The 115343-nt window shown below is 54.4% G+C and carries 93 protein-coding genes; 41 read left to right on the forward strand and 52 right to left on the reverse strand.

The features are described from left to right. Positions 1-384: 384 nt before the first annotated feature. From A6X21_RS18490 to A6X21_RS18515, 6 genes are all read right to left on the reverse strand, one after another. Positions 385-1401: a sugar phosphate isomerase/epimerase family protein gene (locus tag A6X21_RS18490; protein ID WP_068850976.1), complete on the reverse strand. Its 1017-nt coding sequence runs from the start codon at positions 1399-1401 to the stop codon at positions 385-387. Positions 1402-1490: 89 nt separating this feature from the next. Then, positions 1491-1895, reverse strand: coding sequence for a hypothetical protein (locus tag A6X21_RS18495; protein WP_068850979.1), 405 nt, complete (start codon positions 1893-1895; stop codon positions 1491-1493). Further along, complete coding sequence (locus tag A6X21_RS24425) at positions 1873-2463, reverse strand: hypothetical protein (RefSeq protein ID WP_131818431.1); 591 nt, start codon at positions 2461-2463, stop codon at positions 1873-1875. Before A6X21_RS24425 ends, A6X21_RS18495 begins: the two co-directional genes overlap by 23 nt. A 459-nt stretch (positions 2464-2922) precedes the next feature. Then, on the reverse strand, positions 2923-4320 hold the full coding sequence (locus tag A6X21_RS18505; protein WP_068850982.1) for a lactate utilization protein B: 1398 nt from the start codon (positions 4318-4320) through the stop codon (positions 2923-2925). 87 nt (positions 4321-4407) lie between these two features. Further along, positions 4408-5181 (reverse strand): (Fe-S)-binding protein, encoded by a 774-nt coding sequence (locus A6X21_RS18510; RefSeq protein ID WP_068851251.1) that lies wholly within the window; start codon positions 5179-5181, stop codon positions 4408-4410. A 170-nt stretch (positions 5182-5351) separates the two neighbouring features. Further along, positions 5352-6365: a DUF1559 domain-containing protein gene (locus tag A6X21_RS18515; RefSeq protein WP_068850985.1), complete on the reverse strand. Its 1014-nt coding sequence runs from the start codon at positions 6363-6365 to the stop codon at positions 5352-5354. A 568-nt stretch (positions 6366-6933) separates the two neighbouring features. Here A6X21_RS18515 and A6X21_RS18520 point away from each other — a divergent pair. Next, on the forward strand, positions 6934-8421 hold the full coding sequence (locus tag A6X21_RS18520) for a Do family serine endopeptidase (RefSeq protein WP_068850988.1): 1488 nt from the start codon (positions 6934-6936) through the stop codon (positions 8419-8421). A gap of 384 nt (positions 8422-8805) precedes the next feature. Next, positions 8806-9285 (forward strand): tRNA adenosine(34) deaminase TadA, encoded by a 480-nt coding sequence (tadA, locus tag A6X21_RS18525; RefSeq protein WP_240490322.1) that lies wholly within the window; start codon positions 8806-8808, stop codon positions 9283-9285. 181 nt (positions 9286-9466) lie between these two features. Here tadA and A6X21_RS18530 read toward each other — a convergent pair whose 3' ends face one another. The 5 genes from A6X21_RS18530 to A6X21_RS18550 form a co-directional block, all read right to left on the reverse strand. Further along, positions 9467-9871 carry a hypothetical protein gene (locus A6X21_RS18530; protein ID WP_068850994.1) on the reverse strand — a complete coding sequence of 135 codons (405 nt, stop codon included), beginning with the start codon at positions 9869-9871 and terminating at the stop codon, positions 9467-9469. A 151-nt stretch (positions 9872-10022) separates the two neighbouring features. Next, complete coding sequence (locus tag A6X21_RS18535; RefSeq protein WP_068850997.1) at positions 10023-11582, reverse strand: WD40 repeat domain-containing protein; 1560 nt, start codon at positions 11580-11582, stop codon at positions 10023-10025. Between the two features lie 43 nt (positions 11583-11625). Beyond that, positions 11626-12534 (reverse strand): SEL1-like repeat protein, encoded by a 909-nt coding sequence (locus tag A6X21_RS18540; RefSeq protein ID WP_131818432.1) that lies wholly within the window; start codon positions 12532-12534, stop codon positions 11626-11628. 569 nt (positions 12535-13103) lie between these two features. Then, entirely contained in the window at positions 13104-13664 is a 561-nt protein-coding gene (locus tag A6X21_RS18545) for a hypothetical protein (RefSeq protein ID WP_131818433.1), read from the reverse strand. Between the two features lie 465 nt (positions 13665-14129). Then, positions 14130-15380 (reverse strand): CinA family nicotinamide mononucleotide deamidase-related protein, encoded by a 1251-nt coding sequence (locus A6X21_RS18550; RefSeq protein ID WP_068851007.1) that lies wholly within the window; start codon positions 15378-15380, stop codon positions 14130-14132. Positions 15381-15675: 295 nt separating this feature from the next. Here A6X21_RS18550 and ahcY point away from each other — a divergent pair, with 295 nt between their 5' ends. The 4 genes from ahcY (at position 15676) to A6X21_RS18570 (ending at position 19738) form a co-directional block, all read left to right on the forward strand. Then, positions 15676-17028 (forward strand): adenosylhomocysteinase, encoded by a 1353-nt coding sequence (gene ahcY, locus A6X21_RS18555; protein ID WP_068851009.1) that lies wholly within the window; start codon positions 15676-15678, stop codon positions 17026-17028. Positions 17029-17235: 207 nt separating this feature from the next. Further along, on the forward strand, positions 17236-17790 hold the full coding sequence (locus A6X21_RS18560) for a DUF6932 family protein (protein ID WP_068851012.1): 555 nt from the start codon (positions 17236-17238) through the stop codon (positions 17788-17790). Then, complete coding sequence (locus A6X21_RS18565) at positions 17787-18698, forward strand: hypothetical protein (RefSeq protein ID WP_068851015.1); 912 nt, start codon at positions 17787-17789, stop codon at positions 18696-18698. Before A6X21_RS18560 ends, A6X21_RS18565 begins: the two co-directional genes overlap by 4 nt. Before the next feature lie 317 nt (positions 18699-19015). After that, positions 19016-19738, forward strand: coding sequence for an RNA ligase family protein (locus A6X21_RS18570; RefSeq protein WP_068851018.1), 723 nt, complete (start codon positions 19016-19018; stop codon positions 19736-19738). Between the two features lie 246 nt (positions 19739-19984). On the opposite strand, the gene A6X21_RS18575 is transcribed toward A6X21_RS18570, so the two are convergent. From A6X21_RS18575 to A6X21_RS18630, 11 genes are all read right to left on the reverse strand, one after another. Continuing rightward, on the reverse strand, positions 19985-20671 hold the full coding sequence (locus A6X21_RS18575; protein ID WP_083233727.1) for an NERD domain-containing protein: 687 nt from the start codon (positions 20669-20671) through the stop codon (positions 19985-19987). A 502-nt stretch (positions 20672-21173) separates the two neighbouring features. Then, positions 21174-22772, reverse strand: a complete 1599-nt coding sequence (locus A6X21_RS18580; RefSeq protein ID WP_240490323.1) for a terminase large subunit domain-containing protein — start codon at positions 22770-22772, stop codon at positions 21174-21176. Next, complete coding sequence (locus A6X21_RS18585; RefSeq protein WP_131818434.1) at positions 22681-23217, reverse strand: hypothetical protein; 537 nt, start codon at positions 23215-23217, stop codon at positions 22681-22683. Before A6X21_RS18585 ends, A6X21_RS18580 begins: the two co-directional genes overlap by 92 nt. A gap of 211 nt (positions 23218-23428) precedes the next feature. Beyond that, positions 23429-24523 (reverse strand): ATP-binding cassette domain-containing protein, encoded by a 1095-nt coding sequence (locus A6X21_RS18590; RefSeq protein ID WP_068851027.1) that lies wholly within the window; start codon positions 24521-24523, stop codon positions 23429-23431. An 88-nt stretch (positions 24524-24611) separates the two neighbouring features. After that, positions 24612-25514: a thioredoxin family protein gene (locus tag A6X21_RS18595; RefSeq protein WP_068851030.1), complete on the reverse strand. Its 903-nt coding sequence runs from the start codon at positions 25512-25514 to the stop codon at positions 24612-24614. 76 nt (positions 25515-25590) lie between these two features. Next, complete coding sequence (locus A6X21_RS18600) at positions 25591-26403, reverse strand: C1 family peptidase (protein ID WP_068851032.1); 813 nt, start codon at positions 26401-26403, stop codon at positions 25591-25593. 313 nt (positions 26404-26716) lie between these two features. Then, positions 26717-27286, reverse strand: coding sequence for a hypothetical protein (locus A6X21_RS18610; RefSeq protein WP_131818435.1), 570 nt, complete (start codon positions 27284-27286; stop codon positions 26717-26719). A 71-nt stretch (positions 27287-27357) separates the two neighbouring features. Next, complete coding sequence (locus tag A6X21_RS18615; protein WP_131818436.1) at positions 27358-27762, reverse strand: hypothetical protein; 405 nt, start codon at positions 27760-27762, stop codon at positions 27358-27360. A 94-nt stretch (positions 27763-27856) separates the two neighbouring features. Then, positions 27857-28159: a hypothetical protein gene (locus A6X21_RS18620; protein WP_068851044.1), complete on the reverse strand. Its 303-nt coding sequence runs from the start codon at positions 28157-28159 to the stop codon at positions 27857-27859. A gap of 934 nt (positions 28160-29093) precedes the next feature. Next, positions 29094-31904, reverse strand: a complete 2811-nt coding sequence (gene leuS / locus A6X21_RS18625) for a leucine--tRNA ligase (protein ID WP_068851047.1) — start codon at positions 31902-31904, stop codon at positions 29094-29096. Positions 31905-32559: 655 nt separating this feature from the next. Further along, entirely contained in the window at positions 32560-33045 is a 486-nt protein-coding gene (locus A6X21_RS18630) for a hypothetical protein (protein WP_131818437.1), read from the reverse strand. A gap of 314 nt (positions 33046-33359) precedes the next feature. Between A6X21_RS18630 and A6X21_RS18635 the strand changes: the two genes are divergently transcribed. The 3 genes from A6X21_RS18635 to A6X21_RS18645 all read left to right on the forward strand — a co-directional run bounded on the left by A6X21_RS18635 (position 33360) and on the right by A6X21_RS18645 (position 37003). Beyond that, the gene (locus A6X21_RS18635) at positions 33360-34133 is read left to right on the forward strand and encodes a class I SAM-dependent methyltransferase (RefSeq protein ID WP_068851053.1); all 774 of its coding nucleotides are present in this window, start codon (positions 33360-33362) and stop codon (positions 34131-34133) included. Between the two features lie 330 nt (positions 34134-34463). Further along, positions 34464-35396 carry an Abi family protein gene (locus A6X21_RS18640; RefSeq protein WP_068851056.1) on the forward strand — a complete coding sequence of 311 codons (933 nt, stop codon included), beginning with the start codon at positions 34464-34466 and terminating at the stop codon, positions 35394-35396. A 269-nt stretch (positions 35397-35665) separates the two neighbouring features. Further along, positions 35666-37003 carry a DUF3472 domain-containing protein gene (locus A6X21_RS18645; RefSeq protein WP_083233730.1) on the forward strand — a complete coding sequence of 446 codons (1338 nt, stop codon included), beginning with the start codon at positions 35666-35668 and terminating at the stop codon, positions 37001-37003. A gap of 270 nt (positions 37004-37273) precedes the next feature. Here A6X21_RS18645 and A6X21_RS18650 read toward each other — a convergent pair whose 3' ends face one another. Together A6X21_RS18650 and mscL are read right to left on the reverse strand one after the other, a co-directional pair. Beyond that, complete coding sequence (locus A6X21_RS18650; protein ID WP_068851059.1) at positions 37274-37606, reverse strand: hypothetical protein; 333 nt, start codon at positions 37604-37606, stop codon at positions 37274-37276. A 781-nt stretch (positions 37607-38387) separates the two neighbouring features. Then, positions 38388-38819 (reverse strand): large-conductance mechanosensitive channel protein MscL, encoded by a 432-nt coding sequence (gene mscL, locus A6X21_RS18665; RefSeq protein ID WP_068851068.1) that lies wholly within the window; start codon positions 38817-38819, stop codon positions 38388-38390. A 426-nt stretch (positions 38820-39245) separates the two neighbouring features. Here mscL and A6X21_RS18670 point away from each other — a divergent pair, with 426 nt between their 5' ends. The 7 genes from A6X21_RS18670 to A6X21_RS18700 all read left to right on the forward strand — a co-directional run bounded on the left by A6X21_RS18670 (position 39246) and on the right by A6X21_RS18700 (position 48753). After that, complete coding sequence (locus A6X21_RS18670) at positions 39246-39677, forward strand: hypothetical protein (RefSeq protein WP_068851071.1); 432 nt, start codon at positions 39246-39248, stop codon at positions 39675-39677. Positions 39678-39784: 107 nt separating this feature from the next. Beyond that, on the forward strand, positions 39785-40840 hold the full coding sequence (locus tag A6X21_RS18675; protein ID WP_131818438.1) for an Ldh family oxidoreductase: 1056 nt from the start codon (positions 39785-39787) through the stop codon (positions 40838-40840). Positions 40841-40932: 92 nt separating this feature from the next. Next, positions 40933-42054 carry a pyridoxal phosphate-dependent aminotransferase gene (locus A6X21_RS18680; protein WP_068851076.1) on the forward strand — a complete coding sequence of 374 codons (1122 nt, stop codon included), beginning with the start codon at positions 40933-40935 and terminating at the stop codon, positions 42052-42054. An 80-nt stretch (positions 42055-42134) separates the two neighbouring features. After that, a complete protein-coding gene (locus tag A6X21_RS18685) occupies positions 42135-43034 on the forward strand; it encodes an ABC transporter permease (protein ID WP_068851079.1) in 900 nt (299 codons plus the stop codon). A 353-nt stretch (positions 43035-43387) separates the two neighbouring features. Further along, the gene (gene aceE, locus A6X21_RS18690; RefSeq protein WP_205847498.1) at positions 43388-46141 is read left to right on the forward strand and encodes a pyruvate dehydrogenase (acetyl-transferring), homodimeric type; all 2754 of its coding nucleotides are present in this window, start codon (positions 43388-43390) and stop codon (positions 46139-46141) included. An 84-nt stretch (positions 46142-46225) separates the two neighbouring features. Beyond that, positions 46226-47503, forward strand: a complete 1278-nt coding sequence (locus A6X21_RS18695; RefSeq protein ID WP_068851082.1) for a 2-oxo acid dehydrogenase subunit E2 — start codon at positions 46226-46228, stop codon at positions 47501-47503. 368 nt (positions 47504-47871) lie between these two features. Next, complete coding sequence (locus A6X21_RS18700) at positions 47872-48753, forward strand: LysR family transcriptional regulator (RefSeq protein WP_068851085.1); 882 nt, start codon at positions 47872-47874, stop codon at positions 48751-48753. Between the two features lie 42 nt (positions 48754-48795). Here the strand turns inward: A6X21_RS18700 and A6X21_RS18705 are convergent, their stop codons facing one another. Both A6X21_RS18705 and A6X21_RS18710 read right to left on the reverse strand, forming a co-directional pair. After that, complete coding sequence (locus A6X21_RS18705; RefSeq protein ID WP_068851088.1) at positions 48796-49239, reverse strand: SRPBCC family protein; 444 nt, start codon at positions 49237-49239, stop codon at positions 48796-48798. Between the two features lie 91 nt (positions 49240-49330). Continuing rightward, positions 49331-50512, reverse strand: a complete 1182-nt coding sequence (locus tag A6X21_RS18710) for a sialate O-acetylesterase (protein ID WP_240490324.1) — start codon at positions 50510-50512, stop codon at positions 49331-49333. 357 nt (positions 50513-50869) lie between these two features. Between A6X21_RS18710 and A6X21_RS18720 the strand changes: the two genes are divergently transcribed. Further along, positions 50870-51283: an SRPBCC family protein gene (locus A6X21_RS18720; RefSeq protein ID WP_068851094.1), complete on the forward strand. Its 414-nt coding sequence runs from the start codon at positions 50870-50872 to the stop codon at positions 51281-51283. Between the two features lie 188 nt (positions 51284-51471). On the opposite strand, the gene A6X21_RS18725 is transcribed toward A6X21_RS18720, so the two are convergent. Both A6X21_RS18725 and A6X21_RS18730 read right to left on the reverse strand, forming a co-directional pair. Then, positions 51472-53574 carry an ATP-dependent helicase gene (locus A6X21_RS18725; protein WP_083233731.1) on the reverse strand — a complete coding sequence of 701 codons (2103 nt, stop codon included), beginning with the start codon at positions 53572-53574 and terminating at the stop codon, positions 51472-51474. A gap of 95 nt (positions 53575-53669) precedes the next feature. Continuing rightward, entirely contained in the window at positions 53670-54110 is a 441-nt protein-coding gene (locus A6X21_RS18730) for an acyl-CoA thioesterase (protein WP_068851097.1), read from the reverse strand. A 363-nt stretch (positions 54111-54473) separates the two neighbouring features. On the opposite strand from A6X21_RS18730, the gene A6X21_RS18735 reads away from it, so the two are divergent. Together A6X21_RS18735 and A6X21_RS18740 are read left to right on the forward strand one after the other, a co-directional pair. After that, complete coding sequence (locus A6X21_RS18735; protein WP_068851099.1) at positions 54474-54914, forward strand: hypothetical protein; 441 nt, start codon at positions 54474-54476, stop codon at positions 54912-54914. A gap of 91 nt (positions 54915-55005) precedes the next feature. After that, positions 55006-55926, forward strand: coding sequence for a hypothetical protein (locus tag A6X21_RS18740; RefSeq protein WP_240490325.1), 921 nt, complete (start codon positions 55006-55008; stop codon positions 55924-55926). A 352-nt stretch (positions 55927-56278) separates the two neighbouring features. On the opposite strand, the gene A6X21_RS18745 is transcribed toward A6X21_RS18740, so the two are convergent. Next, positions 56279-56755, reverse strand: a complete 477-nt coding sequence (locus A6X21_RS18745; RefSeq protein ID WP_068851106.1) for a hypothetical protein — start codon at positions 56753-56755, stop codon at positions 56279-56281. A gap of 880 nt (positions 56756-57635) precedes the next feature. On the opposite strand from A6X21_RS18745, the gene A6X21_RS18750 reads away from it, so the two are divergent. From A6X21_RS18750 to A6X21_RS18765, 4 genes are all read left to right on the forward strand, one after another. Beyond that, positions 57636-58469: a DUF1223 domain-containing protein gene (locus A6X21_RS18750; protein WP_165603862.1), complete on the forward strand. Its 834-nt coding sequence runs from the start codon at positions 57636-57638 to the stop codon at positions 58467-58469. 407 nt (positions 58470-58876) lie between these two features. After that, complete coding sequence (locus tag A6X21_RS18755; RefSeq protein WP_068851112.1) at positions 58877-59890, forward strand: NAD-dependent epimerase; 1014 nt, start codon at positions 58877-58879, stop codon at positions 59888-59890. A 102-nt stretch (positions 59891-59992) separates the two neighbouring features. After that, positions 59993-61303 carry a UDP-glucose dehydrogenase family protein gene (locus tag A6X21_RS18760; protein ID WP_068851117.1) on the forward strand — a complete coding sequence of 437 codons (1311 nt, stop codon included), beginning with the start codon at positions 59993-59995 and terminating at the stop codon, positions 61301-61303. 551 nt (positions 61304-61854) lie between these two features. Next, complete coding sequence (locus A6X21_RS18765; RefSeq protein WP_131818439.1) at positions 61855-64794, forward strand: tetratricopeptide repeat protein; 2940 nt, start codon at positions 61855-61857, stop codon at positions 64792-64794. A 210-nt stretch (positions 64795-65004) separates the two neighbouring features. On the opposite strand, the gene A6X21_RS18770 is transcribed toward A6X21_RS18765, so the two are convergent. After that, a complete protein-coding gene (locus A6X21_RS18770) occupies positions 65005-66285 on the reverse strand; it encodes a hypothetical protein (RefSeq protein ID WP_068851123.1) in 1281 nt (426 codons plus the stop codon). Between the two features lie 229 nt (positions 66286-66514). On the opposite strand from A6X21_RS18770, the gene A6X21_RS18775 reads away from it, so the two are divergent. Continuing rightward, the gene (locus A6X21_RS18775) at positions 66515-66874 is read left to right on the forward strand and encodes a SpoIIAA family protein (protein WP_013111724.1); all 360 of its coding nucleotides are present in this window, start codon (positions 66515-66517) and stop codon (positions 66872-66874) included. Positions 66875-67049: 175 nt separating this feature from the next. Then, positions 67050-68285, forward strand: a complete 1236-nt coding sequence (locus A6X21_RS18780) for a ZIP family metal transporter (protein ID WP_068851126.1) — start codon at positions 67050-67052, stop codon at positions 68283-68285. 216 nt (positions 68286-68501) lie between these two features. Here the strand turns inward: A6X21_RS18780 and A6X21_RS18785 are convergent, their stop codons facing one another. The 3 genes from A6X21_RS18785 to A6X21_RS18795 all read right to left on the reverse strand — a co-directional run bounded on the left by A6X21_RS18785 (position 68502) and on the right by A6X21_RS18795 (position 72107). Then, positions 68502-69758, reverse strand: a complete 1257-nt coding sequence (locus A6X21_RS18785) for a glycosyltransferase (RefSeq protein ID WP_068851129.1) — start codon at positions 69756-69758, stop codon at positions 68502-68504. Next, on the reverse strand, positions 69755-71755 hold the full coding sequence (locus A6X21_RS18790; protein WP_240490327.1) for a phospho-sugar mutase: 2001 nt from the start codon (positions 71753-71755) through the stop codon (positions 69755-69757). The genes A6X21_RS18785 and A6X21_RS18790 overlap by 4 nt, the downstream gene beginning before the upstream one ends. Before the next feature lie 85 nt (positions 71756-71840). Further along, on the reverse strand, positions 71841-72107 hold the full coding sequence (locus tag A6X21_RS18795) for a GlsB/YeaQ/YmgE family stress response membrane protein (protein ID WP_068851135.1): 267 nt from the start codon (positions 72105-72107) through the stop codon (positions 71841-71843). Between the two features lie 619 nt (positions 72108-72726). Here A6X21_RS18795 and A6X21_RS18800 point away from each other — a divergent pair. From A6X21_RS18800 to A6X21_RS18810, 3 genes are all read left to right on the forward strand, one after another. Then, complete coding sequence (locus tag A6X21_RS18800) at positions 72727-72891, forward strand: DUF1328 domain-containing protein (RefSeq protein WP_068851138.1); 165 nt, start codon at positions 72727-72729, stop codon at positions 72889-72891. 189 nt (positions 72892-73080) lie between these two features. Continuing rightward, a complete protein-coding gene (locus A6X21_RS18805) occupies positions 73081-73362 on the forward strand; it encodes a BON domain-containing protein (RefSeq protein ID WP_131818440.1) in 282 nt (93 codons plus the stop codon). 203 nt (positions 73363-73565) lie between these two features. Further along, positions 73566-73883, forward strand: coding sequence for a hypothetical protein (locus A6X21_RS18810; RefSeq protein ID WP_083233735.1), 318 nt, complete (start codon positions 73566-73568; stop codon positions 73881-73883). Positions 73884-74109: 226 nt separating this feature from the next. Here A6X21_RS18810 and A6X21_RS18815 read toward each other — a convergent pair whose 3' ends face one another. Then, positions 74110-76242, reverse strand: a complete 2133-nt coding sequence (locus A6X21_RS18815; protein WP_165603864.1) for a S41 family peptidase — start codon at positions 76240-76242, stop codon at positions 74110-74112. Positions 76243-76366: 124 nt separating this feature from the next. Further along, positions 76367-76720: a carbon storage regulator gene (locus A6X21_RS25270; protein ID WP_240490326.1), complete on the reverse strand. Its 354-nt coding sequence runs from the start codon at positions 76718-76720 to the stop codon at positions 76367-76369. 410 nt (positions 76721-77130) lie between these two features. Between A6X21_RS25270 and A6X21_RS18825 the strand changes: the two genes are divergently transcribed. Then, a complete protein-coding gene (locus A6X21_RS18825; RefSeq protein WP_068851150.1) occupies positions 77131-77685 on the forward strand; it encodes a hypothetical protein in 555 nt (184 codons plus the stop codon). Between the two features lie 150 nt (positions 77686-77835). On the opposite strand, the gene A6X21_RS18830 is transcribed toward A6X21_RS18825, so the two are convergent. After that, positions 77836-79254, reverse strand: coding sequence for a sulfatase (locus A6X21_RS18830; protein ID WP_068851153.1), 1419 nt, complete (start codon positions 79252-79254; stop codon positions 77836-77838). Positions 79255-79739: 485 nt separating this feature from the next. On the opposite strand from A6X21_RS18830, the gene A6X21_RS18835 reads away from it, so the two are divergent. Continuing rightward, the gene (locus tag A6X21_RS18835) at positions 79740-80741 is read left to right on the forward strand and encodes a hypothetical protein (RefSeq protein WP_131818441.1); all 1002 of its coding nucleotides are present in this window, start codon (positions 79740-79742) and stop codon (positions 80739-80741) included. Positions 80742-81989: 1248 nt separating this feature from the next. Here A6X21_RS18835 and lepA read toward each other — a convergent pair. Both lepA and asnS read right to left on the reverse strand, forming a co-directional pair. After that, positions 81990-83795 carry a translation elongation factor 4 gene (lepA, locus tag A6X21_RS18845; RefSeq protein WP_068851161.1) on the reverse strand — a complete coding sequence of 602 codons (1806 nt, stop codon included), beginning with the start codon at positions 83793-83795 and terminating at the stop codon, positions 81990-81992. 347 nt (positions 83796-84142) lie between these two features. Further along, the gene (gene asnS / locus A6X21_RS18850; RefSeq protein ID WP_068851164.1) at positions 84143-85561 is read right to left on the reverse strand and encodes an asparagine--tRNA ligase; all 1419 of its coding nucleotides are present in this window, start codon (positions 85559-85561) and stop codon (positions 84143-84145) included. A gap of 301 nt (positions 85562-85862) precedes the next feature. Here asnS and A6X21_RS18855 point away from each other — a divergent pair, with 301 nt between their 5' ends. Beyond that, entirely contained in the window at positions 85863-86336 is a 474-nt protein-coding gene (locus A6X21_RS18855; RefSeq protein WP_068851166.1) for a helix-turn-helix domain-containing protein, read from the forward strand. Then, positions 86293-86907 carry a PIN domain-containing protein gene (locus tag A6X21_RS18860; protein WP_068851169.1) on the forward strand — a complete coding sequence of 205 codons (615 nt, stop codon included), beginning with the start codon at positions 86293-86295 and terminating at the stop codon, positions 86905-86907. The genes A6X21_RS18855 and A6X21_RS18860 overlap by 44 nt, the downstream gene beginning before the upstream one ends. 72 nt (positions 86908-86979) lie before the next feature. Here A6X21_RS18860 and A6X21_RS18865 read toward each other — a convergent pair whose 3' ends face one another. Together A6X21_RS18865 and ribD are read right to left on the reverse strand one after the other, a co-directional pair. Next, positions 86980-88335 carry a DUF1015 domain-containing protein gene (locus tag A6X21_RS18865; protein ID WP_083233732.1) on the reverse strand — a complete coding sequence of 452 codons (1356 nt, stop codon included), beginning with the start codon at positions 88333-88335 and terminating at the stop codon, positions 86980-86982. A 97-nt stretch (positions 88336-88432) separates the two neighbouring features. Continuing rightward, the gene (ribD, locus tag A6X21_RS18870; protein ID WP_083233737.1) at positions 88433-89638 is read right to left on the reverse strand and encodes a bifunctional diaminohydroxyphosphoribosylaminopyrimidine deaminase/5-amino-6-(5-phosphoribosylamino)uracil reductase RibD; all 1206 of its coding nucleotides are present in this window, start codon (positions 89636-89638) and stop codon (positions 88433-88435) included. Between the two features lie 879 nt (positions 89639-90517). On the opposite strand from ribD, the gene A6X21_RS18875 reads away from it, so the two are divergent. Further along, on the forward strand, positions 90518-92896 hold the full coding sequence (locus tag A6X21_RS18875; RefSeq protein WP_068851178.1) for a BatA domain-containing protein: 2379 nt from the start codon (positions 90518-90520) through the stop codon (positions 92894-92896). An 891-nt stretch (positions 92897-93787) separates the two neighbouring features. On the opposite strand, the gene A6X21_RS18885 is transcribed toward A6X21_RS18875, so the two are convergent. From A6X21_RS18885 to A6X21_RS18915, 5 genes are all read right to left on the reverse strand, one after another. Then, complete coding sequence (locus A6X21_RS18885; protein ID WP_068851266.1) at positions 93788-93991, reverse strand: histone H1; 204 nt, start codon at positions 93989-93991, stop codon at positions 93788-93790. 1319 nt (positions 93992-95310) lie between these two features. Then, positions 95311-96138: a sugar phosphate isomerase/epimerase family protein gene (locus tag A6X21_RS18895; RefSeq protein WP_068851269.1), complete on the reverse strand. Its 828-nt coding sequence runs from the start codon at positions 96136-96138 to the stop codon at positions 95311-95313. Between the two features lie 140 nt (positions 96139-96278). Continuing rightward, complete coding sequence (locus A6X21_RS18900) at positions 96279-97067, reverse strand: TatD family hydrolase (RefSeq protein WP_068851188.1); 789 nt, start codon at positions 97065-97067, stop codon at positions 96279-96281. Positions 97068-97644: 577 nt separating this feature from the next. Next, the gene (locus A6X21_RS18910) at positions 97645-98556 is read right to left on the reverse strand and encodes an ATP-binding protein (protein WP_068851194.1); all 912 of its coding nucleotides are present in this window, start codon (positions 98554-98556) and stop codon (positions 97645-97647) included. Positions 98557-98796: 240 nt separating this feature from the next. Further along, positions 98797-99738, reverse strand: a complete 942-nt coding sequence (locus tag A6X21_RS18915) for a sugar phosphate isomerase/epimerase family protein (protein WP_068851198.1) — start codon at positions 99736-99738, stop codon at positions 98797-98799. Positions 99739-100116: 378 nt separating this feature from the next. Here A6X21_RS18915 and A6X21_RS18920 point away from each other — a divergent pair, with 378 nt between their 5' ends. Together A6X21_RS18920 and A6X21_RS24835 are read left to right on the forward strand one after the other, a co-directional pair. Then, positions 100117-101181: a DUF3500 domain-containing protein gene (locus A6X21_RS18920; protein WP_068851272.1), complete on the forward strand. Its 1065-nt coding sequence runs from the start codon at positions 100117-100119 to the stop codon at positions 101179-101181. Positions 101182-101441: 260 nt separating this feature from the next. Beyond that, on the forward strand, positions 101442-102428 hold the full coding sequence (locus A6X21_RS24835) for a hypothetical protein (RefSeq protein WP_068851201.1): 987 nt from the start codon (positions 101442-101444) through the stop codon (positions 102426-102428). 78 nt (positions 102429-102506) lie between these two features. Here the strand turns inward: A6X21_RS24835 and A6X21_RS25355 are convergent, their stop codons facing one another. After that, complete coding sequence (locus A6X21_RS25355; RefSeq protein WP_261340651.1) at positions 102507-102638, reverse strand: hypothetical protein; 132 nt, start codon at positions 102636-102638, stop codon at positions 102507-102509. On the opposite strand from A6X21_RS25355, the gene A6X21_RS18930 reads away from it, so the two are divergent. Continuing rightward, the gene (locus tag A6X21_RS18930) at positions 102637-103674 is read left to right on the forward strand and encodes an RluA family pseudouridine synthase (protein WP_068851204.1); all 1038 of its coding nucleotides are present in this window, start codon (positions 102637-102639) and stop codon (positions 103672-103674) included. The two genes, A6X21_RS25355 and A6X21_RS18930, sit on opposite strands and share 2 nt — an antisense overlap. A 607-nt stretch (positions 103675-104281) precedes the next feature. Here the strand turns inward: A6X21_RS18930 and A6X21_RS18940 are convergent. The 4 genes from A6X21_RS18940 to A6X21_RS18955 form a co-directional block, all read right to left on the reverse strand. Continuing rightward, entirely contained in the window at positions 104282-104686 is a 405-nt protein-coding gene (locus A6X21_RS18940; protein WP_131818442.1) for a hypothetical protein, read from the reverse strand. 286 nt (positions 104687-104972) lie between these two features. Further along, positions 104973-105728, reverse strand: coding sequence for a carbonic anhydrase (locus tag A6X21_RS18945; RefSeq protein WP_205847500.1), 756 nt, complete (start codon positions 105726-105728; stop codon positions 104973-104975). Then, the gene (locus A6X21_RS18950; protein ID WP_013111938.1) at positions 105721-106023 is read right to left on the reverse strand and encodes a P-II family nitrogen regulator; all 303 of its coding nucleotides are present in this window, start codon (positions 106021-106023) and stop codon (positions 105721-105723) included. The genes A6X21_RS18945 and A6X21_RS18950 overlap by 8 nt, the downstream gene beginning before the upstream one ends. 177 nt (positions 106024-106200) lie before the next feature. Next, the gene (locus A6X21_RS18955) at positions 106201-107202 is read right to left on the reverse strand and encodes a sodium-dependent bicarbonate transport family permease (RefSeq protein ID WP_068851213.1); all 1002 of its coding nucleotides are present in this window, start codon (positions 107200-107202) and stop codon (positions 106201-106203) included. 257 nt (positions 107203-107459) lie between these two features. On the opposite strand from A6X21_RS18955, the gene A6X21_RS18960 reads away from it, so the two are divergent. Together A6X21_RS18960 and A6X21_RS18965 are read left to right on the forward strand one after the other, a co-directional pair. Beyond that, positions 107460-107822: an ArsR family transcriptional regulator gene (locus tag A6X21_RS18960; RefSeq protein WP_068851281.1), complete on the forward strand. Its 363-nt coding sequence runs from the start codon at positions 107460-107462 to the stop codon at positions 107820-107822. Then, positions 107806-109260, forward strand: coding sequence for an AAA-type ATPase lid domain-containing protein (locus A6X21_RS18965; RefSeq protein ID WP_068851215.1), 1455 nt, complete (start codon positions 107806-107808; stop codon positions 109258-109260). The genes A6X21_RS18960 and A6X21_RS18965 overlap by 17 nt, the downstream gene beginning before the upstream one ends. Before the next feature lie 47 nt (positions 109261-109307). Here the strand turns inward: A6X21_RS18965 and A6X21_RS18970 are convergent, their stop codons facing one another. Then, positions 109308-109574, reverse strand: coding sequence for a hypothetical protein (locus A6X21_RS18970; RefSeq protein ID WP_068851218.1), 267 nt, complete (start codon positions 109572-109574; stop codon positions 109308-109310). 318 nt (positions 109575-109892) lie between these two features. Between A6X21_RS18970 and A6X21_RS18975 the strand changes: the two genes are divergently transcribed. The 3 genes from A6X21_RS18975 (at position 109893) to gmd (ending at position 114051) form a co-directional block, all read left to right on the forward strand. Continuing rightward, positions 109893-110465, forward strand: a complete 573-nt coding sequence (locus tag A6X21_RS18975) for a YceI family protein (RefSeq protein ID WP_068851221.1) — start codon at positions 109893-109895, stop codon at positions 110463-110465. Between the two features lie 1248 nt (positions 110466-111713). Then, entirely contained in the window at positions 111714-112775 is a 1062-nt protein-coding gene (locus tag A6X21_RS18985; RefSeq protein WP_068851227.1) for a helix-turn-helix domain-containing protein, read from the forward strand. A 253-nt stretch (positions 112776-113028) separates the two neighbouring features. Beyond that, entirely contained in the window at positions 113029-114051 is a 1023-nt protein-coding gene (gmd, locus tag A6X21_RS18990; RefSeq protein ID WP_068851229.1) for a GDP-mannose 4,6-dehydratase, read from the forward strand. Here gmd and A6X21_RS18995 read toward each other — a convergent pair. Beyond that, positions 114048-114761, reverse strand: a complete 714-nt coding sequence (locus A6X21_RS18995) for a hypothetical protein (protein WP_131818443.1) — start codon at positions 114759-114761, stop codon at positions 114048-114050. The two genes, gmd and A6X21_RS18995, sit on opposite strands and share 4 nt — an antisense overlap. Between the last annotated feature and the right edge of the window lie 582 nt (positions 114762-115343).

Consider the following 115343-nt stretch of genomic DNA (forward strand, 5'->3'; position numbering starts at 1 on the left):
AGCCCGGCACCTTCGAACTCCTCCGCAATCCCGAACTGCTCAACTACGCCTTCAGCCCTTAACTTGATGCGTATGGGGCGGATGAAGACATCCGACCCCTGCCACCCGATAGAACGAAGACATCAAGTAGAAAAGCGTGAAGACCACGCGTCGGCAGAACGAGACAAGGAAAAGAGCCTCACCCTGCCCTCTCCCACGATGATACGGGCGAGGGTTCCAGAGGCATACGCATGGCGCGGCTTCTTGTTGCCGTGCAATTGCACGGCAACCCGGCCACGAGATGGCCGGGCCACCCTTGAGTGGAGTCAAACACCAAGTTGTGTGATAGACAGCTCTGAGCTGCAAGCATGGCACACGGTGCGTTTTTTCTTCATGCCAAGCGGATTAAAACCCGCGGGCAGCGCGGATGTCGAGGAAATCCCGCAGGCGGTAGTTGATGCCCACATAATCAAGTTGTCGGCAGAGAGCTCGCACTGCGACACCCATGCCATCCGGGCCACTGAAGCCACCGAACTGGCCGCCCCCTTTGAGGTGGGGTTCGAGTTCGAGAAAGGTGCCAGGCAGGCCGAGTTTCAGCATCTTCTTTTCGATACGGGGAAGAACTTCCTTGAGATCGCGAAGAATGCGTTCGTGGCCCGAATCGCCGACATCGGCAGGAACAAAATTTTTGAGCCGCTCTTCATCGACAACGCCATTCCACTGCAGCTTCGGATCAATCTTGTAATCCTTGATGTGCATGTAGCCATAGACGTCGCGCATGGCGAGGTATTCGGCAAAGCAGGCTTCGGGTGGCAGATTCTGGCTGGAGAGATTCCCGCCATCGAAGATGCAGATGAGATTGGGCTTCTTGACCGCTTTGGCGAGGGCAGCGAGAGTTCGTCCATTCTGCCCCACGAGATTGGCTTCGACTTCGAGGCCGTAAACGAGGCCGGCTTTGGCACAGGCATCAACAATCGGGCCCAGGGCATCGGCTGCAGGTTGAATGTACTTCAGAGCGTCTTCACCACGCGGGTGATAGAACGAGAATCCGCGAATGATCTTCGCACCCAGAGCTTCGGCAGCGCGGATTGTGGCGGCAACCTCTGTTTCCAGATACTTCTTGGGAGCGACATACCGGTTATGAGAGCCATCTTCCTGATCGAAGAGTTTCACTTTCCCGAGTCTGGAGCCAATGCTGCAGACCTTCATGCCGTACTGTGTCTGCAAGGTGGCGAGTTGCTTAAGTTGCGCCTTATCGAGTTCGGTGACATGCTGCACCTGCCCCGTGCCCGCGACATCGACAAACCGCGGGCTGTAGTAAGACAGCCCTAATGCGGAAAGGGATGAAAACTGCTCGACGGCCGACTTGGTGTTCGCCGCTTCATCGGCAAAGGCAGAGAGAATCACAGTAGGTTCAGGCATGGTGGGGGTTTTCAAAAGTTCATCTGGAGGTGGAAGCAGGTCGCAAGAAAGTATTCAGGAGCATGGAAACATGGCTGTGCTCAGTCAGGTCAGTCATCATTGCTGAGTGCAACAAGGGAATTGACAAGTGCGACGATTCGAGGTGACCTGAGAACCTGTGCAAGTGCATCGAGCACCTGTTGGGGGCTATATGCTTCTGCCTCGTCAGCAAACTCGCTTTCCAGCTCTTCCGCATGGATAGTGCAAGGATAGACAACCATTTTATGGTGGCGAATTTCAAGAACTTCCTGTGAGAAGTTCCGAACTGGTGCTCGCACAACGAGATGGTGGGAAACGGTGTCAGCCGTGCGTTCTGACCTCGTGACTTCTGCGACAACCAATCCGTTGGTATGAGTGGCGAGTTTTTTGGCCTGCATTTCCAATAGCGATTTTGGAGTCGCGACGGCTGGCAGAATCTGATCAGACCACAGATCAGGAATTTGCGAAGTTGCCATGTGGGGCCTCCTGGGAAACAGGCGATGCTAATTTCAAGACAATAGGAAAGTGATCCGAAAAATTCTCGTAATCTGGCTGCCCAGATTCGTTCTGCAGGCTGAAGGAATTGAGCTTTGAAATAATCTTTAAGTCGACCAATCGATCGGTCAGTTCATTTCTCAAGAGTACTTGATCGAACACATGCCAGAAATAGGCATTTGATGTCGACGATCTGTAAAAATGGGTACCCGGTGGATTCTCGCCATCATCACCAAGAAATCGCCACATAGGATTGTAGAACATTTTTCGTTCGTTACCGTCAACTGTTCTTGAGCCTTTTTTAACGAGTTGACGGGACATTGTGGCATGCAGCCCGTTAGCGCCGATGACTTGCCGGGAGAACGGATTCAAATTGAAGTCACCAATCACCATTGTTCTGGTATGACCTGCGAATTTCTCTTGCTTGTCAATACGGCCGATAAGATCGGAGATGATGACATCCTGATCGGTTTCGTCACGGTGCAGCAGAGAGGGCAAATGGACCAGTGCAATCAGAAACGTCTCATGACCCGTGCGAAGTTCCAGCAAGGGAGCACGCTCACTCCGATCAATATAGACTGGTTCAAAAGAGAGCAGAGGTTCTCGAAACGCCACACAAAATCGACGGATGGGATTTTTCGGATAGTTCCAGATTTGTCCCGAGGAGATCGACAGCGTTTCCGCGAGAGATTTGGAAGTCAGTGAAGATTCTGCTAACAGGACGACGTTCAATTCGAATTCATGAACCCACTCGATGACTGGCTCAACGAGTGATTTGCGATAGGTATTCCAGAACCCAAAGTTCAACATTGGTGATTCGATCGCTTCAATTCCCGCAAAACTGCCTGAGAGCTGTTCGTCAAGTTGCTCTACACTGCATTGAGTTGATTCAGAAAACAACAGTTCTTTCTTGTGTTGCAATTAGCATAGCGAAGCGATCGGGAACTGTCTCGGAACCGCTCTCTGTCGTTACGATTTGAAGAACTCTGAAGGATTGATCATGCGGAATTAGTTCTTAGATTTCTCGGCGATCTTCTGTCTCTCCGCATACAACTCCCGGAATGACTTCTTGGGCATGGGGGGGAGTTCTCGTTGTTTGCCCCATTTGTTGAGGCCGTTGTAGACCATGAATCTGGGGAGCCACGGCCAGAGCTTTCGGCCGACTTTCCCCATGAACTCATAGAGCCGCGGGTGGCTGAAGAGTTTGCCGGCAAACCACATGCCCCAGCGTTTGTCAAAGGGGAGAAGTCCCAGGGCGGCAATCTGCTTCCGCCAGGTGAGGAGTTGCAGATGCAGATCGATCTTGACGGGGCAGACATCGCTGCACGAGCCGCACAAGCTGCAGGCGTAGGGGAGCGTGCTGTGCTGAGCCGGATCGCGCGAAGGGGCGAGAATCGAGCCAATCGGGCCGGGAACTGTGGTTTCGTAGCTGTGCCCGCCACTGCGACGATAGACCGGGCAGGTATTCATACAGGCACCACAGCGAATGCAGTGCAGCGACCTGCGAAACTCGGGCGTCCCGAGAATTTTGCTGCGGCCATTGTCGACAATCACAATATGCAGTTCGCCACCTTCCATCGGGCCATGGAAATGGGACGAGTAAGTGGTAATCGGCTGCCCGGTGGCTGAGCGTGCCAGCAAACGGAGAAAGACAGACAGATCGGCTGCCCTGGGAATGATCTTTTCCATTCCCATGCAGGCAATGTGCAATTTCGGCAGCGAAACTCCTAAATCGCAGTTCCCTTCGTTGGTACAGACGACAAAGCCACCTGTCTCGGCGATCGCGAAGTTCACGCCTGTGATCCCCGCTTCTGCCCCGAGGAACTTCTGCCGCAATTCGACACGGGCGGCATTCACGAGGTAAGGAGGATCGGTGGCACCTTTTTCTGTTCCCAGATGTTCATGGAACAGCTCGCCCACTTCTTCCCGCTTGATGTGAATGGCGGGCATGACGATATGGCTGGGAGGTTCATGCAGAAGCTGGACAATCCATTCCCCCAGATCGGTATCGACCACTTCGAGGCCATGCCGTTCGAGAAACGGATTGAGATGGCACTCTTCGGTGAGCATCGATTTGCTTTTCACGACCTTTTTGACGCCGTGCTTCTGCAAAAGACTCAAGACGATCTCGTTGTGCTCGGCAGCATCTTTCGCCCAATGCACGACGGCACCGCGCCGGGTGGCTTCGGCTTCGAACTGTTCGAGATATCCCGCCAGGTTCGAGAGCATGTGTGTTTTGATTTGAGAAGCCCGTTCGCGCAGCAGTTCCCATTCCGGCAATGTCCAGGCGGCTTTATCCCGCTTGGAGCGGACAAACCAGATCGCCTGATCGTGCCAGTGGGCACGCGGCTCATTATCGGTGAACTTCTGGGCGTTGGTCGGGTGATCGTGCTTGGCAGCAATCATCTCGGGCTCCGAGGAATGTTCGAGATCTCTGAGTAATTGTCGTTCAAACAGGGCTGGAGGCAGTCTCGATGAATCAAAAATGGTGCATCATTTCACGGCACGACCAGCAAAAATCTGAGCGAGATGCATGATCTTGATCGGCTTTTTCTGGCGGACCAGCAGTCCCTGTAAGTGCATCAGGCACGACATATCGCCAGCGGTCATCACTTCGGTTCCCGCCTCTTCGTGGTCGTGAATCCGGTCATTTCCCATCATGCACGAGACGGCCTCTTCGTTAATGGCAAACGTTCCGCCAAAGCCGCAGCATTCATCCACCCGCTTCAGTCCCACCAGTTGCAGCCCGGGCATGGTTGTCAGGAGCTGTTCGGCTTTGCTGTAAGCCGGTGAGACCAGTTCACTGCACTGGCCGAGCCTTAATTCGCGGAGTCCATGACAGCTTTGATGCAGGCCAACCTTGTGAGGGAAGGGAACATTGAGCGACTCGACCTTGAGGACATCGACCAGAAATTCGACGAGTTCGAGAGTGTTTTTTTCCACGTGCTTGAATTTGGCTCGATCGACCCGGCCCGCTTCGATTTCATCGTACAGGAGATGTTCGTAATGACTGCGAATCATGGCCACACAGCTTCCCGATGGACAGACAATGTGATCGTAGCCGGCGAAGAGTTCGATGAATCGTTTCGCGACCGGGATGGCGTCGACAGTACAGCCGGTGTTGGCCATGGGCTGGCCGCAGCAGGTCTGGTCTTTGGGGAATTCGACATCGCAGCCAAACCGTTCCAGGACATCGCAGGTGGCGAGGCCGACATCCGGGTAAAGCTGATCGATATAACAGGGGATGAACAAACCAACACGGGGCATGCGCGGATTCCTGTGGTGCGTACCATTTGCCAGAATATTGTAGACCACACCCGGCCCCGCTGCATCCATAGAGTTTGATTCGTTGATTTACAGGGAAAAAGCAAAGACCTCACATCGCGAGGATATGAGGTCTTGAACGAGCGCTGGATCAGCAATGACAGGCTATGGAATTAGAACTCGCCGACGACGTTGCCATCTCGAATTGAAATGATGTTGTCGAAGAGGCTGTTGGGAGTATCGGTTCCGTCGGTTCGGCCTGGGGAATGGTCGATGTTTTCACTTACGAAGCGGACCGATCCGTCGAATAGAACAAAGTGGGCTCCACCCGTGTGAGGACTGCTGAAACTGCGAACCCAATCCCAATCCGCTCCAGAATTGCTGTCTTCATTAATACGGTTGCGGCCAGTTCCCGCAGTGTCGTATCCGAAATCGTTCTCATGATCTCCGTCGATGGTGCCAATCCAAACGGCTGCGGAAGCATTTTCGTTCTGTTTGTAGCGGCGTTCGCCTGCTGCGACAGTGTTGGAAGTTCCATCCGTGATGTCGCGTGTCGAAGTGCGGCTGTTCGGGAAGAAACCACCGGTGGGAGTTTTGTTGCCGCGATCGGGATCGGTCGCGACCAGCGGGTTGATGGTGGTTTCGTGATCGTGTGCCGCCACATAGTTGGAGGTGGCTGCTTCCCAGCCATTTTCGGTCTGGCGAGCCCACATCGAACCGGCATTAATCGGGCCGGCAATATCTGATGGGCACATATAGCCTGCGATGGGAGTACGAATCAGGTTTTGGCTGTCGAGAGGGAAGCGGGTCGAACCCACTCCGAGGGAGGAGTAAAGTGGCGCCTGATCGATGTATGGCAAAAGAAACGCCATCCAACCCCAACCAGGTGCCATATTAGCCGAGTTCGCTCCGGTGGCCGTCGCGTGATTGGTCGAATTCGTGGGAACTACGGGCATCACAAACAATGGCGGGAAAGCCCCGTAGTTGTCGTGGTAGTTGTGGAGCGCCAGGCCCAACTGCTTGAGGTTGTTACGACATTGAGTTCGGCGGGCGGCTTCGCGTGCCTGTTGAACTGCTGGGAGCAGCAAGGCAATGAGGATCGCAATAATTGCGATGACCACGAGCAATTCAATCAGTGTGAATCCTCGCCGCTGAGATAACTTCGACTGGATCGTTTTTCCCGACATGAGAAGACATTCCTTACAATTTGAAAATAATCCGGGGACCAATGCTGGATCCGCTTTTCGTTGCACGAACATATGATAATACACTGATCGTTGTGGTGCTATCTATTCAGGAAAGCACCCATTGCTGTTGGTAATTACACGCAACGCAAATTTTTCCATAACGTCATGAAATAAAATCGGTTACGAAACTTCACATTGCCAAAGCGCAACAAGCGGCCAGGCACATGATGAATCCCAGACGGCGAAACGTCGCCACATGCCGGGTTCAGTCATGGAGATTCCGCATGGAGGAAAAGAAATTTTTCCTCTCCAACAGTCACCCGACGGAAGCCGTAAATCAAAGAGCAGCAGTCATCACAACTCCAGTTCACCTCTGGCCAGAAATGGAGTTGTCACAACGAGTTTCGTTCCCTAACGGGCTTTTGATGACGGGTTGATCGCCGGGAGATGACAACCTTGAAAGTTTTGTGGTTGAAGTCGGCTCTGGCTGAATTTTTATGATGAACGGAAGTTTCAATTACCAACACCATGCCGTTAACGCGGTTTTTGAGTTGTGAAGGAGTGACGGATGAGTTTTCTCTCTCGATTTGGCGGCAGTCTGGCCACACTTTCCGCTGGAGCAATTGTCGCGGTGGCCTCGATGCAATACGCAGAACATACTCAGGCCGTGGCGGTTCCTCGCGTCCTCACGCCGGGCGAATTCTCGCTGGCGTTTCGTGAAGTTGCTTCGCAAAGCCTGCCAGCGATTGTCTCGATTCGGACACTCAGCAAGGGGAACGCAGCAAACGTCGGCAGCCTCCCCGGTGGCGACGACCTGCCACTGCCAGAATTCTTCAAGAACGATCCCCGCTTCCGCGACATGCTCAAAGCACCGCGCCAGCAGCGCTCCCCCATGCAACGTGGGATGGGCAGCGGCTTCGTGATCGATGCCAGCGGGATCATCATGACCAATAACCATGTGGTCGATGGTGCCGACGAAGTGATCGTGACGCTGCAGAACGGCAAGGAATACGTCGCCAAGGATATCAAAACTGATCCTCGGACTGACGTGGCCATTCTGCGGATCGAAGGGGCCAAAGATCTCGTCGCACTTCCTTTAGGTGACAGCGATTCGGCACAGCCGGGCGACTGGGTAATGGCCATTGGTTCTCCCTTTGGGCTCGATACCAGCGTGACAGCCGGGATTGTCAGTGGTAAAGGCCGTGGCATGGGGATTACCGAACGCGAAGACTTTATTCAGACCGATGCGGCTGTGAACCCTGGCAACAGTGGTGGGCCGCTGCTCAACCTGCGTGGGGAAGTGATCGGCATCAACACTGCGATCTCTTCCCGCAGTGGCGGTTACGATGGTGTGAGCTTCTCGATTCCGATCAACATGGCACAGTGGGTCAGCAAGCAACTGGTGGCCAGCGGGCAGGTCAAGCGGGCTTATCTGGGCACATCGATTGCCCCTGTGGCCGAATCGATTGCACTCAAGCTGGGTGCCAATGCGGGTGAAGGTGTGGTGATCCAGATGGTTCGCCCTGATTCACCTGCTGCCAAGGCAGGCCTGGAGCCAGGCGACGTGGTGATCTCAGTCAATGGTGTGAAAGTGAACGATCCACGTTCCTTGCAGTCGGCTGTCGAACGGCTCGACATCGGCAAGTCCTACCCGATTGTTGCTAAGCGTCAAGGGAAGGAACTCAACCTGAGTGTTGTGGCCGAAGAAATGCCCAGCGATTTTTCTCGCTCGCAACTGGCTCAGTCGGGCAAGCCCAAGAGCCAGTCGCTGGACAACATCGGGATGTCGATTGATCGGCTGACCCCATCGATCGGCCGTCAACTCGGTGTGACTGGTGAAGGCGTGGTGGTGACTGAAGTGGCGGGTGATTCTGCCGCTGAAGCTGCCGGTGTGAATGTGGGCGACGTGATCGAAAAGATTGGCGACAAAGCGGTGGCTCAGCCCGAAGATGTGAAAGCCGCTCTGGCCAATGTTGATCTCAAAGAAGGGGTCATCCTGCACCTGCGAAATGCGGAGGGCAAGCGATTTGTGATCCTCAAGAGTGTCGATGAATAGCCTTCATCACACCTGAAGTTGGCTTGAGTGAGCCATTCAGATCACAGGATTGACGCCACGGAAGGTGTCCGGCAAGGACGCACAATTTCGACAGACCCGGCGGTTTTTCGCCGGGTCTGTCACTTCCCACCCAGTCCGCCACCCCCTGGCGGCAAGGAAGAGGCAGGCTCACCAGACCAGTGACCTGCCTCTCTCTTTTTGGACTGAGGGTTGGCGTTTGGTGTTGGGGATTTGGTATTTGGTATTTGGCGTTTGGTTTTTGGTTTTTGGTATTAGTGATGAAGACTGAGAAGTCATCGATTTCAAGTGCCCAACATCAAACAGCAAATACCCAACATCAAATACCAAATACCAAACCTCCCCATGACCCAGCAGCTTTCCGACATGTTCGATCACGTTCTGCAGCCTCATGATCGATGGATGCGGCAGGCGCTCGATCTGGCTCAACAGGCCTTTGCCGAAGAAGAAGTGCCGATTGGTGCCGTGATTGTCAAAGACGATCAGATCATTGGAGCGGCGTGGAATCAGCGTGAGCAGCTCAAAGATCCGACGGCCCATGCCGAGATCGTCGCGATTACTCAGGCCGCCGAAGCGATGGGTGACTGGCGGCTGGAAAATTGCACGCTCTATGTCACACTCGAACCTTGCCCGATGTGTGCCGGTGCGATTGTGCAGGCCCGCATTCCGCGCGTGGTGTATGGGATTACCGACCCGAAGGCGGGAGCCTGCCATACTCTCTATCAGATCACCGACGACGCCCGGCTGAATCATCGCTGCGCTGTCCTGGGCGGTGTACTGGCTCAGGAATGCAAAGAGATTCTGCAGGAGTTTTTTCGACTGCAAAGATCCCGCGGAAAAAAGTGAGCCGCTGTGGAATTAAGACGGATTGACGGGTGGCCCCGACGTGGCTTCGAACGTCTGGGTGATGACAGTCACAGGAACCACCAATCAAAGCGCCTCATATATCCGGTGAGTGCATGAAACATGCCTTCGCGAAGACATTGGTGGGTTGCGCAGAGGCTTAATCCAACCTACATGGATTGTATCAGCCGATAGTAAGAGCCTTCTCAACAATTTCCGACGGAGAAGGATCTGGATTATTCTCGAAGTATTCTTCCGGATAATACAGCAGCCCGTTTTTGGCAGAATGAATACAATTCGCGTCAAACAACAAAGTCATGAGTGCCAGTTCGACCGGAGTGCCATCGGCTTGCATTAATCTTTCCGTAAGCGTAATCATCTCTTGCTTGGAAATCCTTGGCCATACAGATCTCCAACCGAGGGAAAAATCAACGATGTAATCAGCCGAATAATCACCAACAAACAACTCCTCAATCTTTGGATACGCCACCTGCGACTGAAGTTTAGAGAGAAGATGGGAGTGGTTTTGCCCTTGATCTCGGGCATCTTGAATCTCATTGGCCAGTTTGATCAGATCATCTCGTGACAACAATGCTTCCTTTTTTGATTTGTCGTTAACAGAAGACCTGGTGGGTTGAGCAAAGCATTAACACACCCTACGCGGCTACATGGCTTTCGAAAGCGTATCTGCCAAACAGTCTCTCTTTGGCTGGGTGTAAAGCTGGCATCACCTAACGTTGTCAGTGACCATCGAACGGTCGTTCAAACTCCTCGATGTCGTTGATTGCCGAGGAGAAGTCCCAGAAGCGGATTTTTCCGTCGCCGCAACCTGCGATCAGCTCGCCGTTTTCGGGAAACATTTCCATGCCATACATGGAATTCCCCGCTCCTACGAATTCCCCGCGATGCCTTCCAGTTTTTAAGCTCCAGACGCTGATGCCGACCGAGATCGTGTTCGACATGGAGTGGGCCAGCAGATATTTTCCGTCCGGCGTCCACAATGGCCGGCTCAAACTTTCACAACGGGTTTGTTCGAACGGACGAAGTTCGTGCAGGAGTTCGCCGGTGTCGGTTTTCCATACCCGTAATCGCCAATGGTATTTGTTTGTGGACAATCCCCGCGTCGCGGTCGCAACGAGTGTTTCGTCGGGGGAGAAAACCGCTTCGGTGCCTCCGCAGTCTTCATCAAGCACAGCCACACTGGCTTGCTTGTCGAGATTCCACAGGGAGACGGTTCCCTTGGCCGATTGAATCACCGCCAGACGTTTCTTGATTGCCGGACAGAATCGAACCGCTTCTTCGGGCAGATCCGTTAATCGTGCGACCGGTTTCCAAGTTGCAGTCTCGTAGATAACAGGCGGTTTTTCATCTGAACAGAGCAGCAAATGTTTTCCATCCAGAGTGAAGCGTGGCGTCAATGACCAACTTAAACTTTGAACATAATGAAGCCGCTTCCATTTCTGGGTTTCCAGAATCACACACTCTCCATACCCGACGAATGCGGCCAGCGAACCGTCGGGCTTGAAGGTGATGTTCCTAGCGAAGCTCAATTCCAGCTTGAGCACTCCCAAAGTCTCGCGGGTCGTCGGTTCCCACAACTGCATTTTGGAACCGTCCGAGTAGACGATCTGCGCTCGATCCGGTGTCAGTCCAAAGAATCCGTCACCCCTGTAGCTGGCGGCGTCAATCTCGTGTTTCGGCCTGAAATAAAGAGTGCGAGGTCGCAAGCCTGAATGGCTGAGGCGAAAGATCTCCAGCACTTCAAGGGGAGGATTGGCGATATCGTAGACCCGGATCATTCCGTTTCCGTTGCGCATCGACTGGATCATCACCCTTCGCCCGATTGGCGGAAGTTTCGAACCATCGGCGGGCAGATTTGCCAGCAATTCGTCCAAGCGCTTTAGGTCGTTTTGCGAGACGGTATTGCCACCCGCCCCTTGAAGTCCCCATCGACTTTTGGTTTCCCCCCAGCATTTCCCGTCAATACTCACGTTGTCCCAGCTTTGGATGATACTCGGTCCATGCGGACCCTCACCGGCCGCTTTCGCCGCCTCTTCGCCTCCGACCGTGATGATTACCAGCCGGATGCCGGCGAGCGATTTTTGACAGTAGGATTCGACCCAGGCATCGTACTCGCTGAGGGTTCGTACCTCACCGATCCCATCCGCAGCGTTTGGCGGATCATCCTGAGCGAAAGATGCCGATGGTGCGAATGAGACATTGACCATCACGAAAAGTGTGTAAAACCACCGCGCGAGGAACCGCTCGTTCATATTCTCTTGAAAAGTTCGTGTCGGCATTGTCGTTTCCACAATTCTGGGCTTCGATGACTCGGGGACATGGTTAAAACTGCTCGTGTGTTGCCAACCATCTCATTGCATCCGCATTCCCCAATTCGGCCGCTTTTCGAAACATTTCCAATGTCTGCAACCGGTACCACGATTTGATCTTGGGGTTGTCCTCGCAGGTCGCCAGATCCTGTGCATACATTGCGCCCAGGTACGACATTGCCTCCGCGTTGCCTTCGTTGGCGGCAGACCGGAGCCACTTCTTAGCTTCCAGCCGATCGGGCTTAGGTCCCCAGCCCTGCCGATACATCAGACCAAGGCCGCACATCGCGTCGGCATCTCCATTGCTGGCGGAATGAACCAGGTAGCTTCCGACTCGGCGAAGTTGCAACTGAGCTTCGTCCGCCAAGGATGAGGAAGCCTCAATCTTCAGAACCTTGACGAAACAGTCGACGGCCTTCCTGTGTCTGGCTTCGATGATAAGCAGGCACCCGAGATTGAACCAATCCGTGGCGTTTTCGGGATGTTGGTTTACGGCGTTTTCCAAAGCCTGGCGAGCCGCCACAAGATTGCCATCTTGCTTGAACTGCTCAATGACAGTGCCGTCGCCTTGCAAGCGTTCGGTTTGATCTTCGCGGGCCTGATCGATGGAAGGTGGCTTGCGGTCTAACATGCCCCCAATACGCTGGGTGCTGATTTTGGAGGTCTTGACGATCGAATCACCGTCCCAGATCGAATCTAAATTCTTAACTTTATTAAATGGATCAAATCGTTTGAGCTTCGAGACTGCCACCGCACTCGGTAAGAAGATTAAGGAGAAACTGCCGTTCTCCGTCGAGACATCGACGTTGTAAGCCCAATGAGCAATTTTTCCCGGCGACCAGGCCAGGGGACCGACGTATAGTTTTCGTTCACCCTTCTGAAGAAACAAATCGAAGCCCATGCCAACCGGTGGTTCGTCCACCTGGATCATCACCTCGACGAGCGATGTGTCTCGGGTATCCCGGATCGCCTGGATACGGAGGCACTCTTCGACCTTGGATCGCAACGACTCGTCTGACTTCAGTACCGGGAGAGTCGATGTCGCAGGTCTGGATGCCGGAGTGGGAGTCTGCGCCTGCGATGCCACCGGTTGCCAAAGCACGATCAAAATCAGCAATCCCGCGCCACGCAGGAACCGGCGATGATCTGGAGAGAAAAACGTAGTAAGGGAATGATCCATCATGCGGTTTCCTTCGCCAGACGACATTGTGAATCGACAACGGTGATCAGTGATAAGGTTTTATCCCGCATAGTTCCGACCCAGACACGCTAACCAGAACCAGTTCGAAGCAGGTTAAACGGCCCGGCAGATCCAATCAACTTTTTTCCCGTCGGAAGCGGCATGAGGATCTGGTCGGATGACCCAGAAGTGGGTTTGAACGCTTGGGTGACGATAGTCACAGGAAACACCAATCAAAACGCGGCATGTATCAGGCCGAGAAGTCCTGGTGGGTTGCGGAGAGCCCTAATCCACTCTACATGGCTACGAGGCTAATTCCAGAAGGGTTCCACATCGTGCTTGATGAAAATCCCAGGATCCACTTCTTCAGATCTCACGAATTTCAAACCCTTCGGGAGAGGACAATCTGGGGATTTTCGAACCCAGACATCGTAGACCCATCTCGCGTAAGGCAAATTCTCGTCCATGTCAAAAATCAAATCTTCACTGGTCATGCTGATGCGGCACTCAAGAGAACTCAACGCCTCGTCGGCAACGATAATGTATCCAGCATCGCAGGCGATTGCATATGTGTGCATGCGATCCCAAAAGTCAAGATGTTCCGAGACTGGAATTTCCTGAATCCTTTCTTGATCCCAAGTAATACTTGTTTTCGGAAGCGATCCTTCTTGGTGAAACTCAATTTCGTAATTCACGTAATCATGTTTCAGATAAAAGCTAAACGAAACACCTTGATCAAGAAGTGATTTGACAGATTCATCAACCGGATCCCTAATAACATCCTTCCAAGAACCCATGTGCATAAATCCACTCTCTTCATCACGCTTGCAGATACAAACCTCCGGGTCAATTTGTGTTGCAAAACAGATCATTTCACCTATACTCTCTGCAGGCTTGAGTGAGTGCCCAAGACGTGGAAGTAGAAATGCAGATCTTGTTAATGCCATAATAAATAGACTCTAAAACTCATCAGCATGGCAAGGTGGGCCAAGGCGTGGCTTTAACGTCTGGGTGACGCCGGTCACAAGGAGCACTTTGTGAAACCCAGTATAGCTTTGGTGGTGAGGTTGATACATGCCTTTCGGAAGACCTGCTGGAATACGCAATGTGTTGATCCAGGCGACCAAACTCTCAGATTTCAATGAAGAATATGTTTCCCTGGAAATGATCGCGGGCCGCTGTCAGGTGTGAAGACATGCTTGCCCAGAGCTGCAAGCATGGCACATCGCATGTAGAAAGCAAAGGGAGAAGACCCTCACCCTGCCCTCTCCCGGCAGACCGGGCGAGGGTTCCAGAGGACCTTGTGCGTGGCGGGGTTTTCTATCGTAGTGAACGAGTCATCGGACGCCGAGTAAGCGGAGGCGGAGCATGTTTAATGCGGCTTTGGCTGTGCGGCTTTTGGCAATGGCCGGGTCTCCGAAGTGGGTGACTTCTTCGAAGATCAGGTCTTTCTTCGTCGCGAGAGCAATGTAAGACGCGGGGACGGCCTGCGAAGCGTCTTCGGCCTTGAAGCTGGGCCATTCTGTCACTGCCAGAGCGAAGTCCGAAGTGAACCGGCGGCGGCAGGCACTGGCCAGCGCCATGGCGGTTTGCGGGCTGATCGCTCCGTAATGCTGCATGACCCGGGGGTCGATTTCGAGCATTGACAGCCGGGCGGCTGTCGTGGGGACGACATAACCGCCGCCATAGCTGGAATCGAACCCGGGGACACTCGTTAGTCGATGTGCCAGGAGACCACCGGTCCCGGATTCTGCGGTCGAGAGTGTCTTGCGCTGCTGGCCCAGCAATCGAATGACGGCATGTTCCAGCTCTTCATCCTCTTCGCCAAAGACGAGTGTCCCCATCCGGTTGAGAATGATTTCACGGGTCGAACTGATTTTCTGTTCGCATTCGTGAGTGCTGGTTCCTTTAGCGACAATGCGCAGGGTGATGGTGGCTTCATGCACAGTGATGCCGACTTCGGGATCGCGGCCGCGCGCTGTCAGATCTCCCAGAAGCTGTTCGGCGGCAGATTCCCCCACGCCGAAACAGTTGATTCGCGCCCGGCGAATCATGTTCGAGCCGGTCTCCAGCCGGGGGACTACCTGTTCTTTGAACATTGGTTTCATTTCGCTGGGAACGCCTGGTAAGGCGGCGACCCGGCAGGGTGGGCGGCCATTGCGGGGGATTTCCATCCAGAAGCCGGGGGCTGTGCCGCGAGCGTTGGGAATGGGTTCGGCTCCCTGAGGAAACTGGGCCTGAATCACATTCCGTTCGGGCATGTCCCGCTTGCGCCGGGCGAACATGGCTTTGATTTGTGCCAGCGAATGCTCATCGACCACCAGCGGGACGTCGACACATCGTGCGGCGGCTTCACGAGTCAGATCATCGAGAGTGGGCCCCAGGCCACCTGTGATGATGATCACATCGACCCGCTCGGCGGCGGTTTTAAGTGCAGCCACCATCCAGTCGAGTTCGTCGGCCACGGTGGTATGAAACAAGACGGAGATGCCCAGATCGGCCAGCGCCAGGCTCAGCCACTGGCTGTTGGTGTCGAGCTTGGCACCCGTTGTCAGCTCAGACCCGACCGCCAAAATTTCTGCGTACATGGAGTCTTCTTCAAAAAATGATGCAGAAGTCGATCGATTCGGATAGCACCACTCGAATCATTAAACGCTGATGAGTTACCTGGCGGAATCATTTTTCCAGTGGCAAATGATGCATCTTGGCAACAGTGAGGCGTTCCGGCAACTTCGAATGGAAAGCGAAATTCCACTCACGAGTCGATCACGCTATACTTCTGTAATCGCGATCGGCGGGGAATTTCCTTCCGCGATCGATCTGCCGTTTTGAGTGGTCATGGGATTGGCCACATTTTGAATCTATTTGCGAGGAATTCGACTCATGGCGACAGCCACACTTCACGAGCAGGCCAAAACAGACAAGCTGCCCTACTGGGTCAAGGATATTTCTTTGGCCGAACTGGGCCGCAGGGAAATCGAACTGGCCGAAGTCGAAATGCCAGGCCTGATGGCACTTCGCGAAAAGTACGGCAAAACCAAGCCACTGGCCGGGGCCCGCATTGCCGGCTGCCTGCATATGACCGTTCAGACCGCTGTGCTGATCGAAACGTTGACCGCTCTGGGTGCCGAAGTGACCTGGTCGAGCTGCAACATTTTCAGTACGCAAGATACCGCTGCTGCGGCCATTGCTGCCGCTGGTATTCCTGTGTACGCCAAGAAGGGGATGACCAACGAAGAGTTCGACTGGTGCATCGAGCAGACACTCTTCTTCCCGGATGGTCAGCCACTGAACCTCATTCTCGATGATGGTGGCGACCTCACGAACATGGTTCACGACAAGTACCCCGAGCTGCTGAGCGGCATTAAGGGTCTTTCCGAAGAAACGACCACGGGCGTGCATCGGCTTTACCAGCGGATGGAGCAGGGCAAGCTGGGTGTTCCCGCCATCAACGTGAACGACAGCTGCACCAAGAGCAAGTTCGATAACCTCTACGGTTGCCGCGAATCGCTGGCCGACGGAATCAAGCGAGCGACCGATGTGATGGTGGCTGGCAAAGTCGTTGTCATCTGCGGTTATGGCGATGTGGGTAAGGGTTCTGCCGCATCGATGAAGGGCCTGGGAGCCCGCGTCATTGTCACAGAAATCGACCCCATCTGTGCTCTGCAGGCCACGATGGAAGGTTATCAGGTGACCACGCTCGAAGAAGTCGCTCCTTATGCTGACATCTTCGTGACGACGACAGGTTGCCGGGACATTATCCGCGCTGAGCATCTCGATGTGATGAAGAACAACGCGATTGTCTGCAACATTGGGCACTTCGATCTGGAGATCGAAATCGCCTACCTGAACAATCGCAAGGATATCAAGAAGACGCGGATCAAGAGCGATCAGGACGAAGGCGGCCCTGTGGATCGCTATGCATATCCCGATGGCAGGGGCATCATCGTTCTGGCCGAAGGTCGTCTGGTGAACCTGGGCTGTGCCAATGGTCACCCCAGCTTCGTGATGTCGAACAGCTTCACTAACCAGGTGATGGCTCAGTTGGCCCTGTGGCAGGACACCGACCGGTTCGAACTGGGCGTGCACCGCCTGCCGAAGGAACTGGACGAAGAAGTTGCCCGTCTCCACCTGGAAAAGCTCGGCGTCAAGCTGACCAAGCTGACCAAGACGCAAGCCGAATACCTCGGCATTCCGGTTGAAGGGCCGTATAAGCCGGAGCATTATCGGTATTAAGGGTTGATTGCCAACTATATGTTATTAACCACGAGTCAGGTCTCGGCCTGACTCGTGGTTTTTCGTTGATGGGAATGGTGAGACGAACTTGATGAATTTCATCGGATTTGGATGAAATCGCCGCCCGCTAACACTGCAACAACATGTACACTATGTTAATCGCTTTCGAGTTTTGCTGGTGAACGTGATTGGAGGTGTGTTACGGCCATTCCACCATGGACAACTTCTGGAGTTCTGCCGCCGGTCAATCAAGATGACCCCACTGGGTTTGAGCGTTCTCCTTACACAACGTCACTCCTCGATCTGGTTCTGCGATTTGGAATCTCAAGAGATCGACGAGAAATTTTGAATGGTTTGCTTCGGTTGCGACAGCATTTTCATTCCCTGGGACTTAACCAGGGATTTCAGTGGATTGATGGTAGTTTTCTTGAGGATATTGAAAACCATGAAGACCGTTCCCCGAGAGACGTGGATGTTGTCACCTTTGTTGTCCCGGTCGAGAATTTGACGGAACATCCTGAATTCCCTGATAATGTGGTCCATGGCTGGCTCAAACAACACTTTCTGGTGGATCACTACTTTGTAGAGTTGAATTTGCCACCTCATCAGCTTGTTGATCAAGCAGCCTACTGGTACAGCTTATGGTCACATCGAAGAACATTGCAGTGGAAAGGATTTCTTCAGGTCGACCTCGCAGAACAGACTGAAGGAGACTGTCTGGCAATTCTGGAGAATCTCAGTGATGAGGAATCAGGGAAATGAATGTTTCTCAAAATGATCTATTGCATGCCGAACAACAGTTTCTTCATCAGCAGCTTGCGCAACTGCCAGCCAAGTCAGTCCTCACACGCTTAAGTATTGAAGCTAAACTCAAGTCGATTGAGGGCACTTTAGAGAAATTGAATTCACAGCCTGTTCGAGCGAAAGCCTATTTGACATTTCGTGGAAAGCCTGTTGTCAAAAATATGGGGATTTTCGCAGACTTCGGCAGTAAGGCGACAAGTGCCTTTACAGACGCTGTTGCAGCTATTGGGGCCTCTTTAACCGGAGACTTAGCGGCAACAGGGCCGATCCCTCATCGCGGTCAACATCAATTTCTGATTACGAATACGGCAACAGGATCGTTCGGATTTGAGCTTGAAGAGCATATCAGTGACCCAACATTGTTTAGCGAAGAGACCTCGGCGGCGCAGTCACTGAAGATCACTCAATCGCTTCTTCAAAGTAGTGTTTCAGGGTCGGATGAAGAACTTGCAGATAGCGTTGCGGGTATCAATTCCCGGTCGATTGAAGCCGTGAGGAATTTTGTCTCGCTCCTGGCGACAAATGATGCAGTCTGTGCATTATCAGTCGATCATTCCACATTCAGTTTCCATGATTTAGGCGAGGTGCGCCGAAGCATTAACCGACTGAGTCAGGAAAACCTGCATGAGTCGATCGTCACTTATTCTGGCCAGTTCCTGGGAGTTCTACCCGAAGGCCGTGCTTTTGAGTTCAGGGATGCCAAAACGAACGAATTGTTACGAGGCAAAATCTCGGTACAAATTGATAATCCGGCATCAATCAATCAACACTTGAAACAGCCCGTAGAGATCACAATTCTTCGACGATGTGTGGGCGTGGGAAAGCCTCGTTATGAACTTATCGATCTGCCTCAATGGGATCACTAACAGGCTTCTTAAGGATCTTGAGGGGCACTAGTCGGTTGAAGTCTGGATTTCCACCGGAGCATCGAAAACCACAAGAGGTTGCTTATTGCCTGCCGGACTGGGTTGAGCTTGATGATCTTGAGGTTGGGAAGAAAAGAATTTCTGGGGGCACACTCTCGTCGATTGGTAGCACCTAGACCGGAGGCCTTAGATGACACGGTGCCATCAACTGGTATCACAGTATCAGCCCCTCTCGGATTCTTGGCGAACCTTGTCAGTCCATGTTGTGTCACGGATCGAAAATCCGATCCATGTAAACAAATGGGAGAATCTGACTGATGCCGAAACATCCCCCACCACCTGATCTCACACGATACCCCTCAATTGAGGGTCCCGGTCTTGATGTGCTTGACCAACCGTGTATTGCGTTCCACAAATACGATGGTTCTAACCTGCAGTTCAAGTGGACCCAGAAAGATGGCTGGTGCCAATTTGGTACTCGAAAACGCACGTTCGATCGAGAAAACCCATTGTTCGGGGTCGCCATTTCGATTTTCGAGGCCAAATACGCCGACCAGATTCTTGCTTCCCTTCGTCACTACAAGGAGTACCGCAACATCAAATCTCTCACAGCATTTTGTGAATTTTTTGGTGAGCATACTTTTTCAGGACTGCATCGTGACCGTGAAGCAAAAGATTTAAAGTTGATTGACATCTTTGTGACTGACGAAGGTTTTGTGTTACCTCGAAACTTCGTGAATTATTTTGGTCACCTTGATATAGCCGAAGTTGTTTACGATGGATTACTTACAAGACATTTTATGAAAGATGTCTCTATCGGAACTTACCCCGTCAAGGAAGGTGTGGTTGCTAAAGGTGTGACGACTACTAAAGGTCGTAAAGGCAAAATGGAGCAAGACTCCTGGATGGTCAAAATCAAGACAGAATCGTGGCTTGCTGAGCTATCAAGACGGGCTGGCGAATCCGCAGATCTGAAACAAGAGCTTGAAGAAAACCTCAAACAGCAAGGCTCACTGTTTAATACACATGGTGCACTCTAAAGAATGTTGAAGTGAGCTACGGCGGAAAAAGCGAATAATATTGTTTTAATCGTGAAGGTTGTTCAGAGTACGGTGATCCACTATCCGATCAAAATTGCCCTCAGTTTCAAAGCAAAACACCTGGAGTCGCGGAGAAGGCTACTTGTCAGTCGGGCGACCCAACCAGGAGAACGGCTTCTTAGCCGCTCCATGTGCTGACGTGCTATCTGTCAGGATCGGTGTTTGGCAGGTGCATGTTGTGCTTCGTTACGGCTCTTGAGAGAGTTGTCTGGTGAAGCGGCAGCGGGGGTAGGATTTGCAGCCGAGGAAGGTGCTGCCGGGATGGTCGCCTTTTTTGGATTGCCGCTCGATGAGATCGCTGCCACACTTGGGGCAGCGGGTCGTTGAGGAGTGGCGGTCGGCGAGTGAGGCCATGTGAGTGGCGTGGTTGAGAGTCCGGTCGCGTTTCAGTTCCTGGATGGCGGCGATGATCTGCTCCACGTCCTGTTCGGAGAGCAAAGGTTCGCGATGCCGGCGGATATAGCTCGACAGGCCGTGAGTGAGGACGTTGCCGGGCATGGGGGTCTTCAGTTCCGCCTCGCCGATGAAGAAGATAATCGAGTGCATGCAGGTTCGGGGCAGGCCCAGGTGTTCTTCGAGGCAGCAGAGATGCCGATAGTTCTGCTTCAATGGGTTCTGGAAGCGATAGGATGTTCCACGAAACTTCTGCGTCCACTGGCTGTCCTGCTCGTTGCCGTAGATCCAGCCTTTCATGTTTTTGGTCTCGATGACGAAGAGGCCGTAAGTCGAGACAATCAGGTGATCGATTTGTGTGGTGCCGTTGGAAGTGGGGACGACGATGTTGTGGAACTGGCGGTAGGTTCGGGAGGGGAGCCAGAACCACAGCCCCAGCCGCGTGCAGATCTCGCCAAACCAGCCTCGAAGATGGCTCATGGAACGATCCCTGATCGGATTCGCAATTGCGAATTACTGGGTATTTGTCAGTGCAAAGCAAATAAACCACTGTCGATGTTTATCGACAGTGGTTTATCGCGTACGCAATAGTAATTGATTATATAAACTATCAGCAGGCCTGACAATGATTATTCCATGATGTCATCATCAGGACGAGAGCACAGATAGAGTCAGATCCCGGATTGAGAAAACCATATTCTTCCTCAAAGTTGTCATCAACCGCGTCCGATCGAAGATCAGTCTCGATGGGTAGCTATGTACATCATCGAGTTACACTTGACTCACCTGCTTTCGAGTACTGCTGGGTGAGCTAACAGCACCCGGACGAGAAGGTTTCTTGTGATACTAGGCGGCTATGACGTGGATCGCCGAACTGGTGCATTGGCATGCACCCTACTTTTGAAGATGCTAGTGGTAGTGGGCGGAAGATGGTCCGCACAGCAGACCCTACGGGTTTGGCAGGCACGCAACAAAGCGGTGATTACCAGGCGAATGTGCCGTCGGTTGTGGGTGGGGTGAGGTCGAAGTAGGAGGGAGAGATGGGTGTTTTTGTGAGTTTCAAACAGGCAGCGGCGAGAGCAAAGGCGCGGTCGTCGTGGAAGCCGGCTTCACTTCGATGGTCAAAACGCAACCGGCCCGAAGGCGATTGACGCAGCAACAGCGTCGCCAGTTCATGAGCCAGATCGTTCTCATCGCCCGGCTGCATCGTCGTCTCGGGATGGATCAGCACTTCTGCCGGAGTGGGCCCATGGGAGAAATCGAGCTGATCGAGTTGCGGTGAACCACAACCGGGGTACCAGAGCACCCGCCGCTCGATAATCAGTTGCCTTAACAACATCGCCAGGGCGTGATTCCCGGCACCGCCAGCGAACGAAAAGCGTTCGAGCGAGAGTTCTGCCGAGCGATGCTGGATGACGGACAGTAACTGATATTCATCGAGCACGAACTCGATATCGTCAAAGGCACCCGCTGCCCAGGTGAGCCAATGGTCGACCCACGCGACAGGTGTGGGCCGCCCCGGCTGTGGAATGGCGACATCCATGCGATCGACAATCAGGCGATCGCCTTTGGCATGCAGAATGACAGCCACGGTCCAGTCGTGCTTCTCGGCATAATCGATAGCCGCCACATAATGGACGCCAGGTGAACCATGCTCTTTCCGCGATAGTGAAGGATCGATACAGGCCCGGGCTTCGTCGAGAGTGACGAAGTCGCCTTCCGCCTGTTGCCACTGATTGAGCCATAAGCGGGCAAAAACACTCGCGGGGAGCAAACGCTGCTGCTCGGCCAGTGTTTCTGCGGTAATCCAGCTTGCCTGAGGGCCATCGAGCGATGAGAAGTACCACTCGGGAGAAGTGCGGGCGGCCTCGCGCACCTGCCATTGCCAGGTGCGGCCCACGCCGGCATTACTCATCACAGCCAGCAGGGTGTGCGGCTTTTTGGCAGATGCAGAAACCAGCGAGTGCCACAGATCGGGCTTGGTCCAGTGGCAGAGTTCATCGCAGATGACGAAATCGGGGAGCAGGCCCCAGGAGCTGGCGACATCGGAAGAAATGACTTCGAGCCGGCTGCGTGTGTGCGTGTGAATCACCCGTTCCTGCTGCACCTGCAGATGGCCCAGCAGGTGAGGATTGAGTCGCACAAGCCGTGCAATCGCCTGCAGGAGCAACTGGGCCTGTTCACGATCGGCAGCCGCAGCAATGCCAGTGACGGGTTCCTGCGCGAAGGCGAGTATCCAGGCACAGGAGAGAGCGATATCGGTGGTTTTCGAGTGGCCGCGCGGTCGCTCCAGATAAGCTCTGCGATGAACGTGGGGAGCGTTCGAAGTGGTCGCCTGGGCCTGTGATAACGAAGAACGAGAACCGAAAGCCAATTGGCGCCAGGCGGGGTCGAGGGCTGCGAAATCGGCACGTTGCCACGATTCGAGTGCGGCCTGCCGCGATCGATCGGCGGCAGAAAGACGGACCACCTGGCGGAAGCTGTGAGGACTATGCCTCGAGATCAGGAGTTGCCAGGCGCGCAGTGAGTTCAGGCGGGAAATCAAGTCCTGCCTCTCGGCAGCGGTCAAAGAGATCGGCATCGCTGAGGTCTTGTCCTTCCAGTGGGCTGGCAGCCAGTCGCCAGTCGGCTGGTGGCTGATGGCGCAGCCAGAATTGCCGAGCTGTGACATTTCCCTTGAGGGCCGCCTGATAGAGCATGGCCACCACGTTCTGGCCTTGAATCTCCTTGATCGCCTTGAGCTTCTCGGAGAATTCGGCATCTTGTGCGAGTGTGAGTGCCAGTTGCAGTTGGGAACATTCCAGCTTCTCACAGGCACCAAAGGGACTGGCTCCTTTCGTGAGAAGTTCGAGAAACTCCGCCTGTTGATCGCTGGTGAGCAGAGTGGCTTTTTGAAGCTGTGGTGTGGATTCGAGTGATTCATTCCAGAGTATGGGATGGGGGACTGTCGGCGATTCTTCTCTGGCAACTGGCAAGGTAGGCGGGTGAGTTTCGATTATCGAAGAGGAAGTAGACGGGGTGAGCATGTTGGCTTTTGCGAAACGTTTCATGTGTGATCAATCGCTTGCGACCCGAAAGTGAACGTGTGCCGTAGATTTGGGAGTGCTGCTCACGATGGTCTGCGGCAGGTGCCTTTGGGGAATGGGCGGCGGAGTGACATTCCCCGAGATTGAGGAACCCGGCTTTCTCGAAGAAGGGGTGGAACTGACCCATTTCGGCGAGCGATTCGATCCATGGCTAGGGAACATGCTGGCAACTGGCGCGAACAAAAGGAGCCGCCAGCCCTGCTCCTCGATAAGTGGGATGAATCACCACGCGGGCCAATCGGCAGAACTGTCGATCGATGGCCTGGAGGCCGGTTCTTGTCCAGCGGCCGGAAAGACCAAAGTACTGGTTGCGCGAACGCAACGAGAGTGGGGCACTGGTGAAGACACAGATGCCTATGGGTTCGTGGAGATGCCAGAGGATGGTGACGAAGCGGACAATGCCGACGGAGTGCGAGCGATAATGCCACCGAGCAAAATACGCCCAGTCGCGTTTCGTTCCGGTGGTGAGGGCCAGTTCGTGGAAGAAGCTGATTTCTTTTTTTTTTGCAGCGGGCGTGGGGGGGTCGGCCTCCCGTAGGGTCCGCAGTGCGGACGATGTTGCGGACGAGAATGTCGGCGAGGCGGCCAGGCCGGAAAGCTGAGGCGGCGCGTCGTGACTGCAGGTGACGATGAGGTCGGGCTGTAGATCGTCGAGAATATCCGTATGTGTAGTGGCAATGAGGCCGCCGAGTCGATGCTGTCGCAACAGGGAATGCCAGTTGCGGGCAATCACTTTGGCTAACGTGCGATCGAGTGGCGAAGTGAACTCATCGGCCACGATCCAGGTGCTCTGTGATGCATGCTGACTTTGGCGACGAAGCGCCTCGGCCACACTTTGTGCGAGGCGAAAGCGAAATCTCTGGCCGTCGCTGAGTTCATCGGGTGTTCGCAAAAGAAGTTGTGGCTCAGCCAGACCGCACTGGGCCAGCAGTCGAAAGGCGTCCAGTGGCGGAAGAGCCAAAGCGTCGGCCACGAGTGATGCAACCGGCGGCAGATGATCAAGCCACAGAACATCTCCTTGACCCGATGATTTCAGCTCGGCAGCGACAGCCCGCATGAGCGATGACTTACCAGAGCCTGAAGGGCCGACGAAGGCAATGAGGTTGCCGGAAGTGACCGGAAGTTCGAGATCGCGGGCAATCACCTGCTGCTGGCCATCGAGTGTCAGTCCGAAGTGATCGCACACCATCGAGGCCTGAACGGTTGGTGTTTTCGGGGCGATGTGGTAGCAAACATTGAGCCGCATTATGGGAGATCTCAGGAAGAGTGACGGGAACGATGAACATAGAGAACTGATAGGGCCATTCGGAATTCGGAGATTCAACGAGGGGCGATCAATCGAGCTGCCACTTGAGGTCGATCATGCGGGGCAGCTCGATGGTGAGAGATTGTGTGGTGGCTGTGAGTCCTTCGATCGATTGCTCGACTGGAAGGATGTTCGACATGCGGAACTGGGGATACGGCTTCTCGAAATCGACATGGAGTGAGTTCTGCTGCCGGGATAAACGAAATACGAGTGGCCAGTGCAACCGGATCGCCGCTGTTTCGGTGAGTGAAATCGTGGTGCTGGCTGGCAGATGGCCGGCTCCCTTCTGGCTGGCGGGGAGAAGTCGTCCTTCGAAGATCAATCCCGCTTCGAGCAAAGGCCGGGTGGTTTCCAGCAGCCTGGTGACTTCCCGAGACGCATTGGGGAGCGTCCCGATCGAAATCGCACCCATGGGCTCATCGCTGGTGAAGCTTCGCTGGTCACGAACTCGAGCAGCGGCTGCCAGATATCGATCTGCCAGGAATTGGCGCCCCGGATACGACGTGTACTGTTCGAGGACTTTCCCTTCTTGCACAAGCACAAAGGAGGGCCACGCTTCAATCTGAAACTGTCGTGCCAGCGATTGTTCGCGCGTGGCGTCGATCAAGCGGATATGGGCCGTGGGAGCGTCGCTGACATCCCAGCCGCTGGCCTTCAACCAGGGCTGAAAATCCTGCATCGCCCGCGTACAGGGGACACAGCCCGGCCCATAGAACACCAGCCATTGCAATGCACGAGAATTCTGAGCGGCATTCACACGACTCGCGGGGCTCGCTGACTCAGCAAAGAGTGATGGCCAGGCCACGATCGTTGACTGCGAAAGAGCTTCTTCCGCCACGACCTGCGACTGAGCTCCTGCCTGCGAACCAGCGGCCAACCAGATGCAGAGCCACAGGGGATAGATCAGCAAGAAAGTGATGCTCCGGAACATGATTCTCCCCTGAAACAAAGGGTGTGTGGAAACTGGAAGACAACAGAATCTGCGAGTCACTCAACGAATGCGAGGCTCACTCAAAGATCGACTTTTCTCGCCAGGGAATGGGTCTTGGTGTCGGCAGACTGAGATCCGACAGACCCACCATGACCGTCCGGCGATCAACCAGCATTGATTCCACGGCCTGCGGAGCCACCTCGGCCCAGCCGTCATCTCCCCACTCCTCTGACCAACTGTTGGCCAGCCAGAGATAAGGTCGTTGCCGGGCATCGCGTCGCCGGCTGTATCCGAGAAATGCGACAGCATGCCCGCCACCGCCCGGGCGATAACTTTCAATGCGTCCCTGACGCGGCGTGAGGCTGTTGTTCCAGCCCAGTCCAGCCACCACACCCCCTTGCCCTGCTGCGAGAAATGACCAGACATCGTCATAAGACGTACAGACAGTATGCGACCGGATGCGAAACGGTGCCGCTGCGGGCCAGGCGGCTTGTGGAATCACACCGGTGTAGCGCAAGGGGACGGGATTCGGGAAAACCTCCAGCGGGCAGAAGCCATATTGCCGGGCACATTGAACGCCCCCTTGAATGGTGCTCCCCTGATCGCGTCCTAAGAGCCCATCGATCTGCTGAGTGGCGTAATAGGCGAACAGAGGTGAGAACTGCGTCACGCGTCCACTGGCGAGGTGATAGGCCATTTCTCCCACGCTCGACAGGGCATGCCCCTGGCAGCTTCCCAAAGACCCCTGCATTTCAATGCGATGCCATGGGCGAGGATCGATTTCCAGAGGAGCATCGCTGACCGAGAACGACCTCGTCAGCGGAGCTTGAGAAGCTGCCGACAGCAAGAGACGCTCTTCCAGATCGTCGCGCCAGCCAAATAAATTCATGAAATGTTCCCCAAATAGTAAAGCCGGGTGGCTGGGGTCGGATGTCTTCATCCGCCCCCAGGTCACTCGATGACCACAGGACAATTTGCATCCACAATGCTCTTCATGACTCTCCATGAACTTCGCCATGCAGAACCAACCTCAGATGACCCGGGGGCAAACGAGGACGTTTGACCCCGGCCACCCTTGGAAGCTTCCCCCGAGAAAAGTTGTGTGAAATCGACCGCCCCAAGCTGCCAGCAGGGCATTTTGAGGACGGTCATTTCATGGAATGCTTCGACGTCGAAAGTTGTGACGCAGAAACTCACTTCACTCAGGGGATCGCAGCCGCAAAACCTTGAGAAAGTTCTTTCAACAGGTTGCGGGCCTGAAGCTCATCGAGTGGCTGGCGATTCATCACTTCTTCGAGCCGGGCATCAATCGGTGCGAAGGCAGCACGCCGGATGGTCGAAATGCGTGCACTGAGATCTTCGTGCAGCTCAGACGGGCGAAGTTCTGACCGCTGGCTCGCTTCGTTAAAGACCTGCTGCAGACCGACGGCATAAGTTCGCAATGCTTCTCGGGCCAGCTCTCCATCAACAGCCAGCGGAACTTCGGGACGCGTGTGTTCATCGTGCAGGGCGGGTGTCAGGCAGCCAGCGAAGGAAGCGAGGAGAAAACCTCCCATCAGACCGACAATCCAGCATCGGGCTGTCGCTGGAAGCACGCGTGTCGGGGCACAGGCAGGCCCGGGGGAGAAGGGAAACCCCATGGTGGGAACACGCGGCAACAGATGCGAGAGTCGGGCGCGTCGACTCTCACACTTCGAAGGAACGGCTTCGAACCATCCAGCGGCGGCAGTACTCTGCACCCGCCCTACACGAAAACAACGTCGAAAGACCATGAGACAGGTTCTCTGAGAAAGGAAACGGAGATGAGACCAGAGATTCAGGAAGCCGTGGACGAAGGCCTGGGTCATCGCACGGCAGCGCGTCCTGATTTTCTGGCTGTCGCGGATCTCTGGCGGTTGTTGTAACGCTGAGCCATGGCAGCTTTTGCCAGTTCCAGAAGCTGATCTTGAGCCGGTGAAGCAGCCGGGAAGTAGTGATGCAGAAGATCCAGTGACTGCACGACGGGTTCGAAGGAGGCCATTTTGACATCGCGTTCTTCAGCAACTGGTCCTGGCTTCTCAGTCTTCAACCAGCGAATAAGGGGCCAGAGCGCGATCGCCGCCACCCACGGAAACACAGTCAGCAGATAGTTGCCGAGCGAGCGCTCTGCCATCCCGGTAACCATTTGCGCGACATGCCAGCCACCAGCCAGACACGAAATGACTGCCACAACCGACAAACCACGAACAAGCACCAGACGAGTGAACATGCTGAGAGCACCCCACGAAAACAGCGGCTTAACGAAAGAAACGGGCACAGGTTGATGGCCCGGTGGACGACAACTCGCCGACGATCACGCGGGATCAATCGTGCCAGGGGTGTGTCACGCGGCGTGTATCAGAACTCCATTGCTGCACCAGTCGAATGACGACGGTGAACAGAGCGGTAAAGAAGGCGTTCCAGGTGCCAAAGTGGAACGAGCTGAGAATCTCGAGGAGCGCCACCAGTGCTGCCGACCCACCGGCAATCGCGACGGTGCGGGCAATCTCCCCCGCATCACTCGCCGCCAGCGCGAACCGCGCACTTCCGCAAAGCTGTTCCTTTTCTCCAGAACTTCCCTGCTGGGGAACATTCACTTCCATCGATTCATGAACAACAGGGCGCATTGGGCAGGCCTCCCGAACAACCGTGATTTTTCGGGCAGAGACTTTCCTGCCCCCTCACCCTATCACCCCCTGTTGCGCCCCTTACGGGGCTGGGGGCAGCGGATGGAGGCCAGTTGTTTACCCACGTTCGGGGCTTCCGCTGCCAGAACGCGAATTACAAGAAGCGGGGCGGGGGGAGCGGATGGAGGCCAGTCGTTCAACCACAACTCTTCCCTGGGCGGAACCGTCTCAAAAACCCTCGTCCGCGTCCTCGTGGGAGAGGGTGGCACGGAGTGCCGGGTGAGGGTCTTGCCAATCGATGTGTAACAGTCACCTGAGTTTCACAGGGACGCCAATTGACTGCCAGTAGCCAAAGTTCAAGAGCAACGCTGCGATGGGGTCTCACGTTAATCGTCCACCAAATACGCTCGAACTCACCCTCATCCCGGCCTTCTCCCGTCAGAACGGGAGAAGGAGAAAAACCCTCGCCCGCGTCTTCGTGGTAGAGGGTGGCACGGAGTGCCGGGTGAGGGTCTTGCCGTTCGATATACCTCAATCACAAGGACTGCCGCAGGGGCGCCGATGGACTGCTCTTTGCCAGAGATGAAAAACATCACGCGATGAAGCCGCCTGTTGATCGCTAGCTCCATACGTTCGAGCTCGCCCTCATCCCGGCCTTCTCCCGTCAGAACGGGAGAAGGAGAAAAACCCTCGCCCGCGTCTTCGTGGGAGAGGGTGGCACGGAGTGCCGGGTGAGGGTCTTGCCAATCGATGCGTAACAGCGACCAGAGTTTCGCAGGGGCGCCGATTGTCTCTCAGTAGCCGGAAAGCAAGAGCACACTGCGATGGCGTCTCACGTTAATCGCCCACCAAATACGCTCGAACTCACCCTCATCCCGGCCTTCTCCCGTCAGAACGGGAGAAGGGGTAAGAACTCCTGCTTGTTCAACCAGCGTTACTTCACCACGAAATTCATCATCCGGCCGGGGACGTAGACTTTCTTCACAATCGTCTTCCCTTCCAGTTGACTGCTCACGTGCGGGTCACTGGCGGCTGCCGCTTCAACGACTTCTGCCGTGGCATCCTTGGCAATCGTGATCTTGCCGCGAACCTTGCCATTCACCTGCACGGGGATCTCGATTGTGGCTTCTTCCAGTAACGTCTCATCGAACTCTGGCCACGGCTCATAGGCCAGCGATTTCTCATGCCCCAGCACTTGCCACAACTCTTCGGCAATGTGTGGTGCCATCGGCGAAATGAGCAGCACAAACTTTTCCATCGCGATTTGGGGCCGTACATCAGCAGCAGTGAACTCGTTCACAAACTCCATCATCCGGCTGATCGCTGTATTGAACGACAATCGTTCGATGTCCTCTGTCACCGCCTTGATGGTCTTGTGCAAGATCCGATTCTGTGCAGGGGTCGGCTCGACATTCTGCACCTTCGAATTCACCACCACCTGGTCAAGCTGATCATCGACAATCAGTCGCCACACGCGTCCCAGGAAGCGATAAATCCCTTCGACACCCGACATGCTCCACGGCTTGGTCGCTTCCAGCGGCCCCATGAACATCTCATACAACCGCAACGAATCGGCTCCATATTGCTCGACAACCTGATCAGGGTTGATCACGTTTCGCCGGGCTTTCGACATTTTGAACGAACGGGCATCGACCACAATCTGCGGATCGCTCTTGAGAACAAAACTATCCCCTTGCTTCTCGACATCGTCCGCCTTGAGCTTCACAGGGATAACGGTTTGCCCATGGGCGTCAATATAGCGATTGACATCGATCCCCTTCGCCGTGACAAACTCACCTGTCGGGTTCTGAAAGGCGACGAATTCTAAATCACCCAGAATCATCCCCTGATTCACCAATCGCTGGAATGGCTCGGCATGGGTCACATGCCCGCGATCAAAGAGCACCTTGTGCCAGAATCGCGAATAGAGCAGATGCAGCACGGCATGCTCGGCACCACCAATGTAGAGATCGACCGGCAGCCAGTACTTCTCCTTCTCAGGGTCGATAAACCGGTCGCTGTTTTTATTGTCGCAGAACCGCAGATAGTACCAGCAGCTCCCCGCCCATTGGGGCATGCTGTTCGTTTCCCGCTTGAGCTTCGTACCATCGGCTGCCGTCGCGTAGAGCCAATCGGCAGGGGCTTTCGAAAGCAATGGCTCCGGCGTGCCCGTCGGCTTGAAGTCTTCCATCTCGGGGAGCTTGACTGGCAATTCACTCGCGCTGACAGCCCGCACCATCCCCGTGGGCTCGCCTTGAGCATCCAGTTCGTGCCAGATGGGGAATGGCTCGCCCCAGTAACGCTGGCGACTGAAGAGCCAGTCGCGAAGACGATAGTTGACGGCCTTCTTGGCGATTCCCCTGGCCGCCAGATCGGCGACGATCTGTGCCTTCACCTCGTCTGTCGTGAGGCCTGAGTACGGCCCGGAATTGACTGCAATCCCAGCCCCCGTGAAGCCAATCAAGCCTTCGCCAGGTGCCTCAGGCGGAGAAACCACAGGAATCACCGGAATACCAAACAAGGTGGCAAATTCGAGGTCGCGCTCGTCATGTGCGGGGACGGCCATGATCGCGCCGGTGCCGTAGCTCATGAGGACATAGTCAGCAATCCAGACCGGGATTTTCTCGCCGTTGACGGGATTGAGGGCGTAGCCACCGGTAAAGACGCCCGATTTTTCCTTGGCGAGATCTGTCCGGTCGAGGTCGCTCTTGAGAGCTGTTTTCTGGCGATAGGCCGCCACATCGGCGACACGATCTTCACGGGTGATGGAATCGACCAGCGGATGTTCGGGGGCCAGCACCATGTAAGTCGCCCCAAAGAGCGTATCGGGCCGGGTGGTATAGACCCGGAGTTTTTCCCCACTAGCGGCCGATTTCCCTCGCCAACTGGCCGGATCAATCACAAAATCAACTTCCGCCCCTTCACTGCGACCAATCCAGTTCCTTTGCAGCAGCTTGATGGATTCCGGCCAGTTGACTTCTTCGAGCTCACCAATGAGTCGCTCGGCATAAGCCGTAATCCGCAGCATCCACTGCTTGAGGTTTCGCCGCTCAACGGGATGATTTCCCCGGTCGCTTTTGCCGTCGGCAGTCACCTCTTCATTGGCGAGCACGGTTCCCAAAGCGGGGCACCAGTTGACTGGAGCTTCATGAATATAGGCCAGTCGGTACCCATCCTGATACTTGCGGACAGCCCGCTCTCCCTGAGTCTTGACTTCCGCAGGGATGGGCAATTCGCTGATCGGGCGGCCGCGACCGGTTCGCACCTTGCCATCCGGCCCTGTCCACGTGCAGGTTTCGTCGTACCATGTGTCAAAGAGCTGGAGAAAGATCCACTGTGTCCAGCGGACGTAATCTGGATCGGTTGTCGCGAGTTCGCGTTCCCAGTCGTAGCTGAAGCCCAGGCTTTTGAGCTGTTTTCTGAAAGTGTCGATATTCTTTTGGGTCGTAATCCGGGGATGCGTCCCCGTTTCGACGGCATACTGCTCAGCCGGCAGACCAAACGCATCCCAGCCCATGGGGTGGAGGACATTTTTCCCCCGCATGCGGGCAAACCGGCAGGTGATATCGGTCGCGGTGTATCCTTCGGGATGTCCCACATGCAGCCCATCTCCCGAGGGATAAGGAAACATGTCGAGGACATACATTTTGGGCTTCGAAACATCCATTTCCGTACGGAAAGTAGCATGCTGGTCCCAATAGTCCTGCCATTTGCGTTCAATGCGGGCGGCGTCATAACGAGGCATAATGAATCAAACCAACTGAAAGAGGGTGAATCAATGATCACAAAGTCCTGAACCAGAGCCACCAGTTTAGACCCCGCCCACCATTCCTGCCACGAACCCACCCTCCGCCCAATCAACTTCACCATTTTCCCGCTGTGCGCTGGCTGTTGGCTGTTGGCTGTTGGCTGTTGGCTGTTGGAAGTTGGAGGTTGGAGGTTGGAGGTTGGAGGTTGGAGGTTGGGCGGCCCGGCCAACTCGTGGCCGGGTCGTTGTGGCTTAGCACAACGACAAGAAGCCGCGCCCTGCGCATGCCCTGCCCCACAAGGATTCATACGGCCTTGGGCGGCACGACCCGGGAGCCCCAAAAATCAAAACACAGCCCCTCATCCCAACCTTCTCCCGTCGGAACGGGAGAAGGGGCAATACAGTCTCCCGCATAACCATAGACTGGGTGGCTCAAACGTCGCTTTGAAAGCCTGGGGGACAACGGTCACTCGAAACACTCTGCAAAACGCAGTGGTGAACCTGCATTTCCTCATGTAGGGTGCATGCAGTTCCGACGAAATGCACCAGGCTCGGTAACCCTTTCGTGCCGGGCCGTTAGTTTACGAATATCGACGCTGAGTTGTATCAAATAGTCAGCCGTCGAATTCCCGGCTTACCGTCTCACGCCTACTTATCTTCTCACCCAGTGCAGACGGACGAGTGTTGCACCATCGCCCGTTTTGGGGATAAAGTTTTCGGGTCGGTTGTCATCCACTGCTGTTTTTCCATACGGGGCCAGGCATAACTCGAGTTGTGACCCCTTCAGCCGGTAAATGCCCTGATAGACATGCTTGTTATCCGCATCGTACAAGTCGAACTGCATCGGCTCATCGAGCAAACGACCCGGCTTCACACGCAGCCCTAAAGTCGCGACGGGCAGAATCGAATCTGGCTTTTCAATCCGAACTTTGTTTCCATCAATCTTGATCAGGTAATCTTTGTAAGGGAGGACGGTCGAACGCAGCACATCGGTTGTGGCCGAATCGACCTGCCATGTCCCCGAGATCCGCGTGAGATTCAAATCTGAAGCCTGCAGACTCAGCGACCCTACGCTCATCCCGCTCTGGATCATCGAGCCCTCAATCATCGAACCAGAGACCAGGCACACCACGACCATGGCCACCTTCCGGAGGCAGCACCCGGCGCGAAAATCCTCAGGCAGAGTTCGGCAAGCAGACGATGACATGGCAACATGGCTTTCAGAAAGCAGTCGAAGAAGGGAGCAAGCGACCTGTCGACAATCACGGAGCAATCGACCGGCAAGATGAGATCATAAAGTCCCCGCCCGACCTGTGAACAGCCCCTCGCGCTGATTCTGCATGAGAATCCGCAGGCCACCGCCTACGATTCCCCTGAGGTCTCAGCTTACAATCGCTGCATCAGTTCCACTCACCCAACATTTCCGCCAGTAATCTCAGAAGAAAACTTGACATGACCGATTCCCTGAATCGATTCACCAATCGCGTCGAAAACTACCGCAAGTATCGACCCGGGTATCCGCCAGAGGTGCTATCGGTTCTGCAGCAGGTGACAGGGTTCAGCACGCAGTGGGTGGTGGCCGATCTCGGTGCGGGAACAGGAATTTCGTCGCAGCTCTTTCTGGAGCATGGCAACGAGGTTTATGCTGTCGAACCCAATCGATCGATGCGTCAGGCCGCTCAGGAGCTTTTCGGCGACCAGGCTCGCTTTCACATCGTCGAAGGAACTGCGGAAGCCACGACCTTGCCTGATGCTGCCATCGATCTGGTGGTTGCTGCCCAGGCTTTTCACTGGTTCAACATTGCAGCGACTCGCCTTGAAGTTCGGAGAATTCGAACACCGCAAGGGTGGGTGGCGCTCATTTGGAATCATCGACAAACGCAGGGCTCAAAGTTCCTTGAAGAGTACGAACAACTGCTCTGTACTTATGGCCGGGATTACGCCGCCATCCGGGATTCTCATCGAGACCAGCGGCGTCTCAAAGAGTTCTTCGGTGATGGACAACCCGGCAGCAAACGCAGCTACCAAACCTTCGAAGTCGCCCACGAAAGGTGGCTCACCTATGAAGATTTGAGAGGACTGCTGATGTCGGCCTCGTATGTGCCCCTGGAAGCCCAGCCGGGACATGCCAATATGCTTCTTGATCTCCGTTCGATTTTTGCCCGCCACGCCAAAGATGGCCTGGTCCTCATGAAGTACCAGACAGAACTCATTGTGGGGCAATGAGATAAGTTCTATGGGCAACTTGGGATGGCAAGGCCTTCTGTGACCAAAACAACTCAAGGCTTCTTTGATATTGTGCACAAGACCGCATCTGGTAAAATTGACAATTGCGCACCAAAATCGATTAGGTTAGAAGCGTATCCAGATAAGTCACTTTTCCAAACATCCAGTACATCTTCGACGTATACTCTAGACAACGCTTCAAGAAACCGATAATCTCCGATACAGCATACCCTCCGGGCCTCTGCGGCAACGCATGCACACTTCGGAGGGTCTTTTCGTTTTCAGATGTAATTTTTTACATTGAATCCTCTCCATTCATCGGGCCTGACAATGGAGTACGAGAAAAAATTTCTCACCTTCTCAGAGCAAGCCGATCTTCTGATTCAACGGGGTTTGCAAGCAGATCGTGAAATTCTCATTCAGCATCTTCAGTCAGTAAGTTATTACCGAATAAGTGCTTACGTTCGACCATTTCGCCAGAAAAGCTCCCCGAACGACCCCATCCGTGAAGACCTGATCCCCGGAACCACTTTCGATGACATCTGGTCGAGATATGTTTTCGACCGCAGGTTACGACTCCTAGTTATGGATGCGATCGAACGCATTGAAGTCGATATTCGGACAAACCTGACATACCTGCATGCTGAAAAGCACGGCCCATTTGGCTACGCAGATGACACTGGTACGCTGCCTAATGTGCAAAGTGAGGAAGATCGCGAAAGGCTGCTCGAAGCACTGAAAGAGCCTTTGGCCAAAAGCAAGCCTCACGAAGATTTTGTCAAACACTTTAAGACAAAGTACGGCTCACATCATCGATCACTTCCCATTTGGGCCGCATGCGAAGTTATGACTTTTGGCCACCTGCTGACTTTCTACAGAGCTAGCCACCGGGACATCCAAAAGATCGTCGCAAGGCGATACAAGCTTTCTGATATCGTTTTTGTGTCATGGCTTGTGACGCTGAATATGGTTCGCAATGTCTGTGCACACCACGGTCGCCTTTGGAATCGTGAATTGGGCGTCAAACCCATGGTTCCCAATAAGGATCATCAATGGAGACATGGAGTTGGTGCCAGTGCGCAACCACTACCGGACAATCGTGTGTTTATAGTACTCACCATGCTTAAGTACTGCTTAAATCTGATCTCACCCGACAGTCAATGGGGGCAGGGTCTCAAGGGGTTGCTGAACGAGTTCCCCAAGATTCCTTTACGTTCCATGGGCTTCATCGACCAATGGGAATCTCACGTCCTTTGGAAATAGTACGTCGATAATCGACGATAACTGGATGATTTTGATCGACTGCATTTTCAGAATCGATTGTGTGGCCGTTGTCGTTCAATTCTATATTCCAAGCGATTGGTAAACGTCTTCCCACCGCCATGAATCTTTTGGCACAAGAAAAATCTCCATCTTCTTTTCAAAACGAACACTCACGTAAAGTCAAAACAATTGATCTTATGTCCCTTCCTGTCGGCCGAATGGTTGACACCTGGCGCGCTTTCGCCCCATGATTTCGTCATCAGGTTTCCATGAGCGAATTCAAGGGGAGAAATGCCGTGCTGCGATGTTTTCTAATGGGCTGTGCTCTACTCACCTGGAGTACCCTAGGAACCTGGAGCAACGTGGGGGCCTTGGCCCAGGCCTCCGAATGGCAAATCCCGGTGGCGGGGAACATCTATTCGATTGACCCGGAGCATGAAGTCCGTATCTCCCGGCGTGGCAGCAACTTCTCCTGGTCGAATGCCGGCGACCGTTACTCCATCTACTTTCGCGTCGATCAGCCGGCCGAAGTCGAATTGTCACTGAATGCACTGATTCCCGAGGGAACTTCACGCCTGCTCGTCTCTTCGGGTGACCAGAAATGGAACATCACGCTCACCGGCAACGAACTTAAGAACCATGTGGTCGGGAAGCTCAAAATCACCGAGCCAGGGTATGTCCGTGTTGATCTCCAGGGCGAAGCACGCGCGGGCAAAGTCTTTGCAGAAATCGCCAATGTTGTCGTGACCAGCGAAACACCGGGGCTCAAGGTCGAGTATGTCCGCAATAACGAAGGGAATATGTTCTACTGGGGCCGCCGGGGGCCTTCGGTTCATCTCACGTATCAGATGCCCAAAGAAATCAAGGCTCAGTACGGCTACAGCGAACTCACTGTGCCCGCTGGCCAGGATACGATGGGTTCGTACTTCATGGCCAATGGATTTGGTGAAGGATACTTCGGTATTCAAGTCAACGGGCCCAACGAGCGGCGAGTGCTCTTTTCCATTTGGAGTCCCTTTAGCACCGATAACCCGAAGGATATTCCCGAAGATCAACGGATTGTCAAACTCGCTTCGGGAGCGAATGTCCGCGTGGGTGAGTTTGGCAATGAAGGTTCGGGCGGACAAAGTTTTATGGTCTATCCCTGGAAGGCAGACGTCACTTACAGCTTTCTGACCGAAGTGAAACCTGATGGGCCGGACAGCACCCTTTACACCTCGTGGTTTTGCGAAAAAGACAAGCAGGATTGGAAGCTCATGGCCAGCTTCCGACGACCGAAAACTCAGACCTATCTGAAGCGGTTCCACTCTTTCCTGGAGAACTTTAACCCCAGCTATGGGCATAAAACCCGCGGGGCTCTGTATGGAAACGTGTGGGTCTGCGATGTCGATGGCCAGTGGCACGAATGCACTCAGGCCCGCTTCAGTGTGGATCCCACAGGCGGCGGCAGACATCGGCTCGATTACAACGGCGGCGCCAAAGGGACACAGTTTTTCATGTCCAACTGCGGCTTCTTTAACGAGACCGGCAAAGTGGGCGAGATCTTTACTCGCGAATCCACCGCAGACCAGAAGCCCGCGATCAAGTTCGACGAACTCCCCCGCTAGTAATCCGTAGCAAGCTGGCAAGCAATCCCCCAAGCCACCCTCTGGAACCCTCGACAGCGTTCAGCAAGCACCACTCTGGAACCCTCGCCCACGTCTTCGTGGGAGAGGGCAGGGTGAGGGTTTTCTCCGTCTTGTTTCGTACAAGATATGACACATCAAAGTAGCGTTGTAGGGTGGATGAAGGCTCTGCGTAATCCACCAGAACATATCTCATCACCCAGACGTTCAAAGCCACGGCTGTTTCACAAGTGAATTGTATTCCACTTCGACTTATTCAGCGGCGCGAAAAAGAAATAGAATCCATCCAATGATCGTGAGTAAAAAACCTAGAACACAGCCATAATCCAAAAAGAAACCTATCCACCAGACTGATGACAATCCGAGCTGTGGATAGAGCCAGAACCCGGAAGCCAGCAGGGTTCCTCCCATCAGCGGAACCCAGGAGGGAGTATGCTGCCTCAATACCCATGCTTGCCATGCTACCATCCAGTTTAGCGCAGAGATCCAACACCCGGCGACCAGAAATAGAATACCGATCGCGCCTTGGAGTGTCGTAGATATCTCGTTACCTTTCAGAGGCCAATCAAAGAAATCAGAACTCATTGTCTCAGCACCTTCTGGAGCTATCCACGCGGCAATCCCCAAAACACGAAGAGTGGGAAGAGCAGACAGATTCTATTTTACACTCGGTCGGATCCATGCAGAGTGCTGCTTGTGACTCTCGCCACACAGTCCTCTTCCTCCAACAAGACATTCAAAGCCACGTCTGAGCCACCGGGTTGCGGGATTCTGGGTTGGCCATAGAAAGTGATCCACAGATGAAATGGCTGCATGATGTCACACATCATATTCCAGATTTTTGCCTTTTGGAGTGCGACCAATTCAAATCCGTCACATTTCTTCAACAACCTTCCGGCATAGAAATCACGGCACAAATCCGATGGCATGACAAGATGCTTGTCACGCTTGTCTTTCGGGAGGTCTCGAACGTACGTCTGAATTGGGCGGGAGGCCTAAAGATCGAGGAGCCATTTATTGATTACCTCAGTGACTCCGACTCCTATTTCTTCCATGACGAACTGACAAGATCTTACTGGCGGTGTAAGCAAATTACCTTTCTCGGTGTTGAGCCAGCAGCCATATAGGATGAGTTAAGGCTTTGCCCAACCCACCAATGTTTCTGGGAAGCATGGCTCATACACGCGACCGCATCCATTCTGCGTTCTAAGGAGTGTTTCTTGTGACTGCCGTCACCCAGACGTGCAAAGCCACGTCTGGGCCACCCGGGATTTGCCTTTTCCTTTCCTCCCTTCCCGCCTTCCTCCCTTCTTTCCTTCCAGCCTTCTCCCCTTCCCCAAACCAGCCGGCTTTGCGGCGTCAGCGATTATTCGTTCTCACGCGTGGTCGACTGGGCTTTGAGGAGATCGCGGATTTCCATCAGCAGTTCCTGATCGCGGGTTGGGACGGGTGGTGCCGCCTCTTCCGCCGCCTGTTTGCGTTTCAGTGAATTGATCCCCTTGAGCACCATGAACAGCACCATGGCAATGATCACAAAATCAAAGACGGATTGCAGGAACAGACCATAGCTGATCGGGACATAGGCCACTTCCCCGGCTGCCACTGCAGGAACGGGAATGTTGATCGAGAGCTTGCTGAAGTCTGCCCCTTTAAGCAGTGCTCCAATGGGTGGTGTGATAATGTTCTTCACCAGCGAAGTGACAATACTGGTAAAGGCCGCTCCCGTGACGATCCCCACAGCCATATCGATCACATTGCCACGCATGGCAAACTCTTTGAATTCCTGGATGAGACCCATCGTTCACCTCGTCATGAATATCTGAGAAAAGATTCGCCAGCCGGAATGGCAGTAGCGATGACCCGGGCACTCTACCCGTTACCTGACCCCGATGCATTACAAGATTTGTGGATGACAAAACCCGTCGGGTGATTCCGTGCGAGGCCATGTTTCAGGGTGTCTGGAATTGAGATGTCGTGATTCGCACATGGATCAACCCCCTTCGTCAGCGCTGCCGCCAGAGGTTTTGGCTAGAATACGACGCTGTACAAAATCCGGGTTTTCAAAACGCTGTATGTGCCATGCTTGCGGCTCTGAGCAAGCATGCTGGACAGGTTCTCAGCGCGTCATGGATTTCCGGAATGAGTATTCGCCACATCGATCGACTGATCGAAGTTTGCCACGCCCACTGGTTTGAATCGCGGCTTCGAATTCTGGATGCCTTGCATGTCGAATAACAAAAAACTGCTGATCGCCTTCGGTGTGGCCATGGCGTCGTTTGCGGTCGTCGTCGCCATCACTCTTTCAGCCGGAACGTTAAAACCGATTCTACCTCAGCCAGAACAATTGATTTTCGAGATTGAAGGGGAAGGAAGTCTCGAAAGCAGCCAGAGTTTTCAAGCGCCCGACAACTGGCAGTTGCGCTGGGATTTTGATGGCCCCGATAAGTACGCTACGGTCCTGGACATGATCCGCTGGACGAATTCCGAGGGGAAATCGAACGAAGTCGTCGCCATGCACCGCAAGCCGATCCGCACCGGTAGCGGCGTTTATATCGGCCAAGGGGGCGAGTACCGCCTGTCTGTCAAAGGCAAAGGCCCCTGGAGAATTCGGGCCTACCGCTTCGATCCACTCGACAAAACCGCCTCAGGTCAGTGAGAATAGGCAAACCCTGTGCCTGGAAAGAGATCTCTGCTCGTTGGTCGGTGGAACTCGTTGGTCGATCGAACTTCAGTGCCGGTTGGAACTCAGAAAGCAACATTCCCATGAATCATGCCTCCAACCCCCCTGATCCTGTGGTGCGGCCAGAAGTCTGTGCGGTCGAAACCGTTTCTCTTCAAGTAGCTGATGTCCAGCAATCGATCCTGAAAGTTCTCACCCGGCAAGGGTTGTTCGGAGCCGATTCGCAGCATGTGATCGACTATGTCTTTTCACCCTGGTTGCCTGCCTGGGGTGGGCTCCATCTCCCCTACCTGTCGTCGATGGTACGAGCGATGGATCTGGGGGAAATTGATCCCCGCGGTCGCATTTTGACTGTGCGCGATCAGCCATCGCTGGTTCATCTCGATGGCAGTCGCGCGGCAGGGCCAGTGGCGATGGCCTATGCGACAGAACTGCTGGTGGAAAAGGCAAAGGCCACCGGCATTGCCGGAGCCATCATTCGCAATAGCTCGGCCATTGATCGACCAGAAGCTGTCGTCGCCACTCTGGCACATCGCGGGTTGATTGGCTTTATGGTCTCGAGTACAGGCCGGGCCGAGTTCAGCCCGGTGGGAGATCGCACGCCGCGAGTGGCAGGGCATCGCAGTGCCTGGTGCTTGCCAGCCGCGAGCAGTCTGACTCTCATTTCAACACAGGTGGCGAGTCTCGATTCGCTCATGCTGCTCGACCCGGCACAAACCGAGGGCCAACCTGCGGCAGATCTGGCGTTTGATAAAGAAGGTCAGCCGGCCCGAAGCTGGAACTCCGCTCGCACATTCAGTTTGTTAACGGGTGAGCATGATCTGCAGTACGGCCTGCTATGTGGTCTGCTTCTGGCGGCACTGAGCGATGGTCGCTTACCCACGGAACGAGCCAAGAAATCCCCTTTCGGCGATGATTCCGAACATCTTCTGCTGGCGATCGAGCCTTCCAGTGAAATGGCTGAACGCTTCCCGCCCGAGCGGCTTGCCGCCTTTGTCAGTTCGATGAAGCACCCGCGTGCCATTCAGCAACTTGAAAAGTCACCCACGTTACCAGCCACGATTGAAGTCCCTTTGGCCCACCAGCAGATGTGGATTGAACTTCTCGATGAACAGCGGATCGAACATCCCTGGAAATAGCGCTGCAAACGTGGCCTTCAGGCAACAACACAGTTTTCCTCATCGCCTCCTGTATTCTGGTGATGAACTCGAAATAGGAATTTGAGCCCACAATGAGCGAACAATGGATTTCGGATCGTTTGCGCAAGATCGATGCCTCGGGAATCCGCAAGGTTTTCGATCTGGCAGCCACGATGAAGAACCCGATCAACCTGAGCATCGGGCAGCCCCATTTCGACACCCCGGAGAATGTCAAACTGGCACTCAAGGCGGCAGTCGATGCCGGTAAAAATGTCTACAGCCAGTCGCAAGGGATCAAGCCCCTGCTCGAAACCTTGAATGCCAGTGTCCAGGCCGAATACCACGATCCCGATCGTGAAGTCTTCGTCACCAGTGGCACCAGTGGCGGCCTCATGCTGACTTTGATGACACTGGTCAATCCGGGCGAAGAAGTGATTGTCTTCGACCCTTATTTCGTCATGTACAAGCACATTGTCACGCTCTGTGGCGGCGTTGTGAAGCTGATTGATACCTACCCTGATTTCCGGATTGATCTGGAAAAGGTCGAAGCAGCCATCACTCCGCAAACCAAAGTGATCATCTGCAATTCGCCAGGGAATCCGACGGGTGCTGTCGCCACAGCGGCAGAACTGAAAGGTCTCGCCGAACTGGCAGCCCGCCATAACGTCGCTCTCTTGAGTGATGAGATCTATCGCGCGTTTCAATACGACGATGAGTTCGTCAGCCCGGCGAAGTGGAATCGTGAAACGATTGTAATTGATGGCTTCAGCAAATCGCACTCGATGACCGGGTTACGACTCGGGTTTGCCCATGGCCCGCGGGAACTGATTCAGCAGATGATCAAGCTGCAGCAGTTTACCTTCGTCTGTGCCCCGCAGCCTGTGCAGTGGGCCGGTGTGGAAGCCTGGACAACCGACATCACGGACCGCGTCGCCGATTACAAACGCAAGCGGGATTTTATGGTGCGCGAACTCAGCCCGTACTTTGAAATTCACGGCGCTCAGGGAGCCTTCTATCTCTTTTTGAAAGCCCCTTGGGGAACAGGGAGCACGTTTGTCGCAGAAGCCATTCGAAATGAGCTGCTGATCATTCCCGGCAACGTCTTCAGCCAGCGGGATACCCACTTCCGCATCTCGTTTGCGACAGAAGACGCCACACTCCAGCGAGGGGTGGAAGTTCTTCAGCGTTTAGCCAAAATGAAACCACCGCAATAACTGACGGCCTGAACTGACAATTCTGCGGCTGTGAGATTTCTTGAGCGACCTGTCATTATTCGTACGATCTGTGAGTTTTCATGTCTTTGCCTACCACCAATTCTGGAGCAATACCGGCAAGCGTGCAGGCTCATGAGCGCTCATGGTCTGCCGAATGGCTCGCGCAATGGCGTTTGCGCTGGTTCATTCTGCGGACGAGCATTGAGGAGCGTCTGGCCTATCGCGGTGATTTTGCCTTTGCGACACTCATTCGCTTTCTGCCGATTATCACGCAGATCTTTTTGTGGAGTGCGATTTTTGATGCGCAATCGGCGAATGATTCCCGGAAGATCAATACCTACACTTATGCCGATATGGTGGCCTATTTTCTGCTGGTGATGCTGGGTCGCGCCTTCAGCAGTATGCCGGGCCTGACGACCGGGATTGCCCGCGATGTGCGGGATGGCACGATTAAGAAATTTCTCACACAGCCTGTTGATCTGGTCGAGTTTCTGTTCTGGCACCGGGCCGCACACAAGCTGGTTTATTACGCCGTCGCCGCTGGGCCCTTTGCGCTGGTCTTCTGGCTTTGCCGGGCTTATTTCCCTGGCTGGCCCGATGCGGCCACCTGGGCAACGCTGGTCGCTTCGCTCGTGCTGGCATTTCTGCTGGGGTTTCTCATGGAAACGCTATTGGGCCTCTGCTCATTCTGGTTTCTGGAAGTGAGTTCGCTGGTCTTTGTCTACATGCTGCTCAATTACATTTTGAGTGGGCACATGATTCCCCTCGACTGGCTCCCAGGAACATTCGGCCAGATCGTCCAGTGGTTGCCCTTTAAATATCTGGCCTACTTTCCTGCCGCAGTCGCCTTGCAGCGGTACTCTCACGAAGAAATGGCGCTGGAACTGCTGGCGGCATGTGGCTGGTGTCTCTTTTTGTGGGCCCTGGTGCGCCTGGCATTTTATTTTGGTGCACGCAGATACAGTGCTTACGGGGCTTAAGGCGGCATTTTGCGAGGAATGCGGCCTTGTCAGCCCTGAAATCAGGCTGTTTTTGAACCAGAAGCCTGTTTGTTGCGTTGACTAAGCTGTCGCTGCTCTGTTCTGGTGAACACCAGATCCTGTTCTCCCGGCTTTGCCAGATTCGCAGAGAATCGTCATAATTTGCCAGACAGTCCGCCTGTTCCTCACTGTGCGGACTGGGGCCTCTCCGTTACGATCAAGAAGATTACAAACCAGATCACATCAGTCATTCGATATGGGCGGCGATCCCTTCTTCGTTCTAAGGGGATCACTGCTGGAAGTTTGTGGCCGGTTGGCATGGCCTGTCACAACGACTCGGGAGTACGACACACATGGCGGGTATGATGACAGATTCGAGCCGTTCCGCAGCTTCTAACGGACATGCTGTTTCCGAATCTCAAACAGAGTTAGGCGAACTCCCTGCGGTAGGGCTGGATACCGATGAACTGGCCGAGTGGTATGAATCACTCGATGATGTCTTCCATCGTTATGGGCCGGAAGAAGTTCGCGCTCTGTTGCTCGAATTGCAGCAGCGGGCTTCAGCCAAAGGTGTTACGGGTACTGCCAGCCTGACGACTCCTTATATCAATACGATTCCCGCAGATGCTGAGCCGAGCTATCCGGGCGACCGCAAGATCGAACGCAAGATTCGCTCGATTGTCCGCTGGAACGCGATGGCCATGGTCGTACAGGCGGCGCGCAGTGGCACGAGTGTCGGCGGCCACATTTCGACATTTGCCTCTTCCGCGTGCCTGGTAGAAACCGGGTTCAACCATTTCTTTCATGCTCCTTCAAAGTCGCACACTGGCGACTTTGTTTATTTTCAAGGACATGCTTCGCCAGGCGTCTATTCGCGAGCTTTCGTGGAAGGCCGTCTCGACGAAAGCCATCTGAAAAACTTCCGCCGCGAATTGCCTCGAGGCCAGGGTCTTTCATCGTATCCGCATCCGTGGCTGATGCCTGACTTCTGGCAATTCCCCACGGTTTCAATGGGTTTGGGGCCACTCTGCTCGCTCTATCAGGCCCGTTTCCTCCGTTATCTGCAGCATCGCGGCCTGCTCGATACCAGCCAGTCGCGCGTCTGGTGCTTTATTGGCGATGGTGAAGTCGATGAGCCCGAAACTCTGGGTGCCATCACTCTGGGGGCTCGCGAACATCTCGATAACGTCACCTGGGTCATCAACTGCAACCTGCAGCGTCTCGACGGCCCGGTCCGTGGCAACGGGAAGATTATTCAGGAACTCGAAGGCCTCTTCCGGGGTGCCGGGTGGAATGTCCTCAAGGTTATCTGGGGTGCTGACTGGGATCCCATTCTCGCCAATGATGAATCGGGCCAGCTCAAAAAACGCATGCTCGAAATCGTCGATGGTCAGTTCCAGAAGTATGTGGTCGAATCGGGCAGCTATATCCGGCAGGATTTCTTCGGCAAGAATCCCGAACTCCTCAAACTCGTGGAGCATTTGAGCGACGACCAGATCAAGGCTCTCCGTCGTGGTGGCCACGACGCCCAGAAGGTCTACACCGCTTACCATGCGGCAGTGAATCACAAGGGTGTCCCCACGGTCATTCTGGCCCATACCATCAAGGGCTACGGCCTGGGCGAATCTGCGGAAGGCAAGAACACCACACACCAGCAGAAGAAACTCGAAGAAGACGATCTGCTCAAGTTCCGCACACGCTTTGAACTGCCACTTTCGGACGAAGAGGCCAAGGCCGCCAAGTTCTACAAGCCAGATCCTTCGAGCCCCGAAGTCAAATACATGCTCGAACGGCGAAAAGAACTGGGGGGTTTCCTCCCCGTTCGCAAGCCGACGAGCGAACGACTCACAATTCCTTCGTTCGATCAGTTCCAGACAGCACTCAAAGGGAGCGTGGGCAAAGAATGGTCCACGACCATGGTTCTCGGCAGGATCATGGGCTGGCTTTGCACCGACAAGAATGTCGGTAAACGCATTGTGCCCATCATCCCCGATGAAGCCCAGACGTTCGGGATGCATACCCTCTTTGCCCAGGTGGGGATCTACAGCAGCAAAGGCCAGCAGTACACACCTGTTGATGCAGGCCAAATGGTCTGGTATCGCGAAGAAACCAACGGCCAGATTCTGATGGAAGGGATCAACGAGGCCGGGGCCATGTCGTCATTCGTGGCGGCTGGAACGGCGTATGCCAACCTTGGCCTGAACATGATCCCCTTCTACGTCTACTACTCGATGTTCGGCTTCCAGCGAGTTGGCGATCTCATCTGGCTGGCCGGCGATTCCCGCGCCAAGGGCTTCCTGTGCGGTGGAACTTCAGGCCGCATTTCGCTCAACGGCGAAGGTCTGCAGCATCAGGATGGACACTCACAGCTCATTGCTTCGAGCGTACCGAACCTCCTGGCCTACGATCCGGCCTTTGGCTATGAAGTGGCGGCGATCGTTCAGGATGGCATGCGCCGCATGTATGCCGAAGACGAGAACATTTTCTATTATCTCTCGGTCTACAACGATGGGTCTTTCCCCATGCCCGCAATCCCTGCCGGCGTGACACAGGAAATGATCTGTGCTGGCCTGTATCCCTTAGAGCCAGGCGTCACCGCCAAGAAGCGGGCTCACCGGCCACAGCTGCTGGGGAGCGGGCCGATCATGCAATATGTGCTCAAAGCCAAGCAGATCCTCTCGGAAAAGTATGGCGTGGAGTCAGATGTCTGGAGTGTGACCAGCTACAACGAACTGAAGCGCAATGCTCAGGCTGTGGCACGCTGGAACGCTCTCCATCCCGATAAGAAACCTAAGCAGAGCCATATTGATCAGGTGACGGCGGGAGTCACTGGCCCCTTCATCTCGGCCAGTGAAAACGTTCAACTCGTGGCTGAGCAGATTCGGCAATATCTCCCTGGGCGGTACACCGTTCTGGGTTGCGACGGCTTTGGTCGCAGCGAAGCTCGCGAAGTGCTGCGTCGCCATTTCGAAGTCGATGCCGAATGCATCGTCTTTGCGGCTCTGTCGGCTCTGGCCAAGGACGGGCACTTTGATGCCAAGCGATTGCCCAAGGTGCTTCAGGAACTCGGTATCGATCCCGAAAAGGTCGATCCCGCCACGGCATAAACTCTCAGCCTGATAGACGGTCTTCTGTAACGTAAACACGACTAGCTTTATTCCTGACTATTGCGCGAAAGCGGGTTCTCTTCCATGAGTGTTGAATTCAAGCTGCCTCAGTTGGCGGAAGGTATCGACAGTGCAGATATCGCACAGATCCTGATCTCGGCTGGCGATACCATCGAAGCCGGCAAGATCGTCATGGAACTGGAGACCGATAAAGCTGTCATGGAGCTGGCTTGCCCCCATGCGGGCAAGATCGGCAAGATCCACGTCAAACCTGGCGAAACGATCAAAACCGGTCAGTTACTCCTGAGCATTGAAGCGTCCGGAGCCAGTAACGGAACATCGGCCAAGCCTGCAGCGCCAGCCTCCTCTTCCAGTGCTCCCGCAGCGCCAGCGAAGGCCGCTCCTGCTGCACCAGCGAAAGCCGCACCAGCCCCTGCTGCCGTGGCTGCACCGGCTCGATCAACCGTCGAGATTCCCATTGCTGCCGGCCCGGCCACACGCCGCCTGGCTCGCGAACTGGGCATGCAGCTCGAACGTCTGCGTGGCACTGGCCCTGGTGGTCGCATCACTCAGGAAGATGTGGCTCGCGCCTACGCTGCCCAGCAAGGGGGCGGCGGTGGTGGTGTCGTCGCTCCGCCACTCCCCGATTTTTCTCAGTATGGCCCGATCACTTCTCAGGCTCTCACCAAGCTGCAGAAGACCAGTGCCAATAATCTGTCGGCAGCGTGGCAACTCATTCCTCATGTGACTCAGCACGATCTCGCTGACATCACCGAAACCGAATCAGCCCGCAAACGATTCCAGGAAGCCGTGGCGAAGGGTGGCCCCAAAGTCACCATGACAGCAGTCGCCATGAAAGCCGCCGTCGCCGCTCTCAAGGCCTTCCCGAACTTCAATTCGAGCATTGATATGTCTCGCGGTGAAGTGATCCTCAAGGGCTATTACAACATCGGTATTGCTGTTGATACTCCCAATGGCCTCGTCGTGCCTGTGGTCCGCGATGTCGATAAGAAGTCGATTCTGCAACTGGCGACCGAGCTGACCGAAATCGCTGAAAAGGCCCGCAATCGCAAGCTCGAAATCAAGGATATGCAGGGCGGTACATTCACCATTACCAACCTGGGTGGCATTGGCGGAACGGCTTTCACACCAATCGTGAACTACCCCGAAGTGGCCATTCTCGGCATGTCGCGCAGCTTCCATCAGTTGCAACTGGTCGATGGCCAGGTCAAAGAACGCCTGATGCTGCCACTCTCGCTCTCCTACGATCACCGCGTGATCAACGGGGCAGATGCCGCCCGGTTTGTCGTCAAGCTGACCAGCCTCCTCAGTGATGCCTTCAAGCTGATGGTCGAGTGCTAATCCACTCGATTGGTTCACCCTGAATACCGACGATTCTGCTGCAGGCGAGGCTCAACCCCTCGCCTGTTTTCTTGAAAACATTCTGCACTCGATCATTTGGATTAGGGAACTGAATAGCAATAGAAGTCTGATGCCCGTCCCTTCGCTGTCTTCGCGCCTTCGCGAGAGACCTCCGAACTTCGAATTATCCTCACGCGAAGCCGCGAAGCACTCCAAGAAATCCCAAGCAGAATTCTTTACAGAGCAAGCCTGCCTTTCCCAACCCTTCCCCACGCCATGAATTACTATAGAGTGTATACTCTCGGCAACATGCCTCTCCCTTTGACAGTCGATTACCCGTCAATCCAGAAGTGAGGAAGGTCAGCCGGATGGAACTTCACCAGTTGCGGTACTTTCTCAAGGCGGCTGAACTCAAAAGCTTCACACTGGCGGCCGCTGAATGTTTCATTTCTCAGCCGTCACTCAGCCAGCAGATCATCAAGCTCGAACAGGAACTGGGGCAGCCCCTCTTTGAGCGTTCGGGCCGAGGTGTTGAGCTCACCGAATCAGGAAAGCTGCTGCAAAGTCGGGCCGGGCAGATTATCTCGCTGGTCGATCAGGCCCGGCGGGAGATCACCGATGATGGTGAGACGGGCCAGCTCACCATCGGTGCGATCCCCACGATTGCGCCGTATCTATTGCCGCAGATTGTCAGTCTGTTTCGTTTGGCCGTGCCGCGGGTGACTCTCAAGATTCATGAAGATGTCACCGAGCAATGTCTCAAGAAGGTTCAGGCAGGTGAATGGGATCTGGCCATTGTGGCTCTTCCGGTACGAATTGAACATCTGGAAGTTGAGCCATTATTTGATGAAGAGCTATGGCTGGCGGTCCCTCCGGGGCATCGACTGTCACAATTGTCAGAAGTTCCTTTTGAAGAGATTGATCGGGAAACATTACTGCTGTTAGGTGAAGCTCATTGCCTGACGGAGCACGTCGCACAGTATTGCCGCCGGAAAGATACGACACCTCTGGAAACGGGCCGCCTGGCTCAACTGACCACCATTATGGAGCTCGTCAGCCGGGGGCAGGGTGTGAGCTTTATTCCGAACATGTGCAAGGAGTTCGATCGTGAAGGCCGCTGCGCCTATCGCCCACTCGCAGGAGACCGCCCCCAACGGACCATTGCCCTGGTCTGGAACAGCTACCGCTTCCAGACGCTACTATTAAAACGCGCTCTCGAAGTGATTCGCAGCGACTTGCTCAAGTCATAGATAGCTGTTGTGATCGCATGGTATGAATCGATGACTGCCTGTTTAACCAGGAATATCGGGTTCGACCAGCCGGGCAAGCTGGAGCAATGATTCCTGCCACCCCAGATAGCATTTCTCGGGTGGGATTAAATCCGGGATCCCTTCCTGCACGATCTGCAGTTCGGTGCCGACACTCACTTTTGTAAACGTCACGGTTACCTGCATCTCTCCAGACAGATTCGGGTCATCGAAATGGTCTGTATGCTTCAACCGTTCCCCCGGGGCAAGTTCTGTAAACTTAACGGTGAAAAAGTGTGTGTGGCCACTGGCAAAATGTGTGAACGACATCCGATAGCCACCGCCAATTCGAGCATCCATTTCATGGACTTTAGCCGTAAATCCAAACGGTGGCAGCCATTTCGACAGGGCATCTGCGTCGATAAAAGCCTTGTAAACCCGCTCTGGATCTGTTCGCAGTACACGATGAAGGCGGACACTGTTAGTCATAACCAGTTCCTCTCGATCAGTAGTTCACCCCGGGGACGCCTTAACGATTTCACGATCGATTTTCACGAGTGTGAATTCTCAAGGTCGATTGTTACTTCTGCTCTTTCAGCAGCTTGACCATCGCTTCGCCCATTGCCAGACCGACATTCATATAGGTTTTCGCATTGTTGCCATAGTGGGCATTCGAGCTGCTTCCCATGCTCAAGGGGTGCGTGTAGACCGTGGCGACAGTCCCTTGCAGTTCCGGATGTTTCTGCGGGTCGCTGATGGCCAGTTTGGCTTCCAGCAGATACTTTTCATTGCCATTGGGATGGTCACGATCGGTCTGGCCCAGCGTGGCACAAACAAACTTTGCCTGGGGTGCGTTAAACTCTTGGCGAAGTGTGGCAATCAAGTTGACCAGGTTCTGTTCATAGCGGCTGGCATGGCCGGCGTTATACCGGTCTTTATCACCCTGCCACCAGAAGAAGCCCGCAATCTCATACTCTTTCGCCCCGGGGTAATACTTTGGCAGGTCATTAAGAACTTCTTTCGCGCGGGCGATATCGCCATCGAGCTGCAAGCCCGCTTTCCAGTTGATGGCCTTGGGCTCGGTCCCTTTTTCCCACCGATCCGGGCTTTGACCATAACCTGCGTAGATGTAGGTCTTACCGTCTTTAGGATCGACAAATTCATAAGAACTTGAACCTGGCGGTAACAGATCCCAACCGAGGCTTCGATTGCCAATGGCACTCTTCAAGAGCAGTACAGGTTCATCGAGAGCATTCCCCAACTGATGCCCGATCCCCTGCTCGACACCGATTTTGTTGCCCACAGTCAGCCAGGCATTGATGCGAAACTGCGTTTTGCCAGGCCCGCCACTCCCCATCACCGCGACATTCCGGACATCGGCGCGGGTGTTCCATTTTCCCGCATCATCAATCAGAAAGGGATAGAGACCTTCCTGTTTGACGGCATGCTCAAGTGTTCCATCGGTATCACCTGCGACCTTCCCCATTTCGAGCATGTTCGACTGCCCCATGAGAATGAAGACCTTCACAGGTCTGGTCATCTCGGCTGGTCGAGGGTCGGGATCCGGCAGCAGATCATTGACTCCCTGGGCACGTTTGGCCAATTCCTGGGAGTACGCCGTCAGGGAATGACTGATCAAGAACAGGATGGTAAATAACAAGGCACGTCTGGCGAATCGATGGCCCATCATCAGAAGTCTCTCGCAGCAGTTTTTGAAGTGAATTTCTGCTGTCATCAGAAAGCCAGCGGAGTCCAGAAGCAAGAGGGGAATTCCTCGCTTTCACAAATCGTCGATTGCCGATACAGGCGGCATGATGGATGAGCCCCGACGGTTCGAGAAGTTGCCTGGAGCATCGCTTTTTTAAGGGACATGAACTCAGAAAAACTGATGAGGAAGTCACTCGTGCCATGGAACAAAGAGACGATGAACAACCCTTCCATCATCGTGACATCGAAATGCTACGATACCTCAAAGGGTTGTTTTGTATGAATTCAGAAGGAGTCTTTCGTCGGGAAAGCTCCTGCGGATTCCAATAGTCAACGGCGATCTCTAGTATGGAATTCACCCGGTCGTCAATTGCTAGTATTCCACCGGCTATCAGCCAACTGAAAGATCCTCATGAGAATCACCGTTGCCACCACTATTGCTGCCCCCATGGATGCGGTCTGGAAAGCCTACAGCAATCCGGACGATATCGTGCAGTGGAATGCCGCCTCGGACGACTGGCATACGACAAGATCGACAGTCGATTTTCGTCCCGGCGGAAAGTTTTCCTCGCGAATGGAGGCCAAAGACGGAAGCTTCGGCTTTGATTTTGAGGGGACCTACACCACGATCATCACCAACGAGCGCATCGAATATGCCTTTGGTGATCGGCAAGCTGTGGTCGAATTCCAGGAAGTCCCCTCTGGCGTGCATGTCCAGGTCTCCTTTGATAGCGAAGAGACCCACAGTATCGAACAGCAGCGAGATGGCTGGCAGGCGATCTTAAATCGCTTTAAGTTTCATGTCGAGAATCATGTCGCTCGCTGAAGATGGTGCATACCGAAGACTTCATGCGCTAACTGCTTGATCCTCAAGAGAGTCGCTCTAGATCGCGCGAATGGTGGTGAGCGGAACATGGTCCGCACAGCGAAACACTACTACTTTTCCACGCAGACGTGGTGCGAGGGTTTCAAAGGCATGTGCAGGTCGGGCGACTTGCCAACTCGTGACATCGCTTATTCCCACATGCGGCCGATTTTTTTGCGGACATCGGCGGTGGTTAATCCGTTGGCGATGTGGGTTTGACTTGCAGGCTCTTGAATGCGGGGTGTGACGATCTGCCAGGCTGTCAGAATGTCATCGGGCAGAAAGCGGGTGCGCTGGGAGTAGCTGTGGCGGTCTGACTGATTCTTGCCGTGAAAGTAATATCGCTGGGGATGATAAACCTGCAGATGCGTTTTCGCGCGTGTGAGAGCAACATAAAACAGACGGCGCTCTTCTTCGATTTCGCGAGGATTGCGTGTCGCCATATCGGCGGGGATGTTTCCATCAGCCGCATGCAGAACGTAGACGGCATCCCATTCGAGACCTTTGGCGGAATGGATCGTTGAGAGCGTGATCCAGTCTTCATCGAGAAGTGGGTCCTGAGCAAAATCCTGCGTGGAGGTGGGTGGGTCGAGAGTCAGTTCTGCCAGAAATTGACTGCGGGATTCATACCGGGCGGCAATGATTTCGAGTTGTTCAAGATCGCGCAGGCGAGCGGGTGCGTGGTCATACTTCTGTTCTAACAGGGGAGCAAGAAACTGGCGGACCTGTGCGAGTTGCAGGGGAAGAGGAGTTGTAGTTTGACCACCTTTGACCAATGTTCGTAACAGAGCCACAAACACCGGCCAATGAATTTTTGTTGCTGCCGCTGGGGTATGTTCGCGCCAGGGTTCAAAGGCGGAACTCCCTGTACCCAGGCGTTCCGTCAGTTGACGGGCCGTTTTCGGGCCAATCCCGGGGAGCAGCAATAACACACGCAGGGCAGAGACGATATCTCGTGGATTTTCGGCCAGTCTCAGCATGGCCATGGCATCTTTCACATGGGCTGCTTCGACGAACTTCAGCCCGCCAAACTTGATGAACGGAATGTTTCGGCGAGAGAGTTCAATTTCGAGAGTGGCGCTGTGATGCGAAGCGCGAAAGAGGACGGCCTGACCTTTGAGGGAAACCCCCATTTCTCGCAGTTCCAGAATGCGCTCGGCGACCAGAGTGCTCTGTTCGTTGTCGTCGCGGCAATTGACAAGGAGTGGCTTCCCTTGCGGTGGACGGTTGGTCCAGAGCTGTTTCTTGCGGCCTTCGGTCGCCAGTGACATCACGAGATTACTGGCTGCGAGAATCTCGGGAGAGCTGCGATAATTTTGTGAAAGCGTGAGGACATTGGTGCCGGGATATTCCTGATCGAACCGGAGAATGTTCTCAATGGTGGCGGCTCGAAAGGAATAGATCGACTGGGCGTCATCTCCGACGACTGTCAGACCCTGACCATCGGGACGAAGTGCCCGCACAATCTCGCCCTGCAGGGCATTGGTATCCTGATATTCATCGACGAGGACGGCTTTGTATCGCTGCCTTAAAAGCGGGGCAGCCGGGCTGTCCTGCAGGAGTGCCAGCCAGAAGAGGAGGAGATCGTCGTAATCGAGAATCCGCTGCTCTTCCTTTCGCTGGGTGAATAATTGAAACAAGGCTTTGAGCCCGGCCTCATGCTCGACACACCAGGGAAACGTCTCTTTCAGAACGAGGCTTAAGGGCTGACGGGTATTGACGCAGCGGGAATAGATTTCGACACAGGTGCCCTTGAGAGGAAACCGCTTTTCCTGGCGTGTAATGTCGAGTTCCGAGCGTAGCTGGTTCATCAGATCTTCGGCGTCACTGCGATCGAGAATCGTGAATTCAGCATCGAGTCCGAGATACTGGCCGAATTCCCGCAGATGTCTGGTGGCAATGGCATGGAACGTTCCGCCGACAACGTGGCGACCATGAATGCGTGCAATGCCCGGCGACTTTGCAGCCACCGCGAGAAGTTGCTCGACCCGGCGGATCATTTCAGCGGCCGCTCGACGAGTGAACGTCAGCAGCAGGATTTCACCGGGGTCGATCCCCGAAGCAATCAAATGAGCGACCCGATGGACCAGCGTGGTGGTTTTTCCAGTCCCGGCGCCGGCAATGATGAGCAGTGGAGCGGGCCCAGCCTGAGCAGCGGCCCGTTGCTCGGGATTGAGATCCTGCTGCCAGCGGGAAAGATCTGCTACGGGAACTGTTGGAGGGCTGGCTGGCTGTGGGGAATCGGTTGTCATCCGTGAACTCGTGATCGTGACTGTGGGCCTGAATCGATGCACTCAATCCGTCAAGAGTGATCAAACCTGTCTTCGTAACACCTTGGGGCAGCACCTTATGGAGAATCGTTCGCAGTGCCGGCGATATTCACAGCGGGAAGTCGATCGAGATACGAAGGCGGAATCTCTATGGCTTTCAAGGCCCCGTCCTGCATCGTACAGCAGACCGTGGTCATTTCGCCGCTGGCCAGAATTTTGCCATCTCGCGAAAAAACGTAACTCATGGTGAGCGAGCGCGTCGTCTGCCGGATGATGGTGACATCGATGGTGATGACTTCCTCATACCGGGCCGGCGCCCGGTAATCGCATTGGCAAGCCACTCGCGGCCAGCCGATTTCGATCCCTTCGGCCGTCTTCCCTGAAATCTTCAGCCCTAACGAGCGAAAGAATTCGTGCTCGGCCTGTTCCATATACCGGAAGAAATTGGAGAAGTGGACAATTCCGGCCATATCGGTTTCGTAGAACTCCACTCGACGCTGGGTAGAGAAATGCGGCATGGCCAGTTTCTGCCTGAAGGATCCGGAGGGGAAGAGTCGCGAAAGAATATGCCATTTTTTAACAACGCGACTGCATGCAAAACGATTCGATCCCGCGATTTTGCGAAGTCTGCCAGATTTTTGCGAATGATCGGGCTGAAATGAGCAGGCTCAGGAGTCGTGTTTGAACAGCATGTCATCGCGCTTCGAAGAGTGAAAATCATCGTGGAGCGGGACAACCCGTGGAGGGACGTTACAATCAAACTTATCAGGTCGAACAGAGACTGTTGGCGATCATAACGGATCGACAAGTCCTGGTTTGATACGGTGGCTGTTTCATACAGTGGTTGTTGATGATGTCGGTTTTGAACAGGGTGCCGTCGAATGAGTCGATCAGCGAGTGATCTATTTGCCCAGAGAATTCTTGGTGAGATTGACCGGTTGATTCAGTTGGCGGAATCGCAGACGCGCCCGCTGGAAGTAGATCCTTACCATCGCGAGTTGTTTCAGCTTTTCAAGTTGGCTTACGAAGCAGGTTTGACCAGTGGAGAGGCAACGCCCGATCTGTCGGCTGACGGAATCTGTCAGCAACTCGCGGCCATGTGGGGTTTGACCTCGGCGGCGCAGACCTGGCTGACACAGGCGGCTCAGCTCCCTAAGGCTCAACTGACAAGAATGCGCAGTTTGTGGTCTGTCATGCGAATGTGGATGGAGTGGGATTTTGCTCTGTCGAACATTCATCGGGATCTTTCGGCAGAGAACGCTGCTCCGGCAGAGGCCTCGATCGCTGGCGAGCCGGAGTCGGCTGCAGATCCTGTTTCGTGAATCAGGTGATCGCGATGATCGTGTTGAAGATCGCCAATCGGATGGATGTCTGATTTCTGGACTGAATGGAACTGGTGCCAAGATGCCTGCCATGCTGGCTCGGGAAGAATATATCGAGCAGGCTTACTTCTTTCGGACGTTCCGCGAGCGGCTGAAGGAGGATTTGCCCACACAGGAGATTCTCCAGGCACTGCAGGACGAACTGCTTGCTTCAACCAGGCTGCCGATGGCGGTCAATCATCTGCGCACCGAGTTGTTGCACAGTGGTGTGATCTTCACCGGGATGAGGCAACTGGGCCATTACTTCACGTCCTTTCAGGCGTTTGTGATGGAGCAGGCCGAGCAGGAAGGGAGTCGGTTTGATCATTGGCTGGCGCTCGAGATTCTCGAACGGGAAGCCGACTATAAATCGAAAGAGTCGCTCGCTTCGGGATTGTTTGTCTTTCAGTTTGAATCGCTGGCACGCAATCGGCTGGGGTATGATCGCGGCCTCGATGCGATCGCTGGTGATCCGATTTATAACGAAGCCTGGAAGATCTGGATCAAGCGTTTAAGAGCGCTCCTGGGAACTGTCGATTTTGCCGACCTGCTGTATCATCGATCGGAACTGGCGGCTAAGAATCGCGAGAAACAAGCGGCCCAGAAGGCCTCGATCCAACAGCTTTCGCAGCCTGAGGAGAGTGGGACTGAGGCTGCCGACGTGAATTCGAAGTCCAGCCGGGCACCTCAAGGAGAAGAAATTCTCTTCAGCGAGGCGGCTGGACGGATTGCCAAAGCGAATCACGGGAAGGATCCACTCTATCTGTTCGCGGCACTGCAAAGGCAACTGGGATATCCGGCAGTTCCCAAGCCGCAACGTGCTCTCAAGTTGGCACAGACACATCCTGAGCTCGAGATGCGGCTATCGCGTCTTGAACAGCGGTTGCAACTGATGGAGGCCGAGCAATCGGGAAAACTGGATCTCAAGGAGTTTCTCATGAAGCCACCCTCCTTCGGAGACGATCTCGCGTAAGATTTGCGGTGCAGATCCATCTGTTCTGAGATGATGGAGCCAGGGCATCGTGCGAGGCATGCTTGCTCAAAGCCGCTGTCTTTTTCACATAACAGTTACTCAAGGGTGGCCTGGCCAACTCGTGGCCGGGTTTTCGTGCCGTTGCACAACAACAAGAAGCCGCTCCATGCGCGTCCTGTGGCCTTGCAACTCCGTCGGATGACTGGCATCAGATGTCTTCATCGGCCCCCAGCGGCGATGCGTTGCCAGTACGAAGGTATCTGAAAACATGCTTGACGACAGCCTGAGGTCACTCGCCAGCAGGTGCGTACATGCAATGGAAGGTGGGAGCTCTCGTTCCACACTCGGAGGTTCACCCGCGTTCGATTGACACGCCGGCGGGCTGCTTGAGGTCGTGGAGCGTCCAGAAGTCGTCGATCGATTCGAGCGGCTCGGTTTCGTACTGGCCGGGAATCAGCGAAATCTCTCGCCCAGTCTGCTCAGCGAGAAACTCTTCAATATCGGCCCGCGAGATCTCTTTCGCAGGAAACAGTTTGCTCAGCAGACGACGGCCCGGTGATTGTGGTTTCCGCGAGGACTGCGCAGGGACACTCGCCGTCTCTGGCAGATAGATTGCTCCTGTGCTGAAGTCGACGGCAAAAGCAATGACCCCCGGTATGAAAAAGAAGAGCAGACCGACCGCATTGAGCGCGACAACACCCCAGTCGAACCGGCCACTTCTCTGCCCCCGGCGTTCAGGGTAAAGAATCGTCCCGCAACCAGTGGCTGAAGGCGATATCACAGCGACAAAACCCACAAACAACCATTCACGGCGAGTCACAGAGGGCATGACGGTCTTCCAGAGATCTCATCACACGAGGACAGCCCAGCCCCAGGCAATGAAAGGCATTTCGATAAGTGGTGATTGTTAAGGAGAACACAGTCTGGGAAGAGAAAACCTGCCGGCGGCAATTGGAGCAGAGGTGATAGAAGTCACTCAGGTCGGGAACGTCAGGTGTAGGCGAAACCATCGATCGACTCAAGACGAATTGCATCCTCCGTGTGCCACTGCTGGCTCGCCAGAGGTGCTCCTCCCACCATGCCCTCGACATCAGACAAGCGTGGCACGAAGTACCGGGTGAGGGTCTTTCCAATAGATGTGCCTCAGTACAAGGGGCTGCCGCAGGGGCGCCGATTGATTGCCCCAGGCCAGAGATCAGGAAGCATCTCGCGATAAAGCCGCTCGTTGATAGAACGCCCAATACGTGCGAGTCCCCCTCATCCCGGCCTTCTCCCGTCAGAACGGGAGAAGGAGTAAGAAACCCTCGCCCGCGTCTGCGTGGGAGAGGGTGGCACGAAGTGCCGGGTGAGGGTCTTGCCAATGGATGTGCCTCAGTACAAGGGGCTGCAGAAGGGGCGTCGATTGATTGCTCTAGGCCAGAGATGAAAATCAGCCCGCGATGAAGCCGCTTGCTGATTGTTTGCCCAATACGTGCGAGTTCCCCTCATCCCGGCCTTCTCCCGTCAGAACGGGAGAAGGGGCAAAAAAACCTCGCCCACTTCTGCGTTGGCATCGTGCCATCAGCCAGCCATTCAGACCAGATTTCTGCATGATTGTCACTTCCATCCCACCGATCAGATCTGATGAGAGAGAGCGTCAACTGGTCATCACCCGGGAAAGTGCCCGATTGGACAGTTGCCATCGAATTCTCGAAAAAGGAGCCCGATCCATGGGCCGGTTTCATCATCAGAAAAAACTGTTACTGATCCTGATGTTCAGCATCGCGGCCTGGATTTCATTGCGATTTTCCACCATGCCACCAGCCGCTGCCCAGGCTTTGCCATCGCGAAATTTTGCTGTGGTCGAACTTTTTACTTCGGAAGGGTGCAGCAGTTGCCCGCCCGCCGATGAAGTTCTCGCAGGGCTGGTTTCGCAGAATCTCTCACGTTCGTCCGGCGAGGTCATTGCACTGGGCTTTCATGTCGATTACTGGGATCGCCTCGGTTGGAAAGATCCCTTCTCGAGTGCAGCAGCCACCCGTCGCCAGCACGCCTATGCTTCTCAGTTTGGCAATGACCAGGTCTATACTCCACAAATGGTGGTCAACGGTGCGATTGGCTTCGTGGGCTCGAAGAAAACTCTGGCTGAAAAAGCTGTTGAAAGAGCTTTCACGTTAGCGCCACATGTTGCCCTGGCGATCGAACGGGAACCGTCGACTTCATCCTCCACAAAATCATTGAACGTCACGACGAAACTATTGCCGCTCCCTGGCCAGACCGTGGCTGAGAAGTACCAGGTTCTGCTGGCTCTGGTCCAGAAATCAGCGACAACCAACGTCAAGCATGGCGAAAACGGCGGTCTTCAACTCCGGCACGTCAACATTGTCAGGGATTTTGCCGTTCAGGAGACGAAGCCATCGTTCGTCTCGAACCAGTCGATCCGGAATTCATGGAAGTTTCCGCTCCCCGTGGGCGTTTCACTTCAGGAGCTGGAACTGGTCGCGGTCGCTTATGATGCCGAGAGTCATCAGGCAGTCGGGGCGACACGTCAGGCTGTTCAGTGAAGGGCTCGCTTGAGCCCATGAATTCGCACCTCCAAAGTTCAAACATCACTTTTTTCTTCATTACCCTCGCCCGCGTCTTCGTGGGAGAGGGTGGCACGAAGTGCCGGGTGAGGGTCTTGCCAATGGATGTGCCTCAGTACAAGGGGCTGCCGCAGGGGCGTCGATTGATTGCCCCAGGCCAGAGATGAAAATCAGCTCGCGATGAAGCCGATTGCTGATTGTTTGCCCAATACGTTCGAGTTCCCCTCATCCCGGCCTTCTCCCGTCAGAACGGGAGAAGGGGCAAAAAAACCTCGCCCGAAGCCTTCCCGCCTTCTTCCCTTCCAAAACAACCTCTCTTGACAGTTTTGCCGCTTTTCCTTGGACTTCGCTTTCATGGATCGAGTTGACGAAGTTCGGAGAACAGCATGAAGTATCTTGTGACCGGGGCCGCTGGCTTTATTGGCTTTCATACCACCAGGAAACTCATCGCCCGTGGCGATACCGTCGTAGGCCTCGACAACCTCAACGATTACTATCAGGTCAGCCTCAAGCACGATCGACTGGCCCAGCTCAAGACCTTGCCCGGTTTCGCATTCGAGCAGATCGAACTGGCCGACCGAACAGCCATGAAGGGACTCTTTGAACGTCATCAGTTCGATGTGGTCATTCACCTGGCGGCTCAAGCCGGTGTCCGCTATTCGCTCACCAATCCACAAGCCTACATCGACAGCAATCTCGTCGGCTTCTGCGAGATTCTCGAAGGCTGTCGGCATTCGGGCGTAAAACATCTCGCCTATGCGTCGTCATCCTCGGTCTATGGTGGCAACACCAAAATGCCCTTCTCGATTCACGACAATGTCGATCATCCCGTCAGCCTCTATGCCGCCACCAAAAAGGCCAACGAGCTGATGGCACACACTTACAGCCACCTCTTCCGGCTGCCCACCACCGGCCTTCGATTCTTTACGGTCTATGGCCCGTGGGGAAGGCCCGATATGGCCATGTGGATCTTCACCAAGGCAATTCTCGAAGGTCGCCCTATCGATGTCTTCAACGAAGGCAAAATGCGGCGAGACTTCACCTTCATCGACGATATTGTCGAAGGTGTGGTCCGCGTCGCCGACAACATCCCGGTTCCGAATCCCAACTGGCAGAGCGATCATCCCGATCCTGCTACCAGTTCGGCCCCTTATCGCGTCTACAATATTGGCAACAATCGGCCCGAAGATCTGCTCGAAATGATTGGGATTCTCGAGTCGTGCCTGGGCAAAAAGGCTGAAAAACGACTCCTGCCCATGCAGCCGGGAGATGTCCCCGCCACCTATGCCGATGTCGATGATCTCGTCAAAGATGTTGGTTTCAAGCCCGCCACACCACTCGCGACCGGTATCCAGCGATTCGTCGACTGGTACCGCACTTATCATAAAATTCCTGCATAGATCCCGTTCCACTCTGGCGTTGCCTTCGAAAGACAGGATACTTCGAACTGGCAACTCGGTTCATCGACGATTTCTGCAGAGCGCATTGAGAAGGTCTTTCCCATGAAGCTGGTGGTTGTAGGGACAGGTTACGTCGGTCTGGTGACGGGCACCTGCTTCGCCGAAAGCGGCAACGAAGTCACCTGTGTCGATATCGATGCAGGCAAAATCGAGCGGCTCAAGCAGGGGATCATTCCCATCTATGAGCCTGGCTTGACCGAACTCGTTTTGAGAAACTCACAAGCCGGTCGTTTGAAGTTCACGACCGATCTCGTCTCTGTCGCCCCGGACGCCAAATGCCTCTTTATTGCTGTCGGAACTCCCCAGGGAGACGATGGTTCGGCCAATCTGACGGCCCTCTGGAAAGTGGTCGATCAGATTGCACCGCACGTGGCCCGCGATGCCGTCGTGGTCATTAAGAGTACTGTCCCGGTTGGCACCAATCGTCAGACGTGGGAACGTTTGAAGGAAAAAGCCGGTCGCGAGATCGATGTCTGTTCCAATCCCGAGTTTCTGAAAGAAGGCTGCGCGATCGACGACTTTACCCGGCCGGATCGTGTCGTGGTGGGTGTGACCAGACCGCCCGTCGCCGATGTGCTGCACGAGCTGTATCAGCCCTTCCTGCGGACGGAAAACCCCTTCCTGGTCATGGGATTGGAAAGTGCCGAAATGACCAAATATGTGGCGAACTGCATGCTCGCCACCAAGATCAGCTTTATCAATGAGATGGCGAATCTTTGCGAGGCCGTCAATGCGAACGTGAACGATGTTCGCCGGGGGATTGGCCACGACCAGCGGATTGGCTTTCAATTTCTCTTTCCGGGGGTGGGCTACGGCGGTTCCTGCTTCCCGAAAGATGTGCGTGCTCTGATCGCTGTCGCGAGTCGCTTTGGCCTCCCTTCGAAGATGTTGCATGCCGTCGATGAGGTGAACAACCTCCAGAAGGAAGTCCTCTTTTCGAAAATCAGTCAGCGCTTTGGTGGTGATCTGGCGGGAAAAACCATCGCGATCTGGGGGCTGTCGTTCAAACCCCGCACGGACGATATCCGCGAAGCACCGGCACTCGTTCTGATCGATCAACTGCTCGAAAAAGGAGCCACGATCAAGGTGCACGATCCCGTCGCCCAGGAAAACGTTGAGGCGATCTACAAAGGCCGGCTCACCTACTGCAAACATCACTATGACACGCTCGAAGATGCTGATGCTCTGGCGATTGTGACGGAATGGCAGCAGTTCCGAAATCCCGATTTTGACTACATCAAGCACAAGCTCAAGCAGCCCATCATTTTCGATGGCCGCAATCTGTACGATCCCAAACTGATGGCCGAACGAGGATTCGAATACTCGGGCATTGGCTTAAGAGCCGCCCAATAACCCGCCTTGTCTCGTTGCCAATCTTTCGTGGTAGGGCCCCATGCTTGAAGGTGAGAGCAAGCATACCACCGGGTGGCAGGGGTCGGATGTCTTCATCCGCCCCCTGGTCAATCGAGTTCACCAGCACCAATTCATCTGTCAGGTTCCTCCCTAAGAACATCGGGATGAATAACCAGCGTTAAATCATCTGGGGGCAAACGAAGACGTTTGACCCCAGCCACCCACCGCTGGTGAATTTGGGATGTGGATAGAACGCCAAATACGTTCGGGCTCGCCCTCATCCCGGCCTTTTCCCGTCGGAATGGGAGAAGGGGCCAGAGGATGTTTGCCGGGGGCTCTCAGGACTGGGTGCACTTCGGGCGACAAAGTGATAGTCGGGGAGCAAAACCGGGTGATTTGCAGGAATCACGCAGGGCTGTTTCCCATTAAGGCATGAATCAGGACCAGTGGCGACACGCCGAACTGGCATTGACTCACTTTTCGAGGTGGATGATAAGAACAGGTGCAAATTTCTTCGCCCTGCCATTTTACCAGACCACGAAACGGCTCCCATGGCCACGCACTCCTCGACTGCCGATGCCCATGGTCAGCATGGCAAAAAAGAAGGCCATGAGCAGTCCGCAAAATCGGCCGGGAAAATTCTGGGTCTTCCCAAAAGGCTGGCGATTCTAGGTGCTGGTTTGTCGGGAGGGATTCTTCTGCTGGCACTGGTCTGCTGGTGGCTCTTTCCTGGCGAATCGACCGAAGCGATCCATCTGGCGAATGCGGTCAAGTTGTTAGAGGAAGGTCATTTTGAAGAAGCGACCGAGCTGCTCCAGCCACTGATCGAATCACAGTTTCTGGATGCCGAGGCACCGGGTCGGATGGCTTATGCCCAGGGTCTGCTGGGATACCAGGAAGCACGGAACTCCGAAAAAGAGATGGAGTTACCCAGACTGGCATCGGCGATTGCTTTTTTGCGGGATGCTCAATCCCGCGAGCCCGAAATCAGAAAGAACCCGACCTGGCAGAATGCCATGGCTCAATCGCTCTACCGCACGGGTGCTATTGAAGAAGCCCGCCCCTGGCTGGTTCAGCTCTCGACCATCGAAAACGCTTTTCAACCCCAGGCTGTCGATACGCTTTGCGCGCTCGATCTTTCTTTGGTCGATATCAATCGTGTCGCACCACCAGCACCATCCCCTACTGCGGAAGCTCATGCATCACAGCCCCACGCTGCTGATGCCCACTCCCAGGAGACTCATGCCGACACACACGATCCGCATGCTTCCGAAAAAAGTCATTCGCACGAGCCTGCAGCAGCGGGCCACGGCAATGCTCATCCTCCTGCTGCCAAAACAAAACCCGCTGCAGATCATGGCACTGGACATGGAACTGGGCACAGCGAGAAACAGAGCTCCAAAGAGTCGGAAGGCCATGGCCACAGTACAGGACATGGCGACAATGCAGGACATGGGGATGACGCCGCTGAAGCCGAGCCGGAAGAACCTCCGTTTATCGATCCTTATGCCAGCCTGCCCATGCTTGAAGGAGATCTGAAGCGTCTGGCCCATCTGCTCGAAGGCCAGAAACTTTCTCCGGAAGATCGCACAATGCTTTTATTAAGACGTGCCGATGTCCTGCTGGCACTCGAACGGACTCTCGAAGCCGAAGCGGCTATGCAACTGGCGAGGAACTCTTCGACAGATCCCGATGGTCTGGCCATTCAGGAAGCTCGCCTGGCCATGGCCAAGCGCAAGTTCGCCGAAGCAGAAAAGCATCTATTGCCACTGACAGAAGGGAAGCGTCCCAACCTCCGGCATGTCAGTACGGCTCTTTATCTCCTGGCTCGTTGTGCTCTCGAACAATCGTCAGTCGAGACGGCTCTCAATGAACAGCTAGCCCTGCGTGGCCAGGGGATGAAGCGACTACGCGATCTGCTGGTGCGATTTGTCGGTACCGAAGAAGCCGTGGTCGGGATGATTGATATGGCCGATATTCATCGTCTCGAGGGGAACACCGAACGGGCCATCGAGCTCTATATCGGTGCTGTTCGCACCATTGTCCGGCTGGAAGATTATCACAACCGCTGGCTGAGCCAGACAGCCTTCCGCGATCGTCTGCGGAATGCGTGGAAACTCTGGGTAGAAAATGGCAAGTATGCAGAGGCTCTGGCCCTGGCAGAATCGCTGCCCCCACTTTTTGATCGAGTCGAAACCGCCGAACTGGTCGCTAATACCACCCGTGCCTGGGCCATGACTCAGCAGGAGGAATACGACCAGTTGCCAGAATCACTCAAGCCACCGAAGCTGGCACAGGTGCGAAGTCGTTGGAAAGCCAGCGCTCGCGCCTGGTATCAGTTGGCACAAACTCGCAAGATGAACTTCAGGTATCCCGAAGATCTCTGGGAAAGCTCTTCGGATTCCATCGCCGCCGCAGATTACAAGTCTGCACTCGAGCGTGTGGATGAATATCTGGCGACCCTCCCGCGCGAAATGCTGGCGACGGCACTCGTTCGCAAGGCGGGTCTCATGATGGATCTGGATCGACTCGATGAGGCCATTCCCATTCTCGAATCTGTCCAGCAGAAATTCCCCTCCGATCCTTCCAGCTACAAAGCGCAGGTACGACTGGCTAAAGCCTTTACCGAAAAAGGAGATCTCTTCCGTGCCGAGACTCAATGGCGTACCATTCTGGCCTCAGAAACTCTGACACCTGAGGCTGCTGAATGGAATGAAGCACTTCTCAGACTCGGCTGTCTGCTGGTGGATCGTGGGATCCTCTTGCGGCAGGATGCCGACAAAAAAGGGGCGAAAGGAAATTCACCCACCCCGGCTCAAACAGTTTCCGTCTCGTCAAATACCAGTGACTTGCCAGGAACTTACATTCCAGATGCCGGGATCGACAGCATTCGCGCCGTTCAAATTGAAGCTTCCTCCCGCCTGACAGAATTCCTGGCACGTTATCCGAATGATCCCTCGGAAGTGCAGGCCATGTATCAACTCGCCCGTTCCCAGCGGGAACAGGCCCGGCTGATCCGCAATGCCTTGAAATCCCCACTGGCTGAAGCCGTCAAGCTCCGTCTGGCCGAGCAGCAGAAGATTCTCGATGAGCAATCTCTCGATAATCTCGTCAAGCTGCGCGACACTTTAAATAAGCAGGCCAATCAGACAGGGTTAAACACGCTGCACGAAGCGATTCTGGCCAATACGGCTTTTGATGTCGGGCATCAGCTCTTTGAACTCCGTCGAGATAAAGACGCCATCATGGCGTACAACACTGCGATCAATCGATATCGCAATAACCCGCAGGTCCTTTCGGCATTTCTCCAAATGGCGGAGGCTTATCGCCGCATGGGGAAACCTGCCGAAGCCCGCAGCATGCTCGAACAGGGGCGGGTCATCCTCCGGCAGAAGCAGATTCCCGACAGTGCCTTCGATAACCTGGGTTCAAGCCTCACTCGCGAGGAATGGGAACTCTGGCTGGAAAAAATCAGCCAACTGGGTCACTGACGCAATCTTCCCGGCTTTCTCTATTCTTCAAGTTGTCCGCAGGACGACAGGCAGCCTCGTCATGCGCATGTTTCGCTCAAAAACTCTCGCCCGCGTCTGCGTGGGAGAGGGTGGCTGTTTCCTGCGCGGCTTTTTCGATTCCCCGGGTACCTTCTATTCGTGCCTGCTGCCCAGACCAATTGCACCAGATCGATGGATGCACCAGACAGATCAGTTGAACCACACCGCAAAACCAAAAAACTGCCCGCCAAAAACTCGCTGCAATTCGTTCCAGCTGGCCGCTGTAGAAAGTGGCCCTTCTTCGATAAAGGGAGCCGCCCCCGTTCCTGAAATCCACAGCACCATGTCAAAACGCTCCGGCTTCAGAAACACTTTGGCCAGATTCACTCCCCGCCCCTTGACACCACTAGAATTGACCAGGCTTCCGCGCCAGAACGGAATCAGTTTCTTTCCCAGCAGAATCGCCTCGATCTCATCCAGCGCTTGATGCCAACCCGTGATCAGCTCGCGCGAGACCCTCAAACCAATGACGACATTCTGCTGACGATCATTCGGAATCCACTCGGCATCATCATCAGTTTCAGCCTCATAAAGCTTCCAGCAGATCCGGCTCAGCCGCACCATCTCCAACAGGTGAGCATGCGCACTGGCCATCTGGTTGGCATCGACCAATTCAAAATTTACCAGATGAATCATCGCAATCAGGTCGGCAATTCGAGAGAACGAAAAACCGCCATTTGCGTTGGGTTCCGGTTCCTGATTCCAGGGGTAAGGCGTCACGGGTTTGGCATAAATCATGTGGCCCGCCCGCTCGAACATTTCCTTCGTGTTATAGGCGGCTGACAGATCACAGATCGCCATCAGGAAGTGGCAATACCCTCGCAACCAGACGGCATCCCCTTCATCAATCTGCACGAGAAACTTGTCGGCAGGAATATCTCGTATTGCCGGATTCACTGCCGAAAGGAGTTGCCAGAACGATTCATCATTCCCCACTTTTCCATCTCGATTGAAGTCGAGCGAGACCTGGCCCGGTCGGAAAGGAAGTTTCACGCGCTTTGTCTCCAGCCCGGCTAAAGTCTTCTCCGCCACTGCTATCTGCTGCCCGAGTATCGAGAAAATCTCCTGCGTTTGAGCAAAGGTCACCGGGGCAGGTTGCGGATTCTCAGGAATGCCTCGAAAAAAGGGCAAACTCAAACTTCGAGCAGTTCCTCCACCTGCTCCATAGTGGTATTGGCTGGCTGCAAACTCATCGACTGCCCCCAGAAACTGCAGCAAACCCATCGCAAAACGCACTTCGGCATCTTCGGGTTTCTGTTCTAATTGGGCATGCAGCCGGGCGATACCCTCTTGAAATCGAGCCTTTTTCCCCGCTTCTGCCAGAATGTCGGCAGCCGTCTCAGCCCCTAGCAATCGATGGAAATCTCCCCCACCCAGGATCATTGTCACGACCGTGATCACATAAGCCATTCCCGTCATCAGTCGCGACATCGTCAACCCTCCCGCGTGAAACAATCATCACAGTTTAACCACAGTTTACTCGCGACTTGTCATTTACGTTTCGTCGCTTTTTCGCGGCACAAGCTTATCGAGAATTCATGTGCACATTCTGGCTCGGTGGTGTACTTTGCAGAGAACTGATAAAGATCGTTTGACGCCGGTTTGAGACTGGTGTCAGAAGGTCAAAGCTGGATTTGTCGTTTCGAAAAGGGAAGTGATCATGGTCAATGCCGTCGAACTGGTTGGGTCTGGCAATCTGCTGATTGTACGCGTGACAGGTAAACTCGATGCCGCCGCCTATGAGCAGTTCGTTCCAATGGTCGAAAAGATGGTCGCGGAGCACGGCAAACTGCGATTGCTCTTCGAAATGCACGACTTCCATGGCTGGACCATGGGCGCCTTGTGGCAAGACATCAAGTTCGATTTCAAGCACGGCAAAGATATCGAAAAGCTCGCGATTGTCGGCGAAAGCAAATGGGAAGAAGGAATGGCCGCCTTCTGCAAACCATTCACAGGAGCTTCAATCAAGTACTTTGATATCTCCAAGCTGGAAGAAGCCAAAGCCTGGATTGTGGCCTGATGTCAACGCCTCGCTTGCAGCCTCAAGCAGTTGAGTTTTGACTCAGCCCAAGGTTTTTTCAGTAAACATTCATTAGAACTCATTGTGAAGTTGCATAAATTTTACGTGAGGACGAAACTTTCCCCCGGATGAATCAGCAATCGGCTGGATCCTTCATCCGCGGGGGAGAGTTCTGATGTCGCTGTGGTTTGGCTTGAGCAGTCTGGGGTGGCAGGGAAACTCTCTGGCTGTGGCAGGGAGTGGTATTTCTGCAGTTCTCATCATCTGGTGTGTGCTGGTCGCCTGCAGTTCACTTCTGGGTGGCTGGCTCCCATCATTGATGCGAATTACCCACCAGCGCTTACAACGCATCATCAGTGGTGTGGGTGGTTTCATTGTTGGCGTCGCTTTGTTCCATCAGGTGCCCCATGCGATTCATGCTCTGGGTGATGGCGGCGTCAAAAACCCTGTCGATCTGACGATGCTCTGGGTCGTCATTGGCCTGGTGGCCATGTTCGTGATGCTGCGGGTTTTCCACTTCCACTCGCATTCACACGGGGAAGACGACGCCGGACATGCACACGACCATGGTCATTCTCATGATCACTCTCACAATCACGACCATGGGCACAGTCACGACCATGCTCATGATCATGCCCACTGCCAGTCTCACTCCCACAGTCTCGATCCTCACGTGACATCGGCTGCCAACGCTCCCGACTCTCAGTACGCTGATCAAAATCTCCTGCCGATTGTCTCTTCAGCCGTCGTGGCGGATACGTTACTTCCAGTGCTGGATCCAACCTCCAGCTCGGCAACTCAGGCTCCTGTTCCTCCGGCCGCGCACGATCTCAGTTGGGTCGCCATGACCTTCGGCCTGGTCATTCACACGCTCGTCGATGGCATGGCGCTCGCTGCTGCCGTCAAAACGGATCAGTTGCATCTTCCGGCAGGTTCTCTCTTCGGGTTGGGAACCTTTCTCGCCATTGCTCTGCACAAACCACTCGATTCCCTCTCGATCACTTCGCTCATGCTGGCGGCAGGCAGCCCTACCAGGTGGCGAAATCTGGTCAACTTTGGTTATGCACTCATGTGTCCGGCCGGTGCCCTTTTGTTCGTACTGGGAGTGGAACAGCTTCAAGGCCAGCAGGCTTTGATCGTCGGTTGTGCGCTGGCATTTTCTGCAGGATCTTTCCTGTGCATTGCCCTGGCTGACCTGCTCCCCGAAGTGCAGTTTCATTCCCATGATCGCTGGCAACTGACGTCTCTGCTCATCGCAGGAACCATTGCCGCCTGGGGGATCGGCTTCCTCGAACCGGCTCACTCACACGGCAATCACGACAGCCACAACCACGCCGGTCACGATCACACAGGTCACGATCACGCTCACGGTCCTGGCGAAGTTCAGCAGCTCAGGCTGAAGGTCAAGTAAGCACGAATCACGGCGCATCGTCACGACAACAAAGGTGATAACGGGTGGCCCGGCCAGCTTGTGGCCGGGTTGTCGTGCAGTTCCACGACAACAAGAAGCCGCGCCATGCATGTCCTGCCGCCACACTTGACTTAATCTCGCGTGGTAAGCTTTTGGGTGGAACGCCCAGGAGGCCCAAAACCAAAATGCAGCGAAAGGGCGTGGTCTTTACGCCTTTCAAGCCTGTTGATCATCGATCAGTTTCCATAAGACGGCCTCCAACCGGCGTGTGGCCATTTGAATCGAATACTTTGTGGCCACGTGTTCCTGGGCTCGTATCGAAAGCGCTCGCGCAGGTGCCGGGTCGTTAAGAAACTCTTCCATCGCCTGGGCCAGTTGATCAGGGGCATGCGGCTCAACGAGATGGCCGTATTCACCACCTTCCAGAATCTCTTGCGGGCCGCATGGGCAGTTGGTGCTGATCACCGGGCAGCCCAGTGCCATCGCTTCCAGCAACACATTGGGTGAACCTTCGCTATGCGAAGGCAAAACAAACAGATCGGCCCAGCGGTAACTGGGAAACGGATTCGACAGCGATCCCCAACAGGAAAGTGTCAAATTCTGAGGAAACTCCTTCGCCAGTTGTTGCAGTCGTTCCTGCAGCGGGCCTGTCCCAACGATTGACCAGATCATCGGTTTCGATGGATGTCGTCTGGCCACATCGATGAGTGCCTGAGCAAGATCCAGATATCCCTTCGCTTCGTCTATACGCCCCACAGTCAGGATTTTGAGTGGCTCTGCATGCCCCGCTGTCGAGGCAGAAGCAATCTCTGGTAAGGGGATATCCTGCCGGGAGAGTTCTGTGATCTGCTCGATATCGATCCCGTTGACGAGCACCACCATCTCTTCGGCGGGCAGGTGCAATTGGCGGGCAACCTGGTCTCTCAGTTCGTTGGAATTGGCAGCTATGACATCCGCCGTGCGATAAGCCCATCTCGCAAAACGCCACGACACCCACGGATGAATTTTCGCATAGCGTTCAATTTCTGCCTGTTGATCCCCCACACAGACCGAAACTCGCGGAATCAGTCTCCACCACGTCGGCCACGAAAGATCCAGCGTCAGGTTATAGACTCGCTGATAAACGACATCGATCTTTTCATGCAGCAACAGTTGATTATAAGCCAGCCAGCGGGATAACCGGCCGCATCCTGGCAGTCTTCCCAGCCAGCGACTGAGCCGATGGTTCTGCACGATGGGGGCCAGTTCTATCACCCGCACATCCTCCGGCACAGCGCCGCGGAGTGGGCCGGTGCCATCGAGCACGACAATCAGTGGCTCGAACAGTGTTCGATCCAGATGGCGGATCAGTTCAATCGTCTGCCGCTCAGCTCCACCGGGATGAAACGACACGAGTGCAAACAGCACGCGCGGGCGAACCTGCGGGAACTTTTTCGAATCGACGCAGGCAGTCTGAGGAGATTCGTCGCTCATCGAGAGCCCTGAACATCACCATGGGTCATCGATACGGCTGGTGGTTGAAAATGTTCCGCCAGAAACTTTTCCACCATCCGGGCATGTCGCCTGGCCTCCACCTCACGCCGCTCCAGGGGATCTTCTCCGGCCCACAACTCCGGGGCCAACCGGCTGAAGAGATAAACCTTCAATAAAGGTTCCGTCCCCGATGGCCGCAAAGCCAGTGCGACTTCGGCACCCTCGATCGTATGGCCAAACAGCCAGCACATGTCAGCCACGGGATAAGGCTCCGCCAGTGGTCGAGCATCACCAGCTTCCAAGCTGGCAACTGTTTGTGGACTTGACGCCGCTTGTGCTTCCCATGTCCGGCGTTCCAGCAGATCGTCCATTTGTTGCCACGAAACATCCTCGTCGTATTCACAGGCTGCTTGACGGACAGGTGGCTTCAGTCTCAAATGCTGCATGCGTAATCGAATCTGCTCCACCACCTGATGAGCCGCTGATGGGCTTGCCTCTTGAGGCTGCGCGCTGTCTGCAAACTGCCGTATCGGCCAGAGCGATTCCACATCCAGCCCATGGATTTTGTAGATTTGTTGCAAACGATCCAGTAAAGTCTCGCCCCGGGCTTTCAACATGGCCGCCAGTTCGGCAGTCCATAACGTGGCTAAAGCTGCGTCTTTATCGCGGGCGTAATTCCCCGCCAGATACCCCAGCGATTCCTCGGCTCCAAACACGAAGCCCGCCGGGCCTTCAGCATCAATTGTCTCGCCAATGTACTTGAAACCAACCGGGAGTTTATCGATCACTCGCACTCCCTTCGTTTTTGCAATCCGGCTGATCAACGGAGACGTCACCATCGTCTGCACAACATAAGCATCCGGGGGCCAGTCGCGATACGACAATGCAAAATCGACCAGCAAGGCGCCGAGCTGATTCCCCGAAAGGAGAATCCAGGGCTTAATTTTCTGGCTGCTGGAATGATCGCGCACAGCCACCCGCAATCGATCAGCATCGGGATCAGTCGCCATGATCAGATCAAAACCCTGCCCCTGGGCTTGGCTTTGATTCGCAAACTCGATGGCATCCTGAAATACAGCATCCCGCTCAGGATTGGGAAGATGATCTTTCACGAAAGGAAAGCCACCATCCAGCGCGCTTTGCAATTCGAACAGTTTCGTCCCCGAAAACCCTTCCCGGCGCAAAACTTCACCAGCCGAACTGTTCCCCACGCCATGCAGCGGCGTGTACAGAATCCTGATGGCTGCGCGATCTTCATCACTCAGGCGAAGAATCGATTGCCGGGCCAAAGCTTCGAGATACGCATCGTCAATGTCACTCCCCAGAAAGTCGATGAGTGCAGACTCACCCACATGCTCCGTACGAGGAGGCAAAGACTCAATCTTCGCAATGCGCTGAAGAATCTGTCGATCATGGGGCGGCACAATCTGCCCGCCATTCGACCAGTAAGCCTTGAAGCCATTATCTGCGGGCGGATTATGCGAAGCCGAAATCACAATCCCCGCATCGGCTTCGAGGTATCTCACGGCAAAGGAAAGCTCAGGCGTTGCCCGTGGTTCTTTGAAGAGTTTCACCCGGCAACCAGCACTCGCACACACTTCGGCAGACAACCGGGCAAACTCCAGCGAGCGATGCCGGGAATCACACGCAATGACTACCAACGGAGGCTCAGCCTCTCCACGCTGTGAAAGAACTTCCCGCAGGTAACTGGCCAGTCCATAGGCCGATTCTGCAATCGTTCGGCCATTGATGGTGGCGGTCCCGTAAGGGCTCATCACCCCTCGCCGTCCACCTGTTCCAAAGGGAAGAATTGTCCCGAAAGCTGCCTCGAGCTGTGACCAGTTCTGTTTCGCAAGATCCTCTTCAATGGCTGGCTGATACTCTGCATACTGGTCGTCTGCCAGCCATTTTTCGATTCGCAACAGTGCAGGTTCGGTGAGCACTCCCGCAGCGACAGCACTCTGACAAAGTTCGCGAATACGAGCAGATCGTTCCACAGCCAAAACCATCTCTTGTCAGGTGATCAATATCACAACTCAACGGGACCAGTCGAGGTTCCACGATCGGGAGTCGACACAAACATCAGCGATTTCGATTAATCTGACCGGCAATCAACAGCACGAGGATCGCACCAATAATCGACATGATCCACTTGGAAGGCTCAAGTGCCGGGCCGCTGCCGAAGATCACAGAGTTGATAAGTCCACCTGCAAACGAACCGGCAATCCCGAGCCCGATCGTCAGGAAGAGCCCCAGCCGTTGCCTTCCCGGCACAAAAAAGCGGGCAATCAACCCCACGACGAGCCCAAAGCCAATCCACAGAAACAGGTCAATCAGATTCTCAAACATGTCCATCTCCATCGTCGCGAAAGGAATGACACTGACCGGACAGTTCTGGCGAGACCTTTCGTGTCTTAAACTGCCTTCAGCACAAATCGTTGTCCACACGGAAACCTGAAACTCCCGGGAATTTTGGCTTCGTCTGATCCCGAGAAAACGATTTTTCAGCGAGTGAACCTCAAAGCAATTCTCAGACCACTCGCAATTCTGACTCCGACAAGTCTCTGGGAGTGATCCAAGACCAGAAACTCTGCTTCCTGAACGATCACTCAACCACAGTCATTCACTGCCAGAAGGCCGATCATCAGCCAGTTGCTGGAGCTTCACCATTCATCTCGAAAGCGATCCCAGCGTCCACAGACATGCGTAATCTTGGATCAAAATACGTATCCATCTATCAGGCATAAAGTTATGTCGATTCGTCTGACGCGGAGATGCTCATTGGCACTGCGATTGCACTTTAAGGTTTCACTCACAACACGATGCCAGCGGTGGCGTTATCAGGGTGCGATCCTGGGACCGCTCCTGTCTTCGCATTTCCCTCTGCGAATGATCTGTGAGTTTTGCGGAGTTCAATCATTCGATTTTGAATTCAGGGATATCTTTTGATCTTGTCTGAGGGTGTATCATGCTGCAGTGGGCGCTCACTTTTTTCATTATTGCGATCATCGCCGGTCTGCTGGGTTTCAGTCAGATTGTCGGCACCGCAACCTGGATCGCACAGGTTCTCTTTGTGGTCTTTCTCATCCTCGCGATCGTGTCACTGCTCACAGGCCGCAAACCTGTGATGTAAATCGGTGATCGCTCGAGTCACGGTGAAGTCTGGCCAGGGAGATCTCCAGCCATTCTTTCCTTTGGCTGAGTTTCTACGGGCTGTCTGAGGTCTTCAGTTGTCGAATCGTCGCCCGGGTCAGTCTCCATGAAGACTTCCCTCGCGACGATTCCATCTCCAATTATGGACAATCATAAAGGATATCGCCCGATGATCAGCCCTCTTCGCCTTTCGGGTGAATCCCCGCAGCGCACGAAGACTTCTCAGCATGTTGCCGCAGAGATCGATCAGATGCTGCATCGATCCCCTTACAAGGAGTTGCAAAAACTCAACGTAACCTGCGAAGATCGCGTGGCCCGCATAACCGGTTTCGTAAGTTCGTACTTTACGAAACTTATCGCTGCGGAAGAGATTCAAATGGTGACACCAGTTGGTTGGCGCGTGTACAACCATGTGGTCGTTCGCTCTCCATCTCAAGAGACAAGGTCGTAAGGATGTACGCGGAGCTTTGAAATGCTCAGCGTGAGACCGGCCGGGAAGGTCTTCACCCTCAGGGTGTTGGCAAAGGAATGCTTCCTTTCCATAACACTCTGGCGGTGGGCAGAAACTTTCACTTTGAATGTTACTCTCGGTTCGAGGCCTCATTCGTCGGGTATGACAATGACCTCAACCGAACTTTCCCGGAGATTGCCGTCATGCGTAAGTTTTCAATGTCAGCCGCCCTCCCCGCTCTGCTCTGTGGATTCGCCTTGATTGCTGGTTGTGCCGATAAGCCAGCCGCCACGATTGATAAGGCTGCTGAAGGTGCCAAGCAGGCTGTTGATGGCGCTGCTGAAGCTGCCAAAGAAACTGTTGAAAAGGCTGGTGAAGCCGCCGAAGCCGCCAAGGAAACGACCGAAAAAGCTGCTGAGGCCGTGAAGGAAAAAACCGGCGAAGCCGTGGAAGCCGTCAAGGACGCTGCTGGCAAAGCCGTCGATGCCGCGACTCCCGCAGAACCAGCCAAACCCGAGTAATCAGTCACTCCATGAAACCTGTGCCATGGTTTCCTGGCCAACACCGGTTCTCTCAACACTGGTCTTCTCAGAACTGATTCTCTGAACGAAAAGAGCCCGGCGTGAGTTTCACGCCGGGCTCTCTCATTGCTACATGTCGTCCTTCATTGAAGATCCAACGAATCCTCGCAGAGATAGCGAATTGATTCCAATCATCAACTCCCCACCATCCACCCACAACTCTCAACTACCCCGCCTGCCCTAAGAACTGGTTCTGTGGAGCATAGCGCCTGGCAATCGTCTCGGCCATGTTGCGGGTCGTGGTGTCTGTGGCCAGCTTCACAGCCGCCTGCATGTCATAATCAGCCGTATCCATCGCATTCTGTGCCAGAGGAACTGCGACATCGGGAATCACACCCTGACCTGCCATTTCCCGACCCGAAGGAGCATAGAATTTGGCTGTCGTCAGCTTTAATCCTCCATTCACCGTCTTGAGTGGAAACTGTGTCTGAACAGAACCTTTACCATAAGACCTTTGACCCACAACGACTCCTCGCTGATGATCCTGAATCGCTGCTGCAAAGATCTCGCTGGCACTGGCACTGTTGTTGTCGATCAGCACCACCAGCGGCACTTTCCAGGTATTTGGGTAGTTGGCCACTTCCTGACTGTTATCCGCCTGGTTACGCCCTTTCGTACTGACAATCGTGCCACCTGGCAAAAACCGGTTGGTCACTTCAATCGCTGTGGTCAATAAGCCACCAGGGTTTCCCCGCAAGTCGAGAATCAGCGATTGCATCCCCTGCTGGTGCAGATTCATCAAAGCCTGATCCAATTCCCGGCTGGTCGTTTCGGCAAACTTGTCGAGCTTGATGTACCCCACCTTGTTGACCTGATCTTCCATACGAACTTCCGCCACGCTTTGAATCTGCACTCGGCTTCTCATCAACGACATATCGGCAATGTAATCACCTCGTTTCACCTGAAGCTGAACCATCGATCCCAGCGGACCCTTGATCAGATTCGCCGCTTCATCGAGTTCCATACCGGCAATCGATCGACCGCCAATCATCGTAATAATGTCGCCTCGCTTGATGGTGGCCTGTGCTGCCGGGCCGCCAGTAATCGCTTTGAGCACTTTGAGTCCCAGTGGATGAGCTTCAATTTCTACGCCAATCCCTACCAGGCTTTCACCCAATTGTGTACTGGGCCCGCCACTCACTTCATTGGGCATGAAGGTCGAGTATTCATCGAGTGTTTCCAGTGCACCATACGTAAACTCCATCGCGACAACTTGAGGACGCAAACCGACGACTTGCTGACTCATTTGTGCCACCTGTCGCATGACCTGAATTGCTTCCTGTGCGTTGCGTGGCTGAGCTTGTCCCGCGATCTGCGAGATGGCCTGCTGAAAGGCAGCCCGCTGTTGAGGAGCAACCTGCAACCGGTTGGCATTCACGAACTCCTGGTTATCTACCGCGACATACAGGTTTTCTAACGCTTTAGCCGTTCGAACCGGATAAGCCGTAGGGGCTAAGGCCCGGGCATCGATCAGTTGAGCCGTTTCCAGATAGAACGATTCAGCAGCCTGTGGCGACATCGAGCTTAAAGTCTGCAAGATCCTCTGATCACGATAGCGCCTTGAAATCAACTGCTGGATTGTGGGGTGATTCTTCTGCAAAGTGGCAGGAGCGGGTTCCAGCCGCGGATCCTGAGGCATGTTGCCACGATTGTTCCAGTTGCTGTTCCGATCCCAGCTACTGGGAGCTGCCGGCAGATAATCACGGCTGCGATCACGGGAATAATTCAAACGCGAATCAAACGGGAGGTTCCGAGAATCATCGTAACGGTACTGCTCTTCGCGATAGCGAGTTTCATAGCGACTGTTATCGTAGCGGCCATTATCGCTACCACCCGTATCATACCGACTGGTATCAAAGGGCTGCGTGCTATAGGGAAATGAATCGCGCTCACGATAGCGGGAATCGCTGATCAGATCCGACGAAGGCCGACGGGTCGGCGGCTGCCAGTTGTTGGATCGGACAGGGTCATTCAATCCTCCGTAGTTCCTGCGATCGTCGAACAAACGGTCTTCGATCTGCTGGCGAGAAAGCGAATTGCTCGCCGGGTTCGGCCAGTACATCTCATCGCGTGGATCAACCGAGCGATCCAGCAGCGGGCGTGACCGCTCCGATCGATCATCCGGCCAGGTGCTATTGCGGCTTTCATGAGCAGGGAATTCGTAGCGGCCTCTGGTCTCATCGGGCCCATAGTTTTGAGCCTGCGCCTGAATCCCCAGCAAAGCCACAACAGCCCCTGCGAAGATCAGTCGAGTTGCGAAAACCCCGGTGGTACGTGACATGACTTGAAACAGCTTCATGATGCATCCTTCCTTGTCAAAAAGGCCCATTGATCTCAATGGCCCAGAAAGTGAAAAACCCGAAACAACAACCAGACCTAATTCATCCCCTGCATTGCCGACCGACCACAGCAGTCCCTGCGAATTAACCAGCGGCCAGTAACGTGGCGGCTTCTTCGTGGCTCACTTCCATTCCCTGGGAACCCAGTGCCGCAGCGAGTCGTTGCTGAGCAAGTTCACCACGCACAACAGAGACTTCCCGTGGGGCCTCAATTCCAATTTTCACCGCACCAGTGCTTGTGTGGATCACTCGGATAACAATATCCTGGCCAATTTGAATCGTTTCATTTCGCTTGCGTGTCAGTACCAGCATGATCGCATCCTCTCGTCTTGTTGTGGTTCCTGGCGAGGCTCCTTGCCGTTCGCCATGCCACCACCCTAATGCAGAGACCGTGCCATTCGCTTTGGCACAGCGATAAATCCCCTGAAAACGTGTCAAAAACGCAATTTTTGATGAGAAACCGGCAAGACTCGCCGAACGACTGCCACCCAGGTTGTAACTTTGGAAATTCTGCCATCCCCTCCGTGAAAGAATTACGAACCACCAAAACCCATGTGTTATCAATACGATATCTTTAAGACTGAGTTGTGTGTATAAATGATATTCGCGAGTGTAAAAATTTCAGTGGGCCTGTGAGGATAGAGAGGAGTGCGTAGAGTTTGACGGTGTGTACACCGCTGCAGTATAGTCATCGAACGGATTTTTTCGATTGGCACAGATGGTGCATAAATGATTCGCCGTTCCCGCCAGAGAGACACCTGGCGAAAGAACATCAGTCGCAACTCTTCGGCCTGTGCTGCATCACAGGGAAGATCCACGCGGCAAACTCTTCATAGAGGAAGCGAATCATGACCTTCAAGACACTCTTCTCGATGGCCGCTCTGACTCTCGGATTGGCTGCATCGTCAGCTCAGGCTCAATGGCTTCCCAACCTGGGGTTGGGCATCCTGCAGCCACCAGCCAGCAACTGCAGTACCGGGAACTGCCCACCAGCAGTGAATCGCTACCAGCCAGTCAGTTATGCACCAGCCTATAACAACGGCTATGCCCGCCCTGTTTCCTACGCTCCTGTCTCTTATCAGAACAACACAGGCGTTTATGGAAACTGCCCGGGCGGTGTCTGCCCACCGGTTAACTGCGTCAACGGCCAGTGCTTCCCAGCCAACAACGGGTACTACGGCAACAACGGGTACTACGGCAACAACGGGTACTACGGCAACAGCAGTAACTTTAGTCAGCCAGTTTACACTCCCGTGAACTACAGCCGACCTTACCAGTACCAGGCACCGGTCAATAACTATAACTATTCGACACCTTCGAACTACTACAGCAATGACCGATACCGCACCTACCCATCAGCCAATAACAGCTACCGCAACAACAACAGCCCGTTCTATCCATAACTTGAAAGAGACGATTCTTGAGGACGGCCGAATTGATATCTGACCAGTGATCTGAAAACCCCCATTAAAAAACGCCGCGTGGCCTGAGCCGCGAGGCGTTTTTTGCTTTTTTACCGATTGGGTGTCGAAGTCACGATCACATAGCCGCCCTTAACGAGGGGGCAGCCGCTGATTGAGTTCTTTCTGCAAGGAACTGACGACCTCAGGCTGAGTGTCGGCGATGTTTCTTGTTTCACCTGCATCAACGGCATGGTCAAACAATTCCACCGTTCCGGCTTTGTCGGAATGAGCAATCAAGCGGTAGCGATCTGTCCGTATCGTCCGGGTTTTCCCCGAGTACGAGAATGCGACATGCCCTGTGGCTCTCGGATCATTGATCTGTGGAATGAGACTCACACCCTGCACAAACGAGGGAATTTCCAGCCCGGTCAGTTCGCACAACGTGGGGAAAACATCGATCGTTTCGACGACGGCTTTGGTTGCTTCACCCGGTTGTTTCAACTGACCGGTCGAGATCAGCAGCGGCGATCTCAACGATTCTTCAAACAATGTATGCTTGCCCCACACCGCATGTTCACCCAGATGCCAGCCATGGTCTCCCCACAGCACGATAATCGTATTGTCGGCCCCTTTCGTGGCAGCCAGCTTTTCCAGCAGGCGGCCCACATTCGCATCGGCATAGGTCACGCAGGCGTAGTAGTGCCGACGAATTTCATCAGCGAATGATGGGTCTTTGACGGGATCTTTCTCCCACAACTGGTACTGCCTCAACTCATTCGAGCCATGCCACGTCGATGGCCAGGTTGGCTTTTCCGGATGAGGAATGGGCAATAAGGGGAGTTGGCTCACTTTTTCGAAGTATTTTGCAGGAGATCCAAACGGCAGGTGAGGCCGAATCAATCCCACCGCCAGAAAGAACGGTTTGTCTTCGCTGGCCAGCTCATCCAGTTGTCGGAGTGACTCTTCGACAATCAGACCATCCGGATAAATGTCATCGGTCCCTTCAGTCGCCTGAAAGACCGCCATTTTCCCTTTTTCTGATGCCCGGATTTCACCATGTGCCAATCCGTGCATGGCTCCCCGGGGATGCTTCCATAGGCCGGTGGGCATGAGGTGTCGAGTCCAGGCACCGGGCATTTCGATCTGGTTGTCATCATCCCAGTTGGCTCCACCACGACCACCGGGATGATGCGAGACTTTTCCGACAGAAGCCGTCGTGTACCCCTGGCCTCGAAAGTACTCGGGCATCGAAGGTGGCACCGCATCGCCATCCTGCTTGCGGCGTTTGGCCAGTTCAAAGAGGGCATTATTGCCAGCCGGGCCATACCGGCCGGTGAGCAGCGTACACCGGGAGGCTCCACAGGTCGGTGCCTGAACATAGTGCCGGGTGAACAGCCGGCTGCGACTCGCCAGCGCATCGATGTGCGGGGTCGAAACACTTCGCGAACCATAGCACCCCAGCTCAGGCCGCAGATCATCGACACAAATCAACAGCACATTCGGCTGCGCAGCCAACGCGCAAGAGATCAGGGAGACCCAAGCCAGCGCCAACAATGAGAATTGTCTCATGGAAAATGTCTTTGAAGAGATTACAGTCAGAGATCGCTCGGACCATTGCCCGTCCGATTCATTCGAATAGATTCCCATGAATGGGCGTGCATAGTCAAATCGATAAGCGTTTGCAGAGACACAGAAACAAAGGGGTCAGCAGAAACAGAGAAACAGCGCAGAAACAAATGGGTCAGGACTGATTGTTTTGTTTTGGGTGTTTGAAAGCCTGCTGCGATACCAGGAATACTATGAGCCTGTGAGGCGGGTGAGTTGTATCATGCACTCGCAGGGTGGCCCCGGTTGAAATCCTGAGTTCTACCGGGGTGGTGAAGCCACAGGAGGGTTCTGGCTCTATTGCAGTTCTGAGAGATCACGATCTACCATGATCAGGGATCAGCATCGGGACTTTTCCGTCAACGAAACCTCTTTTGCCTCCGGCACACAGTTAGCTTGCGGACGAGCCACCTGTGCCACCCTCGGACATTGAGTAAAGGAAATAGGCCATGAGTGCTCAGAAGTTAATGGTGCGATGCGTCAACGCAGTTATCGCCTGGATTTTAATCTGTTCTTTGCCTGTCGCCACCGCGGAAGAGTCTTCTCCCCCTCGACGAGTTGTTATCGGTGCATGTAACTCGACGATACATACTCTAGCCACGATCAATGACTGGCTGCTTGTCGGAAGTGAGTCCGGACGTATCAGCGCTTGGAGCCTAAACGATCGTCGATGTCTTAAGACTTATAATTTACCGGACGCCCACTCGACTTGCAGCGCAATGTTTCCTAGCCGGGATGAGGCAGTGCTGGGGCTTTCAGACGGAAAGATCGCAATCGCATCGCTGCCGGAACTCCATTTCCACTGGATGGTAACCAATCATAAGTCGCCAGTTATTCGCGTATTGACAGTCTCTGCGAATTGTTTTGTCACCTTAAGCCTGGATGGTGACTTGCAAGTATTTCGTCGCCAGGAGAGTGGGCAGTGGAACAGCAAATCAACTCGGATCTCACAGGCCAGCTGTTTTGCGATGGCGGAGAAGGATTCGCTTCTTTGCGGAACGATTGACGGGAGCCTGCTGGAACTGAGCCTTGCAGATTTGAAAACCACTCCAGTGACTTCTTACAAAGCGAGAAGTACTGGATTCGTCGATTTGTGCCAATTGAAGAACGGAGATTTCATTTCTTCCGAAGCTGGCGACGGAGGAGCGGGGTGGGTCAGAGAGTTCAACAAGTCTTCAACGAGTGACAAGGTGTTTCTTGGAAACATTGCACCATTGTTTTTTCAAGAACAATCAACCCGACAGGTGTTTGCGACCAGCGCTTTACTCGATCGTAGTGGGGTCATCATGGTAAGAGGCCAAGAAGGCGACTTCAGCTGGAAATGCTTCGATGATTTAGTCATTCCAGTGACTTGTATGACGTTCATTCCAAACAGACAGGAACGACCAAGAGTCATTGCTGGAACGGTCAATGGCTTTGTAATTATTACTGATGGAGTCGTCTCGAAATGAGCCTTTGCTTCGTTGTCTTTCGTGACTATAGGGCAAAACAAAGGGGTCAGGACTCATTGTGGTGCTGGCCGCAGCCGGTCGCAGGAATCCACCACCGATCTGTGGGTCAATCTTGCGGGCTACTGCAACTAGGCGATTTATGGTGCACAACTGGGAGTGGTTGCCTTATCCGCTGCAAGGACGGCAGGCGGGAGCCTGCCCCACTAACTGAGAAGATACAACAGCGGGCACGGAACGTACAATAGCTATAACGAACTCATTTGAGAATCATCTTAAGGGACGTGTAAATGTCAACGACTCATAGGTATATGTCGTTAAGCATTGTGTTGATAATGCTTTCTATCTTGATTGCATTCCTATTTCTTTCGATACCTAAAGGGGACAAGCCTAGTGAACGAACTGACTGGTATGAAGGCTTTTCTCGTAACTTCTCTCCTTTTCTAAATTCATATGATTCATCCTTTGACACTTATCCGGATTTTGCATTTGTAATCAGGAATGCCGATGACTTTTCAGACTCAAGCGTGGACATAATAAGAGCATGTGAAAGCTCAATAACGGAGTGTCGCAACAATTTCAAAAGCGCGTACGCAGCGAATGGTATTCACTTTCTTTTTGAAGTGCGTGGAGAGACGGAACTCGACGGAAGTTCCCCGCTCCTTACCTCTAAAATTGTTACAGGAAGACCAAAGTGGATCCATTTTATCACGTGTGGCGGAAAGCGGAGCGAGCAAAGGTCGAACACAGAAGAGGTGAGTCTCCATGAAATGATATACTTCGGTGTGATTATTGATGCATCTGAGGTGTTTGAAGGTTCGAAGGCGCCTAGCGAGTTGATAGATGACAGCTATTCTAGCTGGAATTCAGTGAAACCCATTCGTAAGAACCGATCAGCTACTATCTACCCTCTTGCGGATAAGTATATTACTGACATAAGAGACAACAATTAGCGGATTTAAAACATCCCTGACTCCTGAGTGATACGCCGGTGCCATTGGCAGAGACGAAGGGATCGGGACTCACTTTGGTGGTGGCCTCAGACGAGCGCAGGAATCGGCCACCGATCTGTGGGTCAATCTTGCGGGCTACTGCTACTGGGCGATTTATGCTACGCAACTGGGAGTCGTTGAATTATTTGCAGCAAGGACGGCAGGCGGGAGCCTGCCCTACTAACTTTCATCTCTCGTTCCGGCGATAAGCCCAATATGGTCCGCACAGCGGACCCAACGGGGGACCAAAAGGCCACCCCTACTCATCATTCCCCGTATCAAGCACGGAGAGGAAGGCCTTCTGGGGGATCTCGACAGAGCCGAATTGCTTCATACGCTTCTTGCCCTCTTTCTGCTTTTCCAGCAGCTTGCGCTTGCGGCTGATATCACCGCCGTAGCACTTGGCAGTCACGTCTTTACGAACCGCAGAAATAGTCTCACGGGCGATAATTCGTGCCCCCAGTGCGGCCTGAATCGGAATCTCGAACTGATGCCGGGAGATTTCCTCTTTGAGCCGCTTACACAAAGCCCGGCCGCGCCTTTCTGCCGACGTCCTGTGGACAATTGTGGAAAGCGCATCGACCCGTTCGCCCTTAACCAGGATATCCATCTTCACGAGATCTGCGGCACGGTAGCCAATAATCTCGTAGTTCATGGTGCCATAGCCCTGAGTGATACTCTTAAGCTTGTCGTACATGTCGAACACGATTTCAGCCAGTGGAAGTTCCCACACCAGTTGAGCCCGCTGCGGGCCTAAGAATTCCGTGGTGACAAAGACACCCCGCCGGTCAGCACACATCTGCATGACGGCGCCGATCTTATCACTGGGCAGAATGAACGCGACTTTTGCAATCGGCTCGCGAAACTCGGTAATCGAGCCCGCATCAGGGACTTCCTGAGGATTATCGATAAAAACTTCTTCTCCGTTGGTCTTGAGAATCTGATACGTCACGTTCGGTGCCGTTTGAATCAGATCGACATTGGCTTCCTTTTCGAGCCTCTGCTGGATGATCTCCATGTGGAGCATCCCCAGAAATCCGCAGCGGAAACCAAATCCCAGAGCTTCACTCGTATCGGCAGCAAAACTGAAGCTGGCATCATTGAGGCTCATGCGGGCGAGTTCTTCCCGGAGATGCTCAAAATCTGAGGCATCAATCGGGTACATCCCGCAGAACACCATCTGCTGAGGAATTTCATAACCGGGAAGTGGAGCGGCTGGTCGCCTCAGATAATCGCAGACGGTATCTCCCACATGCACGTTGCCCAGCACTTTAATGCCCGTGACGATGTAACCCACCTGGCCAGGTCCCAGTTCTTCGCAAGGGAGCATATGGGGTCGGAACTGGCCAATTTCCAGAATCTCATGGGCTGTCCCGGCCTTCATGAAATAGATTTTCTGGCCTTTGGAAATCGTCCCTTCCTTTACACGGATGTAAGTGATCACACCACGGTAATGATCATATTTGCTGTCGAAGACCAGTGCCCGCAATGGATCATCCGGCTTCCCTTTGGGTGCCGGTATCCGCTCGACAATGGCCTTGAAGACATCTTCAATCCCAATACCAGCTTTGGCAGAGACTTTGAGTGCATTCGATGTATCCAGCCCTACGACCGATTCGATTTCTTCCATCACCTCGGGAATACGGGTGACCGGCAGATCGATCTTGTTGAGCACAGGGATGATTTCCAGATCGCAACCAATTGCGGCGTACGCATTGGCCACCGTCTGAGCCTGCACTCCCTGAAAAGCATCGACAACCAGCAACGCCCCTTCACAAGCGGCCAGACTTCGTGAGACTTCATAATGAAAGTCCACGTGACCAGGCGTATCGATCAGATTGATCTCGTATTCCTGCCCATCCAGCGTGTAACGGATGGCCACCGCCCGCGCTTTGACCGTAATGCCGCGTTCTCGTTCCACATCCAGGTCATCGAGAATCTGCTCGCGGAATTCCCGCTGGGTAATGGCTCCACTTTTCAGCAGAAGCTGGTCGGCGAGAGTGCTTTTCCCGTGATCAATATGGGCAATGATCGAGAAGTTACGAATAAATCGCTGATCAAACATGGACTGCCTGAGCCGGTTTTGTGTGGATAATTTTGTTCAGTCGAACCAGAATCCAAGAAGAATTCCAGTGCGTGAAAAATGATCTAAGTGATTATAAAGTAACAGTTTGCGATATCCGACCATAGCCAGGATACTGGCTGCACAAAAGTCTGCCGCCTGAGCCGTTTCGCAGACAACTTCCACGCCACAGCCTGGATTTCCGATTGCCAGCCCAACTTCAGTGTCGCGAGCCTGCCGATTGGGGTCAAGCAGCCTGGCTGGCTCCCTACCGACAGATTCTCAGTCTCCGCAAGGTATTGTAGCGGATCGGCCCCGTTTCACAGGCCTCTTTTATTGGCTGGCAATTGTTAAAAGTCAGCCGATTTCGGAGTTCGCGGGAATGGAATGCAGTCGCGAATGTTCTGCATGCCGGTAATCATCTGCACGGTTCTTTCCAGACCCAGCCCGAAGCCACTGTGAGGAACTGTGCCATACTCCCGCAGTTCGAGGTACCACCAGTAATCGGCAGGATTCAAACCGCATTCCTGCATGCGGCTGATCAGCACATCGTGTCGCTCTTCACGCTGGCTCCCACCAATGATTTCACCAATGCCAGGGACCAGCACATCCATGGCCCGGACGGTTTTCCCATCATCATTCGCCCGCATGTAGAATGATTTAATCTCTCGCGGATAATCCGTCAGGATCACTGGCTGCTTGAAGTGTTTCTCGGTCAGAAACCGTTCATGTTCCGATTGCAGATCCTTCCCCCAGCCCACGGGATACTCAAAGCTCTGCCCCGATTTCAGCAGGATCTCGACCGCCTCGGTGTAGGTCAGCTTGATGAAGTCATGTTCCGTAATGTTCTCTAGTGTCGCCAGCAGCGTCGGCTCAATGCGATCATTGAAGAACTGCAGATCATCCGGACAGCGGGCCAGCACACTCTTGATCACTGACCGGACAAAGTCCTCCGCCAGAGCCATATTGTCTTCCAGTTCATAGAACGGCATCTCAGGCTCAATCATCCAGAACTCGGCCAGATGCCGGGTGGTATTGCTGTTCTCAGCGCGGAAGGTCGGCCCAAACGTGTAACAATCTCCCACGGAGCACGCAAAGATTTCGCCTTCCAGTTGACCACTCACTGTCAGGCCGGCTTTCTTGCCAAAAAAGTCTTTCGTGTAATCAATTTCGAAAGGCTTGCCAGCTTCACTGTTTCTGGAACCCTGCAACTGTCCCAGTTTTGCCAGATCAAGCGTTGTCACCTGAAACATGTGACCGGCTCCCTCACAATCACTCGTCGTGATGATCGGCGCGTGAATGTAAAGAAAACCGCGATCCTGAAAGTAGCGATGAATGGCGTCGCAAATCGCATTGCGGACGCGAGCCATCGCACCAAATGTGTTTGTGCGCGGCCGCAAATGGGCTTTTTCCCGCAGAAACTCGAAGCTGTGCCCCTTCTTCTGCAGCGGGTACTTTGCGGCATCGGCCTGCCCCAGCACTTTCAAAGTCCGGGCATGCAGTTCCACCTTCTGCCCTTGCGCTGGCGACTCTTTCAGTTCCCCCGTCACCGCGAGACTCGCCCCGGTCTGCACCAGCTTGATCAATTCCTCGTAATCCGGCAGCGACTTGTCGGCCACGATCTGCAGATTGGCAAACGAACTTCCATCATTGAGTTCAATGAAGGCAAACCCCTGTTTCGACTCCCGCCGGGTTCGCACCCAGCCACGCACATCGACAATCGTTCCAGGAGCAGTTTTCTTCAGGCAATCAGCAACTTTCGTCCGCATGGAAGGCACACTTTCATCCGTGAGGTCGCCCCTTAAGGGCAACAGGCATTGAATTCTTCGAGCCCGAAACAAAACTCACACCGGTAAGAACTCACACCGACATGGTCCAGATTCTCCCGCGAAGTGAGTCAAAAGAACAGCCTTGGCCAGGCCACGTTTCGCATCGACAAATCTTGTGCTTTCGAAAGTGCTTTTTGAGCAGCATTCGGTTGGCACCGATTGAAAAAAGCTGTTTCGAATGTTTCGAATATTGCGTTGGCTTCGATTGCGTCTATAATTCAATGTCGAGGAGTGCGTGCTGATGTCAAAACAAAGAAATGTCACCACCGACATGATCACACCGTCATCCGTCGATGCACGACTCGCGCTCGAAGGCTGCCGGCAATTGGCCCATTACGATGTGACCAGCCCCAACTTGTCGCTACAACTGCGAATTCAATCTCAAGAACTGCCGGAAGAGACGCTTTCAATTCCAGTGTCGGCATTGCAGCTGCTCAAGGATATCCTGGCACAAATGGCTCAGGGACATGCCGTGATGCTTGTTCCCATGCATGTGGAACTCACCACTCAGCAGGCAGCCGATATTCTCAATGTCTCTCGGCCCTATCTCATTGAGCAATTGGAAAACAATCTCATTCCCTACCGAAAAGTTGGCTCCCATCGCCGGATTCTGTTCAAGGATTTAATGGAATACAAACAGGCGATGGACCAGCAGCGACTGCAAGCACTGGATGAACTGGCGGCCCAGGCTCAGGAATTGGGGATGGGTTACTGATGTGGCAAACCTGACGGTTCTTTGCGATGCCTGCGTGCTTTACCCGGCTCCATTGCGCGATCTGCTCATGCATCTCGCTGTGATGGGCCTGTTTCGCCCCCAATGGACGCCGACCATTCACGAGGAGTGGATCAGGAATGTGCTCATCAACCGCCCCGATCTGAAGCCCGAGCAACTTCAGCGAACTCGAGCACTCATGGAAGCCTCTGTTCCAGACGGGTTAATCACAGGCTACGAACAGCTCATTGAAACTGTCGCACTGCCAGATCCAGATGATCGACACGTTCTGGCAGCAGCAATTTTCTCCGGAGTCAACACAATCCTGACATTCAATTTCAAGGATTTTCCTGAGACATCTTTGAAACCATACGGCATCGAAGCATTACACCCAGACAACTTTCTTATAAGTCTGTTTGAAACAACGCCAACTCAGGTTTGCATCGCTGTCAAAAGGCATCGATTGAGTCTCAAAAACCCTCCGAAAGGTGTCGAGGATTATCTCAGCACCATGAATGCGCAGAGATTAACTCAATTTGTCTCTCAACTTCAGAAGTTCACAGAATGGATTTAACCTGATGGACTCATGGTTGATAGTTAACAGATGATACGAATTGAGGGGCAACATGGCCCAATCGTTGCCATCTTACGTCAACGGATTCAACACCATTCCCGAGCGGAGCTTGGGGTAGAAGTAGGTCGATTTGGGAGGTAGCACCTCACCTCCCTGGGCAATCATTTCCACCTGGGTGACACTCGTCGCAGGAACCAGCACTGCCAGACCGGCAGTCTTTTCTTCGATGGAGCGGGCGGCTGTCTGATCTTCATGGACGTACTCGAGATCGGCTTCTTCCCGTAGATGCACCAGTGGTGCCAATCGTGGCAGCACCAGTTGATGCAGCACACTGACTGGTAACTGACACCACTCAGCCGATTTGCCGGGAGAAGCCAGCCGCATCGAGGCCATGTCTTTCAATTCAGCCACTACCCACGTCGAATCAGCAGAAGTTCCCAGGGCGAGGGCACAGCCGTTCCCACAGGATTGTGCCAGATCCCACGCATCCTGGGCTGCTGTCGCATGGCTCCCGACCACATCCACTTCAAACACTGGCGTAAGCGCCATACCAATCTGCTGAGCCGTCAATCCCTGCCAGTTTTTGACGATGCGATGTGTCGGCAACACGATGAGCCCGTCGTCTTCCGAAGCGACGAACATGCACATCACCGAGTTCGCGGCATGCAGTTCATTCGTGATTGTGCCCGTTGCCACCAGTTCATCGCGATAGGCGAGGGCCGTCTCATAGCGATGATGTCCATCCGCAATCACCACTGGCCGACTCTTCATCAGCGAGGTCACTTTCGACATCACCTGCGGGTCGGTAATCGGCCAGAGCTGGTGCAGGACTCGCTGTTCGTCAATCAGTTGTACCCCCGTTTGACCTGCCAGAGCGGTCGTCAGCACCTGTTCGATCTCACCGGCCGGGTCTTCATACAAACCGAAAATGGGCGACAGATTGGTCTTTACAGCACGAAAGAGCTTCAACCGATCGGCCTTCGGTGCCGCCAGCGTGCGCTCATGCGGGAAGACCTGGCCTGCACCAAACGGGGAGAGCTTGAGCCGCCCGAGAAATCCTTTTCGCACATATCTTTCGCCAGCGATCTCGAATGTCTGGTGATACACGTAATAGGCATCGGCATGATCACGCGCCAGGATGCCATCGAGCTTGAACTGTGCCAGAAGTGCAGCCGCCCGTTGATAACGTTCATCGGGCACTGGATCATCAGGCAGCGATTCCGGCAGGATCAGGTGCACGATATTCGCCGAATGTTTCTGCCTGAACTGGATCAGTTCCTCCGGCCCGATCACGTCATAGGGCGGCGCCGTCACGTCGGCCAGATCACCGACTTGCCCCAGTTGATAACGCCATCCACAAAACGGACTCACATCGACCATATCAACCTGGCACATTTCACAAAGGACAAACAAGTGGCCCACAATCATCCACGATAGGTCACTGCGGCCAGATGACCCTCTGCGAAGTGTGGCAGAAGTCAGCCAAAAGTTCGACCCTGTCGCTCTGTGGTGGATTTTCCAGCTTTCACGCGTCGACAGGGTTCATCCACGGCAGGCGATCGATCGCCACCCGGCGAACTCCATGGAAATACGCATCTTTGTCGATCGTGGTAAACGCTCCCGAAGCGAACTCTTCACCTTCGAAAATCGTCATTCGTCCTTTACCTGCAATGGGCGATGAAGCCGCCGATCCTCCGACCAGCTTCGGTGCAATATACGCATGCACTTCATCGATCAGATCCAGATCACAAAATGATCCCAGAATGCGTGCGCCCCCCTCAACCAGAAGATGGGCCATGCCGGCAGCGCGAATTTTTTCCAGCAGATGAATCAAGCACGGGTGATGCGCCAAACCAATATCTGTCGAGCCACAAGGCAGCGACCACACCTGGCAACCCGCGGCTTCCAGCACTTGCCGCCGTTGCTGCCAGTCGGCTTCTCTCTCGGCCATCTGCAGATGTTCCGGGCCAATCGTGGCCACAATGGTGGGGATCTTTCTTGCCGTCTGTACCAGTTGACTGTGCGTGCTGATCGACAGCCGCGAGTCGAGCACAATTCTCGCGGGTGTCCGCCGTGGTCCTTTCCAGTCGTCCGGCAGGCGGACATTGAGTTGCGGATCATCCACCAGCACAGTGCCAATCCCGACGACGATGGCATCGACACGTCCTCGCAGTTCGTGGACAGTCCGCCGCGATGCCTCGCTGGATATCCAGTGCGAATGCCCGGTCTTGGTCGAGATTTTTCCGTCCAGCGTCATGGCCCACTTGGCATGCACCCAGGGCCTGTTGGCACATTGAAAGGCGACAAACGGGGCCAGCAGTTCACGGGCTTTGTCTGCACAGCGACCAACATTCACCGTGATGCCGGCTTGCCGCAATTTGTGAATTCCCTGACCCGAAACATGAGCCGCCGGATCGATCACTGCAGTTTCCACATGACGAATTCCAGCCGCGATCAGCGCATCGGCACAGGGAGGTGTTTTTCCAAAGTGAGAGCAGGGCTCGAGAGTGGTGTAAATCGTGGCGCCGCGCGCTTTCTCACCAGCCTTTGCCAGGGCATGCACTTCGGCATGAGGCCCGCCAAACTTTTCATGCCAGCCTTCGCCCAGAAGCTGCAAATGTTCGTCAACCACTACAGCTCCCACAGCCGGATTGGGCTCGACAAAACCGACTCCACGACGAGCCAGGTTCAGGGCATATTCCATCACAGCGTCTGGTGTGGCGAATCGCATGTTCTTCCTTTGGCCCCGTCGTTGATTGCCCGTGCTGAGTTTCATCCATGATCAGTGCCAAACTCATTCAGTGCCATGCTTGCGGCTTTGTCTTAAGCTAATACCAAGCCAGCATGCCTCCCACGACTGTATGGCTGGGGTCAAACGTCTTCGTTGGACCCCCATGTCATTGGACTCTGATTGTTAATGACAAACATGCTATCCATTCAGGAAAACATATCGCGATTGCATTCGTGCTGGCAACGCATGGTCACTCTTGGCAGATGCACACATCCACCCCCTGCCACCCTTTCTTCCCTCTCCCACGCGGACGCTGGCGAGGGTTTCTTAGCTCCTTCTCTCGTTCCGATGGGAGAAGGCCGGGATGAGGGTGAGCCCGAACCTATTTGGGGATCTATCCACAACGAGCTCTATCGCGAGCTGCTTTTCCTTCTCGCTCTAATGACAGTCAATTGGCGCCCCTCCGGATACCTCGCTGACCGATACGCATCGAATGGAAAGACCCTCACCCGGCACTTCGTGCCACCCTCTCCCACGCAGACGCGGGCGAGGGTTTCTTAGCTCCTTCTCCCGTTCCGACGGGAGAAGGCCGGGATGAGGGCAAGCCCGCACGTATTTGGGCGTGTGATGCACCAGCGGCGGGTGGCTGGGGTCAAACGTCCTCGTTTGCCCCCAGTTTGTTGGGCGCTGGTTGTTCATCCCGATGTTCATGGGGAGGAACCTGACAGAGGCACTCGTCCTCGTGAACTCGATTGACCAGGGGAAGCATGCAGACATCCACTCATCACCATGGAATTCCGGGTTGAGTCTTACAATCTCCTCGGAATTCCCCCTATCATAATGACCAGAAGTTGAAAGTATGGTCTTCGGGATGCCGATGTGAGTTTTGCTGATCCATGGTTGTTGTGGGGGCTGCTGCTGGGAGTCGTGCCGCTGGTTCTGCACCTGTGGAAACGTCGCCAGCCGGTCAGGCTCCCCTGGGCCGCCATGCAGTTTCTCACAGCCGCCATCGAAAAAAATCGCCGACGATTGCAACTGGAAGAACTCTGGCAACTCGCCTTTCGTCTGGCAATCATCATGCTCCCGGCTGTGGCACTCGCCCGGCCCATCTGGTCTTCAGCAGCAATTACAGTTTCCGAAACCCCTTCGACTCTGCAGATTCTCCTGCTCGATACCACGCTCAGTATGGGGACATTGACCGCTGCCCGGGCCGAAGCTCTCCCGTCAGCGTTATCAGCGACTCAAAACCAACCCTCCACCTGGAGCAGGGCACTCGATCGAGCCCGCGAAATCGTCAACAACGCACCTCAGGGGACAGCGTTCCAACTGGTGCTGCTTCAAGGCGATGAAGCACGCGCCCTGATCTCCGAACCTTCCCGCGCCAAGGCCGAAATCCTCCGGGAACTCGATCAGCTTCAACTCACACAATCGGCAGGCAATCCACTCGCCAGCTTACGCCGTGTTCGTCAATGGCTGACTCCTGCATCCGAGCGCGAGCCACTCTTCGAGCAGCAGGTGGTCTCGCTGATCACCGACCTGCAGGAATCCACCTGGGATCTTTCCCCCGGCACACCCACCAGCCAGATCCTGCTCGAAATTCAACAACACGCGGCTCTTCAATGGGAAGACGTGGGCTTTGAAATCCCCGCGAATTATGCCATCACCAGAGCCGAAATCGTGGCCCCGATCCTGTTACGAAAAGAATCGTTTCGACTCGAAGTGACGGTCACGAGCCTCGGGAAACCACCTGCAGATCCTGCACCTCTCGTGGTCTTTCTCAAGGTTGATGGCCAGCTCTCACAAACCGCCCCCGTGATCCTGAATTCCCAGGAGCTTCCTTCGGGCCGTCAGACCGAAGCCAACATTTCGTTTGATCTCCGTTTTGAAGTCGCCGGAGAACGCACCATGGAAGTGGGCCTCGACCGCAAGGAGAATGCCGGCAAATCGCTGCGATTACCCGTCGATGAGCGCCCTCAGGATGATGTCCGTTATCTTGTGGCTCCCATTCGTGACCGGCTCAAAATTCTGCTGGTCGATGGCAAGCCTGCGAAAACACGTTTTGAAAATGCGACCGATTTTCTGCGTCTGGCCCTCGATCCCAGCGATGAGCAAGACCAGTACCAGATCAACGTGATCCCAGCGGATGAACTGCTCTCGAATCGACTCCCTGAGTACGATGTCGTCTGCCTCTGCGATCTTCCAGAACTTTCAGCCAATGAATTGAATGCTGTCGAAGCGTACCTAAGACAAGGTGGCGGCCTGATCATCGGTTTCGGCAGCCAGATTCAACTGGGTGCCTGGCGTTCCGTACTGAATCAGTCGGCCTCATGGTGGCCACTCGAACTCGATTCGATCGTCGGCTCTCCGGAAAATCCCGAGGAAATCTTTTCCTTCGATCCTTTGAACTACCAGCACCCCATCCTGTTCCCCTTTGCCGGTCAATCGGGGACAGGTTTAACCGCAACAAAAACCTTCGCCTATCTGCGAATGCTGGCCCGGCCCGAAATCCAGAGCCAGGTCGCACTGCAATTCAGTTCCGGCGACCCGGCAATTGTCACCAGCAGTGTCGGTGCTGGTCGACTGGTGATTGTGGCCACTCCGTTTGATCGTACCTGGGGAACATGGGCCTTGTGGGGACATAGTCTCGTTCCTCTCAGCCACGAAATGGTGCGCTATGCAGCCGCTGATTCCCGGCAGGTGCGCAGTACCATCGCCGGTGAGCCAGTCTTCCCCCATGCGGCCATTCTGAAAACCATGCAGAGCCCGAACAGCTCGAATGAAACAAATACCTCAAGCTGGATCTGGCGTACACCTGGAGGTGCAGACACACTCGTGGCCCCACAGCCTGATCAAGCCTTGGCAGTCCCTTATCAGGCCGGGCTCTATCGACTGTCTCGCAGCACCCAGGGATTGATCCCTTCGCCATCCATGAATACCGGCACTTCCCGCGATCTATCGAGTCCTGCAACAGGCTGGTTCTGGTTCGCAGTGAATCCTGATCTCCGCGAATCGTCACTTGCCCGCTGGCCTGTGCCTGCCACGGAAAACGCCAGCCACAGAACTCCAGGAAGCCCCACCCCGCTCATCTCTCAACAGCCTGGGCAGGAGACCGCAGCTTCCAGCGCGCCGCCCCCCTCAAATACGCGTGTGAAAAGCAGCGACAACCCGAGCGAATATCTCCCCCGCTGGCTGCTCCTGCTGGTATTGCTGCTGCTGCTCAGCGAGGGTGTTTTCAGCAAAGGTCTTTTCCGTCGTTAACACGGGTGACAGGTGACGGGTGGCCCGGCCAACTCGTGCCCAACTCTTTGTCTATGGGTTGCCGTGAATTTTCACGGCAACAAGAAGCCGCGCCATGCACATTCCCCTCTGGAACCCTCGCCCGCGTCATCGTGGGAGAGGGCAGGGTGAGGGTCTTCTCCCTGTCTTATTGTGTTATGTGCCATGCTTGCAGCTCTGGGCAAGCATGTCTTCGCGCCGGGTGGCAAGGGTCGGATGTCTTTATCCGCCCCCTGGTCAACAAGGTTCCCCAGCGCAAACGCATCCGAAAGAGAGATCATGACTTTACATGCTGTTCGTCAAGAACCAACCAGAGTCCCATGAGCTTGGGGGCAAACGAAGACGTTTGACCCCACCCACGCAGTCTCCAGTCACACCGCAGAACAATCGGCATTCAGAGTTGTGTATATAGACAGCAGCTCCGGGCAAGCATGGCACATAACCAACCCAGCGCCAGGCTCTCCTGGGAAATTCGCGTTAATGACGTCTCCAGAAAACAGCAAAGGGCAGCCATTCCAGGATGGCCGCCCTCTGCTCGCTGTAACGTTGCTGCCCGGCTGATCGACTTTCATCCATCAACCGCCATCAGCTCATGAGAACTGAGGCAAGTGTGTTTCCTGTAGAGAACTACACGAAACTTGGCAGCCTTGTGTGCATAAAAGTGAAGTCAATCGTCTTGAAAGTGAAACAGGTCACGCAGAGAGATGGGGCTGGGCGTCGATTCGATGAAGCATTGGGAACGCCCATGCCACATATCGAATCTGGGCTCGCCGAATTCTGCTGCCCGTAACACTCGCTTCAGGACAGATGGTCGATTTTGCAATACGACCTGCCTGAACGCCTGAAACCTCACCCGCAGGTGAGGTTCAAGATTTACGGAGCTGGTGTCGGAGCAGGAGCTGCCTTCTTGACTGTCTTCTTGGCCACAGCCTTCTTGACAGCCTTCTTGGCAACAGCCTTCTTCGCCACAGCCTTCTTGGCGACGGCCTTCTTGGCAACAGCCTTCTTAGCGACGGCCTTCTTGGCAACAGCCTTCTTCACGACGGCCTTCTTAACGGCGGCTTTCTTCTTGGCCACTTGCTCTTCCTCCAAAAAAGAGAACTGTCGTGACCATCCTTCCCGCTGGCTTACCGGGCATCATGCGGAGAAAGGCGGGTCACATAAAAACTGTTCGTAACCGACTGCCAACCTTGGCGAGTCGAGTAACGTCATCATCAACCTGCTTCGCTGATCACGATTGTTGTCGTGTTGTTTGCGACCTTGGCAGAGGTCATCTCACTCACTTGACAACAGGCATGTTGATCACAACATCACTGAACTGGCGACATCGTATGAATTCCTTGAAATTCTTCAAGCCAATTATCTGCTCACAGCACTCAAAATCTGTTGAATTCTGAAAGGTTTTTACAACCTGCTCTTCATGGCCAGCCACAAGCCTGCCTTTGCGCGACCTTCATGCATCACATCCAGACCATGCAGATCACGTCTTGAACACCGCAATCACATGCAGCATCGCGACTCGTCAAAACCCATGCACATCAACTGCTGAAGAACCTCTGGCTCTGACGTGATGAGCTGCATCGTGTCATGAGCATCCGTGGAATATCTCTTAAAAACGCCTGAAAAATAGACGTTTCTGTAATGTCTGTCAGACACACTCGCATGATCATCAGCCATCTTGCACGGCCCATCATCACATCCCCTCCTCGAAGGAAAAGATGTTCTAGGATGATGCACTCACCCCTCTCCAGATCATGCTCCATCATTTGCAAGACGGGTTCGACACGATCATCGGCCATCACTCACGACCAGCCTTCAGCATCCCTTAACTCAATGCGAAAAATTTTATGAGAAGATCAGACTTTTTGATCGTTCGATTCGAGTCATACCCTCTGATGATGGGCGCGAGCCACCTGATCTCGAGGGATGAGAACTTGAATCACAGCCCAAGTTCCATCACTACGCTCCACCAAGAGCAATGAATAAGGAAAGGTTGTTGCTCTTCATGGGCCGCCCATAACAACAGGCAGAGGGAACCTGCTGTGATCTGGCCTCGACGTATGGCTGGCGACCGGGAGTCCCCCGCGAGCAGACATGGGCAAAGCGGCTTCACCCCTTCTCACGGGAGCAGCGCATGTCACTGGTTCACCACGAAGGACACGAAGATCAGGAAGAGAAAACATGGACAAATTCTGGCAAGTGGCAGAAAGCATTGCACGAAGAGGCGAAGACGCCAAGGCTGTGAAGGGGGAAGAGTTGGTGCATTTCGCTGGCGCTGCATGGCACCCTACGGTTGGAAGAATAGAGCAGACCCTCACCCGGCTCTTTCCATCGCAGACACGGGCGAGGTTTCCAGAATTGGCCACCCAACAACCAACTCCCAACAATCAGACACTTCAGCAGGAGCGGGCGTCTTCGCAGAAGCGCTGCATGTGAGCAATACTCTCTCGGGCAATCACTTCCGCTCCCGGGCTGTAATCAAAGACTTCCACACTCACCCACTTCGCATAGCCCGACTTGAACAGTGCATCAAAAATCGGTGCAAAATCTGTCGTCCCCATCCCAGGGCCCAGCAGATTGGCATCATTCACATGGAAGTGAGACGTATAGCTGGCGTACTTCATGATCAACTGATCAATCGGCGTCGGCTCACTGAGCATTGCCTTCACATCCTGATGCAGTCGGATCCATGGCGAGCCAATCTGATCAATCAGCGCGACAGCCTCGCCGCACGTGTTGAGAAAATTGGTCTCTTTAGGAGACAGCGGCTCGAGGCACAACGTCACCCGGGTCTCAGCCAGAACAGGTTCAATCGCTTCCAGCACTTCCCGAGCATGCTCCATGCCCGTTTCTTTCGTCATCCCCACTTCCAGTTGCCGCTGCTGTGGTGAACCCAGCACGAGAATCTGACCACCCAGATCGGCACACCCTCGGGCCAGTTCCGCCAGATAAGCCGCCGTCTTCTGACGAACTGCCGCTTCCTTGGTCGTGAGATGAAACCCCTCTGTCTTCGCCAGCAGCCAGTGCAGGCCAATGATCGACAGTCCATGCGACTGAGCCACCCGGCGATACTCGGCCCGCTGCCCGCTGCTCACATCCGTAATCCGTGGAGCCAGCGTAAACGGTGCGACTTCCAATCCTTGATAACCCAGCTCCGCCGAGAAAGCGCACTGACGCTCCCAGCTCCAGCCTTCGTAAAGTTCCTGGCAGATTGCAAATCGCATGAATGCCTTCCGGAATGACAACACGCCCTCAAAACGAGCACTCAAGGGCCAATCAAAAAACATCTTCTCTCGAACTCGTAATCTAGTCGAGAGCATCCCTTCGATGAAAGAGAGGTTCACCCGGCATTCGACAAACAAACTCAGGTCAATGGTGCCGGCCAACCCAGAAGCCGGAGCGCATTCGCAGTCGTTGTCGTCGCCAGTTCATGGCGATCGATTTGCCTCGCATCGGCCAGCTTACCCAAGGTGTAACGGACATGGGCCGGTTCGTTCCGTTTTCCACGCAAAGGAACCGGAGCCAGATACGGCGCGTCAGTCTCAATCAGAATCCGGTCCAGAGGGGCTTCTGTGGCCACAGCCAGCAGGGCCTCATTGCGTTTGTATGTAATCATCCCGGAAAACGACAGATACAAACCCAGCTCCAGACACTTCCGAGCCGTCTCGGCACTTCCGGCAAACGAGTGCATCAGACCGCACAGCGGAGCCATCCGCGACATCTCTTCCAGTAACAGCAGTGTTTCAGGCTCTGCATCCCGGCAATGGACAATAAAAGGCTTCTTCACTTCCCACGACAGTTCGATATGCCGGCGGAAATAATCCTGCTGCAACTCGATGGGTGTCTGCTTCCAGTACTGATCCAGACCGGTTTCACCCACAGCCAGCACCAGCGGATGACGTGCCAACTGGCAGATCTCGCTCCAGTCGGTCGGCTGAGTCCCAGAGCAGTAATTCGGATGAATCCCCACAGCAGCCCGCACGTGAGGCTCCCGCTCCGCCAATTCAATCGCTCGCTGACTGCTGGCCAGAGTCGTACCAATCGAGAGCATGCGGGTGACACCCAGGGCAATCGCCCGCTCGATGACATCGTCCCGCTCATTCAGAAAGGCATCTTCATCGAGATGGCAATGCGTATCGAACAACTCATCCATGGAATTTCAGAACATCCGATTAAAGGTCGCACCACTGCCCGTACACTCGGCCTTTGTAACGATCGGCATGGCTCGTCAAAACTTTGCAAAACAACATCTTGGAGCAATCACTATCTCCAACTGTCATCCGGATTGCAAAAGACCCTCGCCCGCGTCTGCGTGGGAGAGGGTGGCACGAAAGTGCCGGGTGAGGGTCTGACCAATCGATATGCCTCAATCACAAGGGCTTCCGCAGGGGCGCCGATTGACTCTCAGTGAGCGAAGATGAAGAGCGTCCTGCGATAAAGCTGATGATGGATTATTCGCCAAATACGTTTTAGCTCACGCTCATCCCGGCCTTCTGCCGTCAGAACGGGAGAAGGAGAAAAAACCCTCGCCCGCGTCTTCGTGGGAGAGCGGCTGCTCTTGCCAGCTCTTCGTGGTGAACCGGCAGTTCATTGTGAAGGGTGCCTGCGGTTCCGACGGAATACACCTGCAGTATCGTATTTGGCCATCATTGGTGCATTGGCATGCGCCCTACATTCCATAAAGCGGAATATGGTCCGCACAGCGGACCCGATGGTGCTGGGTCCGAAAGCTATTTCACCTCGCCCGCGCTGCGGGTGGCTTTTTTCTTGAGGCGGAGTTCGCTTCCCGTCGGGCTGTATTCGACTTCATCGAAAAAGCTGCGGATCAGCAGTAAGCCCCGGCCTGAAGGGCGTTCTAAATTGGCAGCCGCTGTCGGATCAGGCAGGGCCTGTGGATTGAAGCCCGGCCCTTCATCGCGAATCAGAAACTCCGCCCCTTCGCGGGATAACTGCATCTCGAAATCGACGTGCCGCTCGCAATATGGGGATAAATGCCGGCGGCTTTCCGCCAGTTCAAAATAACTCTTCGTGGCACCGGCATCGCGCAGAGCCGAACTCACTTCGAGGTTGCCATGAAAGATCGCGTTATCAATCGCCTCATGCAGGCCAATCACCATGCGGGTAATGTCGGCCAGTTCGAACAGACCCGTCAGCTTGAGTTCGTCTTCCACCCCCGCCAGAACAGCCGGTGTCAGCGTGGGATCATTCTCGAGTTGATACTGAAAGTGAGCCCGCACGAGCGCTTTGCGAATGCGCTTCTGCCCCGTCATGCGTTGGAGTAAGCCGTAAGTGTTCTTGAGTGTCTGCGGCAGATCCTGTTCGAGCAATCGTTTACGGATGTAGCTGACAGCCCCGGTCTCTAAAGCCTGCAGAGCGCAGATTTCTTCATTGCGCGAAAGCGAGAGGACAATCGGGACCTGCCGCTGATGCTGATGCAGCCATTTGATGAATGACATGTCGTCGGCATCAGTCCGCTTTTCGGGCATATCGGTCACCACGAGATCCGGTGGTGACTTCTGACAGGCCTGAATCGCTTCGGCCGGGGTCTTCGTAATTTCGACGTCGAAGCCCTGCTCGACCAGCAATCGGGCCATGCGACTGGCTTCTGCCAGATTGTGTTCCAGAAGAACAACCCGTTGCATAGTAAAAATTCCCGAGTTGATGGTCGCGTTGGTCGTGGTCGATCTGCCGGCAGGCTACAGCAGCAGGCGTGTCTCGCACTTGATCTGGAAACGATATGCCAAGCGGGCCATGCGGTCGAGAGGAACACGTCGAACCTTCAACCACAATTCATCATTCCTGCAGCACGACGGACAATGGCCACACATCACGAATCCGCCGCTTCGCATTAGCAGCAGTCGTTGGCTGAAGGGAAATGCTGACTACAAACCCGCTTTGGCCACAACGGCCTTCATCTTTTCCAGACCGGTCTTCACCACCTGATCGGCTGGCAACTGCCAATAGCTGCGATTAAAAAGTTCGAGCGATATCGCACCCCGAAACCCGCTGTTTTTGAGAATCGTGAGAACTTCAGTCAGCGGGCAGATGCCATCTCCGGGATAAACGCGGTGTTCATCTTTGATTTCCGAACGTGGTGGTTCGGCAGGATAATCATTGATGTGAAAACACTGCATGCGGTTCCCGGCAAAGGCTCCCAGGCCACCGAACTCAGAACCACCCTTATAAATGTGATATGCATCCAATAGAGCCAGTGCATTCACGTCGCCGCACTGGGCCAGCAGATAAGCGACTTCGCCCAGCTTATGCAAAGTTTTTGAGAAGCCCCAAAGTTCGAGCTGTGGCCACACGCCCTCTTCGCGCCCCACCTGTACCAGGGCGGCAAACCGCTCGGCCAGCACATCCAGATTCATATCGGTTCGATCGGTGACACCCACAGGAGGGGCGGCAATTCTCGATCCCCCCAAAGCCTTCACCAGTTTCATGCATCGGCGAGCTTCATCCAGCCCCTTCTGCCGCTGAGCCGGGTCGTCGACTAAAAAGGCGGCAAACCCAATCGCACTCTCGACTGTCAGGCCGGCATCAGCAATGCGTTTCGACAGATCAGGGAGTGAGCCACCCTGCTGCTGGTAAGCATCGATTTCGTTAATCCAGGGCTCGATCCCATCGTATCCTGCATCGCCAACCAGCTTGATCTCTTCGACGATGGGCAGCTTCTGACCACGAATGGTGCTTGTATTCAGGCAATAGCGAAACGGTCGCCCCGGCTCGATGGCCGCCTCGGCGGATTGGCAGGAGAGTGCTGATGCAGCGGAGAGTCCGGCAGCCATCGTTGTGGTCGCAATGAATTCACGTCGTTTGAGCATGGTTCAATCGTCTGCAATCAGGAATTCCGCCGGGCAATCTTTGCCTGCCCTGAGGGAGTTGGCCAGGAAGTGGTTGTCATGACCTGCCCGATGGAGTAACGTCATGACGCATCGAGAATCATTGATTTAAAACGATAAAGCTTCGCCGACCGATTTTCACCTCTGAAAACCAGTCGCATGTACTCCCTGCCGATTTTGTTCCCAAAGAGTCCGTATCTAACCGGGGTCTGTGACTGGCTGAGTCTGTTGCCTGCCATGTGCCATAATGATCGAGATTCGGCCCCGGCCTGGATCAGTAACAAACCTCACGAAACTTCACACCGACGAATCTCTCCTGATAACTATCCAGCCTGTTCGTTAACACCAAGGAATCGCACCATGGAATTCAACCGACGATTGTTTCTGGGAACATTAGCAGCCGGTTATGGTGCACTGCGATTTGCTTCTTCGAGCACGGCTTTGGCAAGCAATGCCAATCTGGCGAACGAAACGGCTGCTGCACAGCCCTCAGTGGCTGGCCCGCGGATGGTGACTGCCGCCAGCAAGTTCTTGCAATCCCTCACGGACGAACAACGGGCTCTCGTACAGTTCGCTTACGATGACCCCGAGCGTCTCAACTGGCACTTCATTCCCAAGCCTCGCAAAGGCATCAAGCTGCGAGCCTTAACGGGGCCAGCCCGCAAGGCCGCCTTTGCCTTGCTCAAAAGTGGCCTTACGGAGACGGGCTACGATCAGGCAATCAAGATCATGAGTCTCGAAGAGGTTCTCTTTTTGTACGAGGCTGGTGATCGCGAAAAACGCCGCGAACGTCGCGACCCCGAACAATACCACTTCAGCATCTTCGGTACGCCCGGCATGGGAGCATGGGGTTATCGCATCGAAGGTCATCATCTCTCGCTCAACTACACACTCGATGGCGACCGGATTGTGGCGACCACACCCGAGTTCTATGGCTGTAATCCGGCCACCATGGAATCTGTTCCGGGCCGTGTTTTAAGGGTGCTGGGCAACGAAGAAGACTTTGCCCGTCAGGCAATCACTCTGGCCAGTGAATCCGGGCGTGCGAAAGCCACGATTTCGCAGGAACCACCCAAAGATGTGGCCGGGCCGGGAGCCCCTCAACCTGTGGTGGAAGCTCCGGTCGGAGTGCTGCTGCCCGAACTGGGGACGGAATCGGTCGAAAAAGTGCGAGCTCTCGTCGGCGAGTATCTGGCGAACATGCCGGAAGAAGTGGCTCAGCGACGACTCGCCGAGATTGAACGTTCGGGCTGGGATCAGGTTCACTTTGCCTGGTGGGGAGGGATCAAGCAGTATCAGCCGCACCATTATCGCGTCCAGGGGCCGACGTTTATCATCGAATACAACAACACCCAGGATGGTGCTAACCACATTCATTCAATGTGGCGGGATGTGCGGGGAGATTTTGGGAAGTCGTTGACGTAACTGTCGATCGCACTGGAACTAAAGTTTTTTCGCCTGCCGGGATAATGAAGACCCGCGAAAGTGGCGATCGGCGAAAGTGATTCAGGCCGTTTCTGCTGGCAACTCCCGATTTCACTTGGAGTTGCGACGAAATGGCCCGCTCGCTTGGCTTGACGCTTGCCCTATGAGAGTTTTATGCTTTTACCGATCTTGTGGGCATGTGCGCCACGATTGCGCTGTCGTCTTGAGACAGCATTCTCTTCAGCGATGAATTAAGCTCCATGAATTCTGAACCATCGATTGAATCTCAACTGCAGGAACGTGAACTCGGAAAGCTCCTTCTCAAGTCGAGTGGCTTTTTCGAACGCTTTGGCCTGACACTCCTGGCTGTGCTGGCTGCCGTCGTGATCGGGTCGATTGGCTATATTGTCTATTCGACCAATCAAACCGCCCGGCTTGCTGCAGCCTGGTCTGATGTTGAAGGGACGACACTTCCTGCCGATATGGAAGCATTGGCCGAGCGTTATGCCGGCACACCGCCTGGTGAATGGGCCCGCCTGCGAGCTGCCGAACTTCGCTTTGACGAAGGGATGCTGCAGGTGAACCGCAATCGCGCAGCCGCGAACAGCGAGTTCAAGGAGTCTCAGGTGGGGTTCGAGAAGGTGCTGGCAGAGAACAAGTCGGCCAACATCCTGCGTGAACGTGCCCTGTTTGGTCTGGCCCGCGTGCTTGAAGCCACGTCCAATGCCGACACCAAACCTGCCATTTCCAAATACGAAGAACTGGTCAGTGAGTTTCCAAAGTCGATCTTTAAGCCGATCGCCGATGAACGGATCAAGGCCCTGGCGACTCCCGAAACCAAGAGCTTCTACGAATGGTACAGCCAGCAGAACCCCAAGCCCGAATCGCCGGCCCGTCCTCGAGATGGATTAGGTGGTGCACTTGGTCTTCCCGGCCTCGACCTGCCCGGCATGACTCCTCCCGCTTCCCCAGCGGGTGGCAATTCATCCCCCGTTAAATCCACAGATTCACCCGTCAAATCGACCGAAGGCGATATCCCGCCCGCCGCTGCACCTGCCACAACCGATACTCCCAAAGAGTCCGCGACTCCCAAGGATGCCGGTACTCCAGATCCTGCACTTCCTCCCGCACCAGCGAAGCCCGAAGCGGCACCCGCCAAGCCCGAAACTCCAGCAGGTGAAAAGCCCGCGGCTCCCGAGGCTTCCACCAAGCCAGCAGACAGTCCAGAGATTCCTCCCCAGCCATAATGCTCCGTTTGTCGCCTGTCGCCAGGCTGATTGATCGATGGTCTCAGGTTCCAGATCTGGGCTGCAGATCTTCAGGTCCTACACCTTGGTCTCGGCATGTGGTACTCTGGTGAGTAATCTCAGGCCCGGCTGACGGGCCTGTTCTATTTGTTTGATCGTTCTTTTCTGATCGTTCTTTTCTGGCCCGCCAGCCACCCACGAGATTGCCATGAACGAGCCTTCGATTTTCGGTCTCGATGACAATCCCGCACTGGTGCTCACTGTCGAAGCTCGTGCTCACGGCTGGCGAATTGACCATTATCTCAGCCGCCTGTATCCCAACTTCAGCCGGGTCGCCTTTCAGCGCACCATCGAAGAGGGGAAAGTCCTCGTCAATGGCTTGCCCGTCAAGATTTCACGCCGTCTGCGCGTCAACGACGTCATTGAGTTCTCGCTCCCCGCCGAACCCGATCAGCGCGTGCAGCCCGAAGATATTCCGCTCGATATTCTTTACGACGACGAATATCTGTGTGTGATCAACAAAACCGCCAACATGATTGTTCATCCAGGACGCGGGAACTATCGCGGCACGTTGGCTGGTGCTTTGCAGTTTCACTTTGACAGCTTGAGCGATGTCGCCGGCCAGTACCGTGCGGGGATTGTCCATCGACTCGACCGCGATACGAGTGGTGTGCTTGTCGTCGCCAAAGACAACACGGTGCATCAGCATCTCAGCCGCCAGTTTGAAGAACGTTCGGTCGAGAAAGAGTATCACGCCATTGTCTGGGGTGAGATGCAGTTCGACGCTGATTATGTCGAAACGTATGTGCGGGTGAGCTTCCGCAATCGAGAGCGGATGATGGTCTGCCCACCGGGCGATAATGCTCGCCAGGCCGCTACTTTTTACGAAGTCCAGCAGCGATTTCGTGGCTTTACGTATGTAAAACTTCAGCCGCAGACGGGGCGCACGCATCAGTTACGCGTCCACATGCACCACCTGGGTCATCCGATTATTGCCGACCGTCTGTATGAAGGGAAAACGTGCGTCAAGCTGTCGGACATTCTGCCGGACACTGCCGAAGAAGCCGATGAAACCTTGATCGACCGGCAAGCCCTGCATGCCCGCCGACTGGCCTTCAATCATCCGGTGACTAAAAAGCGGATGGTCTTCGAAGCCCCCTTACCCGCCGACTTCCAGAAGACCCTCGACACACTCAAAACCCACGCCATCAAGCCCAAAAAATCAACCTCGTCGAAGCTCCGCTAACGTGTATTTATAAAGCTCTTGTGAGCCCTGTAGGGTGCAAGGAGTTCCGACGGATTGCACCATTTCCTGCTCTATCGACCTCGAGTACAGTTTCGCCGTGCCAGGAATAGTCACGTTGAGTGCAATCTTTAAGAAACTATTGTAGCAATAAACTCGACCATTATTTTTTTCGCTTCTTGAATCGACCGGGAATTGCGAGGTGTTTTTCAACCTCGTTATCAATGGGTTCCCAGATCCGCCTGAAGGAATCGATTTCTGGCTTGATCGCATCTGGCCAGTGAATTCCCTCATAGACTCTGGTTGTCAATATACGATCGTTGTCGGACACCGATAATTCGTAGATCGGGAGATCGTCAACACACCCATTGTAGACAGGCTTTAATTGAGCCAGTACTTCTTGGCATTCTCGAATTCTCGCATCAGGAAAATCGATTTCAAACGATTCACCTCTTTCAGTCCCCTCATCGTACCATGAAGCTTCAACAATGGCAGTTCCGTTAGCTGCTACCATATTCCCGCGAAGATGACGAGTCGTCCACCCGTCCAAGTGACTCGCCGATAAGTGCATTATGCCATCCTGTTCTCCACTATGGGAACTCTGTGCTAATCAGTTCGATACAGAGGGCTGAGTTTGCGTGTATTCGATAATCCAGTCTGAGGCATCATCACCGAAATCTTTATTCGTCGCCTGTCGCAGCATGCCAATTATCTGCCGCTCAGCCATGAATCGTGTTCGTTCAACAACCTGATTCAAAGGTAATCCTACAGTTTGTTTGGTTCCTGGAGGGTAGTAGCTATGGGTGTAGTCCAGGCAACTGATGATCGCTGGAACGTTCGGAGGCATCTGCTGGCTGGCTTCCGAGGCCTGATCAACCATCTGAGCAAAGATCATCGTCTGCTCATTGGCGAACGAGATCTGAATTGATGTCCAGACGGACGCAGCTTTCGTCCATACGAAAGCGACAGTAATGACGACCATGTATGCCGCTATGATGACCCGTAAGGGCTTCATGAATTGTCACCAGAAAGACTTGATTCTCATAGATATCTGCTCAAGTCATAGGGTGAACTTGTTGCCATGCCGAGTCAATGATGTTCAGCGGGGCTTTTGCTCCTTCAGCCTACGAAGCTCACAACTTCATTGTTGTGAGCCAGCTTTTCCCATACCCCTTTTCTTCTCGAACCTTCCAAACTTCCTGGTGAAGATCAACTTCATCATCCATCCACCAGCCATCGAAAGAGGGTAAAGCCTTCCACTTCGATACGGCCTCTCGACTTTCCACCATCAACCCACATTCTTAGAAACTCATCTCCACTGGTGTGACGACGCCCGATTGCAGGTCGTAAACGCCGCCGGCGACAATCAGCTCTTTCTTCTGCACGAGTCGTGAAATGACCGGGGACGATTCCGCAATCAGCATCGCCTGATTCTTCACGTTCTCCCGCACAGCGACTTCGACGTCTCCTTTGGCAACTTTGACGGCTGGCCGAATGTACTGGAACAAGCCACTGATCTGCCCGGGAACTTCCCGCCCCTCCATCGTGGCTGTCACTGCACCGCAGGCTGAATGCCCCAGCACGTAGATCACTTTCGAACCGAGGATCTGCGCCCCGAATTCCAGGCTGCCGATGTTCTCACTCGAAGCAATATTCCCGGCAATTCGAGTCACGAACAAATCGCCGAATCCCTGATCAAACACAATCTCAATAGGAACTCGCGAGTCAGCACATCCCAGGAAAGCGGCAAACGGGCTTTGCTTACGAGCGACAGCCTTGACTCGATCCAGATCTCGATGGGCTGCCATCGATTGCCCGCGACTGAAACGTTCGTTGCCATGATAAAGAAGATCGAGTGCTTCTTGTGGCGTCGTGGGCATAGGGACTTGCATTGGCTCTTCTCCCAATAGGGTATTCGCATTCAACAGACCAGATCCTACCATACCACAGCCGCAGGCCGTGGCTGTCATTTGCTTAAGCCACATGCGTCGGGAAGATGTTTGAGGACCTGCCAGAGCCGCATCATGGGAAGACTTCAGAGAGAACTTTTCAGACATATTTATCTCCTCGGATCACAGAGACTGGACTGAGATACGCAATGACCGCAAAGTGCGGGAAGTATTCGTCAGAAAGGATGCCGAGCAGTTTGTCGGCCACTTCGGGAGAAACCACACATTCGAGCTTCATGTTTTCACCCAGCAGCTCGCCCACACGCCGGTGACGTGATCCCGAGCCCGAGCACTCCGTGATGGTGTATCCTTTCGCACCAGCCCGTTCGATCTCGGTAATCAAACGCTCGCGGAGCAATCCTTCACCAATAATTGTCAGCAAAGTCAGAGGGACGGTATGCACAATAAAACTCCTGGTTTGTCGTGTCTGAAGACGGAAGCGCATCAGCCTGTTCGAGAGACGCTGATCAGGCTGATGCTCAGCTTTCTGCATCGACTCGACAATGCTTCTTTTCCATAGACTTCAGCCTCTGGCAGAGATCGTCCTGGCAGCCCGTGTCGCCAAGATGTTTCTTCAACGTCAACCTGCGAGCATCCGCGCCAGTTGAAAGTAAATCGGAATCCCCAGCACGATGTTAAAGGGGAACGTGATGGCCAGAGCCGCCGTGAGATACAACGTGGGGTTCGCCTCAGGAAGTGTCATACGAACAGCCGGTGGGGCGGCAATGTACGAGGCACTGGCTGCCATCGCACCAAGAACTGTGGCACCACCAATCGACAGACCCGCCCAATGTCCGAGAAAGACACCCAGGCTTCCATGCAGTATGGGCATGATCATGCCAAAGGCCAGCAGGAACAGACCTGTCGATTTGAGGTCACCCAGCCTGGCACCGGCCGCCAATCCCATTTCGAGCAGAAACAACGTGAGAGCCCCTTTGAACATGCCTTCGAAGAACGGTTTGACCGGTTCGTAACCTTTTTCGCCCATCACGAAGCCGCAAGCGAGGCCACCCACCAGCAGAATCATCGAGCGGGCTGTCAGAACTTCATGCAAGACTTCTTTTAGTGGTCGGCGTTCGACGGGATGAGAACCATCGGCCCGAGGCTGGCTGGCCAGGCGAGCTGTCTGCACCGCTCCAATCCCTAACGCGACATGAATTCCGGGGCTTTCGAGCAATGTCAGCAATGTGGGCATGAAGCCTTCCGCCGGAAAACCAAGCGTTTGGACGAACTGCTGGGCTGCAATAAACGTAACGGCAGAGACCGAACCGTAGTGCGCTGCAATCCCTGCCGAATCAGCAATACTGAACCTGCCGATCCGACGGAGAACGAGGTACGCTGTGCAGGGAGTGATCACTCCGAGGAGAAGTGTGACGATTGCCGGCCAGGCGAGTTCGGCCATCGACGCATGAGAAAGTTCGACGCCCCCTTTTAATCCAAGTGCGAGCAGCAGATAAATCGAAAGCGAGGCGTATAATTCGCGGGGCAACGACAGTTCACTGCGGATGATCCGAGCGAATAAACCCAGCACGAAGGCCAGCGAGATCGGAGAACACAGGTTGATTCTCAACACTTCCAGCATGAAACTGCCATTCCTTTCGAGAAGAGTCAGGAAGAGAGTTATAAACACGAAATAAGTTTCGTGTATTTTTAGTCGCGTAATTAAGTTCTTGCAAGATCTCGTGCAGATTTTCTCGATTTTTTTTTCACCACCTTTTGATGGGCCGGCTCATGGCACCCAAACAATCTGCTTCCACCCCTTCGCCCTCTCCCTCGGCATCAGGGCGAAAAGTGCGGGCTGCAAGCTCTGCCAGAAATCCAGGTCAAGAAAAGACGAGCATGACCAAACGGGCAGGAGCCAATTCTTCAACAGCCAAAGTTGTGGGCGAAGAAGCCCGCACGACCACGTCGGCGAACTGGACGTTCATGACCAATCACACTCACGTCCTGCTGTCGCTCTATCGGCAGCCCGATCAAAGGCTGCGTGATGTCGCGGTGGCAGTCGGAATTACCGAGCGCATGGTGCAACGTGTGGTGGCAGAACTCGTTGAGGCCAACTACCTCATGATCACCAAGCAGGGCCGCTGCAACCGGTACACCGTCAATGCCAGTCTGCAGTTGAGGCATCCCCTCGAGAAGCATCACACGATTGGGGAGTTGCTCGATCTGCTGAGCCTGGATCCTGGTGACGACGAAGCCTGATCCTCGTTTTGAGCTGCTGATCTGCCAGTCCCATCGAGAGAAAGAGTTCATGGCCCGCCGATCTTCCAAGCCTCTGTCGGCAGATGCTCTGCTCAATGAAGCTCACGAGCCTGTCTTCATGGTCAGCTCCGACCGAAAGCTGATCTATCTCAATCAGGCTCTGCTCCATCTGGCGGGATTTGCGAAAGAACAACTCCTGGGGGAATCGCTCGATTATCTCAGCACCGGCGAGACCAGCTCACCAGCAGCGCTTCTCGCTGCGTTGGCACCACCACCCGATCTTCCCGCCCCGGGCGAAACGATCGTTTCGGCAGTTTATCTCCCTCGTGTCGGCATGCCTCCTCTGGCAACACGCATCACCTTCTGGAATCTCGGCAATCAGCCAGAAGCGAACCCCGTGATTCTGGGTGTGGTCGGAAGAATTCCTCAACCACCAGTGATCAAGCCGGGGCTGGCACAGACGCTCCATGCCGAGTTGGCAGCTGCCCGGCTCAAATGGCGACACGAAACGACGGATGCTTCACTGGTCGGTCACGCACCACTTTTCCGCAAGGCGATTCATCAGGCCGAGCTGGCCGCGGGAAACCTGGCCCCCCTTCTGATTGTCGGTGAAAACGGTACCGGAAAGGAACATTTTGCCAGAAGCATTCACCAGCGCAGCTCGGTGCAACGTAATGCCTTCGTGCCACTGGATTGTCAGATTCTGACAGAAGCGATGCTCCACGAAGTGATTCAGCATGCCCTCGAATCCGTACCATCCACCACAGGAACCGCCACACTCGGGCCGGGAACCATCCTCCTCAAATCGATCGATGCGGCTCCAAGGTCATTCTGGCAACAGCTCGAACAGTTCCGGAAGGCATCGATTCACCGTAACGATATCCCCATCCGCTGGATGGCCACATCCCGGCTCAATTCCCGGCAGTTGCTGGAACGAGAGATCTGTGATCAGCAGGCTCTGGTGGGTATTTCGACGATCGAAATCGAATTGCCACCCCTGCGTGAACGAGGTCGAGATGCCTTGCTGATCGCTCAACATCTGCTGGAAGAGCAAAACCGCCTCGCCCCTCGACAACTGGCAGGCTGGTCACCAGAAGTGCAGCGATTGATTGGTGAATACAATTGGCCCGGCAACATCGCCGAACTCAAACGCTTTGTGACCGAATCGCGCGAGCGCGCTCAGGGGCCGATCATTCAGGTCCACGATCTGCCTCACTTCTGGCAGGTCGGCCACGATGCTCAAAGCGTGCCACCACCCCGGCCAGTGCAGATCATGCCTCTCGATGCCGCACTCGAAGCCTTTGAAAAAGAACAGATCAAACAAGCACTCGCAGCGGTTCGCGGCAATCGCTCGAAAGCAGCCGATCTCCTCGAAATCCCGCGGCCCAGATTATACCGGCGCATGGAGCAACTGGGACTGGGAGAATCCGAAGATTGAAGAGCCCACGCGGCTCATCTTTCCGTGGAAAATCTCGACAAAGTCGGTCACGGGGCCTGAAAGCCCATGACGAGAAATCGCGGCAAATCGAGTGGCGTCGTCAGCTTGACTGCGGAAATGCAGTCGTAAGCGATCAGGACTTTACGAGCCCCCTGGCTGTCGGGCGTTTCCCGCTCCACCAGCAGAATGCTGCCCGAGATCATAAAGGCTTTGAAGGGAATGGTTTCGCTATAATTAGTGACCAGAATTCCATTGCGGGGAATGGTTTCCGGCCAGTTCTCAAACAGATTTCGCCAGCCTTCACCAATCGACATCGCGCTCTCCGATCACCGCAGCACACGTTTGCTGGCAATAAATTCGTCTACCGAAGAGCGATTCTGTGCGGTTTCCCTCAAGGACGGACTATTCGTTGCATGCCTTAGACTTTCTGGCGATCGGCCTGTGGCAACAAAAATCTGTGCCTGTTGTAAGGTTCACGCCAGCCTGAGGTAATCCACGGTGTGATCTGAATGCCTGATATAGCATTTGGATGACTCACTTTTGTGCAGGTTGCCTTAATGACCCGGATTACCGTCGAATATCGGTCGATCCACGTCAGGGATGTTTGACCAATTCCTCAGGAGATTGAACGGATGATTTCGCTTCTCAATGCCATTAAGTCGTCGGCTGCTTCGCTGGCAGCCACCCTTGTCATGACCGCCCTGGTGATGTCTCCCGGTTCCGAGATTGTGGCAGCCGACTACAAGCTCACAGGTGAGAACACCACCATTGGCTTTGTCGGTACCAAAAAGGAAGGCTCACATGCCGGTGGTTTCAAGCAGGTTTCGGGGACGTTCTCCGCTCCCGAAGACCTGACCAAAGGGAAGATCTCGGTCACCATTGTGATGGATTCCGTCTGGTCAGATGATGAAAAGCTGACTGGCCACTTGAAAGCCCCGGATTTCTTTGAAGTCAAGCGGTACCCAGAAGCCAAGTTTGTGTCGACGGCCATTGCCAAAACAGCCGAGGGCTACACCGTGACAGGCGACCTGACGCTGCATGGCAAGACCAACAGCATTACCTTCCCTGCCCAGATCAAGTCGACCGGAAGTGGTGTGGAATTGACCAGCAAGTTCAATCTCCCTCGCAGCCAGTGGGGCATTACCTACGGGGCTGGCAAGATCGACGAGAACGTCCAGATGAGTCTGGCTGTCAAAGCCAAGTAATGTCGATTCAGGGGACACAGCGTATTAAGTGCCATGCTTGCGGCCCGGAGAGCGGGCGTCAGAGACAGCGACCTGGAGCAGTCAATCGACGCCCCTGCGGATACCTCGCTGACTGATACATATCCATTGGAAAAGACCCTCACCCGGCACTTCGTGCCACCCTCTCCCACGCAGACGCGGGCGAGGGTTTTTTGCTCCTTCTCCCGTTCCGACGGGAGAAGGCCGGGATGAGGGCGAGCTCGAGCGTATTGGGCTAGCGATCAACAACCGGCTTCAACGCGTGATGCTTGTCATCTCTGGCCAAGGGCTACAATCGGCGTCCCTGCGGAAGCCCTTGTGATTGATACATATCCATTGGAAAAGACCCTCACCCGGCACTTCGTGCGACCCTCTCCCACGCAGACGCGGGCGAGGGTTTCTTGCTCCTTCTCCCGTTCCGACGGGAGAAGGCTGGGATGAGGGCGAGCTTTTCGGCTTTCTCAATCTCTTTCGCTGAAGACCACGTCCCATCGAAGAGCGCGTTTGATTGAAGACAGTGTCTCGCTGAAGACCGTGACTCTCTGTGAGGCAGCAAGCCGGAGTTGTCACAGAATTCACCAGACCGGCCATGTCGCGCGAGTCGTCTCGATGTTTCGCATTTGAAACAAATTACAATTGCTATCTCAATTGGCATGTCGCTTGCATCATCAGCACTTGGCAATGTGTTTCCAAGAAAACTGCGAGATAATGCCATGCAGACTCATCACAAATTGCTCAAAAGTTTTGCACCCACTGGTCAGAAATCAGAAATTCCAGTCGTTGCCAATCTTCCGCGAGCCGGTCGCCGTTTCGCCCGTTAAGCGAAAATGAATCACGAATTCGCTTTTCTCAGATTCACGCGGAAGTACCCTGCCATGAGTTCATCATCAGGGTCTCCTAAGGAATCGAGCGAACCATTTTGCTGCCTCTGGGAGGCTCGAGTGAAGTGGTGGGCTGCGAAATCGTTACAATCCGTGTGCAGCCGCATCGATTTATTCAGCGGCCAGTCTGTGATTCGCTTTTGAGTTGTGAGAAGATTGTTGAAGGACGATCTTTAACCGGTGATGTGCTTGTATTGAGAGAAAGCCAGGACAGCTTTTTTTCTTTTGGCAAACTTTGGGCGGCATGAGTGAAAGTGCCGCTCAATCGAATTCGCTCCAGGGATGATCCGAGGCAAAAGGACGGTTGCCAGACCTTACCTTCAGTCCGCAATGATGTCGGACCCGGATCATGCTCGCCGCACTATTGGCGCGCAGCCAATCTGCACTCGCCTCTCAGGAGCCGTTTCTCGTGCTCCCTGAGAATCATTTTGCCTATACGGCAGCGATGCGAATTGTCGAACCGATGGGTTCGATGGCAGTGCAAGGCCCACGCATCACGCTGGTGTACGGCCCCACGGGTGGTGGCAAAACTCATCTGGTGCGTCATGTGGCCCGCGAAACATTGAAGCGGTTGGCCCGTGGCAAACTCCTCCTGGCCAATGCCCATGAGTTCTGCCAGTGGCTGCTGGAAGCTCACGATCAGAAAGCTGTCGTCGAAGCCCACGAGAAACTCCGCAGTCTCGAAGTTCTGATTCTCGATGGCTTTGATGAGCTGCAGGATCGTGCCGACTTGCAGCAGCAATTGCTCTGTGTCATTGATCTCATGGCCGATGCCGGCGGACATGTCCTCATTGTCAGTGAAAAAGCACCGGGTGAGCTGCGCGGGCTTTCCACACGCCTGGTCAACCGTTGTCACGGAGGATTGTGCGCCCTCCTCAAGTGGCCTGGCACGGACAGCCGCAAGCAACTTGCTCTTCATTTCGCTCACCAGAAGCATCTCCCGATGAGTGAAGCTGCCGCTCTGGAACTGGCGGAGAATCTGGCAGGCTCACCAGCACAGTTGATTGTCGCGATCCAGCAGATTGAACTGATGGCGCGACGGGAACATTCGACAGCCGATCTCTCTTTAATCAAACGGTATCTGCAGGGTGAACTTCTCGTTCCCACGATTACCATCGATCAGGTGGCTCTGCAGGTGGCTGAAGAGTTCGGCGTCACCATCGAAGCTCTCAAGAGTAAATCCCGGCATCAATCTGTAGTCCTCCCCAGGCATTGTGCCATGCTGCTGGCCAGGCAGATGACCGCTGCCACACTCGAGGAAATTGGGCGTTTCTTTGGCGATCGAAACCATACGACCGTCTCGCATGGATGCGCGAAACTCGAAGAACTCTTGCCAGGGGCACCGACATTAAGGCAGGTCCTCCAGAAAATCCGTGGGCGATTCCCAGCCAGCCATAGTCGCACGGGTTAAGGCCAGGTTTCCAAGTGTGCGATTATCCAGGGTCTTGTCAACGATTTTGGCATAAGGAGGCGGATGGCGCGGCGTCTTGTCGTCGTATTGGGTACGACGACCTGGCCACGAGTTGGCCAGGCCACCCGTGACCTGATAGAAGAATATCAAGCGGCCTACGACTGAAACTCCTGAGGGCATCGTGTTACACTTCGCCTCTACCCCAGCCCGATTGATTCCTTGATATTTTGCCAAGAGACAGGAATTCTGCAGCATGACTTCCGCCAAGAGAGCCCTGATCACTGGAATCACCGGACAGGATGGTTCTTATCTGGCCGATCTGCTGCTGGAAAAAGGATACGAAGTTCACGGCCTGATTCGCCGGACAAGTTCCATCAGCACACAGCGGATCGAGCATCTTCTCTGTGGCAATCAACCCCGAGGGAATCAACCCCGAGTCGTGCTGCACACGGGTGACCTGGGCGATACCACCTCGATCCAGCGCGTGCTCAAAGAAGCTCAGCCTCACGAGATTTATCACCTCGGGGCACAAAGTCATGTCCATCATTCCTTCACGCAACCGCTCTATACAGCAGATGTCGTCGCTTTAGGGACATTACGGCTTCTGGAATCCGCCATCCAGTTGGCAAAAACTCAGGAAGTGCGGTTTTACAATGCCGCTTCCAGCGAAATGTTTGGCCACGCGACCATCGTTCCTCAAAACGAAGAAACGCCATTCCATCCCCGCAGCCCATATGCCTGCTCCAAGGTGTTTGGTTACCATCAGACGATCAATCATCGCGAAGCGTATGGGCTTTATGCAGCGAACGGGATTCTCTTCAATCACGAATCTCCCCGGCGTGGTGAGCAATTTGTGACTCGCAAAATCACTCTCGGTGCAGCTCGAATCAAAGTCGGCCTGCAGAAGAAGCTGGCCCTGGGAAATCTCGATGCGCAGCGTGATTGGGGCTTTGCGAAAGATTACGTCGAAGCGATGTGGCTGATGCTGCAGCAATCTGTGCCGGGCGATTACGTCGTGGCGACAAATGAAACGCACACGGTGCGGGAATTCCTGGAAGAGACCTTTCGACTGCTGGATCTCGACCCCGCTCAATACGTCGAAATCGACCCGGCTTTCTTTCGCCCCAGTGAAGTTCCAGTCCTCAAAGGCGATTATTCCAAAGCCGAGAAAGAGCTGGGTTGGAAGCCCACCACCAACTTTAAAGAACTGGTACGACTGATGGTTGAAGCCGATCTGGCTTTGGCGCAAAAAGAAGCGGCCCAATCGGCAAACTAAGGCTGCCTTGTGACCGCTGAGGCGCCCAGCTTACGAAAATAATCTTCGGTGAACGCCGGGTCGAGCTGGTGGTAGAAGCTGATAGTCAGATCGAGCTTCTTGCGAATGGCGTCATGCTTTTCGGCAATCGGCCAGATCGATCCGTCACCCGCGAAAATCATGGCTGCAAAGGCATTGAAGTCATTCTCGAGGTCGGATTGAGCATACTCCTTGAGAAACCCCTGCTCGTGAAGTTTTTCATCCAGCTTCAAGCCCGCCTTCTTCTGCTTGACGGCATCCACACCACTCCCGAGGTATTTGAAGTCGGGTGGGTTCACGGATCGCCAGGCATTTTCATCCAGGAGTTTTGGCTGATTCCGCAACAGAATGCTCGATAACTCCGCATGAAAGACAGCTTCGTTATGAGCATCCGTGAAGCCTTTATGGACATCACCAATCTTGAGATAGACCGCATTCCGCGAATTCGTCCCACTCGTGATCACCCCGCTGTACTTGAGTTCTGAAAGAACATAGACCGTCTTGAGATGCTGCTTCAGGAGTCCTTCGGGATACTTGGCCAGTGCCGGGACAAGTATCCGCCGGACGCGCTCAAATTCTGCGGCCGGGAGTGCGCCGCCACTGGCAGCAATGGCAGGCTTCAGCCACGATTCGGGAAAGATTCCGGGGCGATCCGATGTCACCACGGGGACAGGAGCTGCGATGACAGTCACATCGTCAGCCAGCGTGAATCGATCCGATCGACAGACGAGGATGAGCAGAAAGGCAGCGAGGCAAATCGCTTTCTGACATGTTTCCCGTGAGATGATTGCGCGGTGTTGGTTGAGAAGACATGCTTGCCCAGAGCTGCTGTCTATGACACACATCGTTGCACGCCTTTTCTTCTGGGGAGGAACTGGAGACTGAGTGGCTGGGGTCAAACGTCTTCGTTTGCCCCCAGGTTATGAAACCTTGACTGTCCCTGGTGATCTTTGTCGATCGTCATGAAGCAGGCTTTCCGATGCAATCGTGCTGGTGAACTCGATTGATGAATGGATGGAGGAAGACATCCGACCCCTGCCACCCGTCAGTGTGAAAACTTGAGGTTGATAAACGTAAAGACCACGCCCTGCGGAAGACCTTAGGGCGTGCCACCCAAAAACTAGAGAAGCGTGTTGGCAGGGGACACGCATGGCGCGGCTTCTTGTTGTCGTGAAAAGTCACGACAACCCGTGTAGGCAAGTTGGGCACGAGTTGGCCGGGCCACCCTTGGCTGACAGATGTGCGTAGAGGGCAGCCCAGAGCTGCAAGCATGG

Source organism: Planctopirus hydrillae (assembly GCF_001707835.1).
In the GTDB taxonomy this organism is placed as follows: Bacteria; Planctomycetota; Planctomycetia; order Planctomycetales; family Planctomycetaceae; genus Planctopirus; species Planctopirus hydrillae.

Bases quoted from the DNA above. Each gene is read 5' to 3' on its own strand.
- A6X21_RS18600 (WP_068851032.1), bottom strand. From the start codon at position 26,403: ATGAATTTATTTGGCTGGCGCGACGATCTGGAAGAGCGTCTCTTGCTG.
- A6X21_RS18960 (WP_068851281.1), top strand. From the start codon at position 107,460: ATGACCAAACGGGCAGGAGCCAATTCTTCAACAGCCAAAGTTGTGGGC.
- A6X21_RS18610 (WP_131818435.1), bottom strand. From the start codon at position 27,286: ATGGTCTTTCGACGTTGTTTTCGTGTAGGGCGGGTGCAGAGTACTGCC.
- mscL (WP_068851068.1), bottom strand. From the start codon at position 38,819: ATGGGTCTCATCCAGGAATTCAAAGAGTTTGCCATGCGTGGCAATGTG.
- gmd (WP_068851229.1), top strand. From the start codon at position 113,029: ATGACTTCCGCCAAGAGAGCCCTGATCACTGGAATCACCGGACAGGAT.
- A6X21_RS18515 (WP_068850985.1), bottom strand. From the start codon at position 6,365: ATGTCGGGAAAAACGATCCAGTCGAAGTTATCTCAGCGGCGAGGATTC.
- A6X21_RS18760 (WP_068851117.1), top strand. From the start codon at position 59,993: ATGAAGCTGGTGGTTGTAGGGACAGGTTACGTCGGTCTGGTGACGGGC.
- A6X21_RS18635 (WP_068851053.1), top strand. From the start codon at position 33,360: ATGACCGATTCCCTGAATCGATTCACCAATCGCGTCGAAAACTACCGC.
- A6X21_RS18680 (WP_068851076.1), top strand. From the start codon at position 40,933: ATGAGCGAACAATGGATTTCGGATCGTTTGCGCAAGATCGATGCCTCG.
- A6X21_RS18495 (WP_068850979.1), bottom strand. From the start codon at position 1,895: ATGGCAACTTCGCAAATTCCTGATCTGTGGTCTGATCAGATTCTGCCA.
- A6X21_RS18645 (WP_083233730.1), top strand. From the start codon at position 35,666: ATGAGCGAATTCAAGGGGAGAAATGCCGTGCTGCGATGTTTTCTAATG.
- A6X21_RS18985 (WP_068851227.1), top strand. From the start codon at position 111,714: ATGCTCGCCGCACTATTGGCGCGCAGCCAATCTGCACTCGCCTCTCAG.
- A6X21_RS18730 (WP_068851097.1), bottom strand. From the start codon at position 54,110: ATGCCGCATTTCTCTACCCAGCGTCGAGTGGAGTTCTACGAAACCGAT.
- A6X21_RS18685 (WP_068851079.1), top strand. From the start codon at position 42,135: ATGTCTTTGCCTACCACCAATTCTGGAGCAATACCGGCAAGCGTGCAG.
- A6X21_RS18725 (WP_083233731.1), bottom strand. From the start codon at position 53,574: ATGACAACCGATTCCCCACAGCCAGCCAGCCCTCCAACAGTTCCCGTA.
- ribD (WP_083233737.1), bottom strand. From the start codon at position 89,638: ATGCGATTCGCCACACCAGACGCTGTGATGGAATATGCCCTGAACCTG.
- A6X21_RS18545 (WP_131818433.1), bottom strand. From the start codon at position 13,664: ATGATCTGTTTTGCAACACAAATTGACCCGGAGGTTTGTATCTGCAAG.
- A6X21_RS18970 (WP_068851218.1), bottom strand. From the start codon at position 109,574: ATGTCGATTGGTGAAGGCTGGCGAAATCTGTTTGAGAACTGGCCGGAA.
- A6X21_RS18620 (WP_068851044.1), bottom strand. From the start codon at position 28,159: ATGCGCCCTGTTGTTCATGAATCGATGGAAGTGAATGTTCCCCAGCAG.
- A6X21_RS18510 (WP_068851251.1), bottom strand. From the start codon at position 5,181: ATGCCCCGTGTTGGTTTGTTCATCCCCTGTTATATCGATCAGCTTTAC.
- A6X21_RS18505 (WP_068850982.1), bottom strand. From the start codon at position 4,320: ATGATTGCTGCCAAGCACGATCACCCGACCAACGCCCAGAAGTTCACC.
- A6X21_RS18955 (WP_068851213.1), bottom strand. From the start codon at position 107,202: ATGCTGGAAGTGTTGAGAATCAACCTGTGTTCTCCGATCTCGCTGGCC.
- A6X21_RS18575 (WP_083233727.1), bottom strand. From the start codon at position 20,671: ATGAGCCATCTTCGAGGCTGGTTTGGCGAGATCTGCACGCGGCTGGGG.
- A6X21_RS18800 (WP_068851138.1), top strand. From the start codon at position 72,727: ATGCTGCAGTGGGCGCTCACTTTTTTCATTATTGCGATCATCGCCGGT.
- A6X21_RS18805 (WP_131818440.1), top strand. From the start codon at position 73,081: ATGATCAGCCCTCTTCGCCTTTCGGGTGAATCCCCGCAGCGCACGAAG.
- A6X21_RS18910 (WP_068851194.1), bottom strand. From the start codon at position 98,556: ATGCAACGGGTTGTTCTTCTGGAACACAATCTGGCAGAAGCCAGTCGC.
- A6X21_RS18825 (WP_068851150.1), top strand. From the start codon at position 77,131: ATGACCTTCAAGACACTCTTCTCGATGGCCGCTCTGACTCTCGGATTG.
- A6X21_RS18920 (WP_068851272.1), top strand. From the start codon at position 100,117: ATGGAATTCAACCGACGATTGTTTCTGGGAACATTAGCAGCCGGTTAT.
- A6X21_RS18765 (WP_131818439.1), top strand. From the start codon at position 61,855: ATGGCCACGCACTCCTCGACTGCCGATGCCCATGGTCAGCATGGCAAA.
- A6X21_RS18915 (WP_068851198.1), bottom strand. From the start codon at position 99,738: ATGCTCAAACGACGTGAATTCATTGCGACCACAACGATGGCTGCCGGA.
- A6X21_RS18735 (WP_068851099.1), top strand. From the start codon at position 54,474: ATGAGTCGATCAGCGAGTGATCTATTTGCCCAGAGAATTCTTGGTGAG.
- asnS (WP_068851164.1), bottom strand. From the start codon at position 85,561: ATGCGGACGAAAGTTGCTGATTGCCTGAAGAAAACTGCTCCTGGAACG.
- aceE (WP_205847498.1), top strand. From the start codon at position 43,388: ATGGCGGGTATGATGACAGATTCGAGCCGTTCCGCAGCTTCTAACGGA.
- A6X21_RS18490 (WP_068850976.1), bottom strand. From the start codon at position 1,401: ATGCCTGAACCTACTGTGATTCTCTCTGCCTTTGCCGATGAAGCGGCG.
- A6X21_RS18775 (WP_013111724.1), top strand. From the start codon at position 66,515: ATGGTCAATGCCGTCGAACTGGTTGGGTCTGGCAATCTGCTGATTGTA.
- A6X21_RS18720 (WP_068851094.1), top strand. From the start codon at position 50,870: ATGAGAATCACCGTTGCCACCACTATTGCTGCCCCCATGGATGCGGTC.
- A6X21_RS18780 (WP_068851126.1), top strand. From the start codon at position 67,050: ATGTCGCTGTGGTTTGGCTTGAGCAGTCTGGGGTGGCAGGGAAACTCT.
- A6X21_RS18670 (WP_068851071.1), top strand. From the start codon at position 39,246: ATGTCGAATAACAAAAAACTGCTGATCGCCTTCGGTGTGGCCATGGCG.
- A6X21_RS18770 (WP_068851123.1), bottom strand. From the start codon at position 66,285: ATGTCGCGACTGATGACGGGAATGGCTTATGTGATCACGGTCGTGACA.
- A6X21_RS18795 (WP_068851135.1), bottom strand. From the start codon at position 72,107: ATGTTTGAGAATCTGATTGACCTGTTTCTGTGGATTGGCTTTGGGCTC.
- A6X21_RS18705 (WP_068851088.1), bottom strand. From the start codon at position 49,239: ATGACTAACAGTGTCCGCCTTCATCGTGTACTGCGAACAGATCCAGAG.
- A6X21_RS18940 (WP_131818442.1), bottom strand. From the start codon at position 104,686: ATGAAGCCCTTACGGGTCATCATAGCGGCATACATGGTCGTCATTACT.
- ahcY (WP_068851009.1), top strand. From the start codon at position 15,676: ATGGCGACAGCCACACTTCACGAGCAGGCCAAAACAGACAAGCTGCCC.
- A6X21_RS18640 (WP_068851056.1), top strand. From the start codon at position 34,464: ATGGAGTACGAGAAAAAATTTCTCACCTTCTCAGAGCAAGCCGATCTT.
- A6X21_RS18590 (WP_068851027.1), bottom strand. From the start codon at position 24,523: ATGCGGCTCAATGTTTGCTACCACATCGCCCCGAAAACACCAACCGTT.
- A6X21_RS18535 (WP_068850997.1), bottom strand. From the start codon at position 11,582: ATGCCGACACGAACTTTTCAAGAGAATATGAACGAGCGGTTCCTCGCG.
- A6X21_RS18810 (WP_083233735.1), top strand. From the start codon at position 73,566: ATGCGTAAGTTTTCAATGTCAGCCGCCCTCCCCGCTCTGCTCTGTGGA.
- A6X21_RS18855 (WP_068851166.1), top strand. From the start codon at position 85,863: ATGTCAAAACAAAGAAATGTCACCACCGACATGATCACACCGTCATCC.
- A6X21_RS18570 (WP_068851018.1), top strand. From the start codon at position 19,016: ATGCCGAAACATCCCCCACCACCTGATCTCACACGATACCCCTCAATT.
- A6X21_RS18830 (WP_068851153.1), bottom strand. From the start codon at position 79,254: ATGAGACAATTCTCATTGTTGGCGCTGGCTTGGGTCTCCCTGATCTCT.
- A6X21_RS18755 (WP_068851112.1), top strand. From the start codon at position 58,877: ATGAAGTATCTTGTGACCGGGGCCGCTGGCTTTATTGGCTTTCATACC.
- A6X21_RS18630 (WP_131818437.1), bottom strand. From the start codon at position 33,045: ATGGTCGTGGTGTGCCTGGTCTCTGGTTCGATGATTGAGGGCTCGATG.
- A6X21_RS18615 (WP_131818436.1), bottom strand. From the start codon at position 27,762: ATGTTCACTCGTCTGGTGCTTGTTCGTGGTTTGTCGGTTGTGGCAGTC.
- A6X21_RS18945 (WP_205847500.1), bottom strand. From the start codon at position 105,728: ATGTCTGAAAAGTTCTCTCTGAAGTCTTCCCATGATGCGGCTCTGGCA.
- A6X21_RS18745 (WP_068851106.1), bottom strand. From the start codon at position 56,755: ATGCCCTCTGTGACTCGCCGTGAATGGTTGTTTGTGGGTTTTGTCGCT.
- leuS (WP_068851047.1), bottom strand. From the start codon at position 31,904: ATGCCTCGTTATGACGCCGCCCGCATTGAACGCAAATGGCAGGACTAT.
- A6X21_RS18740 (WP_240490325.1), top strand. From the start codon at position 55,006: ATGCTGGCTCGGGAAGAATATATCGAGCAGGCTTACTTCTTTCGGACG.
- A6X21_RS18895 (WP_068851269.1), bottom strand. From the start codon at position 96,138: ATGCGATTTGCAATCTGCCAGGAACTTTACGAAGGCTGGAGCTGGGAG.
- A6X21_RS18580 (WP_240490323.1), bottom strand. From the start codon at position 22,772: ATGCCGATCTCTTTGACCGCTGCCGAGAGGCAGGACTTGATTTCCCGC.
- A6X21_RS18900 (WP_068851188.1), bottom strand. From the start codon at position 97,067: ATGGATGAGTTGTTCGATACGCATTGCCATCTCGATGAAGATGCCTTT.
- A6X21_RS18930 (WP_068851204.1), top strand. From the start codon at position 102,637: ATGAACGAGCCTTCGATTTTCGGTCTCGATGACAATCCCGCACTGGTG.
- A6X21_RS18835 (WP_131818441.1), top strand. From the start codon at position 79,740: ATGAGTGCTCAGAAGTTAATGGTGCGATGCGTCAACGCAGTTATCGCC.
- A6X21_RS18675 (WP_131818438.1), top strand. From the start codon at position 39,785: ATGAATCATGCCTCCAACCCCCCTGATCCTGTGGTGCGGCCAGAAGTC.
- A6X21_RS18695 (WP_068851082.1), top strand. From the start codon at position 46,226: ATGAGTGTTGAATTCAAGCTGCCTCAGTTGGCGGAAGGTATCGACAGT.
- A6X21_RS18650 (WP_068851059.1), bottom strand. From the start codon at position 37,606: ATGAGTTCTGATTTCTTTGATTGGCCTCTGAAAGGTAACGAGATATCT.
- A6X21_RS18565 (WP_068851015.1), top strand. From the start codon at position 17,787: ATGAATGTTTCTCAAAATGATCTATTGCATGCCGAACAACAGTTTCTT.
- A6X21_RS18700 (WP_068851085.1), top strand. From the start codon at position 47,872: ATGGAACTTCACCAGTTGCGGTACTTTCTCAAGGCGGCTGAACTCAAA.
- A6X21_RS18595 (WP_068851030.1), bottom strand. From the start codon at position 25,514: ATGTTCCGGAGCATCACTTTCTTGCTGATCTATCCCCTGTGGCTCTGC.
- tadA (WP_240490322.1), top strand. From the start codon at position 8,806: ATGTTCGATCACGTTCTGCAGCCTCATGATCGATGGATGCGGCAGGCG.
- A6X21_RS25355 (WP_261340651.1), bottom strand. From the start codon at position 102,638: ATGGCAATCTCGTGGGTGGCTGGCGGGCCAGAAAAGAACGATCAGAAA.
- A6X21_RS24835 (WP_068851201.1), top strand. From the start codon at position 101,442: ATGAATTCTGAACCATCGATTGAATCTCAACTGCAGGAACGTGAACTC.
- A6X21_RS18860 (WP_068851169.1), top strand. From the start codon at position 86,293: ATGAACTGGCGGCCCAGGCTCAGGAATTGGGGATGGGTTACTGATGTG.
- A6X21_RS18520 (WP_068850988.1), top strand. From the start codon at position 6,934: ATGAGTTTTCTCTCTCGATTTGGCGGCAGTCTGGCCACACTTTCCGCT.
- A6X21_RS18815 (WP_165603864.1), bottom strand. From the start codon at position 76,242: ATGAAGCTGTTTCAAGTCATGTCACGTACCACCGGGGTTTTCGCAACT.
- A6X21_RS18865 (WP_083233732.1), bottom strand. From the start codon at position 88,335: ATGATTGTGGGCCACTTGTTTGTCCTTTGTGAAATGTGCCAGGTTGAT.
- A6X21_RS18750 (WP_165603862.1), top strand. From the start codon at position 57,636: ATGGGCCGGTTTCATCATCAGAAAAAACTGTTACTGATCCTGATGTTC.
- A6X21_RS18585 (WP_131818434.1), bottom strand. From the start codon at position 23,217: ATGCTCACCCCGTCTACTTCCTCTTCGATAATCGAAACTCACCCGCCT.
- A6X21_RS18975 (WP_068851221.1), top strand. From the start codon at position 109,893: ATGATTTCGCTTCTCAATGCCATTAAGTCGTCGGCTGCTTCGCTGGCA.
- A6X21_RS18785 (WP_068851129.1), bottom strand. From the start codon at position 69,758: ATGAGCGACGAATCTCCTCAGACTGCCTGCGTCGATTCGAAAAAGTTC.
- A6X21_RS18550 (WP_068851007.1), bottom strand. From the start codon at position 15,380: ATGTACGCAGAAATTTTGGCGGTCGGGTCTGAGCTGACAACGGGTGCC.
- lepA (WP_068851161.1), bottom strand. From the start codon at position 83,795: ATGTTTGATCAGCGATTTATTCGTAACTTCTCGATCATTGCCCATATT.